Below are 112,979 nucleotides of genomic sequence, written 5' to 3' on the forward strand. Positions count from 1 at the left end.
TGATCGCCAAGCTGCGTGCGAGCCAGGACTTCTTCTGGCTCGACCTCACCGCGCCGAGCAAGGAGCAGATCGAGAAGCTCGGAGCCCTGCTCGAGCTGCACCCTCTCGCAGTGGATGACAGCGTCAGGTTCGGGCAGCGGCCGAAGCTCGACACGTACGGCGAGACAGCACTCCTTGTGCTGCAGGGCGGCGTCGAGTCGATGCCGGAGGACGAGAACGAGCATCCCCTAGAAGAGATCCACTGCCACCTGAGCGGCGACTTCATCGTCACGCTTCATCGGCGGCCCTACCGGGGGCTGCAGGATCTCAAGACGCTGTTCGAACGGTCGGCATCCTCGACGTCGAAGAGCGAAAGGTATTACCTCTACAAGGTCATCGACGCCATCGTGGACAGCTTCTTCCCGATGCTCGCCGACCTCGACGAGGAGATCAACGCGCTAGAGGATGCCATCATCTCGCACGCCGGGCGCCGCCAGCTCGCGGAGACCTTCCGTTTGAAGCGGCTGCTGCTGATCCTGCGCAAGGCCGTCGTGCCCATGCGGGACGTGTTCGCCCGCGAGATCGAGGTCATCGCCGACCTCGCGGGGCTCGAACCCGACAGTCACGACTACTTCCGCGACGTCTACGATCATCTGATCCGCATCACCGACGAGTTGGACTCGTACCACGAGATGGTCGCTGGATGCACCGACCTCTACCTCGCCATCATCGCGAACCGCCAGGGGGAGACGTCGAAGCAGCTGGCGATCATCGCCTCGATCTTCCTGCCCTTGAGCTTTCTCACCGGCTTCTTCGGCATGAACTTCACGTGGGAGATCGGACACGTGCTCGTCGGTCCGTGGGCGTTCTTCGCCCTCGGCATGGGCACCATGGTGGTCGCGGCCGGCGCGATGTGGTGGTGGTTCCATCACAAGGGCTGGACGGGCAACGACGGCTGACGGTGGTGGCGCGTAGCGTGTCGCCCATGATTGGTACCTGGGATTCCGTCATCGTCGACTGCCCCGATCCCGTGGCACTCGGCCGTTTCTACGAGCAGCTTCTTCCGATGCAGATCGTGTCAGAGGAGCCCGACTGGGTCGAACTGGCCTCGGGGCCGGGTGCCCGGCCGCTTCTGATGTTCCAGAAGGTCGACGGCGACTACTCACCGCCGCAGTGGCCGGGGCAAGACGTGCCGCAGCAGATGCACATCGATGTGCGAGTCGACGACATGGATGTCGCTGAGCAACAGGTGCTCGCGCTCGGGGCCGTGAAGGCGGGGTCGGACCACGAGACGTTCCGTGTCTACCTCGATCCGGCCGGGCATCCGTTCTGCCTGGTGACCCCGAACGACTGAGCGCCGTCGGGAGGCGTCAGCGGCTCACAGCATGGTCTCCACGGCCATGCGCACGGTGTCGCCGACATCGACGCCCTCGCGCTTGCGGATGGCCTTCTTGATGGCGATCACGAACGAGCCGTCGCGCTCCGGGAACACCGACGTGCTCCAGCGGGAGGACCCGAGCGTCGCCTCCACCTTCACCGAGCCGAACCCGGCGGGTGGATGCGGCGCATCGTGGATCTCCGCGGACACATCTTCGGGCAGCCGCGCGAACACCCACGCGTCGTGTCGTCGTGCGTCCCATGGGAACAGCGTGGACTCGAACTCGTAGCGCATGCCCGCCATGCCTCAACGCTATGCGGTGCCGCCGACACTGGCCCGACGAACCGACAACAGCGCCATGTGCGCTTGACCGCGCCAGTTCAGCTGGCGCAATGGAGCGCAAATGGCGCTCTTACGGGGTCGTCCCGCGGAGGCGTCAGCGGGCGTAGCGGTCGGCGACCGCGAGGGCGGTGTCGATGACATCCAGTCCGCGGCGCAGCTCGTCCTCCGTGATGACCAGCGGCGGGGCGATGTGCACGCGGTTGAAGTGCGTGAACGGCCACACCCCCGCTGCCTTGCATGCCGCGGCGATCTCACCCATGGGAGCGGCATCCGCTCCGGCAGCGTTGAACGGCACCAGCGGCTCGTGCGTCTCGCGGTCACGCACCAGCTCGAGCGCCCAGAACAGTCCGCGTCCGCGCACCTCGCCGAGCGAGGGGTGGGTGTCGAGCCATCCGGTGATCGTCGGCTCGATCACCCGGGATCCGAGGTCGCGTACGCGCTGCAGGATGCCGTCCCGTTCGAACACCTCGAACGTCGCCACTCCGGCGGCACAGGCCAGCGGATGCCCGGAGTAGGTCAGTCCGCCCTGGAACGAGACGTCGTCGAAGAAGTGGGCGATGGGCTCCGAGATGACGACGCCGCCGAGCGGCACGTAACCGGAGTTGACACCCTTCGCGAACGTGATCAGGTCGGGGACGACGTCGTAGGCATCCACCGCGAACCACTCGCCGATGCGGCCGAAGCCCACCATCACCTCATCGGCGATGTACACGATGCCGTACCGGTCGCACAGGTCGCGAACGCCCTGAAGGTATCCGGGCGGCGGCACCAGCACGCCGTTCGTGCCGACCACGGTCTCGATGAGGATGGCCGCGATCGTCTGAGCGCCCTCCAGCGTGATCACCTGCTCAAGGTGCTCGAGAGCGCGCTGTCCCTCCTCCACCTCTGATGCCGCGTGGAACGCCGACCGATACGGATACGGCCCGAAGAAGTGCACGACAGAGCCATCCGCGTCGGGCTGGTTGGCCCAGCGGCGCGGGTCGCCGGTAAGGGCGATCGCGGTGTTGGTGTTGCCGTGGTACGAGCGGTACATCGACAGCACCTTGTGCCGGCCCGTGTAGCGGCGGGCCATGCGCACGGCGTTCTCGTTGGCGTCCGCTCCGCCGTTCGTGAAGAACACGTGGTTCAGGTCGCCGGGCGCAACCTCGGCGATGCGTCGGGCGAGCTCGCCGCGCACGTCGTTGGCCATAGAGGGTTGGATGGTCGCGAGCCGGCCCGCCTGCTCCTGGATGGCGCGCACGAGATCCGGATGCTGGTGCCCGAGATTCAGGTTGACGAGCTGCGAGCTGAAGTCGAGGTAGGCGTTCCCCTCGTAGTCCCAGAACGTGGAGCCCTCGCCGGCGGCCACCGGCGTGGGGTTGATCTGAGCCTGGGCGCTCCACGAGTGGAAGACGTGTGCTCGGTCATCCGCTCGCACTTGCGCCTCGGCGGAGGAGTCCCCGAAAGCGTGGAACGCGCCGGTACGGTCCGTGTACCCGGAGCGGGTGCCGGTGGTGTTCTCGGTGATGGTCATGTCATGAACCTTTCGGTTGCTTCGCTTGGTCGTGCGACGGACGACGCGATGCCTAGTGGTTTCCAGGGAACGCGAGCTCGACGCGCGACTGGGCAGGCTCCGGCCAGCGGCTCGTGACGACCTTGGAGCGCGTGTAGAAGTGGAACGACTCCGGGCCGTAGATGTGCGAGTCGCCGAAGAGCGAGTTCTTCCAACCACCGAACGAGAACGACCCGACGGGAACGGGGATCGGCACGTTCACGCCGACCATGCCGACCTCGATGTTGAACTCGAACTCCCGCGCTGCGCCGCCGTCGCGGGTGAAGATGGCCACGCCGTTCCCATAGGGGTTCGCGTTGATCAGGCCGATGGCGTCGTCGAGCGTGTCAACGCGAACGACCGAGAGCACTGGTCCGAAGATCTCGTCGCGGTACGCCCTGGACTCGAGTGGAACGTTGTCGAGCAGCGTCGCGCCGATGAAGAATCCGTCGCTCTCGAAGAGCTTCTGCGAGCCGTCGACGACGACCGTCGCACCCTCTGAAGCGGCACTCGTCACGTACGAGAGCACCTTCTCGCGGTGCTGGGCGGTGACGAGCGGGCCCATGCCGCTGGCGGCATCCGTTCCGTCGCCGATCACCAGATCGTCGATGCGCTTCTGGATGGCCGGGATGAGCTTGTCGCCCGCGCCGCCCACCGCGACCAGAACGCTGACTGCCATGCAGCGCTCGCCGGCGGAGCCGTACGCGGCAGAGACCGCAGCATCCGCTGCGGCGTCGATGTCGGCGTCCTCGAGCACGACCATGTGGTTCTTCGCGCCGCCCAGCGCCTGGACCCGCTTGCCGTTCGCGGCGGCGCGCTCGTAGATGGACTTCGCGATCGGGGTCGAGCCGACGAAGCTGATCGCCGACACGTCGGGGGAGTCGAGCAGGGCATCCACCGCCGGCTTGTCGCCGTGCAGCACGTTGAACACGCCTGCCGGCAGCCCGGCGTCGGCGAACACCTTCGCCAGGAACACGGATGCCGAAGGATCCTTCTCGCTCGGCTTGAGCACCACCGTGTTGCCGCACGCGATGGCGCTGGCCACCATCCACAGCGGGACCATCACCGGGAAGTTGAACGGCGTGATGCACCCGACCACGCCGACCGGCTGCTTGACGCTGTGCACGTCGACCCCGGTCGAGATCTGCTCGCTGTAGTCGCCCTTGAGGTGCTGGATGAGCCCAGAGGCGTACTCGACGTTCTCGAGTCCTCGCCCGATCTCGCCGGCAGCATCTGACAACACCTTGCCGTGCTCACTGGTGATGATCGCCGCGAGCTCGTCGCGGCGTTCGGTGAGCAGGTGGCGAACGCGGAACAGCACGTCGGCGCGCTTGGTAAGGCTCGTCGCCCGCCATCCGGGAAGGGCCGCCTTCGCGGCCGCGATGGCGGCTGCAGCATCCGATTCGGACGCCATGACCACCTGGTGCTGCACAGCACCGGTCGCGGGGTTGTAGACGTCGGAAGTGCGCTCTGGCTCGCCGAATTCGGCGCCGTTCACGACGTGGCGGATCAGGGCCATGTCGAGTCCTTTCGGTCGTGATCCCGTCTCCGTCAGGAATGATTCGACGGTGTTGGACTCGGCGGTGCGACGGCGCAGATGAGCGGCGTCGGATGCCCGATCCGGACGATTCGACGGAGTGGGGGTTAGTCTTGTTGCTCCCATGTTCACAGAGAAGTGGAGACGATAGCGGTGCCAGAACGTCACGGCTTCGCCGAGGCTCGCACAGATCGTCCGAGTGACGATGTCGACACCATGGGTGACCATGCAGACGACGCCGACGGCGCACCAGAAGCGCAACCCGCGCCCGGGCTCGACGCCGATCGCACGGCGACGCGGCAGGCGGTGTCGAGACAGTCCGTGCTGCCGACCATCCGCGACGTGCTGCGGCTGGAAGAGGTCGTCAGCGCGGTGCCCGAGGTGCTCGCCGGCGAGGATGCCCTCGATCGGCCCGTGCGCTGGGTGCACGTCTCGGAGACGGCCGACGTCGTGCACCTGGTGAAGGGCGGCGAGCTCATCCTGTCGACGGGCGTCGCGTGGCCGACGGATGCCGTCGCGCTGCGCACTTTCGCCTCCAGGCTCCTCGACGCGAAGATCGCCGGGGTCGTGCTGGAGCTCGGCCACCGGTTCCCCGAAGCGCCCACAGCGTTCGCCGACGAGGCGCGAACCCTCGGTCTGCCCTTCATCGTTTTGCATCGCGAGGCTCGATTCGTCGCCATCACCGAGGCTGTGCACGCGCGCATCATCGCGGACCAGATGGCTGCGCTGCGGGCGAGGGACGAGATCCACGCCCTCTTCACCCAGCTGAGCTTGCGGGGGAGCCCGATCGACTACATCGTGTCGCAGCTCGGTCGCACGCTCGGCTCGCCCGTCGTGCTCGAAGATCTCACCCACCGGGTGATCGCGGTCGAGGCGATGGGGCACGACACCCAGGTGCTGCGCGACTGGGAGCAGCGCTCGCGTCAAGCGCACGAACGGGCGGCGGATGCCGTCTCCCGGGGCGCCTTCATGGGACACGACGACTGGACGATCGTTCCGGTGGAGGCGCGCGGAATCCGGTGGGGCTACCTCATGGCGCTGCCGGGCAGGCCGCACCTCGCCGGGCGCACCAACGTGCTCGAACAGGCCGCCGTGGCACTCGCGCTGAGTCGGCTCGCCGATCGCGGAGCCGACGAGTGGACGAGGAGCGGGCACGAGCGCATCGTCTCCGTGCTGCTCGGCAGGAGGTTCAGCAGCGAGCGGTCGCTCTCCGATCGCCTGGAAGCTGCGGGTCTCCCCGTGACGGATCGCACCCTCGTCGGCGTCTCCGTGCGGGTGCGTGGCAGCGCACGTACGGCGGCCGCCGTGGCCTCGTCCGCGCGAGAGCTCGGCGTGCCGACCATCACGGCGGCTCATCCGTTCGCCGATGCCTCGACGAGCGTGGTCATCGCGTCGATGGCGCCGGGCTCGCAGTTGGCGGATGCCGTCATCCTCGCCTTCGCGAACGCGGTGGCGCGTGCCGCCGAGGCGTCACCCGCCGACGTCACCGTCGCGGTGGGGGCGGACGCCGACGGCATCCCCGGCCTGCTCGTCTCGATCGAGCAGGGAACGGATCTGCTGACTCCGCAGGAGGACCACAAGCGACGCAGCCCGCTCATCGTGCGGGTCGAGGATCGGCCGCTGCTGCGTCTGCTCAACTCGTTCGGGAGCGACCCTCGGCTGCAGGCGCACAGCGAACGGATGCTCGCCCCGCTCATCGAGTACGACCTGCGACGCGGGGGCGATCTGCTCGACGTGCTCACCGCGTATCTCGCGTACCCGGGCAACCGCACGCGTGCTGCGACGGCGAGCCACCTCTCGCGGTCGGTCTTCTACCAGCGCATCGCGCTCATCGAGGAGTTGCTCGGCGTCTCGCTGGATGACGGCGAGGTCGTCAGCGCCCTGCACGCGGCCCTGCTGGCCCGTCGCGGTCGCTGACCGCGGCCGACCGGCCGACCTCGGGCCGCCCCCGGCCGGGCCCGGCCTGGCCGACCTGGGGCCGCCCGACCCCCCGGCCGGGCCCGGCCTGGCCGACCTGGGGCCGCCCGACCCCTCTACAGCGCCATTTGCGCGCAATAGCGCCAATTAGGCTGGCGCAATAGAGCGCAAATGGCGCAATTGCGGGCTGGGGGACCTTGCCGACCGGGAGGCCTGTCAGGCCGGGGGACCTTGCCGGCCGGGAGACCTGTCAGGTCGGGAGACCTGTCAGGCCGGGACCTGTCAGGTCGGGAGACCTGTCAGGCCGGGATCTGTCGGGCCGGCATGGCAGATCGACGGATGACGTCAGGCTGACCGCGAAGGACGTCGGATGACGCTGATCACGAGGCCGACGATGGTGAGCGCGGTGCCCAGCACGGTGATGACCTGCAGGGTGGTGCCCGGCGCGGGGAACGCCGCCTCGATGACGAGCGCCGCGACGAGCTGGCCGCACACCGCGGCGAGACCCTGCAGAAGCACTCCGACGATGGGTACGACGATGGCGGACCCCATGATGAAGATCACGCCCAGCACCCCGCCGATGTAGAGGAGCGGGTTCGTCGGCAGGTGCGCAGGCGGCCCGGCGACGGCAAGGTGCACCAGCGCGACGATGCCGAGCAGCAGCGTGCCGCCGATGAAGTTCACGAGGGTGGCCGACACCGGAGACCCGAGAGTGGTGCGGACCTGGCCGTTCACCGCCTGTTGCCATCCGGTCAGGCATCCTGCGATCAGCGGCATCAGCAGCACGAGGAACGGCGCGTGCGCGTTCACCTGGGGCGACACCGACAGTGCCACCGAGCCGATCACGATGATCGTGCCGACGACGCGCGTGGCGGTGATCGGTTTCGGCGGCACCCTCCCGACACCACGGGCGTCGATCACCAGGCTGCTGATCGTCTGGCCTGCGACGGCCGCCACGGTGAACAGCGCGATGCCGATCAGCGTCACCGCGAGGCCCTGCGAGAGCACGAACAGGCCGCCGGCGAGTCCGCCGAGCAGGGTCCACCACGGGAGCTCACCGCTGCGCACCGCGGCAGGGACCCTGCGGATGCCCCGCCTCGCCGCCCTCGACGAAACGGTGATCACCGCGACGACGACCAGCCCGACGAAGAACGAGATGAGTGCGGCGGTGTATCCGTCGTCGAGTTCCAGCGCGAGCTGCCCGTTGATGCGTCCCTGCAGGGTCACGAGCGTTCCCGCGACGCCTGCAAGCACGACGCAGGCGATGGTGACGAGCATCCTGGGCGATGCGCTCAGCGACGGGTGCGCGAATTCCCGCTCTACCTGACGCGCGTCGTCTTCGACCTCGCGCTCGAGGTTCCGTGCCTCGTCGTCTCCGTCATCCACGCGCCCATCCTGCCAGCCTCCGCGAGACTGCATCCGCACGCCGAGACTGCGGGCGGAACCCGCGTGTGTGGGGTGGACGTGCCGTCTTGCGGATGTCGCTGCGGGCTCAGGACCGCTCGCCGCCCCTCCGGGTCACGACGCTGTTCATCAGCGCGACGATGAGCGCCACCGTGAAGATGATCGTGCCGAAGCACAGCACCTGCGGCGGCAGCCCCACCTTGGCGGCGCCGTACACGAACAACGGGAACGTCACGGTCGGGCCCGCGACGAAGCTCGTGATGACGTAGTCGTCGATCGACATCGCCAGCGCGAGAGCACCGCCGGCGAGCATGCCGGGCACCAACAGCGGGAAGGTCACCCGCCAGAACGCCGTCAAGGGATTCGCACCGAGATCGCCTGCCGCCTCTTCGAGCACCTTGCCCATGCCGGACAGCCTCGCTCTGATCACCACGACGACGTACGCGACGCAGAACGTGACGTGCACGAGAAGGATGGTCAGGAATCCGAGCGGGATGCCCGCCGAGAGGAAGAACGACAGGGATGCCGCGCCGACCACGATCGACGGCGCGGCGATGTCAGCGAAGACGACCGCGCTGAGCGGCCCGTGCAGCGCGAAGCGGTGACGCTCCAGTGCCATCGCGAGTGGAACGCCGATCGCCAGCGAGATGATCGCGGACAGCACGGCGATCTCGATCGAGGTGAGGAACGACGCGCCCAGCCCGCTCACCTGGGTGAGGTTCTGGTACCAGTAGAGCGTGAAGCCGTGCCACTGGAAGGTGATGCGGTTCGTCGGCGTGTTGTTGAAGCTGTACACGATCATCAGCACGATCGGCACCAGCGTGATGCCGATGACGACCCAGTAGATGATCGGCAGCAGCGGCCGCTTGCGATTGCGGCGCTCGCCGATCGGCTCGTGCACCGTCTGCGCGGTGGTGACGGGCTCTGTTCCGAGTACGGCGGTCATACCAGATCCTCGATGTTGTCGGTGCCGGCGATGCGGGCGTACACGAACAGGATGATGCCGAGCACGATCATCAGCACTGTGGACAGCGCGGCGGCCACGTTGTACTGCTGATTGGTGAGGTAGGCATCCTGAATCGCTTGGCCCATCACGTACGTATGGGTTCCGCCGAGCAGCGACGCGTTGACGGGGTCGCCTGCGCAGTCGATGAAGACGAGCAGAACACCCGCGAACAGACCCGATCTGGTCAGCGGCAGGATGACCCGCGTGAACGTGTTCGTCTTATTGCCGTAGAGGTCGGCCGACGCCTCGATCAGCCGCGGATCGATGCGCTCCAGCGCCACGTACAGCGGCAGCACCATGAAGGCCAGGTCGTTGTACGCGAGGCCGAAGATCACCGCGCCCGGCGTTCCGATGATCTGGAAGTCCTTCGGCACGAGATGCAGGTTGTGCAGCGTGCCGACGATCGGCCCCTGGTCGGAGAGCACGAAGGCCCACATGTCGGTGCGGATGATGAACGAGACGAAGAAGCTGAGCGCCACGAGCAGCAGCAGCGCGTTCTTCCATCTCGCCGAGACCCGGAACGCGATGAAGTACGCGACGGGGAACCCCGCGATGATCGTCACGATCGTGGCGGCGATGGCGTACCAGAGGCTTCGACCGAGGATCTGCCAGTAGTTCACCTCTGAGTGCACGAAGAGGTCGGAGTAGATGCTCCAGTTCCACGTGAGCGTGTAGCCCTGCTGCGGGTTGCCGGTCATCAGTGACACGGCGAGCCCGGAGATGAGCGGGATGACGAACAGGATGGCGAGCCATGCGATCCCGACGATGCCGAGCAGATACGGGGTCGAGTGACGCTTCAGCGAGCGGCGGAACCGGCCATCCTTGCGCTCCAGCGGTGCTTGCTCGAGGGGCGAGCCGGTGCCGGCCAGCGGCGTTGTGACGGTGGTCATGACTGGATCACAGGATTGAACACCTTGTTCCATTCCTCGTATTCGTCGTAGTTCTTGAACACGTAGAAGTTGTGCGACTTCGCGTCGACGGAGGGATCGGGGAACACCAGCGGGCTGTTGGCGACGGTTGGGTCATTCAGCTCGTTCAGGATGTAGTCCTTCGCGGAGGGAACGGGGCACACGTAGTTGACCCAGTCCTCGACCATGCCTGCGATCTCTGGCGTGTAGTAGAAGTCCATCCACTTCAGCGCCGAGAGCGGGTTCTGCGCCTGCATCGGGATCATCATGTTGTCGTGCCAGATCATCTGGCCCTCGTCAGGGATGACGAACTTGAGGTGCTTGTTGCCGCCTGCGATCGCCTGGAAGACGTCGCCCGACCACGCCTGCGACACCCAGGTGTCGCCGTTCGACAGGCGGTCGATGTAGCTCTGGTCGTAGTAGCCGAGCACGTTCGGCTGCGCCTGCTTGAGCCACTCGGCTGCCTTGCGCCAGTCGGCGGGCGTCGACGTCGTCGGCTCGATCCCGAGGGCGAGCATCCCGGCGCTTCCGAGCTCGGTGTTGTCGTTCATCATGCCGACGTGGCCCTTGAAGGCAGGGTCGAGCAGGTCCTTGAAGCTGGTGATGGGCCGATGCACGAGCTTCGTGTTGTAGGCGAGGCCGGTGAAACCGGTCTGCCAGACCACGGAGTGCTTGTTGCCGGGGTCGTATGGCGGGTTCTTGACGTTGGCCGCCGCGTTCTTCGCGAAGTTCGGCAGCTTCGTGTGATCCAGCTCCATGACGAAGCCGTTCTGGATCATCTCGGTGAGCTCCCAGCCGTTGGTCATCACCACGATGTCGTAGCCGATGTCTTCGTGTGCGCGCAGCTGGGGTGCGACGGTCGCATAGAACGGAGCGTTGTTCTGGATGACCTGCTGATAGTTCACCGAGATGCCCGACGCCTTCGTGAAGGCCTCCAGCGACGGGTACTTGCCGTGCGACTGGTCGATGTAGAGCGGCCAGTTCGCGAAGTTCAGCTTCGTCGTCGGCTTCTGCTTGGCCCAGAACGCCGGCCAGTCGACCTGCTGCTGCGCCTGGCTGGAGAGGGATCCCTGGATGCTGCAGCCGGCGAGTGCGGAGCCGAGGGCCGCAACGCCCACGCCGCCGAGCACGCCCTTGAGCATCGTGCGACGGGAGATGCGTTGTTGGGTCAGTCCTCGCCACAGTGCGGGATCGGGAGACGGGCTCATGACGGCGCCCCGGCCTGCTTCGGGGCGGTGCGCTCGGCCGAAGGGGCGAGCACGAACGCGTGCGAGGCATCCCAGGTCAGCACGACCTCTTCGCCAGGGCGGGCGCGCGAGGAGTCCGCGAGGTTCTGAGCGAAGGCCTTGAAGACGCCGCCCCACGGGGTCTGCACGTCGTACTCGGTACTGGCGCCGAGGTAGGTGGCGGTGATGACAGTGCCGCGAATGGCGTTCGTCGCGGGGACCGTGCCTGCGACATCCGCACGCGTCACGACGAGCTTCTCCGGACGGATGCCCACCCGTGCGCCTTCCGGCAGCCGAGTGTGCGCGCCGTCCACCACGAGACCGGCGCCGTTCGGCAGGCGGAGCACGCCGCCGTCGCTCTCGGGGGTGATCACATTGCACGTTCCGAGGAACTCGGCGACGAACTGCGTCGCCGGTCGGTCGTACACGCGGTCGGGCGATCCGATGTCTTCGGTGCGTCCGAAGTTCATCACGGCGAGGCGGTCGGCCATCGACATGGCCTCGTTCTGGTCGTGCGTGACGTAGAGGAACGTGATGCCGACCTCGCGCTGGATGCGCTTGAGCTCCAGCTGCATGGTCTTGCGGATCTTGGCATCCAGCGCGCCCATCGGCTCGTCGAGCAGAAGCACCTTGGGCTCGTTCACCAGCGCGCGGGCGAGGGCGACGCGCTGCTGCTGACCACCCGAGAGCTGCAGCGGGCGACGCTTGCCATAGCCTGCGAGGCCGACCATCTCGAGATTGCGCTCCACCTTGTTGCGGATCTCCGCAGACGGCGTGTTCTTGCGACGCAGACCGAACGCCACGTTGTCGAACACCGTGAGGTGCGGGAACAGGGCGTACGACTGGAACACCGTGTTCACGTCGCGCTTGTACGGCGGCAGCATGGTGACGTCGCGACCATCGAGGTAGATGTTGCCCAGGCTCGGCAGCTCGAAACCGCCGACCATGCGCAGCGTCGTCGTCTTGCCGCAGCCCGATGGGCCGAGAAGCGCGAAGAACTCGCCCTGAGCGAGCTGAAGGTCGATGCTGTCGACGGCGATGGAATCGCCGAACCTCTTCGTCACGTTGTGGATCGCGATCGCCGGATGGGCTATCCCGGTCGCCGCGTCGGGAAAGGCGGCTGCTGCGCCCTCGCTCGCCAGGGTCGTCATGGTTCTCCTTCGAATCACCGCCATGCGGGGGCTCGTGCAGAGGACGCACCGGCGGTGCGGGTATCACCTCGTTGTGTCGAACCGGCCTGACGATTTGTGACATTCTTTCAAGCCTTACCCTGGTCGCGCGACCAATTCGGTAGCGAATAGGCAACGACTCCGGCCATTTCGTCCGGCGCTTCGCCCCGGTCCGCCTACCATCCCGCCCCGAGTCACCCGCCTCCAAGTCGTCGCCACTTTGTGCGGGTTCCTCGTCGGGCATCCCGCAGCAAGTGGCGAGGACTTGAGGGGAGCGAGAGGTGGCGATGGAAGCGGGGCGTGGGATGCCCAACCCGAGGTCGTCGCCGCACCCACCCCCGCCCGCAAGTCGTGGCACCCTCGCCTTCGCCGCCACGTGGTCACCACCCCACCCCTCCACGTGGCCATCACACGCCGCCCCGTCATGTGGCCATCACATCCCACCCCACCCGAAGTCGTCGCCACGTCACTCCACCTAAAAGTCGTCGCCACTTTGTGCGGAGTCGGCGCGTTGCATCCCGCAGCAAGTGGCGACGACTTGGGAGGAGGCGGGGCAAGGGGAGGTGGGGCCGAGCTACGGGTACCCGAGGCGGGACTGGAAGCGTGGGCGACCATGAGACCCGGGCGAGCCGGATGGCACACAGAGGCCCGCCGCAGAATTCGCACAGCCGGGTGGGTAAGAGTGGTCTGTCGTGGAGATCGTCGTCGACATCGTGCTGGCGCTCGCCGCGATCGCCGCGATCGTGGTGGGATGGCGTCGTGGTGCCCTGCTCACCGCGCTCTCTATGGTGGGCCTCATCGCAGGCCTGTGGATCGGCCTCATCGTCGCGCCGATCGTCGTCGACTGGCTCACTCCGCTCGGGCTGACCAACACGGTGGCGCGTGCGCTGCTCGCCGCCGTCATCGTTCTGGCCTGTGGCTCTGCGCTGTACGGCGTCGGCACCACGATCGGCTCGATGCTGCGGTCGCGCATGCACCGCGGCCCGATCGGGAACGTCGATTCCGCGGGTGGATCGGTGATCGGCTTGGTCGCCTGGGCGGTCGTGGTCTGGCTGGTCGCAGGCTTCGTGCAGACCTCGGCGATCTATCCGGCGTCGCAACTGGCATCCGGATCGCGCATCGTCACGGCCCTCGACGCGATCGCGCCCGTGCCGGCATCAACGGCGCTCGGCGCACTGGATGACGCCCTGGCCGGCGCCGGCCTGCCCGAGGTCTTCACCCACGGTGAGACGATCCCGGGAACGGCTGCACCGGACCCGACCATCCCGGCCGCCGTGAGCTCGCGGTCGGAGAGCGTGGTGAAGGTGCTTTCGCTCGAGCCGAGCTGCTCCATGGAGTCCACGGGAAGCGGCTGGGTCGAGTCCGCCGGAATGGTCGTGACGAACGCCCACGTCGTCGCCGGCTCGTCATCCGTCGACGTGCAGACGAAAGAGGGGAACACCTACGACGCGACGGTGGTGAGCTTTGACCCGAGACGCGACGTCGCCGTGCTGAGTGTTCCCGGCCTCACGGCCCCTGCCCTGACGACAGGCTCACCCCTGCAGGCGGGCAGCTCGACGGTCATCGCCGGGTATCCCGGCGGCGGTCCGCTGACACTGGGTGGCGCGCGCGTGCGCGCTGAACTCACCGCTGTCGGAACCGACATCTACCAACGGGATGCCGTCGCCCGCGACGTCTACTCCTTACGCGGAACGGTGCGCCCCGGCAACTCGGGCGGCCCGCTCTTCGACACCAGCGGCAGGGTGGTCGGGGTCGTCTTCGCGAGATCGACGACGGATGCCAGCACCGGCTACGCCCTGACTCTCGCCGAGATTCAGCCCGTGTTGAAGGCCGCCGGATCGATGCCCGTCGCCACCGGAGCCTGCGCCGCGGGTTGACGCCTCACTTCCGCGGGCTTCCGCGTGCTGACCCCGCGCTTCCGTGTGCTGGTGCCGCACTTCCGAGGGCGACGCCCCGACCGCCGGCTCGCCTTGCAACCACATAGCGCGACCGCGTACCCTGACCCTCGGTTTTCGAATCGATTCGACTCAGGGGAGAGATCATGCGCATCACCGTGTGGAACGAGAACGTGCACGAGACCACACAGCCGGACATCACCGCGATCTATCCGAACGGCATCCACGGCGCCATCGCCGAGGGCCTCGCCGAGCGCATTCCCGACGCGACCATCCGCACCGCGACCCTGGCAGATCCGGAGCACGGCCTCGATCAGGCAACCCTGGATGCCACGGACGTGCTCCTCTGGTGGGGTCACATGGCACACGACCAGGTCTCCGACGAGGTCGTCGCGCGCGTACAGCAGCGCGTGCTCGCCGGAATGGGCCTCATCGTGCTGCACTCCGGCCACTTCTCGAAGATCTTCAAGGTGCTGATGGGAACCACGTGCTCCCTCAAGTGGCGCAACGAGGCCGAACGCGAGCTGGTGTGGACGGTCAACCCGTCGCATCCGATCGCGGAGGGCATCCCGTCGCCTCTCGTCATCGGGCAGCAGGAGATGTACGGCGAGTACTTCGACGTGCCGACCCCGGACGAGCTCGTCTTCATCAGCTCGTTCTCGGGCGGCGAGGTCTTCCGCTCGGGCCTTACCTACCGACGTGGCAACGGCAAAGTCTTCTACTTCAGCCCTGGCGACCAGGAGTATCCGGTGTTCTTCCACAACGATGTGCGCAATGTGCTGGCGAACGCCGTGCGCTGGGCGGCTCCTGGACGCACCGTGGCGCCCCCACCGACGGTGTCGAACCCGGCGCGCGACTGGTTCGTGGGGGAGCTGTCGTGAGCACTCTGAAGGTCGGCGTCGTCGGCGTCGGATGGGCCGGACAGCAGCACCTCAAGGGCTTCGCCGCGTTGGATGACGTGCAGATCGTCGCTCTGGCGGGCATGGAGACCGAGCGCGTCGCCGAGCTGAAGGCCGAGTATGACATCCCCGTGACGTTCGAGCGGTGGGAGCAGATGCTCGACGAGGTGGACCTCGACGCCGTGAGCATCGCCACGCCGACCGCGCTGCACGCGCCGATTGCGATCGCAGCCCTCGAGCGGGGCATCCACGTGCTCACCGAGAAGCCCATCGCGGCCGGCATCGACGATGCGAAGGCCATGGTGGATGCTTCACGCTCGGCCCACCGCGTGCTGCAGGTCGTCTTCAATCACAGACTGCGCGGCGACATCGCCGAGCTCGGCCGCATCATCGCCTCTGGCGAACTCGGTCGCGCCTACGTCGCCAAGGCCGGATGGCTGCGCCGAGCAGGCGTGCCGACATCGGGCTGGTTCGCACGGCGCGAGCTCTCGGGCGGCGGTCCGCTGCTCGACCTCGGCGTGCACGTGATCGACTACGCGCTGCATCTGCTCGGCGAGCCGGAGGTGCTCACGGTGTCGGCATCCACCTACGACGAACTGGGCACGAAGGCGGTCGAAGGCTTCGACGTCGAGGACATCGCGATCGCGTTCTTGCGGCTCTCCGGCGGCACGACGCTCACGCTGGAGACCAGCTGGGACGCCTACCGCCCAGACAACAACGAGTTCTGGATGACCGTGTTCGGCACCGAGGGCGGTGCTGAGCTACGCGTGATCGACTACACCGAGAGCGAGCTCACGGTGTTCCGCACGCGCGACGGGGTCACCGACGACTACGTGGCAACCCCCGGCCCGCACGGCGGACACGACCAGGTGGTCGCGGAATTCGTCACGGCGGTCAAGGCGGGACCCGACGAGTGGACCGCCCACGACGGTTCGCTCGGCCTGAAGCGGGCCGCCGTGATCGACGCCTGCTACCGCTCGGCGGAGTCCGGCCGCGAGGTCGTCCCGGCGTAGTCGCCCCTGTGAAGCACCGTGGGTTGAGGAGCACACGGCGAGGCCGGCGGTGGAGGCGATGACCCCCGTTAGGGGGCGCACGGGGAAGCAGCGGCTGAACTCTGTGTGAAATCAATGAACGCCAGGTGAACCGTCTCGAATCCACTGCGAGCATGGCTTCCGCGTAGGCCCGGAACGCCGTTGGTCCGCGCGTGGAGATGGGCGGTACTGGGTCGATGCGGCATGCGCTGGGAATCGGGATGCTTGCGGGCGCGCTGGTCGTGCTCGTCGCTGGGGGCACCGCGGTACAGCTCACCGAACCCGAGGGCGGAGCAGTCAGCGCGGCCGGGGTCGGCGCAGCTGCAGCAGGTGCGAACGCGGGTACTGACGCAACAGGCGCACACCCCGGCACCTACACCGTCGCCGTGGGCATCTCCGGCTGCGGCACCGGCTGGTCTTCGCCGACCGCGGGGGTGCAGACCTTCGACGTGAAGAACACCTCGATCGCCGGCATGGAGGTCTACCTGCAGTCGGCGTCGAGTCAGAACGTCTACCTCGACCTCGAATCCCTCGGCGCGGGCACCACGACGCGGGGCCAGGCGACCATCCCGGCCGGCAAGTACCGCTTCATCTGCCTGCCCGCGGACGAGGACCCCATCTCGGGCCCGGTCGTCACCGTGACCGGCGCTGCTCACGTGGCCGGCGAGACCCCGGGCATCCCACCCGTGACGCAGAACGACCTGATCCCCGTCGCGAAGACGTACGGCACCTGGATTGAGAGCAAGCTGCCATCCCTGGCCGCTGGTGTGGCCGCGCTGAACGCCGACGTGACATCCGGCGACCTCGCCAAGGCGAAAACCGACTGGCTCTCCGCCCATCTCGAGTACGAGACGCTCGGCGCCGCCTACGGAGCGTTCGGCGACGCCGACACCGCGATCAACGGGATGCCCGCCTCGAGCAAGACCGCGCTGAACGACCCCGACCTCACCGGCTTCCACAAGATCGAGGCGCTGCTGTGGTCGGGGGCTCCCGCCGCGACGATCGCGCCGTTCACGTCGCAGCTGGTCGCCGACGTGGCGAAGCTGCAGAAGACGTTCCCGACCGACCGCATCGATCCGCTCGACATCGGCCTGCGTGCCCACGAGATCTTGGAGAACGCCCTGCAATTCGAGCTCACCGGCAAGACCGACGCAGGCAGCCACACCAACCTCGCGACCCTCGACGCCAACCTGACCGGAACCGTGCAGGCGCTCGAGCCGCTCAGGGGCATCCTGAAGACCCGCTATCCGGACCTCGCGAAGACGGATGCCGCCATCGCGGCCTCGCGCACCCTCGTCGAGTCCTACCGGCATGCCGACGGCACGTGGGTCCCGCTGCAGTCGCTCTCCACGACCCAGCGTGAGTCGCTCGACGCACAGATCGACCAGACGATCGGATTGCTCGCCCCCATCGCCGCGATCTGCGACGTGAGGAGGGCGGCATGACCGGCGGATGCCCGTTCCCGGGCCACAACGCGCACCACGAGGCACCGGCGGGTGACGTCGGGCAACCGGCCGACGCCGAGCGTGATCACGGTCTGGGTCGTCGCGGGTTCCTGCACGGCCTCGTCGGAGCCGGCATCGCGGCACCACTCGCCGCAGTGGCAGCAGCACCGGCGGCCGCGTCCGCATCGACCCGTGCCGCGTCATCCGACCCGCTGCATCCGGCAGAGGTCGGCTCGCCCACCGCGTCGACGTACGCGTTCCACGGTGCGCACCAGGCGGGCATCCTCACTCCCGCGCAGCGCACCGCGGCGTTCGTCGCGTTCGACCTCACCGCCAAGGGTCGCGCCGAGCTCGTCGACCTGATGAAGACGCTGACCGACCGGGCGCGGTTCCTCACGGCCGGCGGTACTCCGCAGACGACCGGCATCACGGCCCCGCCATCGGACTCCGGCGTGCTCGGTCCCGTCGTCCCTGCCGACGGCCTCACCGTCACGGTGTCGCTCGGTGCCTCGGTGTTCGACGACCGGTTCGGACTCGCGGCGCAGAAGCCCCACCGGCTGCGCACGATGGAGGACTTCCCGAACGACGACCTCGACCGGGCGACCTGCGACGGCGATGTGCTGCTGCAGGTCTGCGCGCACAACTCCGACACCGTGTCGCATGCTCTTCGCGACATCGCGGCGGCCACCCGCGGCGCGATGCAGATCCGCTGGCGCAAGGACGGATTCGTCTCGCCGCCGCGTCCCTCCGGCACGCCGCGCAACCTGATGGGCTTCAAGGACGGCACCTCCTCCCCAGCTCTGGCCGCGGTGTCCGCGCCCGCCGCGCTGGTCTGGGCACACGCCGGCGGCGGGGAACCGGACTGGGTCGAAGGCGGCTCGTATCACGTCGTGCGGGTCATCCGCATGCTCGTCGAGTTCTGGGATCGCGTCTCGCTGCACGAGCAGGAGAACATGATCGGCCGGCGCCGCGACTCCGGTGCGCCGTTGACCGGCACTCACGAGCACGACGACCCGCACTACGAGATGGACCCGACCGGCGATGTGATTCAGATGGATGCCCACATCCGACTCGCGAACAACCGGTCGCCCGAGCAGGCGAAGCAGCAGATGCTGCGGCGTCCCTTCAACTACGACTCGGGTGTCGACGTGAACGGCAACATCGACACCGGGCTCATCTTCGCGTGCTTCAACCAGGATCTCGAGCGCCAGTTCGTCACGGTGCAGAAGCGGCTCATCGACGAACCGCTCGTCGATTACATCTCGCCGACCGGCGGCGGCTATTTCTTCGCGCTGCCGGGTGTGCGCAACAAGACCGACTGGTTCGCCAGCGGACTGCTGACCTGATCGGGGCGGTCGGCAGTATCCGTAATCCCGACGAAAGGATCACGAATGCCCAAGGTGTTCGGGCGACGCGCTCTGCGCGTCGCTGCTATCCCGGTCGCGCTCGCCGCGATCGCGACGACTGTCGCCCTCGCGGCGCCGGCGTCGGCCTCCCAGCCGGACCATTCCGGAGCCACCCAGACGCCCATCAAGCACCTCGTCGTGCTGTTCGACGAGAACATCTCGTTCGATCACTACTTCGGCACCTACCCGAACGCGGTGAACACGGACGGCACCAAGTTCACCGCGGCCAAGGGCACCCCCAAGGCGAACACGGAACAGAACGCCGGGCTGATCGCAAAGAACCCCAACCAGTACGCGCCCCAGCGCCTTTCGCCGGCGCAGGCGGTCACATGCGACCAGAACCACAACTACGGTCCTGAGCAGAAGGCCGTGAACAACGGTGCGATGGACAAGTTCGTGGAGAACACGAGCAAGGACACCTGCACGGGCATGTACGGAAGCCCGGGCCTCGCGATGGACTACTACGACGGCAACACCGTCACCGGTCTGTGGAACTACGCCCAGAACTACGCGATGAGCGACAACTCGTGGGACACCGTGTTCGGCCCCTCGACGCCGGGCGCGCTGAACCTGGTCTCCGGCCAGACCCACGGCGTCACCTCGATCGACCCGACGACGGGCAAGCAGACGGCGACGCCTGACTCCTACACCGTCGTGTCGCCCAACGCGAAGGGCGTCGGCACCGTGATCAACGACCCCGACCCGGCGTACGACGACTGTGCGGACAACAACCACACGGCCACCAACGCGCTCGGCGCCATGTCGGGCAAGAACATCGGTGACCTGCTGAATGCCAAGAACGTGACGTGGGGCTGGTTCCAGGGCGGCTTCACGCCGACCACCAAGTGGAACGGCAAGACCGGTAGCTACGCGGTCTGCGGCAAGACCTCGACGAACATCGCCGGAGCGGCATCCGTCGACTACTCCCCGCACCACAACCCGTTCGAGTACTACAAGTCGACGTCGAACCCGCACCACCTGCCGCCGTCGAGCGACAGGATGATCGGTCACACCGACCAGGCGAACCACCAGTACGACCTGACCTCCTTCGACACGGCTCTCAGGCAGAACAACCTGCCTGCTGTGTCGTTCCTGAAGGCGGCCGAGGCGCAGGATGGCCACGCCGGATACTCCGACCCGATCGATGAGCAGAACTTCCTCATCAAGGAGATCAACGCCATCGAGAAGTCGCCCGAGTGGAAGAGCACGGCCATCGTGATCAACTACGACGACTCCGACGGCTGGTACGACCACGTCGCACCGACCATCCTCAACGGGTCGAAGGACGCCGCTAACGACTCCGCGATCTGCACCAACTCGACGGCCCCGGCCGCCGGCGGATACGCCGACCGCTGCGGTCCGAGCCAGCGCCTGCCCTTCGTGGTGATCTCGCCCTTCTCGAAGCAGAACTACATCGACCACACCGCCATCGAGCAGACGTCGATCACCAAGTTCATCGAGAACAACTGGAACACCGGACGCATCGGCGACTCCTCGTTCGACGCTCGCGCCGGGTCGATCATGGGCATGTTCGACTTCTCCAGGCCGCAGCAGCGCGCCGTGCTCCTTGCGAACAACGGAACGGTCGCGAAGGTCACTCACGTGACCGTTCCGGGAGTCGGCAGTGGCAACAACGGTCACGGAAACGACAACGGCCACGGAAACGACAACGGCCACGGAAACGGCCAGGGCCAGAACGGCAACGGCCAGGGTCAGAACAACGGCCACGGCAACGGGCACTGAGTAGCCGTCGCGCCGAGGTGACGCCCTCTCGCTGGTCGAGTGCGCCGAAGGCACGCGTATCGAGACCTGGCCAGGTGCCCGGTCTCGATACGCGTCGACCTTCGCTTTTAGCTCCAGCGCGCTACTCGACCAGCGGGGTCGCGTCGACCTCGCGGTCATCCGACCGGGATCGCCTCCTTCGCGGGTGCCACCGCGTCTTCGTCATCCCATCCATCGACGTGCACGACCTCGCGCGAGCGGAAGTGGCCGACGAGCTGGAGCAGTACGCCGAGCGCGGCCCATCCGGCGAGCACCAGCACGGGGAACGCGATCGAGGCCTGCGTGAAGTACGAGAGGTCGCGCAGCAGCGTCGTTGCGGCGCCGGGAACGAACCACTGTCCGACGGCTCCCCACGGTTCTGGGAGGAATTGGGGAGGTTGTGCCGCGGATGACAGGGGATTTCCGATCAGCACGGTGACGACGGCTCCGACGGCGATGCCCGCCGGGCCGATCAAGGCGGACATCCCGACGATGAACGACGCCGTCGCGAAGACCGCCAACGCCATGGCGCCGAAGTTCGCGAGGAACGACCCCTGCAGAATGCCGAACCACGGCTGCAGCACGCTCACCACGATGGCCGCCGCCGCGAGCGCGTAGACGACCGTTGCGGCGAGCCTGCGCCAGACCCCGGTCACCAGCACCGAGATGAGCACCCCGCCGATCATGCCGCCGAGAGCAAGCGGGAACGCGGCGGTCGAGATGCCGGTCCCTCGCGAGTCGGTGCTCGCCAGAGGCACGACGTCGGAGAGCTTCACCGTCACCGACGGAACCGAGGCCAGCGCCTGCAAGACCTGCTCACCCGTCGCGCCCTTCGCGGCGGCGGCCTGAGCGCCTGCCTGCGCCGCCGTCTGGATGCCCTCCGTCACCTGCTTCTGCAGCACCCCCTGCACCGCCGTCATCACCTGCGTGACAGCGGGTCCGGCAGCGGACGCCGTGAGCACCTCGGGGGAAGTGCCGATCACGATGCCTCCGTCGTAGTCCCTGTGCTGGATGCCGGTGACGATGGCGTCGCGGTCGTTCACCTTCGTCACGTCGAACAGCCCGGGTTGGGCCTTGTCGAGCGCGGAGGTGACGGCATCCACCTGCGCGCTCTGTCCCGTGATGGCGATCGGGAGATTCTGCGGTTTCGAGGTCACCGTCGGCCAGAGGAAGGCGAGCACGACGACGCCGATGGCGACCGCGGCCCCGAGCCCGATGAGCACGGAGCGGCCCCACGTCGTGTGGGCGATGCGTTCGGACATGATTTCTCCTAAAACGAATGTTCGTTCTTTATAATGGACACGGAGCCTCCGGATGTCAACGCCGGACCGCGGGGAAGAATGGGACGGTCGAAGGGGAGAGCGGATGCCCAAGGTCAGTGACGAGCACCGTCTGGCGCGCCGCCGCCAGATCGTCGAGGCCGCCATGAGGAGCTTTCTTCGTGGCGGGTTCCAGGAATCCTCGATGAGCGACATCATCGCCGAGTCCGGCCTCTCCGCCGGCGCGATCTACGGCCACTTCGCCGGTAAGTCCGAAATCATCTCGGCCGTGGCTTCCGAGGTGCTCGGGGGTGGTCTTGCTGAGCTGCACGAGGTGCGGCAGCCAGACGGCACGCCGATGCATCCGCTCGACTTCGTGCGCCGCCTCGTATCGTCCCTGACCGCGCGCGCCGGCGGCACGGCGCTCCCCGTGCAGGTGTGGGGCCGCGCCGTGATCGACCCCGACCTTCGCGCGTTGTTCGGCACGATACTGCCTGCGATCGTTGCGGCGATCGCCGAGCAGACCGCGCTGTGGATGCGTGAGGTGCGCCACGTTCCAGACGACGATGCCACCCGACGTGGAGCCGAGCTCGCTCCGCTCATCACCGGCATGCTGCAGGGCGGCATCGTCCAGGCCGAGCTGCTCGACGAGTTCGACCTCGTCTCCTACCTCGAGCCCGCGCGGCCGATGTTCGAGGTGTGACCGGTCACCACAGCCCGTGCGCCGTCCGCCAGGATGGACCCATGAAGACCATCACCATCCCGAACACGACGATCGACGGCAGCAACGTCATCCTCGGCCTGATGCGCATCCTCGACCTCAGTGACGAGCAGATCAAGACCCTGGTCGGCACCGCCCGCGACGCGGGCATCAACTTCTTCGACCACGCGGATGTCTACGGTGGCGACCACGGATGCGAGCGCCGCTTCGGTGACGCCGTGCAGTTCTCCGGCGCCGACCGCGAGAGCGTCTACCTTCAGTCGAAGGTGGGCATCCGCAACGGCTTCTGGGACTTCTCGAAGGAGCACATCCTCGAGTCGGTCGACGAGTCGCTGAAGGCACTGCGCACGGACTATCTCGACGTGCTTCTGCTGCACCGTCCCGACACGCTCATGGAGCCGGACGAGATCGCCGAGGCATTCAGCGCGCTCCACGCCGCGGGCAAGGTTCGCAACTTCGGTGTCTCGAACCAGACTCCCGGACAGGTCGAGCTGCTGAAGCGGTCCGTGCAGCAGCCGCTCGTCGTGAACCAGGTGCAGCTCAGCATCACGCACGCGAACCTCTTCGCACAGGGCATCGCGGCCAACATGAACGGCCTCGACCAGTCGATCGATCGTGACAACGGCATCCTCGAGTACTCGCGCCTGAACGACATCACCCTGCAGGCATGGTCGCCGTTCCAGAAGGGGTTCTTCGACGGCGTGTTCCTCGGCGACCGCGAGAACTACGCGGAGCTGAACGACGCGCTCGACGAGATCTCCGCGTCGTACGGCGTGACGCCGACGTCGCTCGCGGTCGCGTGGATCACCCGCCACCCCGCCAACATGCAGGTGGTGCTGGGTACGACGAACCCGCAGCGAGTCATCGAGTCGGCAGCCGGCTCCGACATCCCGCTGACCCGCCCGGAGTGGTACCGCCTCTTCACGGCAGCAGGCCACATCCTCCCGTAGGGCTCCGCACGCCCCTCCCTTCCGCGGGTTGAGGAGCACGCAACGTGCTCCTCAACCAGCCAGAGGAATCGATGATGGCGACCGCGGGCATACGATGGTTCGGTGGTCGAACTACCTGAGCCCTCCGCCGTTGCGGCGCCGAGTGCGGATGCCCGCGCCGCCGTGCACGCAATCACACGCGCCTCGCGCATCCTCGAGCGGTCTCTGCCCGAGCTGAGCCTCGCCGACTTCAGGGTGCTCTCCGCGGTGGCGGAGGGTGAGGGACGGGCATCCCGTCTCGCACAGCGACTGGCGCTCGGCAAGCCGGCCATCAGCTCTACCGTGGACTCCCTCGTGCGGCGAGGACTCCTGCGTCGCGAGGCGCACGACTCCGACCAGCGGGCAGTCGAGCTCGTGCTCACCCCGGCCGGTGATGTCGTCCGCAGGGCATCCGAGAACGCGCTCGCCGAGGTGGTGACGGCGCTCGCCGCGGGAACGGATGACCCGGATGCGCTCCTCGCCTCCCTCGCGGCACTCGGCGAGGAGATCGAGCGCAGGCAGGCATCCTTCGCCGCCGAGAGGATGGGCGCCGGCGCGACAGCAGCGCCCGCCACGCAGACCTCAGAGGCGGCTCGGTGAGCGGCACGACGACGAAGACCCCGCCCGCCGCGGGCGCCGCAAATACCCCAACCCCGGCACCCGACGCACCGGACAGGCGCGGCTGGGTTCGCCGCCTCGGCCACTACCTCTGGCGGCACCGCAAGAACGTGATCATCGCGGTGGTCGCGGCCATCCTCGGCTCGGCCTGCCAGGTGGCGACGCCGTTGATCGCCCGCCAGATCGTCGACGGCGTGATCGTGGACAAGACGGCCCCGCTGCTGCCCTGGCTCGTGCTGCTCATCGTGCTCGCGCTGATCGCCTTCGGCTTCGCCTACCTTCGGCGCTACCGCGGCGGCCGGGTGGCCCTCGACGTGCAGAACGACCTGCGCAATGCCATGCACGACAAGCTCCAGCAGCTCGATGCCGCCGCGCTCGACACCATGCCGGTCGGCCAGCTCGTCGCGCGTGCGAACTCCGACTCTGCTCTCGTGCAGGGGCTGCTGAACTTCCTGCCCCTCGTCAGCGGAAACCTGCTGATGATGGCGCTGTCGCTCGTCGTCATGTTCATCCTGTCCCCGCTCCTTGCGATCATCAGCCTCGCCGTCGTGCCCGCGCTGCTGATCGTGAGCTACCGGATGCGCCGCAAGGTGTTCCCTGCAACGTGGGACGGTCAGCAGAAGGAAGGCGAGCTCGCCGAGATCGTCGACGAGGATGTCGGAGGCGTGCGCGTCGTGAAGGCCTTCGGCCAGGAGCGGCGCGAGCTCGAGCGGCTGACCGGCACCGCGACCACTCTGTACGGATCCCAGATGCGTGCCGTGCGCATCCAGTCGAGGTTCCAACCGCTGCTGGAGGCCATCCCTGCGCTCGGGCAGGTGGGCATCCTGGCTCTTGGCGGATGGCTGGCGATGAACGGCGACATCACGCTGGGCACGTTCCTCGCGTTCTCCACCTACATCGCTCAGCTCATGGCGCCTGCGCGGCAGTTGGCCGGCATCCTCACGATCGGGCAGCAGGCCCGCGCCGGACTCGAGCGCATCTTCCAGCTGCTCGACCTGAAGCCCACCATCGCGGATGCACCCGACGCCGTGGACCTGCCCGAACGGCCGGGCTCCATCGAGTTCCGCGACGTGTCGTTCGGCTACCAGTCGCACACGACCGTGCTCGACGACTTCTCCCTCACGGTGCGGCCGGGCGAGCGGGTCGCGCTCGTCGGCGCGAGCGGAAGCGGCAAGTCCACCATCGGCCGCCTGCTCGTGCGCTACTACGACCCGGACTCCGGACATGTCACGATCGGTGGCAAGGATGTCCGCGACGTGCGCCTCGGATCCCTCCGGCAGGCCATCGGCATGGCCTTCGAAGACGCCTTCCTGTTCTCCGAGTCGGTGCGCGACAACATCGCCTACGGTGCACCTGAGGCGACGGATGACGAGATCGAGGCGGCTGCACGTGTCGCCCGTGCACACGATTTCATCCTGGAGCTGCCCCGCGGATACGACACCGTGGTCGGCGAACGCGGGCTGAGCCTCTCCGGTGGCCAGCGGCAGCGCATCGCGCTGGCCCGTGCCATCCTGCGCGATCCGGCCATTCTCGTGCTGGATGACGCCACGAGCGCCATCGACGCTCGCACCGAGCAGACCATCCACGACGCACTGAGGTCGGTGATGGAGGGACGCACGGTGCTGCTCGTCGCGCACCGGCACTCCACGCTGCACCTCGCCGATCGCATCGTCGTGCTCGACCACGGGCGCATCGTCGACCAGGGGACCCACGACGAGCTCATCGATCGCAGCGCGACCTATCGCGCACTCTTCGGAGCGACGGATGCCGCGCGTCGCGGCGACATCGACGCCTTGGCTCCCGCCGCGGAGCACCCCGCTGGTCCAGTAGCGCGCGTCGACGACGCACGCGTATCGAGACCCGACTCCACCGCGGTGCCCGGTTTCGAGACGCCCGCGGCGGATGCCCCGGGCTCCTCAACCAGCGGCAGTGCATCGCCATCCGCCGTCCCGCCCGCGCAGCGGCCCACGCGCACCGTCTCCGGCGCGCCGGGCCTCGGCATGGGACTCGGCGGGGGAGGTGGCGGCATGCGCGGCATGAGCGCGGGTCTCGTCGCCACTCCCGAACTGCTCGAGCGCGTCGCGGCACTTCCTCCCGTGCGCGATGTGCCGAACGTCGACCTCGATCGCGAGTCTCGGCACGTGCACGACTTCTCGCTCGGCAAGGTTCTGCGGGAGTTCAAGCGTCCGCTGCTGCTCGCGCTGGTGTTCGTCGTCATCGACGCGTTGGCCGGGCTCCTCGGCCCCGCCGTCGTGAAGACCGGCATCGACCAGGGCGTGACCGAGGGCGTGGCGGCCGTGCTGTTCGGGGCATCCGCCATCTACCTGGTCATCACGGTCGCCGACCTGTTCAACGGCATGGCAGAGACGTTCATCACCGGGCGTGCGGCACAGCGCATCATGCTCTCGCTGCGCATCCGCATCTTCGCGCAGCTGCAACGCCTCTCGCTCGACTACTACGAACGCGAGATGGCCGGCCGCATCATGACCAGGATGACCACGGATGTCGACCAGTTCGAGTCGCTCCTGCAGAACGGTCTGTTGGGTGCCCTGGTGGCCTTCGTCACCTTCGTCGGCGTCGGAATCGCACTCGTGATCGTGGATGTCCAACTCGGGCTGGCTGTGCTGACGGTGGTCATCCCGCTCGCCCTGGCCACGGTGTGGTTCCGTCGTCGCTCATCGCGTCTGTACGACCTCTCGCGCGAACGGATCGCGATCGTGAACGCCGCCTTCCAGGAGAGCCTCTCCGGGGTGCGCGAGTCGCAGGCGTTCACACACGAGGAGGCGACGATGCACCGCTTCCACGGGCACGGCGACGCCTACCTGCGCTCCAGGGTCGCGGCGCAGCGGCTGGTGGCGCTGTACTTCCCGTTCGTGCAGTTCCTCTCCGCGATCGCCGACGTGATCGTGCTGGGCCTCGGGGCTGCGTTGATCGCCCAGGGCCAGCTCACCACGGGTGCGCTGATCGCCTTCCTGCTCTACATCGACATGTTCTTCTCGCCGATCCAGCAGCTTTCGCAGGTGTTCGACGCCTGGCAGCAGACCAGGGTCTCGGTGTCGCGCATCTCGGATCTGATGAAGCTCGAGACCCTCACCCCGCAGGCTGAGGACCCGATCTCCGTCGGCGACCTGCACGGCGACATGGCGATCGACGACGTGCACTTCGCGTATCCGAGTGCGCCGGTCTCCACCGAGTTGCGGGGGCCGAAGGATGCCCGTGATCCGCTCTCCCGTGATGCGAAGTCCGTGAAGCCGCCCGAGGCGCTGTCGGGCGTCGAGTTGTTCATCCGGCCGGGCGAGACGATCGCGCTGGTGGGCGAGACCGGGGCCGGCAAGTCGACGGTGATGAAGCTGATCGCGCGCTTCTACGACCCCGATCGGGGCGCGGTGCTGGCTGACGGGATGGACCTCCGCGCGCTCGACCTCGGCGGCTTCCGTCGCGAGCTCGGATACGTGCCGCAGGAATCCTTCCTCTTCACGGGCACGATCGCCGAGAACATCGCGTACGGGCGGCCGGATGCCCCTCAATCCGACATCGAAGCGGCGGCCCGCGCCGTCGGCGCTCACGACATGATCGAGTCGCTGTCGTTCGGCTACGAGACCGAGATCGCTGAGCGCGGCAAGTCGCTCTCAGCGGGACAGCGTCAGCTGATCGCGCTGGCCAGGGCGGAGCTGGTGGATCCGGCCGTCCTGCTGCTCGACGAGGCGACAAGCAACCTCGACCTCGCGACCGAGTCTCGCGTCACGGATGCCATGCATCGTCTTGCCCGCGACCGCACCACGGTGCTCATCGCGCACCGCCTGCAGACGGCGATGGGGGCGCACCGCATCGTGATGCTCGACCACGGACGTGTCGCCGAGGTGGGGTCGCACGACGAGCTTCTCGATCGCGACGGCGCCTACGCCGCGATGTGGAGGGCCTTCGAGCTCGCCGCCGCCTGATGACCCCAACCGCCTCACCCGGCCAGCCTTGCTGAGATTCGGAGATTTGCAGGAGCACGCCGTGCCTGGCATCCGACACGCCGGCCATCACCGCAGATCTCCGATTTTCAGCAGGTGGCGCCGCAGAGAGAGCCCGCGCTGCCGCAGAGCTCGCCGTCAGGTTTTGGCGTCCTGCCGGGGGATGAAGATCTGCTTGATGATCAGCAGGATCGATGCCGTGACCGGGATGGCGACCAGGGCGCCGAGCAGACCGAGCAGTGTTCCGCCGACGAGGGCTCCGATGATCACCAGGGAGCCCGGCACCGAGATCGCGCGGTTCATCACGCGCGGGGTGAGCACGTATGCCTCGATCTGCATATAGACGAGGTAGATGATCGCGAAGATCAGCGCGCTGAGCGGACTGCTGAAGAGAGCGATCACGGTGCCGGCCATCCAGAACAGAACGGATCCGACGAGCGGGATGAGCGTGATGCAGAACGCCGCCAGTGCCATCAGCAACGGGAACGGCAGTCCGAGAAAGAGGTAGAGCAGAAAGGCGACGATCGAGTTGAAGAACGCCAGCACGACCATGCCGCCGAGGTAACCGCCGATGCCGGACGAGATCTGCTCGATCATCGAGGAGACGGTGGGTCGGCTTCGTGCAGGCGCAAGCCGAGCGAATGAGGTCTTGATCATCGGAAGCGATGCCAAGAAGTACAGGCTGAGCACCAGGATGATGATGACGCCCGAGATGATGCTGCCGATCGTGAGACCGACCTGAACGACGCCGCCACCGATCGCGGCGATGTTGGCGGGGTTCGACAGGAAGGCCTTGATCTGGTCGGTGATCGAACTCACCTGGTCGCCGAAGTTGCTCTGCAGCCAGTCGTAGAAGCTCGAGTGCTGGAAGGCCGTGATGGTCGCGGGGAAGTCCTTCACGAACTGAGTGATCTGGTGAACGACCGTCGGCACGATGAGCCAGAGCACCCCGACGAGCAGCAGCGCGAAGACGGTGTAGACCACCACGATTCCCCACGGTCGCTTCACGTTGTGGCGTTCCATCGCCCGCACGACGGGGTCGAGGCCGAGGGCAGCGAACAGCGCGAACACGATGTAGATGATGATCGTGGACAGGTTCGCGAAGGCCACGCCGACCAGGAACGCGGCGAGGCCGCCGAGCGTGATCAGAAACCCGAGGGTGAAGGGGCTGTTGACGTTGGCCCAGAACGTGCGGGATGGCACGGCCTCGCCGGTTCGCACCGATGACCCACCAGTGGTCGCCGCCGCGGGGAGATCTGCCGACGACGCGGGGTCTGAAGGTGCTGCATCCGTGTGCCCTCCGCCGTGAGCAGCGTCAGCAGGGGATTGCGCACCCCTCGGGCCGGACTCAGCAGCACCCGAGGCATCCGTCATGGCTGCCACTCTAGGGGCCAGCGGGCGTCACCCGGGAGATTTCGCGCCGATGGGTTTGGTGGTGCGGGTTCGGGGGCGACCGCCGCCCCACCTGTGATGCGAGCGGCGGGGCGGAGCGTCGCTCAGCCGAGTTGCTCGAGCTCGTCGGCGGTCAGCTCGATGTCGACGGCGGTGACGGAATCCAGAATGCTCTCCGGCCGCGAAGACCCGGGGATCGGGATGACGTGCGGTCCCTTCGCGAGCTCCCAGGCGAGGGCGATGACCTGCGGGCTCACACCTCGGGCATCCGCGATGTCTTGGAACGCCTCGAATCCCGTGCCCGTTCCCGAGCGGCCGATACCGCCGAGCGGGCTCCACGGCAGGAATGCGAGGCCGAGTTCTGCGCAGACCTCCAACTCGGGTTCGCTCGATCGAAAGCGCGGCGAGTACTGGTTCTGCACGGACACCAGGCGGCCATCGAGCACATCCTGTGCGATGCGGATCTGCTCGGGATTCGCGTTGGACACCCCCGCCATCTCGATCACGCCGTCGTTGAGCAGATCACGCAGCGCGGTGACCGAATCCTCGTACGGTACAGCGGGGTCCGGACGATGGAACTGGTACAGGCCGATCTTCTCCACGCCGAGCCGACGGCGCGAGTCCTCGGCCGCACCGCGGATGTAATCGGGGTTGCCGTTGACGATCCACGTGCCGTCGCCGGGACGGATGTGACCGCCTTTGGTCGCGACCAGCACGTGCGACGTGTCGCCGTTGTACTCGCGAAGCGCCTTGGCGATGAGCGCCTCGTTGTGACCGACCTCGTCGGCATGGATGTGGTACGCGTTCGCCGTGTCGATCAGAGTGACACCCGCGTCCAGAGCCGCGTGGATGGCCGAGATCGACCGCTTCTCGTCAGGCCTTCCTTCGATCGACATCGGCATTCCGCCGAGGCCGATCGCGCTCACGGTTCTATTGCCGATCGTGCGCTGCTGCATCAGTCGTTCCCTTCCGAGGGTGGACGTTGGGGTGTTCGGCGAGTGAGCCGCTGTTCTCTTCGACGGAGACGCGCAGCTTGTCGGTGAGCGTCTGCAGTTGGGTGAGCTCCTCAGCGCTGAGCGCTCCGCCGACATGGTCGATGATCGACCGTCCGTGCGGCACGGCGCAGCGGCGGTACAGGTCGTAGCCCGCATCCGTCAGACGAACGAGCGAGCCGCGTGCGTCATCCGGCTCAGGGCACTTCGAAACGAGCCCACGCTCGACCAGCCGGTCGATGAGCCGGCTCACACTCGGCTGGGTCAGGAGTACCTGGGTGCGCAGGTCGCGCAGGCGGATGCTGCGGTCGGGCTGCTTCGAGATGGTGAACAGCACGTCGTACTCGGTCAGGCTGAGGTCGGCGTCGCGTGGGAATTCGGCATTGAGAGTTCGCATCACGGTCACCTGAGCGCGGAAGAGCGACTCCCAGGCGCTGATCGCGGACTTCTTGGTCACAGTCGCTCCTTTCAACGCGCCGGGAATGTTGCATTCAAGCGTAGGGGTGACGACCGTCATGCGGGTGGGGGTGGAGGGAATGCGTTGGTCCCGCGAGCCAGGGGCTAGCCTCGAAGCATGGATGATCGTCACCCCACCTATCCAGCCCGTACCGGCGCCGCCGGCGTCTGGATCTGGACCGCAGTCATCATCGCCGTGATCGCTGCCGCCGGCTTCGTGATCACCGTCGCGACCGCCGGCGGATACGCGGGCTGACTCCTCTGCTCGCTTGGCCGGTCATCTCGGCCGCCGGCGGGCGAATCCGCGACCGCCGAAATCCGTGCCAAATAGGACAAGGGCCGGTCGTAGAGGCTTACGACCGGCCCTCTCCCTTGCACCAAGAGTGTCCTGCAATCACATTCCGCACCGACCGCCACAGCAAACAGCCGGTGCTCTTGAACTATATAACGAACAGGTAACGAGGCGCTAGTTATCCGTTCGTTATTTTCCGATTTCCAGCCACCGCACACCGTGCGATGGCACCCGGACCGAGATCGGCTCTCCCGCGTCGAGCCGCCGAACCCGCTGCTCATCCCACAGATCGGCAACGGTCATGGCGACGGGAGTGCGGTCGCCGATCAGCGAGGACATCGGCACGTCGATGTCCCGTTCGCCGTCGCCGGTCCAGAACACCGCAATGTAATCGGCCGCGCTCGTGGTCGAGCGGGCGCCCCACACGATGATCTCGCCGTCGTCAGCAGGCTCGCGCACTAACTCGGCGTTGTCGGCCGTCGAGGTGAGTACCTCGCGGAACGCCTTGTTCCGCAGCATTCCGATGGTCTCGTCACTGCTGGACGGCAGGTCGGCGCCGAGCATGAGGGGGGAGCGGGCCATCGTCCAGAGCGTCAACATGGTCCGCTGCTCGTCCATCGTGAGCAGGCTGTCGCGAGGGTCACCGCGTTCGGCGCGAACGCCGATGCGGCCGACGGGCAGCATGTCGGCATCCGCCCAGCCTTCGTCGCTCTGCAACGGAGCCCACCGTGCGAGCCGGGCGAATTGAGTATGGATGTCATCCCACCGGTCCCAGAGGTCGTCGGAGATGCGCCACATCTCGGCGTGCCGGCGAAGCGTGTCGAGGTGGCGCGTGGAGAGGCCGGTGCCGGGTGACAGTGACAGCGCGATGTCTCGGCCGCTGCGTTCGATCGCGAGCGCGTACGCAGCGATCTCGTCCTCGTAGAACGGTGCCTGCATGTCGTCGGCCTTGACGAAGTCGACGCCCCATTCCGCGAACTGGGCGACTTGGCCGTCGTAGTACGCCTGTGCACCCGGGTGCGCGTGATCGAGTCCGAAGTTGTCCGGGTTCCAGGCGCAGACGCGATCGCGATCGGCGATCTGGGATGCCGTCCATTCCGTTCCGAGCACGGGTAGGTCGAGCTCGACTGCGCGCCGCGGGATGCCGCGCATGATGTGCAGCCCGAACTTCAGCCCCATGTCGTGTACCTGGCCGGCGAGGGTGGTGAACCCGCCCCCGGCCGCGGACGGGAACCGATTCACCGCGGGGAGTTGGCGCCCCCAGGCATCCAGGGTGAGCGGGGCATCCCGGTTGTAACCGTGGGAACGCGCCGTCGGGTCGTACCAGTCGATGTCGACGACCACGGTGTCCCACCCGAACGGTGCCAGCTCGTCGCGCAGGACACGGGCATTCGCCAGCACCTCGTCTTCGGTCACGGTTGTGCCGAAACAGTCCCAGCTGTTCCATCCCATCGGGGGTGCGGCGACGGTTGTCACGTCATCTCCTTCGATTCGCGCGATCTCGATCCGCAGGGGCAGCGTAACCGGTCACGTGAAGTACTTGCGTCCGATGTCTCGACTATGTAACGATACAGGCCGTCAGCATTTGTATCGATATACATTTGCTCACGCCATTCCTCAACGCAGACGAAAGGGTCCGACAGGATGACAGTGCCTGATGATTCCGGCCGCTACTTCGCGGACCCGGCGCTCGTGTCCTTCCGGGGGCGGTACTACGTGTACCCGACCACGGATGGGATCGCGGATTGGGCGAGCACGTCCTTCCGTGTGCTGGTCTCCGATGATCTCGTGACGTGGAACGACGGCGGCGAGGTGCTCCGCCTCGGGCGGGACGTCGAGTGGGCGGATCGGAACGCATGGGCGCCTGCTGCTGCACAGGGTCCGGACGGTCGCTTCTACCTGTACTTCAGCGCCGCGGACAACATCGGGGTGGCGGTCGCAGATCATCCGACCGGCCCATTCACCGACCTCGGTCGGCCGCTCATCGCAGAAGGGCACTACCCCGGTCGGGCCATCGATCCCTCGGTCTTCACCGACGACGACGGCAGGTCCTATCTGGTGTGGGGCAACACCGTCGCCAACTTCGCCGAACTCGACGAGTCGATGTCTGCGGTCGTTCCCGGCACGCACCGGTCCTGGCGGCATCCGAGCTTCCGCGAGGCGGCGCACGTTCACCGTCGCGGCGACCTGTATTACCTCACGTGGTCGGAGAACGACACCCGCGATCCCGAGTACCGCGTGCGCTGGGCTGTCGGTGAGAGCCCCTTCGGGCCGTGGGATGTGCGAGGCGTGCTTCTCGAACAAGCTCCGGAGCTCGGGGTGGCAGGCACCGGACATCATTCGATCCTGCGGATCCCCGGCACGGACGACTGGTTGATCGCCTACCACCGGTTCGCCGTACCCGAAGGCGACGGATTCCATCGCGAACTCGTCGTCCAGCCTTTGCACCACCTCCCGCAGGGAGGACTCGAGCCGGTCGTGCCAGACGCCGCTCCCGTTCTTCCTGCACCCCAACACTGATCCCTCAATCAAGACAAGAAGGTAGAAGCAATGTCGCTGAAATCACGTCTCATGAGATCTCTTCGTGGAAGAGCGCTGGCAAGGACCGCGGCCGTCGTGGCTGCTGCCGCCGTCGCGGGAACGGCCTTGGCCGGTTGTTCCGGCGCGGGCGCGGGAGGTGACACCGGGTCGAAGACGGTGACCTTCCTGTCGTGGGACAACAAGGCCACGATGCAGCCGCTCATCAACGAGTTCCAGAAGGAGAATCCCGGCTACAAGGTCGAGTTCTCATTCGCGCAGCCGGTGACCGGCTACATCCAAAAGCTGCAGACGGAGCTCGGCTCCAACACCGCCCCAGACGTGTTCATCATCACGGCCGAGAACAAGCAGCAGATCATGCAAGGTCATTTCGCGAAGGACCTTTCGAACGAATCCTGGATCTCCAACATCGCGACTGCTGCGAAGGCGACATACACGCAGGATGACAAGGTCTACGGCGCCGCGACCTCGTCGTGGGGCGGTGGACTCCTCGTGAACGAGGACCTCCTCGCGAAGGTCGGCTACACCGGCCAACCGAAGACCTGGCAAGAGTTCCTCGACCTGTGCAAGAAGCTCAAGGATGCCGGCATCACACCCTTCTATGAGGCGGGCGACGGCATCCCCGTGACCCTCGCTGCACTGCTCGGCCTGCAGAACCAGGCGGACGGCGGCAAGATGGACGCCGACATCTGGGCGGGCAAGTCGACCTTCGAGAAATCGTGGACGCCCGCGCTGAAGACCTGGAACAAGCTCTTCGATCAGGGCCTGGAGTCGCGATCCGTCGCCGGGTTGACCGGGGACCAGGTGCAGCAGGAGTTCAATCAGGGCAAGGTCGCCATGATCGGGACCGGCTCCTGGACGCCCGGTGGAATCCGTCAGGCTGCGCCCAACCTGAAGTTCGAGTTCTGGCCTGTTCCGGGTGCCGACGGCACTCCGTACTGGGCGGGCGCGGTGTCGCCTGGGTACGCGATCAATGCCAAAGCCAAGGACCCACAGGCGGCCGAGAAGTGGGTCGAGTTCCTGCAGTCGAAGAAGGCCGCCCAGATGTACAACGCGACAACGGGCTCGATCATGACCACCAAGGACTTCACCCCCAAGGTGGATCCTGCCCTCGACAAGATGGTCGCACCCGTCCGCAAGGGCGATTTCTACCTCCCGGCCGTGAGCTGGCCGACGAACTCGGACGTGCTCAGCACCACCTCGATCTCCCTGATGCAGCAGAACATCCTCGGGAAGATCACGGCAGCGCAGTTCGCCAAGGGCATGGACACCGAGCTCCAGTCAGTCAAGTAGCACGGTTCCAGGGGCCGTCGCGGAGTTCGACGGCCCCTGGAACCCTCGAGGAAGTGAGCGTGTCATGGCAGACACCACTGTTCTCGCGCCTTCACCGGACGTGCGTTCTGCGCTCCGGCGGGCCGTGAACCCCCGACGACGACGCACTCGCGACGGCTGGGCGGCCTATTGGTTCGTCGTGCCGATCATTATCGTGTTCGTCGCGCTGTACCTGGTGCCCCTCTCGCAGTCGATGTACTGGAGCTTCACCGATTACAACGGGTATTCCGACCAGGTGAACTTCGTCGGCTTCAAGAACTATCTTTCGATCTGGACCGACCCGTCGATGCTGTCGGCGCTGGGATTCACCCTTTTCTACGCGATCAGCACGACGCTGCTGGTCACGCTGTTCGCCATACCGTTGGCGGTCATCCTGAACAACCGGTTCGTCGGCCGCGGGTTCGTGCGGAGTGTGTTCTTCTTTCCGGCGGTGCCCAGCGTTGCCATCCTTGGACTGGTTTGGACCTTCATCTTCAGCCCGCTCGCGTCGGGCGTCGTCAACTCGGTCCTCGGCTGGTTCGGCATTCCTGCGGTTCCCTGGCTGGCGAACGAGACGCTTGCGCAGTTCTGCGTGATCGTCGTCGCGGTGTGGGCGCAGACCGGATGGCACGCAATGCTCTACCTGGCCTATCTACAGTCCGTGCCGAAGGACATGTTCGAGGCGGCTCGGATCGACGGAGCCGGTCGGTGGCAGGAGTTCCGGTTCCTCACGTTGCCGATGCTGACGCCCGCTATCTCGATCAGCAGCCTGTTGCTTCTCACCGGCGGCATCAAGGTCTATGACCTTCCGTACACCCTGACCCACGGAGGCCCGGGCTTCGCGACCCGCTCGCTGACCCAGGCCATCATCGAGAACGGCATCGCACAATCTCAGGTCGGAAAGGCATCGGCGTTGAGCGTGCTGTTTCTGATCGCCGTGGGGCTCGTGATCCTGCTACAGCTGTTCATCTCGCGCCGGCTCGAGGAGCGATTCTCATGAAACAAGGCAGAGGCATCATCCTCAGCGTGGTGATGATCCCCATCGCGTGCATCGTGGCCGTGCCGTTCTACTACATCATCGTCAACACGCTCAAGACTCAGGCGGAGACGACTGCTCACCCGCTTGCTTTGCCGACCGAGCTGAACCTCGACAACTACATCCGGGTGTTCCAGACACTGCCGATCGTCGAGGCGTTCTTCAATACGTTGTACGTGACCGTCACCTCGATCGTGCTCATGCTCCTCGTTGGGGCCATGGCTGCTTTCGGTGTGTTGATCGGCAAGGCGCGATTCGCGACCGTACTCGGTGTGATCCTCGTCATCGCGTTCGTCGTCCCCGGTCAGGCCACGCTGATACCCCTGTATCGCATGCTCGCCGGAGTACAACTCGTCGATTCGTTGAACGGATTGATCGTGATGTACGCGGCGGGATCGATCTTCTGCTACTTCCTGATCCTCGGATATATGCGCACGATCCCCGGCGAACTCTTCGAGGCCGCGCGCATCGATGGCGCAGGTGCATTCCGAGTCTTCTGGTCCGTCGCCTTGCCGCTGATCAGGCCCATTCTGGTCACGGTCGGCGTGTTCCAGACCATGTGGGTCTGGAACGACTTCATTACTCCTAACGTCTTCATCAACTCGCCCGACAAGCAGACCCTTGTTCTGCAGGTCTACACAGCGGTCGGACAGTTCACAACGGATTGGCCCACGTTCATGACACTGACCGTGATCGTGCTGATACCGATGGTCATCTTCTTCATCGTCGCTCAGCGACAGATCGTGTCGGGTCTGGTCAACGGCAGCGTCAAGGGATGAACCGGTGGCCCACGCGCCGCTCGTCCACCTGAGCATCCCGGTCCTGTAGCGTTATAAACGCTTCCATGCATCAGCCGGCTGGGTGAGGCATCGGGAGGCAGAGTTTGGGGAATGATGGCAGCGACCATCAAGGACATCGCCGAAGCGGCCGGCGTATCACCGATGACCGTGTCGAACGTTCTCAACGATCGGCCTCACGTCAAAGAGTCGACCAGAGCCAAGGTGCTGGCGACGATGAAAGATCTGGACTACCGGGTCAATGTCGCGGCGCGGAACCTGCGCAAGGGTCGCACACACACCATCGGCTTGGCGGTGCCGGAGGTGGATCGACCCTACTTCGGCCAGCTCGGGGCGGCCGTCATCAAGTACGGCACGCAGCACGACCTTCATGTCGTGATCGAGGAGACCGGTCGCTCGCGCGAATCCGAGCTATCGGCTCTCGCACTTTCACGCGTGCGAATGTACGACGGGCTCATCCTGAGCACGGTCGGGCTCGGCGAGGCGGATGTCGACGTGCTTCGCGTCGACTTTCCCGTCGTGATTCTCGGCGAGCGGATCTTCCACGCACCGGTGGACCATGTTGCGATGCCGAATGTCGAGGGCGCACGTGCCGCCGTTGGGCACCTCCTGGATCAAGGCTGCGCTCGCGTGGTCGCGATCTTCGGCGAGATGACGGGTGAGCCCGACATGTCCACTCTCAGATATGAGGGATACCTCGCCGCGCATCGCGAGCGGGGGCTCGAACCCGACCCGAATCTCATATTCACGCTCGACGAGCTCTCGCCGAGCCGGGGTCTCGACGTCATCGCCGAACTCGTGAAGAACCGCGTGGCGTTCGATGGGGTTTTCTGCGTCACCGATTACGTGGCCGCCGGTGCGCTCAGGGCGCTGGCCGACGCGAAGATGGTCGTACCCGACGAGGTGAAGGTCATCGGCTTCGACGACGTGGAGCTGAGCAAGTTCAGCGTGCCTTCGCTGTCGAGCGTGCGCCCGGACCACGACCTCATGGCGAAGACCGCTGTCGAGTTTCTCGTCGCACGGATCGCGGGGGAGGAACGCGACCCGGTCGAATTCATCGCGCCGTTCTCGCTTGCCCTTCGGGAGTCCACCTTCGGTGCCGACCGAGCCGGTCGCTAGATCGTTCGCGCATCACGAATCAGGCGGGATACCGCGCCTGAAGCCTCTGCCACTCGTCACCGCGAAGTGGAAGCACGACACCGTGTTTGGTATTCGGCTCGAGTCGGAACTCCGACGTCGGAATCGGCTGCCAGGCCGACCGATCCAGGTCGGTCGTGAAGAAGGGTTGGTACCCCTGCTCTTCGTCCCCGAAATGATCAGCCCACAAGTACCAACCGCTCTCATCGTTTGCACGGAACGCGAGCGGGCCTTCGAATGGCTGACGATGGGTCGTGCGATAGGTGATGCCGGATGCGATGCGCCGCCACCCTGTCTGCAACGCTGAAAGGTCTCGCGAAGTCTCGGCGAAGATGTCGCCGAGCGGACGACCGTGGCCGTCATCGACCCCGGCGACGATCCCCTTGATGAACCGGTAATAACACTCGCCATGGCGGATCACCGTGGAGTCCAGAACGCCGCCGAGGAGTGTCGGGTCTTTCGCTGGGTCGAGCCAGACCTCCGGTGGCGTGAACTGAACGAAGTCGCGCGTGTACGACCGCATGATCAGGGAGTGCGGATCGCCGGTGTGTTCGCTGTCGTCATACAAAGATGAGGTCCAGTGCACGAGGAACGAGGCCTTCTCCGGATCCCAGATGGCCTCAGGCGCCCAGGCCATGCCTGCCTCCATCGGTGCGACGACGACGTGATGCTGTTCGCTCCATTCAACGAGGTCGTCGCTGTGCCAGATCTCGATGGCGCGGCTGCCGGTGCGGGTCGCCGACTCCCAGCCATCCCGGCGGGCGTTCATGTCCGTCGCGAGAAGGAAGAACGATCCGTCGATCGGCGATCGCACGATGTGAGGGTCGCGAACCCCGCAGGTGCCTGCAGTGCTGCGGAGCACGGGTCTGCCCCGGTTGAGCCGCGTCCACCGGCGCGGGTCGTCACCGTCGCTGAGCGTGAAATAGATCTGTTCTCCGTCGGGCTCCGTGGTCTCCACGAAGTGCACGGCGAGATAGCCGAAATACGCATCGGGATCGTCCATGGACTCCGCCTCGCTTCCGTTGGCGCCGCTGTCTACCACGCGTGCTCGAGCATCCGATCGCGCTCGCCTCCGCTGATCGGCAGGAGCGAGCCATGGCGGGCACCCGGTGGGAGCGACGCATCGGGGAGATGGGTCCACTGACCGGTCGCGAGGTCGTCGGCGTGGAAGAGCTGATATCCGCGGAGCCCGAACTCGTCAGCGAGGAGGTACCAGCCGCCCCCGTCGACAGCGCGGGTCACCGCTGGTCCCTCCGCCCGTCGCATCACGTCCTTGCCGATGTCGATTGTCAGCGCTCCATAGCGAGGCTCCTCCAACTCGGGACCGCGTTCCATGAAGATGTGGTGGCCGATATCGGGGTGTCCACCTGGAACGTGGGCATTCGCGGAGAAGCGATACCACTGCCGGCCGTCGCTCGCGAACGTCAGGTCGATGACATCGTGCCCGAGGTCGAGGTGGACGCGCGCGGGACTGAAGCGACGGAAGTCCTCTGTCTCGGCGACGAGGATCCTTTGATACGTCCCGGGCGCGCGAGGTGTGTCCGGAGGGAACAGGGCGGATGCCCAGAACACCAGCCATCGCTGCTTCACTTCGGACCAGAAGGCCTTTGGCGCCCAGGTGTTTCCCGCTTCCTCGGGAGCGACGTCCACCAGGCGCGGGTCGCCCCAGTCCACCAAGTCGGTGGACTCCCAGACGAGAATCGACCGGCTGCCATGCCTGGTTGCCCGGTTCCAGTCGTGATCGGGCCAGGTGCGCAGATCGGTCGCCATGAGCACGAATCGGTCCCGTCGCTCGTCGCGGACGATGAACGGGTCCCGGACTCCGCACTCCCCGAGCCGGGACGTCAGGATGGGTGCTCCAGCATTGAGCTCGATCCAGCCGGTCGGGGTCGAGTCCGCACTGACCGCGAAGCGGACCTGTTCGCCGTCCTCCGTCTCCTCCGAACGGAAGAACACGAGAAGGTAGCCATCCAACGTCTCTGTCATTGCGGCTCACCTTCGAACTGAAGCGGGATGCCCGAGACATCTCGATCTGCGAGAAGATCCCCGTTGCGTACGGTCAGCCTGGCCACATGCACCGCGCTCACTCGCGCCCGGTATTCGTTCGGCATGGCGCGTGAGCGTTGCGGATGAGTGAAGTAGAAGAGCGCCGCGACCGAGCCGTTCGCGTCGGGGATGCACACCGCATCTGCGTGGTGGCCCAGCTCGCGGTCCTCCGGATGGCTTCCCGGCTTGTCGAGGATCAGGCCGCCGTCCCGCTCCTGACGCCGCCAATGCACCGCGTCGGTGGAACGGTGAACGCCAAGGCCGCGCCATTCGTCGGTGATGAGCCACCACCAGCCATCGAGTAGGAACACGTTCGGGCCTTCGTGGGGCGGCGTCGCGGGGATGGCGCGTCCTTCGACCGACCAGGTGTCGAGATCCGAACTCGTGGCGACCCAGGTACTCGACCTGTCGCGCTCGTTCTTGTACCAGAGCCGCCACATCCCGTCGGGACCTCTGGCCACTGCGGCGTCGATGACTCGATCCGAGCCGAGGTCGAGCGCGTGCATCCGGGTCCAGTTCTGAAGGTCGTCACTGCGGTATTCCACGATGTGAGCCTCGGCATCGGCCCAGTCGTCGGGAACTCCGTCGACGACCGTGAGGTACATGCGGTAGTCGGACGCCGCGCGGATCACCTCGGGTGCCCAGAGTGTGTTCCCTTGTTCGAGCCCGCCGGCAACTCCGCGGTAGGCCCAGGTGGCACCGCGGTCAGTCGAGACCGCGATCCCGATTTCCGTGCCGTGCACCCAGCGGTGACGAGCGCCGCCGTCTGTGGTTCGGCGCTGTGTGTAGAACATCCACCAGTGGCCGGTATCGCTGTTCTGAATCAGAGTCGGGTCGGTCGCCCCGTCGTAGACCGGATCGTGGTAAATCGGCGCGCCCACGTCAGAGTCCCTTCGTCGGCATGTTGCCGACTGCATCGATGGACGGGTCCCACCTGGGGACCTTCTCGTAACAACTCATGGGGCGGCGCTTCCTCGCGGTGGTGCTCCTACGGCAATAATGTATCGTTACATTTCCAGACGGAAGGCCGCAACTGACCGCACGCGGCTAGGGTGTGTGGGTGTCGCGCCTCATCCACCTCAATGGCCCATCGCGAGTGGGGAAGTCGACGCTGGCTCGACGTTATGCGGCTGAGCATCCCGGCACACTGAACCTCGACGTCGACGTTCTTGCGGGCCTGATCGGTGGATGGCAAGACGACTTCTTCGCGGCACTCCCGGTTGCCAAGGATCACGCGATCGCCATGGGCGTCAGGCACCTCGAGCGCGGAGCTGACGTCGTACTCCCGCAGCTGATCACCAGCTATGACGGGTCCCCGTGGGCGGACACGATCGCCGAGCAGGCCGGTGCCGACTACCTCGAGATCGCGTTGCTGGCCGATCCTGCTTCGCATCTCCGTCGTCTCGGGGCGAGAGAGGCGGAGAATCCGGTGGATGCGCACATCCAGCGCGCACTCGCGGAGCCGGATGGTGAGCTGATGGAACACATCCGCGCTGACCTCGACGAGTACCTCGCCGACCGACCGAACACGATCCTGATCGACACCAGCAGCCTCGATGCCGAGCAGACCTACCAGCGAATCGTCGCCGTGATCGGCGGCGCGTAGCCCCAAGGAAGAGTCATGACCGAGATCACCGTGCACCGTGAACTGCCCGCCGCCATCGACCGCGTCTGGCGATCGTGGACGGACCCGACCGAACTCGCCTCGTGGTTCTGGCCGCCGAGCTTCGGCACCACGTGTTCGATCGAGCTGAAGGTCGGAGGCGACATCCACATCAGCGCTTCGCATCCCGACATGGGAGTCACGGGCGAGTTCCTCGTGGTCGACGAGCCGACGACGTTGTCGTTCAGCTGGCGCTGGGACGGTGAGGATGACGAGTCGCTCGTCACGCTGGACCTCACTTCGACGGACGGCGGCACCCGCTTGGAGCTGACCCACGACAGGCTTCGCGACGAGGAGACCGCAACCGAGCACGAGCAGGGGTGGAACGACTGCCTGGATCGACTCCCCGCATACCTCGAGGAGTGACCGGAGCGGGTTCCCCTGGCCCGCGGCTGCAGGTCTTACAGGACGACGAACCCGATGATCGCGCTGGCGATCGACACGATGGCGAGCACGAGCGATGGCACGAACGACTCCTTGCGACGCGCGTGCACCACGACCGCGCCGATCATCAGCACCGCGAGGCACAGCGCCGCAATCGGGGCGAGGATGACGGCGACGCCCGTGAACAGCGGGAGGGTGAGCCCGAACGCTCCGACGATCTCGGCCGCACCGATCAGCTTGACGGAGGGTGTCGCGAAGTCCTCGACCCAGCCCATCGCGCCGGCGAGCTTCGCCTTGGGCTGCGAGACCTTGGTGATGCCCGAGGCGAGGAACGCGAGTGCGAGAACGATGTTGATGATCCAGAGTGCGATGGTCATGGGAGTCGGTGTCCTTGATGGTTACGATCAGTAAGTAATGACATGATGCGTTACCAAGGCGTCGCGTACAAAAGGCACACCGACGTAACCGAGCGCCGATCGCGTCGACGCAAGCCATCGAGGAGGGCGCATGAGGGAGGACGCCCCACTCAGCACCTACGAGACCTCCTGCGAGCACGACGCCGACGCGGGCGCCGCGGTGCGCGAGGTGCTCGATCGGATCGGCGACAAGTGGTCGCTGTTGGTGATCGCGACGCTCCGAGCGAGGCGCCTCCGATTCACCGAGCTGCGACAGCACATCCCCGGTATCTCGCAGCGCATGCTCACCCTCACGCTCCGCCAACTCGAACGCGACGGACTCATCGAGCGCACCGCGTATGCCGAGGTGCCGCCGCGAGTCGAATACGAGCTCACGCGACTGGGCGGCACGCTCGTCGACTGGGCGATCGCCCTTGGCGACTGGGCGAACGAGAACCGAGGAACGATCGAGGCATCCAGAGCCGCGTACGACAGGCGGCACGCCGCGCGCTGAGGCGTCGACTCAGGTGAGCGCGACCCGCTGGATCTCGGTGCGGGCGATGGCTCGATCGCGCACGTCGGATGCCGCGGCGCGTCTCGGATCGGCGAGGTAGGCATCCAGGGCCGCTTCGTCGGGCAGCTCGATGATCTGCGTCTCGAATGGATGCCCGTGCCCGGGCTCGTCTCCGGCGAACGTCTCCGCACGCACGCGTGCGACCACCCGCGCGCCGTGCTCAGGCAGCAGGGCGAGCACCGAGTCCTCGTACGACACGAGAGCCTCCTCCTGCCCGGGATTCGGCCACAACGTCACGCACAGCACCACGCTCACGGCCTGACGGTATCGCGCGCCCCGCCAAACTTCGGAGATTCGCCCCGACACGCCGGGCGGCCCCGTCCCAGCTCGGCGTGTCACCGCAAATCTCCGAAACTCAGCGGCCCTTGACAGAATTCATCACCCGATGAATTATGAAATTACAGCGAGGATGCACGGAAGGCCCTCTCATGCGCGCGATCGTGATCAAGGAATTCCAGGAGCTGCGTCGTGACCGGCGCACGCTCGCACTGCTCATCGTGATGCCGCTGCTGTTGCTGATCATCTTCGGCTACGCGGCGAACTTCACGGTCGACCATCTGACGGTCGCGGTGTACGGCAGCAACGCCGAGACCGTGACGAAGCTCATCGACGACAACGCACAGTTGAGCGATCACCTGGATGTCGTCCGCACCGACACCAACGGCACGGAGTCCGACGCGGAGACCGAGCTGCGCGACGACCTCGCCGATGTCGCGATCGTGGCGGTCCCTGCTACCGGAGGTTCCAGCAGCGGGGCATCCGGCACCGACGCCCACGTCTACATCGACGGTTCGAACCTCTTCGCCGCGCAGGCGGCGAAGACGATCTTCGCGCAGATCCAGGGTGAGCTGGCTCAGCAGCAGGCCCAGGCCGCGGCACAGGCGGCGCAGGCTCAGGCCCAGGCAGGGCAGAGCGGCACTGCGGCGACATCCACTCCGCATCCCTCGACGACGATCACCGTGTCTGTGCTCTTCAACCCCGACTTGAAGACGTCGTGGGTGATGGTGCCGGCGATCATCGGGCTCATCCTCACCTTCATCGGCACGATCATCACCTCCATCGGGCTGGTGCGCGAGCGTGAGGCAGGCACCCTTGAGCAGCTCGCCGTGATGCCTCTGCGCCCGAGCGCCGTCGTGCTGGGCAAGATCTCGCCGTACTTCCTGCTCGCGTGCTTCGACATGGCGTTGATCACCGTGCTCGGCCTCGTGCTGTTCGGCGTGCCGTTCAACGGCGACCCGCTGATCTTCATCGTCGGGGCCGCGCTGTTCCTGTTCGTGGTGCTGGGAATCGGCGTGCTCATCTCGTCGGTGTCGCGCACGACAGGGCAGGCCATCCAACTCGCGTTCCTCGTGTTGCTGCCGCAGATCCTGCTCTCCGGCATGATCTTCCCGCTGTCGGCGATGGCTCCCGGCGTTCGGTGGATCGGTTACTGCCTGCCGCTGACCTGGTTCACGATGATCTCGCAGGGCGTGATGATCCGCGGCGCGAGTTGGGACTCGCTGTGGTTCCCGTTGGTCATCCTGGCCGCGATGGCCGTCGTGATCTTCGGCCTGGCCGTGGTGCGCCTGAGCCGCAGCATCTCGCCGAAGAAGTCGCGTGAGCATCCCGAAGCGGATGCCGCACCCGACCGCGCCACCGAGGTGGCGTGATGAACGAGGAGCGGCGCGCGGAGGTCTCGCAGGCATCCGGTGAGGGCGCGGCGGTGAGTCTGGGCGATCTCACCGTCGGGGTGCGCGACCTCAGCGTCGAGTTCGGCCACGCCGCGGGCAACATCACCGCTCTGAGGAACGTGACGTTGGATGCCGGACCCGGCCGCGTCACAGCCGTTGTCGGTGGCGACGGCGCAGGCAAGTCCACGTTGCTGCGTGTGCTCGCGCATCGGGTGCGCGCGGCGTCCGGCGAGGTGCGCACGGTCGAGCGGGAACTGCTCGGATATCAGCCATCGACGTCGGGCGTCTGGCCGAATCTCACCGTCGACGAGAACGTCGAGTTCGTAGGCCGCTCTTACGGCATGTCGACGGCCGCGATTCGCGGGCGGTCGCGCGAGCTGCTCGGGCGCGCAGGGCTCGACGGGGTCGGCAACCGGCTGGGCCGCGACCTCTCCGGCGGCATGCGGCAGAAGCTCGGCTTCGTGCTCGCCATCCTGCACGAACCTCGGGTGGTGCTCCTCGACGAGCCGAGCACCGGGGTCGACCCAGTGAGTCGCGTCGAGCTGTGGCGACTCATCAGTGCGACGGCAGGCAACGGCACGGCTGCGGGGGAGACCGTCGTCGTGATGGCCACGACGTACCTCGATGAGGCGCAGCGTGCGGCATCCGTTCTGGTGCTCGATGCCGGGCGGGCGCTCGCCGAGGGCACACCCGACGAGGTGATCGCGGCGGTGCCGGGCACCATCGCACGTCTCGACGGCACGGATGACCCACCGTCCAGCCTCGCACCGCGCACGTGGCGCCGCGGTACCGAGCGGCACATCTGGCTGCCGCCGACCACGGATCAGGCGCCCACCGGCGTGGATGCTGCGCCGACGCCTTCGTTCACCCCGATCACGGACCCAGACTTCGAGGATGCCCTCGTGGCACTTTCCCTCGCCGCCAACGGCGCCGCGGACGAAGGCGCGCTCGACCCCGGTGCGGCCACAGGCGCCCCCGCTTGTCGAGTAGGGCGTGGCCGAAGGCCGCACGCGTATCGAGACCCGGCTGGCGAGGGTTCCGTCGCGGACTATCCCGAGCCGCCGGAGGGTCGCGAGGACGGGGTCTCGATACGCGGCGCCTCCGGCGGCGCTACTCGACCGGCGGGAGCCGGCGCATCCCGACCCGCAGCATCCGCGACCGCCGTGACGAAGCGCTTCGGCCACAACCTTGCGCTCGACGACGTCGGGCTCGACGTGCGTCCCGGCGAGATCGTCGGGCTGATCGGCGCCAATGGTGCGGGGAAGACCACCTTGCTGCGCATCATGCTCGGACTGGAGCGCGCCGACGACGGCGTGGTGCGGCTGTTCGGCTCCGCGCCGGACAACGCGTCGCGCCGCAGGCTCGGATACGTGCCGCAGGGCCTTGGTCTCTACACGTCGCTGAGCGTGAGCGAGAACGTCGCCTTCCTCTCCCGGGTCTACGGGGTGCCGCGACCAGAGTTGCCGCAGTCGCTCCGTGACATCCGCTCGCGCACTGTCGCCGAGATCGGGCTCGGCAGGCAGCGTCAGCTCGCGTTCGCCCTTGCTCTGAGCCACGCGCCGGAGCTGCTGGTGCTCGACGAGCCGACCTCGGGGGTCGACCCGCTCGGTCGCGCAAGACTGTGGGATGTCATCCATGCGCAAGCCGAATCCGGTCGCGCCGTCATCGTGACGACCCACTACCTGCAAGAGGCCGAGCAGTGCACGCGTCTCGTGCTGCTCGCGAGCGGGAGGCTGATCGGATCCGGCACGGTGGCCGACCTCACCCGCGGAACGAGCGCGGTACTCGTGCACAGCGAAGACTGGCAGGGAGCGTTCGATGCCCTCGACCGTGCAGGCCTGCCGACGATGCTGACGGGGCGCGACATCCGCGTGGCCGGCACGCCAGAACGAGTCGTGCGGGATGCCCTCGGCGACATCCCGGCGACCGTCACGCCGGTGGCGCCCACCCTGGAGGAGACGATGGTGCTGCTGGATCGCGACGGCGGACGGGCAGCCGGTGACGCGGCCGAGGATCATCCGCACGGTCGCCACCGTCGCGGCGGCACGGGAGCCGCGGCGTGAGCGGCAGGCGCAAGGGCCCGTCGACGACGCGGCAAGAGTTGTTGGATGCCGCACGAGAAGTGTTCGCGGATCGGGGCGAGACCGCGACGACGCGGGAGATCGCCGGCAAGGCCGGCGTCGATCCGGCGATGATCGCGCACTATTTCGGCTCGAAGGGCGGACTCTTCAAGGCTGTGACCTCGCTGCCGATCGACCCGGCGGATCTGGTCGCTCCGGTACTGGATGCCCGTCCGGAGGACGCTGCCAGAGAACTGCTCACCGCCCTGCTCACCGGATGGGATGCCCACTCCTCCGTGCTCTCCGCCGTGGTGCGCAGCGCGACCCGCAACAAGATCCTCGCCGCGCAGATGCGATCCTTCATCTTGGACAGGGCGGTGCGCCCCGTGGTCGGGCGGTTCTCGCCGGATCCCGCCGAGGTCGAGACCCGCGCCGCCCTCGTGGCCAGTCAGGCGGCGGGGCTCATTCTCGCGCGGTACGTGCTGGCCTGGGAGCCGCTGGCCTCCGCCGAGCCGTCGTGGATCGTCGACCACATCGCCCCCACGGTGCAGGGCTACCTCACCGGCCCCCTCCCCGCTGTCGCTGGTTGAGGAGCTCGCGGAAGGCGCGCGTTCCCACCGCCGGTTGAGGAGCTCGCCGAAGCCGTGTGTTCCCTCCGCTGGTTGAGGAGCTCGCCGAAGGCGCGCATCTCGAAACCCGCCCACCGAGACCGGGGCGCGGGTTTCGAGACGCTCCGCTATGCGGTGCTCCTCAACCGACGGGGGACGCTCCGCTATGCGGTGCTCCTCAACCGACGGGGGACGCTCCGCTATGCGGTGCTCCTCAACCGACGGGGGACGCTCCGCTACGCGGTGCCCCTCAACCGGCTGCGATCGCGCGGCCGCATGCCTGTGCCACCTTCAATATCGTGGAGGGCATGCAGACCGTCATCCAGTACAGCCGCTTCGGCGGGCCGGAGGTTCTCGAGGTCGCCGAGAGGCCCGACCCTGTTCCCGGTGAGGGCAAGGTGCTCATCGCGGTGAAGGCGGCGGGGGTGAACCCGATCGACTGGAAGCTGAGGCAGGGCATCCGTCCTTCCGGCCCGATCGAGACGCCGCGACGCCTCGGGTCGGACGCATCGGGCGTGATCTCGCAGGTCGGTCCGGGTGTCGATGGCTGGTCGGTCGGCGACGAGGTCGTCGTGCGCGGGGCGAGTGGCGCCTACACGAGCGAGCTGGTGGCATCCGTCGGCAAGCTCGTGCGCAAGCCGCAGAAGGTGACCTTCGAGCAGGCCGCATCGCTCGGCGTCGCAGCGGGGACGGCGTACCAGGCCGTGCTGTCGCTCGCGCCCGGGGAGGGCGACGTGCTGCTCATCCACGGTGCCTCGGGTGCCGTCGGGCAGGCGGCCATCCAGTTCGCGAAGGCACGCGGCGTGATCGTCGTCGGCACGGCGAGCGCTCGCAACCTCGACCGTGTGCGCGAGCTCGGCGCCATCGCGCTGGAGTACGGCGACGGCCTGGTCGAGCGGGTGCGCGCCGCTGTGCCGCAGGGTGTCGACTACGTGCTCGACATGGCCGGAACGGATGACGCACTTCAGGCATCCTTCGAGCTGGTCTCCGACCGCTCGCACATCGGCACGATCGTCGCCGGCGCGAAGGCCGCCGAGCTCGGGATCCACGCCTGGTCGGGCGGAAGCCCGGTGCCGCTCACGGCGCAGGAGGAGGAGTGGCGCTCCGAGGGGCTCGACGCCGCTCTCGCCGGCATCGCCGACGGCACGTTCCAGGTGGAGATCGGCGCGGTATATCCGCTGGTCGAGGCGGCCGAGGCGCACCGCGCCAGTCAGGCGGGCGAGGTGCGCGGCAAGATCATCCTCGTCCCGTAGGCGGCCACCTCCTCACGTCTCAGTCCCGAGCATCACGTCTCAGTCCTGGAGCACCTTCTGGCGCGCCAGGTTGTCCCAGTCGTGCTGGAAGATCGCGTCGAAGTACGCGGCGACGCGCGCGCTGTCGATGATCACGCCGGCGTCGCGATTTTGCAGCGTGCCCGCGCCCGACCAGTTCTGACTGCTGACGAGGGTGCGCGTGCCGTCGACGACGATGCCCTTGTTGTGCACGTTGTTCTGCAGTTTCGCGCCGTTGACGACATCCATGCCGAGCTGCTGCAGCTGCTCCAGGTAGCCGCTGGTCTCGTACTGGCTCATGATGACCTTCACGTCGACGCCGGCCTTCTGCCGCGCGATCACCGCGTCGATGAGCGCGGAGAACGGAGCGGTGGCGCTCGACGGCTTGGACGGCGGCTCGATGTACTGGAACTGCATGTGCAGGGATGTCTGCGCACTCTCAATCAGCGCACGCACGGCATCCACGTAGACGCCCGCATCCGGAGTGAGCACAGGGGTGATGGTCATCTCTTCGCGCAGCGTCGTGGAGTCGGTGAACTGTGTGAACGGCGGCGTCTGGGCGAGCGGCTGAAGGAGCTGCATCGCCTCAGCGGATGCCGGTTCCTGCTCTTCAGCAGCCGCGGCTGCGACCTGGTGCTGCGCCGCGACAGCGTGATCGTTCAGCAGATGCGACTCGAACACCTTTGCGAGCGCCACGTCGTGGATCACCACGTGCCAGTCGCGGTCGCGGATGCGCGCCTCGGCGGCATCCGCCGGATTGTGCACCGGGTCGATGTCGGGCTGGTTGGAGTTGTTCCAGTTGCCGCTCGAGAGCCAGACGGCGTTCGAATCCCGCACGGCGGTCTTGATGTGGTACGCCGAGGGGAAGATCCAGGCCGCGGCATGCGGATCGGAGCGCTCCAACGCCCAGACCTGGTCGAATTCGCTGCCGAGGGCGGTGTCGAGATCGGCGACGGTCTGGTCATCCGTTTGGTCTGCAGTGGGGTTCTTGGCGGGATGGTCCAACACCAGCGACACTGGTTTGCCGCTCATCGCTGACTCGAACTCGGTGAGCACGTGCGCCGAGGTGAAGTCGTAAAGGCCTATCGTCAGCGACTTCTCTGTGCCCGCCAGGAACTCCTTGAGCACGCTCCAGCCGGAGTCGGGGCTCGCGCTCAGCTCGATGCGGATCGTTGCAGTGACGGGAGCCAGCGCGACGCCTTCGGGCGGAGAGTAGGTCAGCTGGGGTTTCGTGGGCTTGGCCAGCGGGGTCAGGACTCGTTCGAGCATGGCGGAGATCAGCGGTGCGCTCAGGATCTTCTCGTCGGAGAACACCGCGACCCCGCCCTGGTCGGGTGCGGGCTCCGATGCCGCGGCCCATGTGGTCGGACGTTCCGCAATCTCGGGCCCGGCATTGTTCTCGGGCCCCGCAACGTTTTCAGCCGGAGCAGCACTCTCGGGTGCAGTCGCCTCTCCGACGCCAGGAGTCTTCTCGGGACCAGTCGACTCGGGGTCCGCCGCTAGTGTGTCGGCCGCGCGCGCCGCCGTGGCGAGTTGCGCCAGCTTGGCCGGCGATGCCGTTCGAATGTCGACGGGCACGCTGTCGATCTCCCGGGGAAGACCCGCCGACGAGACATCCGTGCTTCGGGCGACGGTTACGACGATTGCGCGGGTGTCGGTGATCCAGTCATCCTGCAGTAGGAAGCCGGGCCGCACACTGAGCACCCCTGGCTGTCGGAGTTCGTCGAGGTGCGCGTCGATGATCCTCAGCACGTGCTCTTGCGTTGTCGCCACGATGCCTCCGTCGTGCTCGTCGGCTGGCTTCCGGGTGTTCCCCGCCTTCGCGTTCAAGCTACGCCGGGCCACCGTCACTCACGCCCGACGTTCCCGGACGTTCACCCCGTCGTAGCATCCGGTCCAGCCCGCGCCGCCCACCGGCCCCCCGGCGCCCGCCCACGCAACTCGTCGCCACTTCCCGTGGAAATCCCCGCGCCGATCCCGCAACAAGTGGCGACGACCTGGGTCTCGATAACGGAAAGACACCCGTCGCCACTTTCCGCGGAAATCTCCGCGTCCAACCCGCAAGAAGCGGCGATCACTTGGGTCGGCGTGGGGAAAACGGGCGGGGACCGGCGGCCACGTTCGCGGCGCAACACGCGCGCCGATGCGGCGGCCGCGACGGCGCATCGATCCCGACCACCCACCTACCCGACCGCGTCGCGCCGGGTAGGGACCGGCGCGAAATCAGAACAGATCGGGACTGGGCGCGCCTGCGTGGCGGATGGCGACATCGGCGTGGCGGTCGAAGCGGTATCCGACGCCGCGCACGGTGCGCACGATGTCTTCGTAGCGGCCGAGCTTGGAGCGCAGGCGGCGGATGTGCACGTCGATGGTGCGCTCGTTGGGCACCTCGTCGTCGCCGGCCTGCCAGAGGGAGGAGATGAGCTCGGCGCGGTCGATGGTGCGGCCCTCGCGCAGCACGAGGTACTGCAGCAGTTCGAATTCCTTGTAGGTGAGCGGCACGGTCTCGTTGTCGAGCAGCAGGCGCTTGCGCGAGATGTCGACGATGACGCCGCTGGCGCGGTCCTGGATCGGGTCGGATGCCTGTCGACTCTTCGCGACGGCGGCCGGGTCTTGGAGGGCGAGACGCACGACATCCACATCGCGTCCGCCCGCGGTCTCCGGCGCGAGCGCAACGGCCGCGTAGGTCTCGGACCCGGGTGCGATCTCCGCGGCGAGACGCTTCAGTGCTTCGACGACGTGTCCCAGGTCGGTGCCTGCTGCGGCCGCCTTCTCTTCGTCGAATCCGACGTAGAGGGCGAAGCCCCGGGCACGGGTACCCGAGGGCACGGCGCGGATGCGGACGGGCGCAGGAGTTTCCTGCACGGGAGCGGGGATGACCCGAGCTGCGCGCTGCTGCACGGGCAGGGGCTGGATCGGCTCGTGGTGGTCAGGGTTGACGCGGCGAGGGTGCGCGGTGCGGGTCGGCGTCGCTGCCGGCGCGGCGGGGGCGTCGGGCGTCGTGACGGTGGTGTGTGGGATGGTCGTGATACGACGCGTCTGCGCGGCGGTGGCGGTGCGGTGATTGACGGTGGTGGTGTCGGTGAGGGGGGTGATGGTGGCGAGAGACATGGGAGTCGAGTCCTTGTGGCGATGATGCGGTGAACCCTGGCGGTGCGTCGAGTCGACGGATGCCCGTGAATCGGGTTCGAGAGATGGCCGCGGAGCGGGCCGGTGCTGAAGTCCTCTGGCGCTTATGGACGGGACTTCACGGGAGCGTCGCCGGGCGAGAGACGGAGTTCTCGCGTATCAACTGGCGACGGCTCGGCGAGGGTCGAACGGTCGGATCAGCGACACATTCGACAGCACATGACGGCGTCGCTGCCGGGCATCATCATGCCGGCGTGCCCAAGGGCCTCGAAGGAGGTCAGGGTGCGCGAAGAGCCAGTCATGCATGACAGTAAAGCGGATGACGCCCCATCCTGTCAAAGCCGAGGCACGTGCGACTCGTCACGGAGGGGCAGACTCTGATCATCGGCTCCGCGCCGACCAACGCCGCGGCCGTGGTACCCACCCCGAATGGAGCAGCCTGATGACCATGACCGATTCCCTTGCCGACGAGGCGATGCCGCTGCCCATCCCGGGCACGGTGAACTTCCGCGCAGCCGCCGCCGGGGCCGCAGGCGTGCGCTCCGGCGTGCTGTTCCGATCCGATGCCCTCGGTCGACTCGGTGACCAGGGCAGGCTGGCCCTCTCGGAGCTGGGGATCGTTCGGATCGTCGACCTTCGCTCAGAGGAAGAGGTCGCTGAGGTGCCGGATGACATAGAAGGCACCGGCATCGACGTCGTGCACGTGCCGATCATGGCGGGGTCGCTGCGCGATTCCATGGCGCAGCTCTTCGCGGGCGGGGGCCTGACGCTGCGATCGCTGTACGTCGCCATGCTGCGAGACGGTGGCGAGGCGTTCGGCAGGGTGCTCTCGCTTCTCGCGGAGGGCGGCCCGACGGTCATCCACTGCACCGCGGGCAAGGACCGTACGGGACTCGCGGTCGCTCTCGCTCTGCTAGCGATCGACGTGCCGATGGATGTCGTTGCAGGGGATTACGCGCGAACGGCCGACAACCTGGCCGGGCCGTGGGCCGACGCGATCGCCGCACGCCTGGCACAGCACGACGTTGCGCTTGAGGGCGACCTGCGTGACATCGTGCTCTCCAGCCCTCCCGAGGCGCTAGTGGGCGCACTCGGCGAGGTCGTGCTCGACAGCGGCTCGCCGGATGCCTACCTGGAATCGATCGGAGTCGACGCCGCTGTCCGGGATCAACTGCGCGCCACGCTGGGGACCTCGGTCTGACCCGGCAACCTCGCTACCCGATGGCAATCGGCGCGGCGGCGCGGAATGAACTCACACCAGCCCGTACAACCGATCGCCGGCGTCGCCGAGGCCGGGGACGATGTAGCCGTGCTCGTTCAGTCGTTCGTCGACCGCGCCGAGCACGAGGGTGACATCCCGGCCTTCGGTGAGCCGTTCGACGGCCTCGATGCCCTCGGGTGCTGCGAGGATGCAGATGGCGGTGACATCCACCGCGCCTCGCTTGAAGAGAAACTCGATCGCCGCGCTGAGCGATCCTCCCGTCGCGAGCATTGGGTCGAGCACGAAGCACTGGCGGTTCGAAAGATCTTCCGGGAGCCGCTCGGCGTACGTCGTCGGCTCGAGCGTCTCCTCGTTGCGCACCATGCCGAGAAAGCCGACCTCCGCGGACGGCACGAGCTTGACCATGCCCTCGAGCATCCCGAGTCCGGCGCGCAGGATCGGCACGACGAGCGGCTTGGGGTCCGAGAGGGTGACGCCGGTCGTCGCGGTCACAGGGGTGACGATGTCGATCGGCTCGACCCGCACGGAGCGCGTCGCCTCGTAGGCGAGCAGCGTGACGAGTTCCTCGACCAGAGCGCGGAAGGTCACGGCGGGTGTGTCGCGATTGCGCAGCACCGTCAGCTTGTGGGTGATCAAGGGATGATCGGCAACGTGCACTCGCATAGGCTCAAATCTAGCGGTGACACGGGCGATCCCCACGGGTGAGGCGTCCATCGATGGCCGCGCGATTCTGAGGAGGGGCGTGACCGGCATCGACCAGACGGCATGGATGCGCCGCGCGATCGAGGAGGCGAAGCTCGCCCGGGCGACGGGCGACGTTCCGGTCGGGGCGATCGTGGTGGATGCCCAAGGCCGTGTCATCGGCACCGGACGCAACGAACGCGAGGCCCGCCAGGACCCGACCGCGCACGCCGAGCTGCTGGCGTTGCGCAGTGCAGCTGAGACGACAGGGGACTGGCATCTCACGGATGCCACGCTCGTCGTCACCCTCGAGCCGTGCGTGATGTGCGCAGGCGGCATCATCTCCGCAAGGGTGCCGACGGTGGTGTTCGGCGCTTGGGATGACAAAGCCGGGGCCGCCGGAAGCGTCTACGACGTGCTCCGAGACCGCCGGCTGAACCACCGTGTCGAGGTCTACGGCGGCGTAGAGGCCGATGCCTGCGCCGCCCTCCTGGAGGACTTCTTCACGGAGCGTCGCTGACCCGCGCCATCCGGAAATCACCAGCGCCATTCGCGCTCTCGTGCGCCAGTTAGTTTGGCGCACGAGAGCGCAAATGGCGCAATAGTGGGTTGACCGCCCGCCGCAGACGTCAATCGTGGAACACGTCGGGCTCCAGGTAGATCAGGCTCGTGACGGGAACGGCGGCGCGCACTCGCGCCTCGATCGCGTCGATGGATGTCGCCACCTCGCCCATGCTGCGGCCGGCGGGTTGCGCAATCTTGGCCGCCACCATGAGCTCTTCCGGCCCGAGGTACAGGGTCTTCAGGTGGATGACCCGATCGGTCTCCCCGCCGTCGAGGATCGCCTTCTCGATCGCAGCGACATCAGCGTCGGTGGCGCCTTCGCCGACGAGCAGGCTCTTCGTCTCGATTCCGAGCACGATCGCGACGACCACGAGCAGCGCGCCGATGAACACCGTGCCGATGCCGTCGAACACGCCGTTGCCGGTGATGATGGCGAGGCCGACGCCGATGAGCGCGAAGGTGAGTCCGATGAGGGCCGCGACGTCTTCGAGCAGCACGATCGGCAGCTCGGGCGCCTTGGCCCTGCGCACGAAGCCGAACCACGATCCCGTCTTGTGCGGCAACGACTCGTGGATCGCCGTACGCAGCGAGAAGCTCTCCAGGATGATCGAGATCACCAGCACGAGCAGCGGCAGCCACCACACCTCGATGGGGTGCGGGTGCGTGATCTTCTCGATGCCCTCGTAGATCGAGAAGACTCCACCGACCGAGAACAGGATGATCGACACGACGAACGCGTACACATAGCGCTCGCGGCCGTAGCCGAACGGATGCTCGCGATCGGCCGCCCGCTTGGCCCGCTGCCCGCCGATCATCAGCAGCACCTGGTTGCAGGAGTCTGCGAGGGAGTGCACGCCTTCGGCCAACATGGATGTCGAGCCGGAGAAGAACCAGGCGATGAACTTGGTCAACGCGATGCCGAGGTTCGCGGCGAACGCCGCGAGGATCGCCCTGGTGCTGGATCCGTGCGAGTCCGCAGCCTCCGTCATGCGACCAATCCTATGGGCGCGTCTGCCGCCCTCCGTAGGCTGATGTGCATGAATGAGAACGTCGTCGAGCTGCCGAAGATCGCGATCCTGGGGGCGGGGTCGATGGGCCGCGCCATCCTGAGCGGACTGCTCACGCCCGGGGTGCACTCGGAGGGCATCACCGTCACGAATCGCAGCGCCGAGCGTGCGTCATCCCTCGCCGATGTGCCGGGTGTCGTTGCCCTCGCGACCGACGACGATGCGGATGCCAACCGAACAGCCGTGCGCGGTGCAGGCGTCGTGCTGGTTGCGGTGAAACCCGCGATGGTGCCCGACCTGCTCGCCGAGATCGCGGATGCCGTCGAGCCGGACACCATCGTGGTCAGCGTGGCCGCCGGGGTGACGATCGCCCGGTTCGAGGAGCTGTTGCCGGCATCCGTCTCCGTGGTGCGTTCCATGCCCAACACCCCGGCGATCGTGGGCAAGGCCGTCACTGGTCTCAGCGCGGGAACTCGCTCGACCCCGGAGCAGCTCGCCCTCGTTCGACGCCTGTTCGAGACGGTGGGCAGTGTCGTCGAGGTGCCCGAATCGCAGCTCGACGCGCTCAGCACGATCTCGGGATCCGGACCCGCCTACGTGTTCTTCCTGATCGAGCAGCTCACCGCGGCCGCCGTGTCGAAGGGATTCTCGCCCGACCAGGCTGCGGAGCTCGTGAACGGCACGTTCATCGGGGCGACCCGGCTGCTGGAGGCATCCGACCAGACGCCGACGCAGCTGCGCATCCAGGTCACGAGCCCCAAGGGCACGACCGAGCAGGCCGTCGCCGTGCTGCAGGATGCCGATCTCGAGTCGGTCTTCGACCGCGCAACGGATGCCGCGCTCGCCAGGGCCAGGGAACTGGCCGCCGGCTGAGGCGGCGGCCACCCGGGCGGACTCGGCGCCGGCTGACGCGGACACGCCGCTACTCGAGCGCGGCGAACCTCTCCACGTCGGAGCTGGCGCCCGACACGATGATGAGGTCGTGGTCGGAGACCACGGTGTCGGCCGTGGCGTAGGTGAACGGCTGGCCGGGCGACTTCACTCCCACGACGGTGATGTCGAACTTGCGCCGCACCTGCGATTGCGTGAGCGTGATGCCGCGGATGACCTTCGGCGGATACATCTTCACGAGCACGAAATCGTCGTCGAATTCGATGAAGTCGAGCATCCGTCCCGCAAGCAGGTGTGCAATGCGCTCGCCGGCCTCCGCCTCCGGGTAGATCACGTGGTTCGCGCCGATGCGCTGCAGGATCGTGCCGTGCGACTTCGAGATGGCCTTCGCCCAGATCTGCGGGATGCCCAGGTCGACGAGATTCGCCGTGATGAGCACCGACGCCTCGATGGATGACCCGACGGCCACCACCGCGATCGAGAAGTCCTGCGCGCCGATCTGCCGCAGGGCGTCGAGGGTCCTGGCGTCTGCCTGAACCGTGTGGGTGATGCGCTCCGACCACTTCTGCACCAGGGCGAGGTCGGTGTCGACGGCGAGCACCTCGCGTTCGAGACGGTCGAGCTGGCCCGCGGTGGCCGCGCCGAAGCGGCCCAGTCCGATGATCAGAACGGGGGCGTCGTGTTTGATGCGGTCACCCAACGATGGGCCTCTCTTCCGGATGCTGGTAGAACTGTCCGCGTTGCGCCTGGGCGACGGCCGCCGCCAGGGTCACGGTGCCGATGCGGCCGAGGAACATCGTGACGGCGAGCACATAGACCGCAGGCGTCGGTGCGTCCTGGGTGAGGCCGATCGACAGTCCGCATGTCGCGAATGCGCTGATCACATCGAACAAGGCGTGGTCGAGGGAATCCTTCGTGATCGCGAGCACCGTCACGGTCGAGATCGCGACGATGGTCGCACCCCACAGCACGACGCTCACGGCGACCCGCAGCACATCGGTCGGGATGCGCCGACGGAACGCCTCCATCGAGTCGACACCGCGCGCCTCGGCCAGCGCGGCGAGGAACAGCACCGCGAGCGTCGTCACCTTGATGCCGCCGGCGGTCGACGCCGAGCCGCCGCCGACGAACATCAGCATGTCGGTCACGAGCATGCTCGAGGAGTGCAGGTGATCGATGTTGAACACCGAGAAGCCGCCCGATCGCGCCATCACCGACAAGAAGAGGGACTGGAAGACGGCGTCCCCCGGTCCGTGAGCGTCGATGGTCTTGGTGTTCCCGGCTTCCAGCAGGAGGTACAGCACCCAGCCGCCGACGAGCAGAAGCGTGAAGGTGACGACGGTGAGCTTGACATGAAGCGTCCAGAACCGGCGCCGCACCTTCTTGCGCAGGTTCTGCGTGATGGCGTAGATCACCGGGAAGCCGATCGCGCCCGCGACCACGCCGACCATCAGGGCGAACAGGAAGACGTAGTCTGTTGCGAACGGGGTCAGGCCCTGCGCGTTCGGGGTGAAGCCCGTGTTGGTGAAGGCCATCGCCGAGTAGTAGAGCGAGTTGAGCGAGGCGTCGTAGAGCGAGAAGCCGTGCGCCAGCAGCCGCGGGAACAGCACGACGGCCACGACGAGCTCGATCGTGATCCCGCTCAGCGCGACCGTTCGCAGCAGGCTGCCGATCTCCCCGAGGCGGATGGCCTGTCCCTCGGCGACGGGGCCGGCGTGCACTCGGAGCGGATTGCTGTCGCTCGCCGCGATGAGCTTCGCGCGCAGCCCGAGCCGGCGGGAGATGACCATGCCGAGGATCGACGCAAGGGTCAGCACGCCGATGCCGCCGATCTGCACACCGAAGTAGACGACGATGTCGCCGAACCCGGACCAGTGCGTCGCCATGTCGACGGTCGACAGCCCCGTGACGCAGATCACCGACACGGCGGTGAAGAACGCGTCGGACAGCGGGGTCACGGTCGATGTCGCCGAGGAGACGGGCAGCGAGAACAGCAGGGTGAAGATGAGCACCAGCGTGGTGAAGACGATCAGTGCGAACCTCGAGGGGCTTGCGCCCGAGAACGTGTTGATGCGCAGTTGAACGCGTCCCCACCACGTCGTCGGCATCAGGTGTCGGGATGCCTCTGCCTCAGCCTGCATCGGCCGCCCCTCCCGCAAAAGCCTCGCGCGGTCGATGCTATCGCGGCACCGAACCCGCATCGCAAGGGTGCAGCAGCGTGCCGTTCAGGGCATGCATCACGCGAGACGGATGCCCGCAAAGGCATGGTGCAGCCCGCCTCCGCCCAGTAGCCTGGGACGATGCCGGACATCTTTGACATCGTCGCGGATGCCACACGGCGCGACATCCTTCGCGTGCTGCTCGAGGCCTCCGAGAGCTCGGAGAGCGGCGAGGTGAGCGTCTCGCAGATCGTGGGGGAGCTCGAACTCAGTCAGCCGACGGTGTCGAAGCACCTCAAGGTGCTACGCGAGGCCGATCTGGTCACGGTGCGCGAAGAGGGTCAGCACCGCTACTACCGCATCGACGTCTCCCCGCTCGACGAGATCGAGGACTGGCTGATGCCGTTCACCAGCGGCGGATTCGAGATCGAAGACATCGACGTGAGCGCCGTCACCGGCATCACGGACGAGACGAAGGACTTTGCAACGCAGGTCGGCAAGGTGTTCGCCGACACCAGCCACAGGGTCTCCAGCGTGGTCGATCGGGTGCGTCCCAAGCGTCGTCGCTGACCGCAGTGGGATGACCGCGACGGGCCACCCCTTCGCGGATGGTAGACTGGGCGATCGTGCTGCCGGGCGCCCCGCAGCATCCTGATGAACTTTTGTGAGGTCTTTGTGGGTTCCGTTATCAAGAAGCGCCGCAAGCGTATGGCGAAGAAGAAGCACCGCAAGCTGCTTCGCAAGACCCGCCACCAGCGTCGCAACAAGAAGTAAGCACTACGCACGAACGAGCGCCGGGCTGTGCCCCGGCGCTTTTTCGTACCCTCGTAGCCGCTGGTCACCGTAGGCTGAAGGCGTGCCCGACAATCAGCCGGCCCCTGCTGTTCAGCTCACGCTGATCGGCAAGCCGGGATGCCATCTCTGCGACGACGCACGCGAGGTCATCCATCGGGTGACCGAGACGCTTCCTGATGACTCACGCATCGCGATCGTCGAGCGCTCGATCCTCGACGAGCCCGAGCTCTTCGATCGCTACGCGGAGGAGATCCCCGTCGTGCTCATCGACGGCAGGCAGCACACCTACTGGCGCGTGGACCCCGATCGGCTCACGACCGCGCTGACCGCGGCACTGCGCTGACCGCACCGCGCTGACCGCACTGCGCTCTGCCGACTGCCGCGCTGTCCGGCATCACGGCATCATCACGCGTCACGGCCGATACGATCGTGGCCGGACTCTAGAGGAGGAACGATGACGCTTCGGCACATTGTGACGTGGAAGGTCGCAGGCGACACGGATGACGAGCGTGGGCGCATCAAGACGGAGCTCCGCGACAGGTTGCTCTCGCTGCCGCCGCAGATCGATGTCATCCGGTCATTCGACGTCGGGCTCAACGACGCGGGGCCTGCGGACAATTTCGACGTCGTGCTGGTCTCGGAGTTCGACGACGAGGACGGCCTGAACCGTTACGTCAACCACCCGGTTCACCAAGAGGTGGTCGCCTTCGTGCGCGCCAACACGGTGGGTCGCGCCGGGGTCGACTTCACAGTCTGAGCGCCGCCGCCCTCCCGTTCCCGCCGGTTGAGGAGCACCGCGGAGCGGCGCGTCCCTTCCGTGGGTTGAGGAGCACGGCGGAGCGGCGCGTCCCTTCCGTGGGTTGAGGAGCACCGCGGAGCGGCGCGTCTCGAAACCCGTGCCCGTGCGAGCGGTGGTTTCGAGACGCGCGCCTTCGGCGTGCTCCTCAACCAACGGTGCGACTCAGCGCGCCAGACGGAAGCCGATGTGCGTGGTCGAGGTGTCCTCGGCCTCCGGTGAGCGCGCGGCCGGGCGGTAGCGCAGGCAGTACTCCGGTGCGCAGAGGTGCGATCCACCTTTGAGGGTGCGGCGCGGCGTCAGGGAGCCGGGCTCGCGGCTCGCAGCGGCCTTGCGGGCATCCTCTTCCGTGCGGGCGGCTGACGTGGTCGCAGTCTGCGGGCGGACCGAGCCGCTGGGGCCACAGGCGCATTCGGCGTCGTGTGCGGCATCCGGGCCGTGATCGTGATCGTCGTGGTGGTCGTGACCGTGCTCGTGCAGCTGAGCGTCGTGGGCGTGCACGTGCGCGTGGGCCTCGGCGGGACCGCCGCTCACATCGAGCAGTCCGAGCGATCGCGACGCCGCGACGTCGTGACGAGGTGAGTAGTAGGTGGTCGTCCACTCCCACACATTGCCGATCATGTCGACCAGGCCGTAGCCGTTCTCCGGGAACGATCCGACCGGCGACGTGCCCACCCACCCCTCGGCCGCTGTGTTCAGGTACGGGAACTTGCCCTGCCAGCTGTTGGCCATCAGACGTCCGTCGAGCCGCAGCTCGTCACCCCACGCGTAGATCCGCCCGTCGGCGCCTCCGCGAGCCGCGTATTCCCACTCCTCTTCGGTGGGAAGGCGTCGGCCGGCCCATTCGGCGTAGGCAAGGGCATCCTCGTACGCGACCTGCACCACGGGATGACGCTCCTTGCCGTCGATCGACGACTCGGGTCCGAAGGGGTGACGCCAGCTCGCCCCGGCGCCCCACGACCACCACTGGCGCCAATCGGCCAGATTGACCGGCCCGGTCGACGGTGTGAAGACCAGTCCGCCGGGTACGAGGTCGGCGGGGTCGGCACCCGGAAAGTCCGCCGGGTCGAGCGGGCGCTCGGCGAGCGTCACGTATCCGGTGTCGGCGACGAACCGCGCGAATTGCTCGTTCGTCACGGGGTGCGCGTCGAGCTCGAAAGCCTCGACGTGAACCCGGTGCACCGGCCCCTCGTCGGCGTAGAAGCGGTCGGATCCCATCAGGTAGTCCCCGGCCGGAACGGCCACGAGGTTCGTCAGCGTGGGCATGCCTTGATCGTACGGGCGCGGCCGTCGCCGCGCGGCACTGCGTGGTCGGCGGCCGTCCCTATGCTGGATCGCATGAACCCGGATGCCCGTTCCTGCCGTGATCCCAGCACGCGGGCATCCACTGCCTGTGTCCGGTCTCGCGCGGCATGAGCGCACCGGAGACCGACGCGGAGCAGACCCCCGCTGCGCAGCTGCCGCCGTGGATGCGTCGCCCACGGGGCATCGCCGGATGGGTCGGGCTGTCGGTGCTGGTCGCGGTGGCATCCGTGGTGCTGCTCGCCGTCGGCGTGCTCGCGGTCGTGATCGCGGTCGTCGCGTGGATCGTTCGTGCCGTGGTCTGGCTGGTCATGACGGTGGTCGACTGGTGCTGGTTCGTGGTGCGGGGCCATGCGCGTCATCCGTATCCGTTCGAGCTGCGCCCGCCTATCGATCGGGATGACCGAGCCGTCGTCATGAACGACGCGTGGGTGGCCACGCTGCCTCGCGCCATCGGGCTCGCCGCGCGCACGGCGGGCTTTCTGTTCGCGCCGCTCGCGCTGCTGGCATCGCTGGTCGGCCTCGTGCTGCCGCGGTTCCGCGCACGACCGTACCTCGCGGTGTTCAACGTGCCGGGCCTCGAGGCCAAGCTCGTCGGGCTGGGCCGCAACCGCGGATACTTCGACGACGGCACCGAGGTCTCGGTCATGCCGTACGAGGAGTTTCTGCGGCGATCGTTTCCGCAGCGCGCCGACTTCCTCGAATGGTGGCGCGACCCTGAGGCGACCGGCCGATTCGAGCCGGCACTGTCTCGATGGAACACTCCGACGCACTTCGCCGGGCTGGCGCTGGGGCCGTTTCCCGACGTGCTCGGGCTGCCGGGGTTGGCGCTCACGGCCGTGCGCCGCATCCGCATCGACGGGCTGCGCGAGCTCTTCATCTCTCAACGCGAGATCGACGACCTCGGCGACCCTGACCTCGATGACCGTGCCGAGGTCGCGGTCATCCGGGTCGTCAGCATCGACGCACCAGCGCCGACGCCTGCGACCGGTGAAGCGGCGCAGCCGGATGCCCGTCCCGGCCGCCGCTGGCTCGTGCAACTCCCGAGCACGCAGACGTGGCATCCGCGGGCCGGCGTCGCGCCGAACGACCTCACCGCCGACTTCGTCGCGCTGTCGATGCACGAGACGACGCTGACGAGGGCGGCCGTCGAGGCGATGAGGCAAGCCGGCATCCGCTCAGGCGAGCCGGTCCTGGTCGCTGGGTTCAGCCTCGGCGGCATGGTGGCGACGCAGATCGCCGACGTGTCCGAACGCGAGGGCTTCACCGTGACGCACCTGGTGACCGCCGGGTCGCCGATCGGACGATACCGCCTGCCGCACACGGTGTCCGTGCTCTCGTTGGAGCACGTGCTCGACGCGGTGCCGCGGCTCGAGGGACGGGAGAACCCGATCATCGTCGAGGGCGCCGCGCCGGGCATCCCGAGCATGGTCGTCGCCGGGGATGCCGCCGAATGGCTCACCGTGAAGGCCGGTCCGCCGCTGCCGCTCGGCTACCGCATCGCCGTCACCCACCACTCGCCGAGCTACGCCGAGACGGCAGGAGCGATCGAGCAGAGCCCTCCCTCGCCTGAGGTCGCCAGGTATCTCGAGGGCATCCGCCCGTTCTTCGCCGGCGCGCAGACGATCGCGGACTACGCGGCGCAGCGCGTGGGCTTCGACATGGCGATGCCCGCCGTTCCGATCTCGTTCCGCTCCGCCGCGCAGGAAGGGGTCACCCGCGACCACGTGCGCGTCACTCTGCGGCGGGTGCCGGGCGTGATCGCTGTGGATATCTACCAGTCGCGCACCGGCTTCCCGACGACCGTCCTGTGGAGCGCGGACGTGCTCGTACGCAGCCTCAGACCGTGGTTCGAGGAGGTGGGACGCGCATCCGTCTACTCGGGGCTGATCAAGCTGCTGTCGCAGGAACGCGGCATCGGCCTCCACCTTCGACTTCAGGCGAAGCAGACCCCTGGGGTCACGTGGGAGGCGACGCTGCAGCGCATGGCGGACGGCAGGTGGCGAGAGCGCGTCGATGTGAGCTTCGACACGGATGCCGCTCGCAAGGAGTGGTCGGACCTGCTGATGCCGCACGGGTGGACATCCCACGTCACGTACTACGACGCGGCCGCCTTCGCCTGACGCCCCGCGCCTGACGCCCCGCGCCTGACGCCCGCGCCCGTCCGACCCCTACCTCTGATTGCGCCACTTGCGCTCTATTGCGCCAGTTTGGTTGGCGCAATAGAGCGCAAATGGCGCTATCGCGGGATGGTCCTACGGGGTCAGGCGGGTCGGGCCGCGGAACAGGAACGTCACCTCGCGGATCGACGCCTCGCCGAGCAGCAGCATCATCACGCGGGCCAGGCCCATGCCGAAGCCACCGTGCGGCGGGATGCCATAGCGGAAGAAGTCGAGGTACGAGTCGAGCCCTGCGAGCTCGAGTCCCTTCTTGGTTGCCTGAGCCTCGAGCACGTCGATGCGGTGCTCCCGCTGCGCGCCTGTGGTGATCTCGACCCCGTTGTAGATGAGGTCGTAGCTCTTGGTGAGCCCTGTCTCGTCATCCACCATGTGGTAGAACGGCCGGATCGACAGCGGGTAGTCGGTGAGGAACACGAAGTCGTGACCGTACGTCTCCTTGACGTAGGCGGCGATCTGGCGTTCGCCCTCGGGGTCCATGTCGCCGTCTTCGCGGGGCACCGTGTAGCCGCGGGCCTTGAGGATTTCGTGCGCCTCGGCGAGCGGGATGCGCGGGAACGGAGTCGTCGGCACCTGCACCTCGATGCCGAAGGCGGCGAGGATCTCGTCGCCGTGCTTCTCCTTGACGGCCGTGAGGCCGGCGACCATGAGTTGCTCCTGCATGGCCATGACGTCTTCGTGGGAGTCGATCCAGCTCATCTCGGCGTCGACCGAGGTGTACTCGGCCGCGTGACGCGAGGTGAACGACGGGTCGGCACGGAACACGGGCGTGATGGCGAACACCTTGCCGAACCCGGCGGCCTGTGCCATCTGCTTGAAGTGCTGCGGGCTCTGCGCCAGGTAAGCGGTGCCCATGTCGAAGTAGTCGAGCTGGAACAGCTCGGCCCTGGACTCCGCCGGCGTCGCCATGAAGCTCGGCGTGTGCACCTCGAGGAAGCCGTTGTCGATCCACCAGGTGCGCCAGGCGTGCTCGAGCGTCGTCTGCACGCGGAAGATCAGCGTGTTGCGCGGCTGACGCAGGTCGAGGAACCGGTAGTCCAGTCGCTTGTCCAGGGCGGAGTCCGCCGCGATCGGAAGCTCGGGGTGCGCGTACGTCTTCACGGTCAGCGACTCGATCTTGATCTCGATGCCGCCGAGCTTCACCCGCTCGTCGTGCTTCAGCTCGCCGGTGACGGTGATGAAGGAGCCGAGTGTGAGCGACGAGATGGTCTCGGCGACGTCATCCGTCACGCTCACGCCCACCGGGACGTCGTCAGAGGTCTCGACGACCTCCGTTGCGGGCGCCGCCGCGCGCGGGTGCACCAGCTGCACGTCGCCCGACTCGTCGCGCAGGATGACGAACTGCACCTTCTTCTGATCGCGCACCGTCTCGACCCATCCGGAGACGGTGACGGGGCCGTCTTCACGGGCGGCGAGGTTCTTGACGAGGATGCGGGAAGTCACCATGAGAGTTTAGAGCCCATCCGGTGGCGCATCACCGAAGCCGGCATCCGCCGCAGCCCTCCCTGCGGCAGATGCCGGCTTCTGTTCCGCCTCAGTTCGCGACGATGCCCTCGCCGCCCACGGCGCCAGGCACGGTGACCGAGCCGACCTTGGTGAGCGAGCCGGACGGCGCCACGCGATACTCGTCGATGTTGCCCGCCGCACCTGTCTGCACGTAGAGGAACTGACCGTCGGCGCTGGCGGCCGCGTCGACCGTTCCGGCATCGGTCGCCGTCGTACTCACCGGGGTGAGAGATCCGCCCTGGCCGACCCGGTATCCGCTGAGCGACCCGCTGCCTGCGTTGGAGGCGTACGCGTAGTTCCCGTCGATCACCAGCCAGCAGGTCGCCGCCTGCCCGGTCGCCACCACGGCGTTCTGGGTGAGTGCGCCGTCGGCGTGGACCGTGAAAGATGCCACAGAGTTCGTACCCGCCTCGGTCGCGACGATGTGCCCAGCAGCGTCGAACTGGAACCCGAAGGGCACGGTTCCCGGCAGCGGCGTCACGACGGGGCTCGTGCTCGGCCCGCGCAGCAGGCTCATCGGGTACACGTCGAACGAGCTTGTGTCGCCCTTGGTCGACACGACGAGCTTCGATCCGTCGGGCGTGAAGGCGACTTCCGCCGGAGTGCTGGTGAACTCGGGCGTCGCATTCGGATTCAGGCCGAGGTCGCGGTGCCAGGACGGCACCTCGATGAGGTGACCGCCGAGGTTCAGGTACCCCTGGATCGACCCGCCGGCGCGGGCGTTGAGCACGAAGACGCGGTTGTCGTGAACCGCGATGCTCACCGGCGCGGCGCCGCCCGAGTCGATGACCTGGCGACGGACGAGCTTGTCGCCGATCCGTGCGAAGGACGTGACGGTATTGTTCCCGGCGTTCACCGCGAACAGCGCGTCGCCGTGCTCGGCGAGAGAGCTCTGCGACGCGAGATGGTCGACGACCGATCCGGCGAGCGCGAGTCCGACGCCGCCCGTCGCGTAGACGCCGGCCTGGCGCAGCGTGCCGTCCGACAGGCGGTCGTATGCGACGACGGTGTTGCCTGCAAGACCGTCCGTCTGAGCGAAGACGGTGCCGACAGGATGAGCGTTGCCTGCGGCATTCGCCGGAGCCGCGTCGGCGGCAATGGCCCCGGTCCCCATGAGGGCGATGGCTGCAGCGGCGGCCACACCGAGTCGGGTGATCGTTTTCATGGTCTTCTCCTTCGTACGCCGCGGGTGCAGCGGCTCCGCGTGTCAGTCAAACCGCGGCGAGCATGCCGTGAGCCGAACATTTCAGACCCGTAAGGCTTTCTTTCAACGCCGTAAGGAATGGGATGTCTCATGCGGGCACCACCTCATGTGGGCACGCCTACGCTCGAACTCATGCAGAGCGGAGCCCGCGTCATGGTCGTCGAAGATGACGCAACCGTGCGCACCGTCGTCGCGGACTACCTGCGAGCGGCCGGATGCGACGTGGTGCAGCACGGCGACGGAGGTACCGCGCTCGCGGCAGTCACCGCCCGCATCCCCGATCTGCTCATCGTCGACCGCATGCTTCCCGGTCTCGACGGTGACGAGCTGTGCAGGCGGGTTCGAGCGATAAGCGACGTGCCGATCATCATGCTCACCGCGCTCGGCGGTGTGGACGATCGCATCAGCGGCCTGGAGTCGGGGGCAGACGACTATCTCGCCAAGCCGTTCTCGTTGCGCGAGCTGCAGCTGCGGGTGAACGCCCAACTGCGTCGCAGCACGGTGTCGCCGGCGCCGCTGACCTTCTCGGCAGGTCCGTTTCGAGTGGACGCCGAGCATCGCCGCGTCTGGTCGGATGATCGCGAGTTCGCGCTCACGACCCGCGAATACGAGCTGTTCCTCTACCTCGTGCGCAACCCCGGCCGCGTCATCAGCCGCGAGGAGATTCTGCGCGAGGTGTGGCAATGGGGTTTCGGGGATGCCTCCACCGTCACCGTGCACGTGCGGCGGCTGCGCGAGAAGGTCGAGCCCGACCCGCGGTATCCGAGCTTCATCCGCACGGAGTGGGGCGCCGGCTACCGCCTGGCGGTGGAGGCGGATGCACCGTGCTGAGCATCGACGCCCTGCTCCTGATCACCGTCACCACCCTGGTCGCGACCGCAGTGATCACCGTCACGACGATGGGTGTCTTGTACGGGTTGCGCCGTGCGGGCGTCGCGGCGCGATTCGCGATCGTGCTGGCTGGGGCTCTCGCGTCGATCGTGGCATCCACCATCGTCGTCGCCGCGGAGATGTACCTCTCAGACCACGACCTCACGGTGCTCGTGTGGGTGATCGTCATCTCGGCAGTGCTGTCGCTGGCCGCCGCGTGGGTGGTGACCGGAAGAATGGCCCGCATCTCGGTCGACCGGCTGGTGGGAGCGACCCGTCGGCTCGGCGAGGGCGATGTTCTCGAGACCGAATCCACGGGGCTGGCCGAGCTCGATGTCGTCTCCATCGAGCTGGCTGAGACCTCCCAACGACTGTCGGAGGCGCGCGCCGAGATCGTCGGGCTCGACGATGTACGCAAGCAGTTCTTCGCATGGATCTCGCACGACCTGCGCACGCCGCTCACCGGCATCCGCGCCATGACCGAGGCGCTCGAGGAGGGAACGGCACCCGATCCGGATGCGTACATCCGGCTCATCCGCGCCAAGTCCGACACCCTCGACCGGATGGTGGATGACCTGTTCCAACTGTCGAAGCTGCAGAGCGGCACTCTCGAGCTGCATCCCGAACCGGTCGTGCTGCTCGATCTGGTGAGCGACGCGGTCTCGGATCTGGCGCTCGTCGCGAAGGCACGGGGAATCACCATCACCGGCGAAGGCATCGAGGGGCACATGGTGTGGGCCGACCCGCGCGAGCTCACCCGTGCGATCGCCAACGTGCTGGCCAACGCCGTGCGTCACGCGCCGCCCGACAGCACCGTCGTGGTGCGGGCGGATGTCATCGACGACGACCAGCTGGTGGTGAGCGTGATCGATCAGGGCGACGGCGTCACTGCCGAGAACCTGGGCCGCATGTTCGATGTCGGATGGCGCGCCGACGCAGCGCGTACCACCGAGCGGGACCCGGGGGCAACGCCGGGTGCGGGCTTGGGTCTCGCGATCGTGCGCGGCATCGTGGAGGCGCACGGCGGCTCCGTGCACGCGCAGAGCACGGATGACGGTTTCCGTCTCGATCTCGTCCTTCCGATGAGCGAGCGTGAGGCCGCGACCGGGAGTCGGGGACACCGCCTAGCCTGACCCCATGGCTGAAGCGCGGGATCAGGCGGGAACAGACGTGGCGGGAACGGAGCTGGCGGGAACGGTCGCCCTGGTGACCGGTGCGTCGAGTGGAATCGGGGAGGCGACCGCGCGGGCGCTGGCGAGCTGCGGGGCATCCGTCGCTCTCGTGGCCCGTCGCGGCGACCGCCTGGCGCGGCTCGAGGGGGAGCTGAATGCAGATCCGGCGGTACCGGGGACGGCGGCCCTCGCTGTCGAGGCCGACATCACCGACCGGGAGCAGGCGCGTGATGCTGTGGCCCGCACGGTCGCGGAGTTCGGAAGGCTGGACATCCTGGTGAACAACGCCGGCGTGATGCTGCTCGGCCCGATCGAGGATGCCCCGATCGACGAGTGGGACAGGATGCTCGACCTCAACCTTCGCGCGCTCCTCTCGGTGACCGAGGCCGCTCTCCCGCACCTGCTCGAGGCCGCCGAGAAGGCCCCACGACGCGTCGCGGACCTGGTGAACATCTCGTCGACGGCCGGACGTCAGGTGAAGCGTGGATCCGCCGTGTACAACCTCACGAAGCATGGCGTCGGCGCATTCAGCGAGTCGTTCCGGCAGGAATTCAGCCGCCGTCACGTGCGCGTCGGCATCGTCGAGCCGGGCGCGGTCGCCACCGAGCTGCGTGATCACCTCCGGCCGGAGGTGCGCGAGGCTCAGGCCAAGCGGATGGCGACGATGGAGGCCTTGCAGGCCTCCGACATCGCAGAGGCCATCCGATTCATGGTCACGAGGCCGCGCCACATGATGGTCAACGAGCTCCTGGTGCGTCCCACGGAGCAGGACGACTGAGGTCGCACAGCCCTCACCCCTCCCGGGCGGCCGCCCACTCCTTCACTGCGGCGCGGGGCGCGGCCGCGAGCCAGGCATCCGTCACGATCTCCTCGAGGCGTTCCAGCGACACGGCGTCCAGCCAGACCAGCACTGCGGGGTAGCCGTCGAAGTGCGGCGTCGTGAAGAACACCGACGGATCGGATGACACGAGCGCGAACTTCGTCGCCTCGTCATCCACCTTGGCGCCGAGCACGGGACCCGGCTGCTCGGAGAGCTCGAGATGAGCGAGGTCGGCACCACGAAGCGGGCGCTCCCACACGAACCCCTTGCCGTGCACCCGCCAGAAGGCATTGCCGCGACTGATGGTCTCTTCAGTGTCGGGCAGCGCGAGCGCGAGGCGGCGCACGTCATCCCAGGTTGCTTCGGCCATCATCGATCTCCCGTGGAGTCGTCGCGGATGCCCGCACTCTACGCCGACCCTGCGACGGTGCGCGCGGCTGTGCGAGAGCCGCCCGCCGCCTGCCCAGCCGCTCAGGTAATTCACCAGTCGTCGCTCCGTAGACTGGCATGGTGGCAGCATCCCAAGTGCATCTCGTTCGCCACGGCGAGGTGCACAATCCCGACGGCATCCTCTATGGCAGGATGCCCGGCTTCCAGCTCTCCGATCTCGGTCGTCGCATGGCGCAGGCCGCCGCAGACGACCTCGTCGCGCGCAAGCGCCCCATCACCGCGGTGATCGCGTCGCCGCTGCAGCGCACGCAGGAGTCGGCTGCACCGATCGCCGCCGCATTCGGGCACGAGATCGAGACGGATGCCCGCCTCATCGAACCCAGCAACCACTTCGAAGGAACGGTGATGTCGCGCGCCCTGCGCAACCCGGTCAACTGGCCGTGGCTCGTGAACCCGCTGCGCCCGAGCTGGGGCGAGGCGTACCGCTCCATCGAGGAGCGCATGATGGCCGCCGTGAACGCCGCGTTCGACAGGCTCGATGCGCAGGATGACGGAGCAGACCTCGCCCTCGTGAGTCACCAGCTCCCGATCTGGGTCGCCCACCTCTCCGTCGCGGGGGAGCGCTTCGTGCACGACCCGCGCGACCGCCGCTGCTCCCTGTCGAGCATCACCTCCTACGAACGCCGCGACGGACGCCTTGTCGAGGTCGGCTACAGCGATCCCGCAGCCTCGTTCGCCGCGAATTCCACCGACGTGGGGGCCGTGTGAAGCACCGCATCCTGTTCGCCACCGCCGCTGCGCTCGCCGTCGGCGCCCTGCTCGCAGGCTGCGCCAATGACGAGCTCGCCAAGCAGTACACGTCGGGCGTCGACAAGAACTACATCGCGGCATCCAGCGGTGTCACCGAGGTCAAGGCCGATCAGCGCGGCAAACCCGTCGAGTTCTCCGGCAAGACCGAGGACGGAACGACGGTCTCCTCGAAGGCCGACCTCGGCGACGTCATCGTCGTGAACTTCTGGTACGCGGGATGCCCGCCGTGCCGTGCCGAGGCATCCGACCTTCAGAAGATCGCGGCCCAGTACAAGGGCAAGGGCGTCGACTTCATCGGCGTCAACACGCGGGACGACAGCGCCACCACGCAGGCGTTCGACAGTACGTTCGGCGTGACCTACCCTTCGATCCTCGATGCGGATGGCGGCGCCGTGCAGCTCGCGTTCAGCGGCTCCATGCGCCCGAACGCCACCCCGACGACCTTCGTCATCGACAAGCAGGGACGCATCGCGGCCCGCATCGCCGGTGACATCGCCGCGCAGCCATCCACTCTCACGACGCTGATCGACAGCGCTCTCGCCGAGAGCAAGTGACGGGCGGCTGATGGGAATCGGGAACTTCGTGGTGTCGGCGCCGCTGCTGCTGACTGTGCCGGTCGCACTGCTGGCGGGCCTCATCTCGTTCGCATCGCCGTGCATCCTGCCGCTCGTGCCCGGCTATCTCGCGTACATCGGCGGGTTCACCGACGGACGGTCCGCAGCCGGCGACGGTGACCGAGGCGGGCAGCGCCGACTGGTGCTCGGGGTGGCGCTCTTCGTGCTCGGGTTCGCAGCAGTGTTCGTGCTCAGCGGGTTCGTGTTCGGCGCGCTCGGATTCTGGATGATCCAGTGGCGCGACCTCATCACACGCATCGCCGGCGTCATCCTGATCCTTCTCGGCCTGGTCTTCGTCGGACAGTTCACATTCCTGCAGCGCACCTTCAAGCCGCAGTGGCGACCCATCACGGGTCTCGCCGGCGCCCCCTTGCTCGGCATCATCTTCGCGATCGGCTGGAGCCCGTGCACCGGTCCGACGCTCGTGGCGATCGAGTCGATGAGCTACTCGAGCGGGTCCGCCTGGCAGGGTGCCGTTCTCGCCCTGTCCTACGCACTCGGCCTCGGCGTTCCGTTCGTGCTGATCGCGCTCGGCCTCGGCTGGGCATCCGGCGCTGTGGCGTTCCTCCGCAGGCATATCCGCATCATCAACATCGTGGGCGGCGTGCTGCTCATCGCGATCGGCGTGCTCATGGTCGTCGGCCTCTGGAACCAGTGGATCATCGCCCTCGCGGGGGTGATCCCGAGCTTTGGAACAGCACTCTGACTCGACGACGGTGGACTCGGCAGCGACGGTGGACTCAGCGACGACGGTGAAGGAATCCGCGCGCGCCGCGCGCATCGACGCCCGACCTGACGGTCACGTCGACACCGACGACCTCGCGCCCGACAACGGTGGGGACGGCGGCGGGATCGGCCAGCCGAAGCTCGGCATCGTCGGGTGGCTGCGCTGGATCTGGCGCCAGCTCACCAGCATGCGCACCGCGCTGTTCCTCTTGCTGCTGCTCGCCGTTGCGGCGGTGCCGGGCTCCCTCGTGCCCCAGCACACCAGCGACCCGAACGGCGTTGTGCAATACCAGCAGTCGCACCCGACGCTGTACCCGATCCTCGACAAGCTGCAGGTCTTCGACACCTACACCTCGGTGTGGTTCTCGGCCATCTACCTGCTCTTGTTCGTCTCGCTCGTCGGCTGCGTGGTGCCCCGCATCAAACACCACCTCGAGGCGATGCGGGCCGCACCCCCGCGCACTCCTGCGAGGCTGCAGCGCATGGCGGGTTTCCGCGTGCGAGTTCTGCAGGGTGCATCCGCCAACGGTTCGTCGGTGGATGCCGGAGCCGCACGTCATGCTGCCGTGACGGCCGCGCAGAAGCTGCTCAAGTCATCCGGCTACCGCACCGTCGTGTTCGAGAACGTGCGGGATGCCTCGGTGTCCGCCGAACGCGGATACCTGCGCGAGACCGGCAACATCGTGTTCCACGCGGCGCTCGTCGGCATCCTGCTCGCGGTCGGCGTCGGCGGAGGCTTCGGCTACACCGGGCAACGCATCGTGGTGGATGGCCAGTCGTTCGTGAACACGCTCGTGAACTACGACTCGTTCAACCCGGGCCGGTTCGTGAACACCAGCTCGCTGACGCCGTACTCCCTGACGCTGAACGGCCTCGACGTCACGTACGTGACGAACAACAAGAACGCGATCGGCGCCCCGAGCGACTACACCGCGCACGTCACGACGACGCAAGACGGCCGGTCGAGCAAGCAGACCATCAAGGTCAATTCGCCGCTCGGCATCGGTGGCACCAATGTCTACCTGCTCGGCAACGGGTACGCCCCCGTGCTGACCGTTCGTGATGCGGATGGCAAGGTGGTGTTCCACGAGGCGACGCCGTTCCCCTCCCAGAACGCGAACATGATGTCGCAGGGCGTCATCAAGGTGCCGGACGGGCTGAAGCAGCAGCTCGGCATCATCGGGCTGTTCTATCCGACGGCAACGAAGCTGTCGTCCGGCGCGCTGGCGTCCACGTTCCCCGGCACCCGCAACCCGGTCATCGACCTCTCCGTGTACTCGGGGGACCTCGGCCTCGACAAGGGCGTTCCGGTCTCCGTCTACACGCTCGACATCGACAAGCTGAAGGAGATCGCGGGCCCGGGGGTCAAGACCAAGGGCCTTCAGCTCAAGCCGGGCGAGACCGCGCAGCTTCCGAACGGGCTCGGGTCGGTGACGTTCGACGGTGTGCAGCGGTTCGCGAGCCTCGACATCCATCACGATCCGACGCAGGGCTGGGTGCTGCTCTTCGCGATCCTCGTGCTCGGTGGACTTCTCACCTCTTTGTTCGTCCCACGGCGCAGGCTGTGGGTGAAGGCCGTGACCGAGCCGGACGGCTCGCTGCGGCTGGAATACGCGGGGCTCGCCAGAGGCGAAGACCCCCGGTTGGCGGATGCCGTTGCATCGTTCTCCGACCGACACATCGCCCGGCTGACCGGGCGGTCCACCGGGTCGACCGACCATTCGACGACGTAGGATTCATCACATCGTGTTCGATACCTTCTCGCAGATCTTCATCTATGTGGCCATGGGCCTCTACGCGGCCGCGTTCATCTTCTTCGCGCTCGACCTTGCGCGCCGTAGTGCGCGTGCCACCATCCCCGCATCCGTGCCGAGCGCGGTGTCGCGTCGCTCCGCCGGCGCCGAAGACGTCGTCTTCGTCGAGGCGGGTGCTGCCCGTGCGGATGCCTCGGCAACGACGACGGCTACTCTCACCGCAGAGGGCGGGTCGGCATCCGGCTCGGACAGCGGCGACCGCAACGGCACCATCTCGCGCCTGAGCTCTCGCATCGAAGACGACGTGCACGGCGACCGCATCACCTCGACCAGCCTGCGCGTGGCCATGGTGCTCGCGATCGTCGGCTGGAGCTTCGAGTTCCTCGCCGACGTATTCCGCGGCATCGCCGCAGGGCGTGTGCCGTGGGCCAACATGTGGGAGTTCTCGATGACGGGCACCGTCGTCATCGTCGGCATCTTCCTGCTGGCCAACCTGCGCTTCGACGTGCGCTACCTCGGCACGTTCGTGATGGGCCTGGTCTGCGTTCTGCTGATGATCGCCACGACGCAGTACTACGTGCCTGTCGTGCCGTTGCCCCCTGCGCTGCAGTCGTACTGGCTGGTCATCCACATTCTTGTCGCCATTCTCGGAACGGCGTTCTTCGCCCTCGGGTTCGCGTTGTCGGTGGCGCAGCTGCTGCAGGTCAGGCGCGAGACCCAGGTGGCTCAGGACAAGCCGACGCAGTTCCGCTTCCTTGCCACGCTGCCGAAGGCCGACACGCTCGAGGCCCTCGCCTACCGCGTCAACATCGTCGGTTTTATCTTCTGGACGTTCACGCTCATCGCCGGCGCCATCTGGGCCGAGAAGGCATGGGGTCGCTACTGGGGCTGGGACACCAAAGAGGTCTGGACCTTCATCATCTGGGTCATCTACGCCGGGTACATCCACGCGCGTGCGACCCGTGGATGGCGGGGGAGCCGTTCAGCGTGGCTGGCGATCATCGGCTTCAGCGCCGTGATGTTCAACTTCGGCGTCGTGAACGTGTTCTTCCACGGCCTGCACTCCTACAGCGGCCTCACCTCGTAGCAGGCGCGGCCCGCGTCCCCTCACCGTCGGTTGAGAAGCTCGAGGCGTAGCCGTGCGCACCCTTCTGTGGGTTGAGGAGCTCGCGGCGTAGCCGCGCGAGTCTTGCGTGGGTTGAGGAGCTCGCGGCATGGCCGCGCGTACCTTCCGTGGGTTGAGGAGCTCGCGGCGTAGCCGCGCGCGTCTCGAAACCCGCCCAGCGATGACAGTCGGGTTTCGAGACGCTCCGCTTCGCGGTGCTCCTCAACCCACGGTGGACGCTCCGCTTCGCGGTGCTCCTCAACCCACGGTGGACGCGCCGCTTCGCGGTGCTCCTCAACCCACGGATGCGACGCGCTACTCGGCGACGGGGGTCGGGCGGGTCGCCGCCTCGACGCGCTCGACGACGACCGCCTTGGGCCGCCCCGCGACGACCGCGACGATGATCGTGGCGAAAGCGAGCACCAGCAGCACCGGGCCGACGAGGTCGAGGCCCTTTGCCAGGCCGAGCTCCGTCGCGAGGATGCCGAGGCCGACCGACGTGATCACCTGGCCGAGGTACGCGTACAGGTAGGCCATCGAGAGAGTGCCCGCCCTGTGGTGCGAGGCGGCATTCGCGGCGATTAGGCCGAGGCCGCCGAGGAACAGCAGTCCGCTCGCACCGCCGAAGAGCAGCGATGCCGCAATGAAGAGTGCGAGCGACGACATGTAGGCGCTGCCGACGAGGGCGATGACCGTCAGGCCTCCGAGCACGCCGCCGACGATCGTCGACGTGCGGGGCGGCAGTCGACGCAGCGCGATCGACACGACGCCGCTCACTGCCGCGCCGATTGCCAGCACGATTCCCGCGATCAGGGCGTTGTCGGTGTGCAGCACGTCCTTGACGATCTGGGCACCGAGCGAGATGAACACCGAGCCGACCGCGAAGCTCAGTGTGATTGCGAGAGCGGCGGTGGCGAGGATGCCCCGGATCGCACGCGGCACGTGGATCGGGCGAGGCCGCCAGGGGGCGAGGCTCTCGTCGCGCACGTGGCCCGGCAGGAAGATCGCGGTGGCGCCGACCAGCACGACGACGCCGAGCAGAACCCAGAACGTGAGCGCACGAGGCACCGGGCCGTACTCCACGAGCGCGCCGCCCACGACGGTGGCGAGCGTGAGACCGATCGCGATCGCGACGGTGTTCACTGTGCTCGCACGCTTTCCGCTGCGGTCGAGGTCGACCAGCGCCGCGCCCGCCGGGCTCAGCGAGAGGCCGACGCCGAGACCCTGGAAGAAGCGGCCGACGAAGAGCCACTCGACGTTCGGGGCAAGGGCGAAGACGAGCACGCCGATGAAGATCGACGAGAGCCCGAGCAGGATCGAGGTGCGCCTGCCGATGTGGTCCGAAAGGTCGCCGAAGAGCAGCAACGCGACGATCAGCACGAGCGGGTAGACGGCGAACACCGATGTCGTGACGGCCGGAGGAAGGTCCCAGATGCGCTCGTAGAGCGGGTAGACCATCGCGGGGGAGCCGCTGGCCCAGAGGGCGACCACGATCACAGCGGCGGCCGTCCAGAAGGCGAATCGCGTGCGACGACGTGTCAGCGCTGAGCCGGTGGTCTCCAGGTGCTGCTCTGTCGTCGTCATGCGCTCGTCCTTTCACCGGACGAACCCCACGCTCGCCCTATCGGCGGCGCCCTTGCCGTGCATCAGGACAACCGCGCGAGCGGCGTAGCCATTCCCGCGCTGGAGCTAAAAGTGAAGGCCCGGTGGGCCTTCACCGCGACGCCAGCGCCGAGGCAGCTACGCTGCGTCGGTCCCGGACCGAGATAGCACCTCGTAGCAGCGCTCGACGCGCGCGATCCACCAGGCGCGACGTTCCGCGTCCGCGGCGTGCTCCGCCAGCAGGGTCTCGTCGGCCTCGATGCGGCGCACGGGGATCGCACCGTCCACAGGCTTGAGCGGCTCGCGCGTGACATCCGCCCCGAGCAGCGCAGCGGTGCCCAGCCCGCAGTCGTAGTCGAGGCTCGGCACGGATGCCGCGAGCATCGCCCCCATCGCGAGCCCCACCGATGTGTCGATCGCGCTGGAGACCACCACCGGCAGTCCGGCGAGCGAGATGATCTCGAGCGCGGCACGGATGCCCCCGAGGGGCTGTGCTTTCACGATGAGCACGTCCGCCGCGCCCGCCCGCGCCACCGCCAGCGGGTCGGATGCCTTGCGCACGCTCTCGTCGGCGGCGATCGGGATGCCCATGTATCTCACGCGCTTGCGAACCTCGGCCAGCTCATCGACGGTGGCGCTGGGCTGCTCGACGTACTCGAGGTCGTAAGCACTGAGGGCGTGGATGGCGTGCTCGGCCTCATCGACGTTCCACAGCCCGTTCGCGTCGACCCTGATGCGCCCCTCGGGGCCGAGCGCATCGCGCACCGCGGCCACGCGTGCCACGTCATCCGCGAGCCGCTGGCCGGGTTCGGCGACCTTCACCTTCGCGGTGCGGCATCCGGGGAATCTGGCCAGCACTGATGCCACGTCACCGGCGGGAACGGACGGCACGGTCGCGTTCACCCGGATCGCTCCGCGCAGCGGCCCGGCATCCCGGATGGTCCCGGACACGCGGGCGGGCACGGGGTCATCGCCCCAGCCGAAGTCGAGCGCTGCGGCGAGCCACGCGGACGCCTCCTCGTCGCCGTACTCCACGAACGGCGAGAACTCGGTCCATCCGCGGGGACCTCGGGTGAGGAACGCCTCCCGCACCGTGATGCCACGGAACTTCGTCACCATCGGCAGAGAGACGACGTGCGCCTCGGCGAGCACGTCTTCGAGCGGAGGCAGGTCGGCGGCGGGGAGTTGCGCAGGCATCCCCTCAGTGTGGCACCGGCGGGCGGTCCGCCGGGAGAGACTAGGGTCTGTGCGTCACGACGGATGTGGCGACATCCGTTGAGGAGGACCGATGGCTCTGGATCTCGAGTCGCTGTACACCGATCTGCACAGGCATCCTGAACTGTCGTACCAGGAGCATCGAACGGCGAAGATCGCCGCGGACGGCCTGCGCTCGTTCGGCATCGACGTCGTCGAGGGGATCGCCGGAACCGGCCTTGCGGGCGTCCTGTCGAACGGCGACGGCCCTGTTGTGCTGCTGCGCGCCGACATGGATGCCCTTCCCGTGGCGGAAGACACCGGCCTGGAGTATGCGAGCACCGAGCGCGGCACCGACCCCGAAGGTCACGACGTGCCGGTCATGCACGCCTGCGGACACGACGTGCACGTCACGTGCCTGCTCGGTGCGGCCGAGGCGCTCGCGGGGTCGACATCGGAGTGGAGCGGGACCGTCGTGTTCCTCTTCCAGCCTGCCGAAGAGCTCGGTTCCGGCGCCAACCAGATGATCGCTGACGGCCTGTACGACCGGGTTCCGAAGCCCGATATCGTGCTCGGGCAGCACGTCGCACCTGCACCGGCGGGCGTCGTCGGCGTGCACGCCGGACCTGCGTTCGCCGCGACGGACGACGTGATGATCACCCTGCACGGGGAGGGCGGCCACGGCTCACGGCCGGAGTCCACGATCGACCCTGTCGTGATGGCCGCCGCGACGGTGATGCGCCTGCAGACGATCGTGTCGCGCGAGGTGGCGGGCGGCGAGACCGCCGTCGTCACGGTCGGCACCCTTCACGCAGGCACGAAGATCAACATCATTCCGCCGGATGCCACGCTGGGCATCAACATCCGCACCTACGACACCGACGTGCGCGACCGGGTGATCGCCGCGATCACCCGCATCGCGAACGGCGAGGCTGCGACGTCCGGTGCGCTGCGGTCGCCGGACGTCGAGCTCACCGACTCCTTCCCCGTGCTGCACAACGACGAGGCGGCGACGGAGCGCACGCTCGGCGCCTTCCGCGCGGCCTTCGGCGACCAGCGCGTGATCGATCCAGGACGCGTCACGGGCAGCGAAGACGTCGGATCGCTGGCGACGGCCATCGGAGTCCCGATCGTCTACTGGCTCCTCGGCGGTCTTGACCCGCAGCTCTTCACGAAGGCGCTCGCCAACGGAACGACCGACTCCGATATCCCGTCCAACCACTCCCCGCACTTCGCCCCGCTCATCCACCCGACCCTCGAGACGGGCGTGCAGGCTCTGGTCGTCGCGGCCCGGGAGTGGTTGGGAGCCTCCTATGGCGGCGCCGCCTCTCGGGAGCTCAATCGGCATGGTTGACGCAAGCGAGCTCCCGTCACCAGACCTCGATCGCTCCTAGGCTTGAAGCTATGTCTCAGCAGGTTTCGGAACTGTTCGACGCGGCCGAGTGGATGCAGGCACCGGCCGGCGAGGCGTTCACCGACATCACCTACCACCTCTCGAACGACGCCCGCATCGCCCGCGTGGCGTTCAACCGCCCAGAGGTGCGCAACGCGTTTCGGCCGCACACCGTAGACGAGCTGTACGTGGCGCTCGACGACGCGCGGCAGAACCCGAGGGTCGGTGTCGTGCTGCTCACGGGCAACGGGCCGAGCCCGAAGGATGGCGGCTGGGCGTTCTGCTCGGGCGGTGACCAGCGCATCCGTGGCCGTGACGGCTACAAGTACGCCGAGAGCGAGTCCGATCCCGGGGGGCGAGTAGCGAGCGACGAAGGAGCACGCGTATCGAGACCAGGGCGCTTGCACATCCTCGAGGTCCAGCGGCTCATCCGCTTCATGCCGAAGCCCGTGATCGCGGTCGTTCCCGGCTGGGCTGCCGGCGGCGGACACTCGCTGCACGTCGTCTGCGATCTTACGATCGCCAGCGCGGAGCACGGCAGGTTCAAGCAGACGGATGCCGACGTCGGGTCCTTCGACGGCGGCTACGGCAGCGCGTATTTCGCCAGGCAGATCGGGCAGAAGTTCGCGCGCGAGGTGTTCTTCCTCGCCCAGGAGTACTCGGCGCAGCGCGCGTACGAGATGGGGGCCGTGAACGCGGTGGTGCCGCACGCCGAGCTGGAATCGACGGCCATCGAGTGGGCCCGTACCATCCTGACGAAGTCGCCGACGGCCATCCGCATGCTCAAGTTCGCGTTCAATGCTGTGGATGACGGAATGGTCGGCCAGCAGGTGTTCGCCGGCGAGGCAACGCGGCTCGCCTACGGCACCGATGAGGCCGTCGAGGGACGGGACTCATTCCTCGAGAAGCGCGACCCGGACTGGTCCTCGTTCCCCTGGCAGTACTGAGGCGGATGACCGCTATTTCGTAGGCGGCGCATCGCTCGGCGCCAGCACCGCGCCGAGCTGCCTGAACAGAGTGTCCGCCGCATTCGGGTAGTTGCCTTCAGAGTCGAACGCGCCGGGCAGGTAGGTGGTCGCGACAGCGATCGCGAGCTTCTGCGACGGAAGGTAGGCCTCGGTGGCGGCGTAGCCGCTGAGCTGCGGATTCTGCAGCATCCAGTCGCCCGAGCGCACCACGCCGAGACCGTAGTTGTATGCGGTTCGCTGCGTGAAGCACGAGCCACCGCAGACCGGAAGGTGGGTTCCGAACCCGATCAGCTTCGGGTCGGTCATCTCGTGAAAGCTCGACTTCGACAGCAGGTCGCCCGTGCCGATCGCGACAGCGGTCGTGGTCATGTCGGTGATGTCCGTCGTCTCGGCGGCACCGATCGGGGTGCCCCAGGCCGGATTCCAGTACGTGGCCTCCTCATAGAACGACGCCGTGGCCGGAACGCCCAGCGCGACCCTGCGCTCCGAGCTGAAGGCGTGGAGGACCGGGCCTTCCGGATAGGAGGCGGTCGAGGATCCCACGGTGTGCGTGAGTCCCATCGGCTTCAGCACCTTCTGCTCCAGCAACTGGTCGAGGGGCTTGCCGCCCACCATCTGCAGGATGTGCCCGAGGATCATGAAGTTGGTGTGGGAGTAACTCCAGTTGGTGCCCGGAGCGAACTGCATCGGACGCTGGAACGCGTACTTCAGACGCTCGTCGAACGTGAACAGGTGGAACGGATTGGCGTTGTACGCGGCCATCCACGCCGGATCGGTCACGAAGTCCGGGTAACCGGTGGTCTGGTTGGTCAGCATGCGGAGTGTGACGGTGGAGGCATCAGGAAGAGAGGGCATCCACTTGTCGACGGTGTCGTCCAGCGCAACCTTGTGCTCGTCGACGTACTGCAGCAGCAGATTGCTCACGTACTCGAACGCGACGGCACCGTTGCGGAACTGCATGTCGGTCGTGGCCGGCACACCCGTCATGGAGTCGCCGAAGGCCTGCATGGCGACGGTCTTGCCGCCGATCGTGACGCGTACGATGACCGCTTTCAGATTCTGCTCGGCCATGGCCTTGCGCACGACCGTCGCGACCTGTTTCGCCTGACTCGTGGTCGTCACATCGCCGGACGAAGAGGCCGCCGCCGGCCCGGACGTCTCAGTGCTGTGCGGTGACTTCGGTGTGGCGTCGGTCGCCGTGCACGCGGCGAGCAGCAAAGCGGCGACGACCCCGACTGCCGTCGCGACGAGAGCCATCCGTCGGCGACGCGACGGGTGATTGCGATTCTGATCCGCCATGGTGCCTCACTCCGCTCAGACACAGATCGGCACACCAGAAGGGATGCCGCGCGCTGCCTCACACTAAGCGGTGCGGATGTCGAACGTCAGGTATCCGGGAGCCCCCACTACAGGGGAGGAACGCGCCGCGGCCCAGGGCGACACGACGATAGCGTTGAACCATGAGTCGCCAGCTGGTCGCCATCGACGCGGGCGATCCCCACGCCGTCTACCGCGCGCTTCACGACGCGTTGACCGGTGACGGGCCCGCGGTACTGCCACGACAGCACGGGTCGGCCGTTGCTGCGACGGCGGACGTCGGCCTCGTTCCGCGCAGCGTCGCGCTCGTCGTGGAGACGTCCGGCTCGACCGGCATCCCGAAGAGGGTCGCCCTGAGCGCCGATGCATTGCTGGCCAGTGCGGCGGCATCCGCGGGCGCGATCGGCGGCCAGGAGCCCGCAGTTGCGCGATGGCTCCTCGCTCTGCCTGCTCACTACATCGCCGGGGCGAACGTGCTGGTGCGCTCCATCGCAGCCGGCACCGAGCCGGTCATCCTGCCACCAGGGCATTTCGACCCGATCGCCTTCCGCGACGCCGCGGCGGCTCTCGATGCCGATCTGCGGTTCACGTCCCTCGTTCCTGTGCAGCTCGCGCGTCTGTTGGACGTCGGCAGGTCAGTCCTCGACGTGCTGCGCCGGTTCGACGCCATCCTGATCGGCGGGCAGGCACTGCAACCCGAGCTGCGCGAGCGCGCCATCGACGCAGGCTTGCGCATCGTGCGCACCTACGGATCGAGCGAGACGGGCGGCGGATGCGTCTACGACGGCGTCCCGATCGGCCCGGTGCACGCGCGCGAACTAGAAGGGCGCATCGAGCTCGCCGGCCCGGTACTTGCTGAGGGCTATCTCGGAGCGGATGGCACGATCGACCGAGACCGTACGGATGCCTCGTTCCACACCGCAGGCGGCGTGCGTTGGTACCGCACGGGCGACCTCGGGACTGTCGACGCCGACGGGCGGGTGCGCGTCACCGGCCGGGCCGACAACGTGATCATTTCGGGCGGCGAGAAGGTGTCGCTCGACGCGGTGCAGGCATCCGTTCGGCGCCAGCGGGGGATGACCGAGTCCGTCGTCGTCGCGACCACGAGCGACGAATGGGGACAGGTGCCGATCGTGGTCGTCGAGGGCGAGCCGGTCGTTTCACTCGCCGAGCTGCGCACCGCCGTGCAGGCCGAGCTCGGCCACGCCGCGGCCCCTGTGGGCATCGTGTCCGTAGAGCGGATGCCGCTGCTGGCCTCCGGCAAGCCCGATCGCGTCGCCCTTGCGCGGTTGGCCGCAGACCGGAAGCACTCGTAGCCCCGCTGGTCGAGTAGCGCCGACCGGAGGGCGTGCCTTCGGCGCGCTGCTCGACCAGCGGAGTTTTGCGACGCACCCTAACGGCCATCACTAAGATGCCCCCTTGTGAGTAGCACGAATAAGAGGACGCCGAAGTCGAAGCGCAAGGGCGGTCACCCGGCCGGCAGACCCGGCGCAGTGGAGCCGGCACGCTTCGGTGACTGGGTCGGCGGCGCACGGCTGCGCACCCTTCCGCTGGCCGTCGCACCCGTGCTCGTCGGAACCGGAGCAGCCGTCGACGCCAGCGACCCCGGCGTCTTCCACTGGATCCGCGCCATCCTCTGCCTCGCCGTCGCGCTGTGCCTGCAGATCGGCGTCAACTACGCCAACGACTACTCGGACGGCATTCGCGGAACGGATGCCTACCGCGTCGGCCCGAGCCGCCTCACCGGCTCAGGCAAGGCCAAGCCCCGCGTTGTGCTCGGTGTCGCCCTGATCTTCTTCGGGCTCGCCGCCATCGCGGGGATCCTGCTCGTGGTCGCGTCGGAGCAGTGGTGGCTGCTGATCGTGGGCGCGGCGGCCATCGCCGCGGCCTGGTTCTACACCGGGGGCAGGCATCCCTACGGCTATTACGGCCTCGGCGAGCTCTTCGTCTTCGTGTTCTTCGGTCTGGTCGCGACCGCGGGAACCATGTTCGTTCAGGTACTCAACGTCTCGCAGGTCGCGTGGCTCAGTGCCGTCGCCGTCGGCCTGTTCGCCTGCGCTGTTCTGGTCGTCAACAACCTTCGCGACATCGACGTGGATCGTCAGGCGGGCAAGCGCACGCTCACGGTGCTGATCGGACGCACCTGGTCGCGTGTGATCTTCGTGGTCTTCGTAATCGTGCCGTTCCTGATCCTCGCGGCGATCAGCCTGATCTACACACTCGGGTGGCTGGGCTTCTTCACGCTCATCGCCGCGCTGCCCGCCGTGGTCATCGTGCTCTTCGGCCGCACCCCCAGGGAGCTCATCCTCGCCCTGCAGCTCACCTCGATCAGCGCGCTCGTCTTCGCGGCAGTCCTGGGCGCAGCACTGGCCTGGTCACCGCTGTGAAGCCTGCAGATCACGGGAGCCAATATAGCTCGACGACCTGACGGTCGTCGTCGACGAAGATCACGTGCTGGGTGTCATCCGGCATCACGTACGCCGCCAGGTTGCTGCGTGCGTTGAGCACGCCCGTGCGGGCGGTGAGGTCGGTGGGATGCCAGCCGCCGTCATCCTGCCAGTACTCGTGGACGTGCCCGTCCACGCCCACGTAGTCCACGTGCAGCGTTCCCTCTGACGGGTAGAGGTACCCGGTCGGCACGGTCCCTGCGCTGGGCGCGATGCCGCCGACCGTCGCGGTGAGGTCGGCGTCGTGCCACGTGCCGCTCCAGGTCAGCTGGTGCAGATGACCGTCTGAGGCGGTGTACGACACGACCTGCACGAAGCCGGGATCGTTGGCGAACCCGAACGGCATGCCGGTCGCCTGAACGCGCGCCCCCGAGGTGAGCGTGAGGTCGTTGTGCTGGAAGCCGCCCGACGGGCCCTTCCAGAGCTCGTGCACATGACCGTCGCCGCCCGCGTACAGCAGGTGGTGGGTGCGCTGCGCGGTGAACCCGTACGCCGTCGGCGGCAGCATGGGATGCGTGTCCGCCATGTACGGGGTGAGGTCGCTGTCCAGCCATCCGAAGTCCTCCTCCATGTCGAGGAAGCGCAACGTGGTGCCCGCACGGTAGACGATGTGCTGGCCGGCTTCGAAGCTGTAGCCGAACGGCTGGTCGACCAGCCGGTGCTGCCCGTCGGTGAGCTGGTGGTGGTTCTTGTCGTCATCCCACCAGATCTCCTGCACGCGTCCGTCAGGGCCGACGCCCGGTTGCAGTCCCTGGTAGACGACGTGCTGGGTGGCGCCTCCCGGCTGGTCAGGGTAGACGTATCCGCTCGGCACGCCGTCGATCAGCGTCGCGCCCGCCTGCGAGGTGAGGTCGTTGTGGTGCCAGTGGTCGTCGAACCACAGCTCGTGAACGTGACCGTCGCCGGCGCCGTCGCCGAACCCCTGGTAGACGACGTGCTGGGTTCTCTGCTGCGTGAACGCGTACGCCGACGGGCTGAAGATCGCGGGCGGCGCCCCGGTTCGTGAAGTCAGGTTGTTGCTCATCCAGGTCATGACGCCACCTCCGTGCACCGGACTCCGACCGGCATCCGTCTGCGGGCAGGCCGGACGGCCGGTCCGTGATCACATCGTTAAGGAGGCGTGACGACATGCTCTGATACGGCGGAGAGGACCCTACTCGGACTTGCGGTCAGCCCGCGCGTTCGCCTCATCGACGGCGGCGTCCTCGACCTGGTCATCCACGGTCGGCTTCGCCTCGGTGCGTTCCCGCCTGCGAGCCGCGGCGAGCTGCTCGGAGACCGCCTGGCGAGGCTTGCGGAGGAAGAGGAACGACAGGCACAGGCCGATGATGACGGCGGCGATCGCCGAGAAGATCCAGTAGTCGGAGGGCAGGACCAGCAGCAGCACCACCAGCGGAACGGCGATGAACAGCAGCCGCAACACGGTGAAGGTGAGCCAAGCCGGAATGCGTTTCACCGTTCAAGTGTAGGTACCCACCCTGTGGGTGAGCGGCGTGAGGGTGTCGAGCTGCCCGCGCATCGACAGAGCCTGCTGTGAGGTTCGCTGCGCGCCGCCACCGCTGGGCCACGCGGGTTAGCATGAACTCATGATTCGCGTATGGCTCATCGTCGGAGTCATGGCCGCTCTGTTCTACGTCTACTCGGTCGTGGACTGCACGCTGGCCGATCGCGATCGTGTGCGCGGGCTGCCGAAATGGGCGTGGCTGATCATCGTCGTGGTGTTCTTCCTCATCGGCGACATCCTGTGGTTCGCCATCGGCCGACCGCGCCGCGACCGGAAGTTGGGCCCGCGTACCGTTGCCCCTGACGACGACCCCGACTTCCTGCGAAACCTCGAACGAGACCGCAAGCAGCAGGAGCGCATCCGCCGCCTCGAGCGCGAGCTCTCCGACCTCGATGACACGCCGAAGAAGAAGTCCGGCGACACCGACGGCAGACGGGATGTCTGAGCCCGCGAATCCCGGCGGTCTCGGTTTTCACGGCGCCAGCCCGCTCACCGACGGTCAGACTGCAGAAGACCAGAGCACGCACCATCCGCCCACTGCCCTGACTCTCACAGGGAATCCGTCCACCGACGCGTCGATCGCCCTGCTCGTCGCGCTGGTGCGCCGTGGCCTGAGACACGTCGTGTTGAGCCCCGGCTCCCGATCGCAGGCACTCGCCCTCGTCGCCGCGGAGCTCGAGCGCGTGGGAGCCATCGAACTGCACGTGCGCATCGATGAGCGCGTCGGAGGATTCCTCGCCCTCGGTCTCGCTGTGGAGAGCCGCCGTCCCGCTGCGGTCATCACGACGAGCGGAACCGCGACCGCCAACCTGCTGCCCGCCGTGCTCGAGGCGCACCACTCGAATGTGCCGATGATCTTGCTCACGGCCGACCGGCCGAGCGAGCTGCGGGGCATCCGCTCCAACCAGACCACGGTTCAAGCGGGCATGTACGGCGCTGCAGTGCGAAGGGCGCTCGACGTCGATGCCCCGACCGGTGCTGACGACGAGACGGATGCCTACACCTCCCTGGCCGATCGTGCCTGGTCCGCCGCGCTCGACGACGCCGGCCCCGTGCATCTGAACCTGGCCTTCCGCGAGCCGCTCTCTACTGCCGTGCCCGACCTAGCGGGCATGGTCGCATCATTGCTGGATCCGGTGGATGACGCGCCCCACGGCCCGCTCGGACGCGGCGACCTTCAGCTCGAGCCGGGCATCCGCACCGTCGTGATCGCCGGACACGGGGCAGGACCCGCAGCCGAGGAGCTCGCCCGCGCGGGCGGCTGGCCACTGATCGCCGAGGCGTCGAGCGGATCGCGTTTCGGTCCGAATCTTGTTGTCGCTTACCGCGAACTGCTTCGCGACGAGGGGTTCGGCGGAGCCGTGGAGCGTGCGATCGTGTTCGGGCATCCGACGCTCAGCCGCGAGGTTCCGGCGTTGCTGAAGCGCCAGGATGTCGAGGTGATCGTCGTCGCCCCTGTCGGCGAAGAGGTGTACGACCCCGCGCGCTCAGCGAAGGCAGTCGCATCAGTCGACGTGCAGGATGCCGACCCGAACGCCAGGGAGTCCCGTGCGTGGGTGGGACGCTGGGTGTTCGCCAGCCGTGCGCTGATCGAGGACCGCGATGTCTCTGCAGACGAGGTCGCGCCCGACGTCGACGCGGGCAGATCGCACTCGCCGCAGCAACGCGCGGCATTCGCGAAGGCGGAGTTCGCCGCTGTGCGCGCTCCTGTAACACGCCGCATGCTCGCCGAGGCGCTGTGGCGGTTCACCTGGCCGCACGACCGGCTCGTGCTGGGCGCGTCACGTCTGGTCAGGGAACTGGATTCCACGGTGACCGGCAAGCGGATCAACGTGCACTCGAACCGCGGGCTGGCCGGCATCGACGGCACGATCTCCACCGCGATCGGCATCGCCCTCGCGTCGCAACCCATCGATGCGGATGGCCCGACCGGCACGACCCGCGTGCTGCTGGGCGATCTCGCGCTGCTGCACGACGTCGGCTCCCTGCTGTTCGGCGACGGGGAGCGCAGACCTATCGTGCAGGTCGTCGTCGGGGACGACGACGGCGGAACGATCTTCGAGTCGCTCGAGGTGGCGGCGACGGCATCGGCCGAGGCGATGCGCCGCGTGCTGATCACCCCGCAGCGCGTCGACTGGGCCGCGCTGGCCGAGGCATACGGCTGGAGCTACCGACGAGCGACGACGAGGGGCGAGCTCGACCAGGCGCTGTCCGCTCCGCCGCTCGGCACGAGCATCGTCCACGTGCCGCTGGCCGGCTGAGCTCTACCCGAAGGCCTCTGTGATGGGGCGGAACTTCATCTTCGTCTCCGCGAGCTCCCGCTCCGGCACGGAGTCGCCCATGATGCCGCATCCGGCATATGCGGTGATGTCGCCCGACGGCTTCACCTGCGCGCCGCGCAGCGCGATCGCCCATTCCCCGTCGCCGTTCGCGCCGATCCAGCCGACCGGCCCGGCGTAGCGTTCGCGATCGAAGGGCTCGAGCTCGTGGATGACCCGCAGTGCGGCATCCGTCGGCGTTCCGGCCACCGCAGCCGTCGGGTGCAGTGCCGCAACCAGGTCCAGTGAGCCCGACCCGTCGCTGAGCGTGCCGGAGACGTCCGTCGCAAGGTGCCAGAGGTTGGGGAGCTTGAGCGGGAACGGCCGCGGGCTCGTCGTGAGGGCCGACGTGTGCGGAGTGAGCGCGTCGACCACGCTGCGCACCGCGACCGCGTGCTCCTCGAGATCCTTCGTGCTCGTCAGCAGTTCTTCGGCGGACTCACGGTCCGACTCGGCGTCCCCACCGCGCGCGCTCGTGCCGGCCAGTACCCGGGCGTCGAGGGTTCCGCCGTGCACGCGCACCAGGGTCTCAGGGCTGGAGCCGAGCATGCCGTCGACGGCATACGTCCAACATTCCGGGTAGCCGAGCGCCAGCTCGACGAGCGCGCGGCGCACGTCGGACTCGACGGGGAGGTGTGCCCGCAGGTCTCGCGCGAGCACGACCTTCTCGAGTCCGCCCTCGCGGATGCGCTCGGCCGCGACGTCGACTGCGCGCTTGTACGCCTCACGGGTGAGGGCGCCGGGGAGCATCGTGAGCCGGTACTCGGCGCCGAAGGGCTGAGGGCGTGGCATGGCAGGCATCGTCGGGTCATCCGTCTGCCTGATACGCGTGATCCACGCCGCACCGGCTCTGCGCCCGACTACGATCTGGGGAACGATCAGCACGCTCGTCGCCGAGCTGTCGTCGTCGAAGGCGAACGTGCCGAATGCGACGAGCCCGCTGCCGGGCATCCGTACCGGGTCGGAGACAGTGCTCGTCGAGACGAGCTGCTTCCACGCGGCCGACGCCTCCGCGATGCGGCCGGCGCCGTGGAACTCAAGCCGCAGCGTCTCGCCTATGCCTGCGATGCCCTCTCCTTTGCGCAGCCACACAAGAGGGGAATGCGCGTCGGTGAAGGGAAGGATGTGTCTGACGTCGTCGAGCGGGGTGGTCTCGACCGTCAACGCCTGTACGCGGGTCGCGGTTACGGTCACCGCTCTAGCGTACGTCCGTGCGCAGAACGAGACGCGCGGCCCAGGCGCACGCCCGCCTGCCCCGTCGCCCGCCTTGCGCATAACTCCTGCACGGGTCAGTAGGCCGTCCGCCCTTGCGCATAACTCCTGCTACTTCGTCGGTCCGACCGATGCGGGCCGCTGAATCTCGCACTTCCGAGCCGACGGCCGGACGAAGTTGCAGGAGTTATGCGCAGGGTGGCCTCGAGCTCAGCCCGGCCCGGCCCGGCCCGGCCTGGACCCGAGCCCCGGCCCGGCCCAGCCCCAGCGCCGGGCGACGGGCCACGGCATCGTTGCTTTCGCATGATCTGCGGGTGCACCCCGAAGTGAGCTTGCCGACGGAGAACTAAGCTTGGCCAGGTGAGTAGGGCCGACCTGAGCAAGCAGCCGTCGGATGTCGCAGCGATGTTCGACGAGGTGTCGACCGCATACGACCGCACGAACACGGTGCTGTCCGTCGGCAACGCGACGCTGTGGCGCATCGCCACGACACGTGCGGTGGATCCACGTCGTGGGCAGCTCATCCTCGACGTCGCCGCCGGAACGGGCACGTCGAGCGCGGCACTCGCCAGTTCGGGCGCCCGTGTGGTCGCAGCGGACTTCTCGCCCGGCATGATCGCGGTCGGGCGGCAACGTCAGGCGGGCAACCCGAACGTCGAGTTCGTGCAGGCCGACGCAACGCAGCTCCCTTTCGAAGACGACAGCTTCGACGCCGTGACGATCTCGTTCGGCCTGCGGAACATCGTTGATCCTTCCGCCGCGCTGGCCGAGTTCTTCCGGGTGACGAAGCCGGGCGGGAGGCTCGTCGTCTGCGAGTTCTCGCGGCCCCCGGCATCCGTCATCCGCGCCGCGTACCACGGCTATCTCGCGTATGGCATGCCGATCTTCGCGCGCATCGCCTCATCGAACCCCGCCGCCTACTCCTATCTGATGGAGTCGATTCGCGACTGGCCGGACCAGCAGACGCTCGCCCACCTCATCAGCGGTGCCGGCTTCGAGCGCGTCGCGTACCGCAACCTCACCGCCGGTATCGTTGCGCTGCATCGCGGGTTCGTGCCCGATTCCACGTCTGCGCCGGCACAGGACGCAGCAACGAAGGGTTTCCAGTAGTGCCATCGCTGCCTCTCGCGCGTCGCGGGAACACCCTGTCGAGCCAGTTCGGCTTCACCGAGCGGCTCTTCGCGTCGAGCGAGGACAAGCGGTTCGTCGCGCGCATCGATGCAGGGCTCGACCTGGTCGAGGAGGGGCTTCGCGAGCAGGTGCGCTTCGCGGATCAGCTGGCGGATGTCACCGCGAGCTACCTGATGAATGCGGGTGGCAAGCGCGTTAGGCCGATGCTGACTCTGCTCACCTCGCAGCTCGGCGAGGGCGCGACTCCCGAAGTGATCACGGCTGCTCAGGCTGTGGAGATCACGCATCTGGCGTCGCTGTACCACGACGACGTGATGGACGAGGCGTTGACCAGGCGCGGGGTGCCGAGCGCGCAGCACGTCTGGGGCAACTCCGTCGCCGTTCTGACCGGCGACCTGCTCTTCGCGCGTGCCAGCCAGCTCGTCGCGAGTCTCGGCGAGGGCGCCATCCGACTGCAGGCAGACACCTTCGAGCGGCTCTGCCTCGGACAGCTGCACGAGACCGTCGGGCCGATGGAGTCGGATGACCCGATCGAGCACTACATCAGCGTGCTCGCCGACAAGACCGGCTCCCTCATCGCTGCCTCGGCACAGATGGGCGTCATGTTCTCCGGGGCTCCGCGGGAGTACACCACGCCCGTGATGGAATTCGGCGAGAAGATCGGCGTCAGTTTCCAGCTCGTCGACGACGTGATCGACCTCGGCAAGGGGGACGAGACCGGCAAGACGCCCGGTACCGACCTTCGCGCAGGTGTTGCGACGTTGCCCCTTCTCAAGCTGAGGGCGAGGGCGCACGCCGACGCGTCCGCGGCCGCTCTGCTGGAGCGACTCGACACCGAGGTGCTCGGCGCACCCGACACCGCGGACGTGAGCGATGCAGTGGCGGCCCTGCGCGAGCATCCGGTCACGCAGGAGACTCTCGACGAGGCGCACCGCTGGGCGCGGGAGGCCGTCGAGGCCATCGCGCCGCTTCCGGAGGGACCCGTCAAGAGAGCTCTGACGCGATTCGCCGAGTCCATCGTCGAGCGCTCCAGCTGACCGGGCCGCGTCGCCACATGCACGCCAGCAGCGCACTGCACGCAGACAAGCAGCACGCCCCCGACGAAAGGGATCACTTCATGACCAAGCTCCGCCTGGCCATCGTCGGAGCCGGACCAGCCGGCATCTACGCAGCGGACATCCTGCTGAAAGCCGAGCGCGAGTTCGACGTCTCCATCGATCTCTTCGAGCAGCTGCCTGCACCGTACGGGCTCGTGCGCTATGGCGTCGCACCCGACCACCCCCGCATCAAGGGCATCATCACCGCCTTGCGCGATGTGCTCGACCGGGGCGACATCCGCATCTTCGGCAACGTGCGTTTCGGCGTCGACATCACGCTGGACGACCTCAAGCGGCACTACAACGCCGTCATCTTCGCGACCGGGGCCGTGAAGGACTCCTCCCTCGCCATCCCTGGTGTCGACCTCGACGGATCGCACGGCGCTGCGGACTTCGTGAGCTGGTACGACGGGCACCCCGATTACCCGCGCACCTGGCCGCTGGCCGACGAGTCGGTGGCGGTGATCGGCAACGGGAATGTGGCGTTGGATGTCGCACGAGTGCTCGCCAAGCACGCCGACGATCTGCTCCCGACCGAGATCCCCGACAACGTCTACCAGGGCCTCAAGCAGTCGCCCGTCACCGACGTGCACGTCTTCGGACGTCGCGGACCGACCTCGGTGAAGTTCACCCCGCTCGAGCTGCGGGAGCTCGGCGAGCTGCGCGATGTCGACATGATCCTCTACGACGAGGACTTCGACTACGACGACCACGACCGCGAGACCATCGCAGGCAACAAGCAGGTGCTCGTGATCGACCGCGTTCTTCAACAGTGGCGACAGCGGGAGGTCGGCGAGGCATCCCGTCGCCTGCACCTGCATTTCTACGCCAAGCCCGTCGAGTTCGTGGATGACGGAGAAGGACGCGTCTCGGCGATCAGGTACGAGCGCACCGCGCCCGACGGCCAGGGCGGCGTCCACGGCACCGGGGAGCTGCGCGAGGTGCCGGTGAGCGCCGTGTATCGCGCGGTCGGATACTTCGGGTCGCCGCTGCCGGGCATCCCGTTCGACGAGCATCACGGTGTCATCCCGAACCACGAGGGACAGGCGCTGCATACCGACGACAACACCCAGTTCTACGGCGTCTACGCGACGGGCTGGATCAAGCGTGGGCCGGTCGGCCTCATCGGCCACACCAAGTCCGACGCCATGGAGACGGTCTCGCACTTGATCAACGACCTTGGCAACTGGTGGACGCCGACCGACCCCTCCGAGGAGTCCATCGTCGAGCTGCTGCGGTCGCGCGGCGTGGAGTTCACGAACCTCGACGGATGGCACAACCTCGACGCGCACGAGCAGTCGCTGGGCGCAGAGCAGGGTCGCGCCCGCATCAAGGTCGTCCCCCGCGACGAGATGGTGCGCATCTCGAACGCGTAGCCGCGGGTCGCCCACATCGGGCGAAGAGCGTGCTGAGCGGATGACGGGGGTGGACCGCCTCTAGGTTCCCTGCTTGACTGGCCCCAGTGCCCGGCGCCTTGCTTCGGCGGCGTCGTTTTCGGGGGGAGATGGTGCTCATGCGTACTGTGCTGCGCAATCGCAAGGGAGTCGTTCGTGCCGTTCTGGCCGGCGGCCTGGTGCTGGGTGTCGGGGCGGCGATCACGCTCGCCGCGTGGAATGCTTCGGACTTCGCCACCGGCACGTTCAAGTCGGGAACGTTCGCGCTCGAGGGTTCGACCGACGATACGACCTATGCGGCGCATCCTGCCGCGCCCGGCGCCGATCTGTCGTTCACCGCTCCGGTGGCCGACCTGTCGCCGAACGACGTCGTCTACTCGTCGTACTGGGTGCGCCTCGCCGCCGGCACGACGGCCAACGCGACCGTCACGGTGAACACGGGAACACCGACCGGGTCGCTTGCGGGACTGACGTACTCGCTCGTGCAGACGACGGATGCCACCTGCGACGCCACCACGACGGGCACCTCGCTGGTGCCATCCGGAACCGCGCTGGGCACTGTTCCTGGAGCTCCCACGTTCGCGCTGACCGCCGGAAGTCCGACGACCAGCGCCGGCACTGCCGTGCATCTGTGCTTCACGGTGACGGCCGCTGCCGGTCTGACGCAGGGCCTGAGTGGAACGGCCACCTGGCAGTTCGCCGCCCAATCGGACTGAGCGCATGGCTGGGCGCCTGACCCGCGTACGCGCGCTGTTGGCCGGCGGACTCGTTCTCGGAGTCGGCGCCGCGGTGACGGTCGCGGCGTGGACAGCGCAGGACAACGCGACGGGCTCGTTCTCGACGAGCACGTTCGTCACGCAGTCGAGCGCCGATGCCGGAGCGACCTGGGCGAACAACTCGGTCGCACCCGGCGCCACGCTGCAGCTGGGAGCGGGGGCGCTCTCGCCCGGCGTGACGGTGGCGGCATCGTTCGGCATCCGCACCGCGACCGGTTCGATCGGCGGCACCGAGGCGATGCAGACGGCGACGAGCACGACGACGCCGCTGCCTGCGCTTTGGACTTCGCTGCAGTACCGCGTGTACAGCAGCACGACCAGCACGTGCACGGCGACGTCGACACCGGCATCAGGAGCGAACTGGATCGTCGGCAGCGCGACCACGTGGTCGGCGATGGGCACGGCGGTGCCGACGAACAGCACGGCGCTCGCCGCCGCGACGTCGAGTGCCGCTGGCACTCCGACCTGGTTCTGCTTCCAGGTCAATCTGCCGACCGGTGCACCGAACACGCTGCAGGGCCAGTCCTTCGTCGCGACCTGGCTGTTCGCGGGGACGAGCTCGTGACAGCGGTCGTCGAGAAGCCGTCTGAGGTCGAGCCCGCACCGCACGGCTGGGCTCGGGTCGAGTCCGTCGTGCGCAACGTGCTCTTGGATGTCGCGGCCGTGCTCGGCGCCATCTGCATAGTGCTCGTCGTGTTGGCGCTGGTGTTCCACATCACGCTGATCATGTTCAAGACCGGGTCGATGAGCCCGGACATCCCGACCGGTTCTCTGGCCGTCGTGAAGCAGATCCCGGCCTCGGAGGCGCACGTCGGCGACGTCGTCACCGTCGACCGCCCTGGAGAGCTGCCCATCACACACCGTGTCGTGAAAACCAGTCCCGGCCCCGACGGCAGCACGATTCTGGTACTCAAGGGCGACGCCAACGCGGCCGCGGACCCGGCACCGTACATGGTCAAGACGGTGCGGCTCGTGCTGTGGTCCGTGCCGGGGCTCGCGTACTTCGTAGTATGGCTGAGCAACCCGTTCGTGCTCGGCGGCCTCACGATAGGCGTCGCGGCGCTCGTCGTCTGGGCGCTGTGGCCGCGAGACAAGCGTGGCAACAAGCCGAGCCCCAAAGGGGACGACGACGGCGATCGCGTGGCTACGGGACGACATCGTCGACCGAAGGAAGGCTGATCGGTGCGGAGCGCATCCGTGCGTCGCGGCGGCTGGCGAGCCTGGGTGCTCGTCGGCGCGACATGTGCCGCGGCCGTGCTCGGTGCGGTCGGACTCGCGCTCGACCGACCGGTGTCGGCCTTGGCGGCGCAGTCGACGACGAGTGCGACATCCGGCCCGGTGCTCGTGCTCAGCAGTGACCCGCCGGGAACCGTGCACGGGCTCGCTCCGGGAGTGGCGACGCCGTGGAACGTCGGAGTGACGGTGCGCAGGATGCCCGTGAGCACGCTGGTCGGCATCGTCACCTCTCAGGGTGGCTTCGACTCAACCGCAGGTCGGGTGCCGGCGTCGATCGAGCTCCTCGGCTGCTCGCAGGCGTGGGTCGCCATGACGTGCGCGAGCGGAGAGCGGGTCATCCTTCCCCAGACGGATGCCGTGGCGCTGACCGGGGATCCGGCTGACCTCACCGATCCAACTGGCCCGATCCCGGCGCAGGTCTGGGTGCAGGCGCGGGTGACGCTGGCCGCCGACGCCCCGCAGCCCACCGTCGGACAGCTCGACGTGCGCTTGACGGTGGATGCCTCCGGCGCCGACTCGCCCACGCCGCCGACGCCCGGCGAGAACGGATCGTCCGTGACGGGATCCGGTCCCTTCTCGGCCGCAGAGACCGGTTCCTCGGTGCTCGGCCCTGCACTGCTGGCAGTTGCCGCGGTGACGGCAGGCCTCGCGATCGTCGGCTTCGTGCGCAGGCGGCGACATGGCTGAGCGTCCGGAGTCGGGGAATCGGATGCCCGGCGGGCGCCACCACCGCGCAGCGACACTTCTCGCCGTCGTCGGTGTGCTCGCCGTCGTGCTCTTCGCCCACCCCGCTCCGACGGATGCCAGTTGGACCGGGCAACAGGCCACCTCGTCGACGACAACCGCGAAGACGATCCAGCCGCCGACTCTGCAGGGATGCACCGCGGATCCGGGTGCGCTCGGCCTCAACCCGACCGTCACGGTCACCTGGTCGTTCCCCGCGGGAACCTCGTACGTGGTGCCCGCCAACATCGCATTCGGTGTCGGCACGAGCAGCCTCGGCTCTCTGCTCCCGATCGGCTCGGGCGTCACCACGACCGGCCCGACGAGTGGCGTCTACACCTCGGTGTACAGCAGCGGGCTGCTCTCAGGCCTGCTGGGCGGCACTTTCAACGTTGCGCTGTGGACCGTCGATCCGTCCGCGTGGACCTCACGCCAGGTCGGCTACAAGGCCTCGATCGGTCTCGCCGGCCTCGGCACGACCTGCGTGCTCCAGTAACGGCGCGCTCCAGCTAGCGGCGCCGCTAAAGCACGCAGTCAACGCCCCGTCGCGGTGCTCCGCATCGTCAGAGTCGCCGTACCTTCGTCATCCCCGGTCTCGAACGACACAGAGACCTCGCCCAACTCGCCGAGCGACGACACGTGGGTTCCACCGCACGCGATGCGTGCCGTGCCCTCCGGCAGATCGCAGACCCAGAAGCGCCGGTCGCTCAGCCCGTCGCCTTCTCGCTCGACGTGCACCGCGGCATCCGTCGCGACCCACTCGCGCAGGGTCGCGGTGACGGTGTTCTGCAGGTCGTCGAGCACCTCGGGGAGTCCGTCGGTCGCGAATCCCTTGCGACGCAGCGACTTATTGAGGCGGAAGACGTCGACCGATCCGTTCGGCACGATCGTGGAGGACTGGATCGCCTCGTGGTCGAAGTCGGGATGACCGAGCGCGTCCTCGCCCACGGGCTTGCTCCACCGGTCGACAAGTGCCGCGTTGAGAGCGAGCGAGGCGAGGTGGCAGAGGGAGTGGCCGACCGACAGGGAGCGGCGATGTGCGTCATCCACCGTGACGTTCACGCGATCGCCCACCGCGATGCGGCTCGGCTCGGCGAGCACGTGGACGACCACGAACGCCCAGCCCTCCGTTCCTCTGCGAACAGGCACCTCGGCGCCGACGTAGAGCTCGGTGCCGTTCGTGGCGCCGAGTAGAACGGCCGCCAAGGGTTGCTCGCGCTCGCCGACGAGGATCGTCCCGCGGTCGGGACCCTGGTCGGGCCAGGCTATGTCGACGGGATGAGCGGGCGTTCGGTCCAGTAGCACGAGCTCGTGGCTCGCGTCGTACGGCTGCACGTGCAGCACGGTGGCCGTCGCGGAGAGCGACTCAGGGTCGCCTTCACCGAGCGGGTAGAGGACGACGGTGTCGGTCGAGGGGAGCGGCATGGGTCAGCGGAAGTTCACGAACTGCAGGTCGACCTCGACGTCGGCTCGCTTGAGCAGCGCGATCGTGGCCTGCAGATCGTCACGGCTCTTCGACGACACGCGCACCTCGTCACCCTGAATCTGGCTCTTCACCGACTTCGGGGCCTCGTCGCGGATGAGCTTGTTGATCTTCTTGCCCGCGTCCTGGTCGATGCCCTCCTTGAGCGCGACCTCGAGGCGGAACTCCTTGCCGCTTGCGTACGGGTCACCGGCATCCAGGCTCTTCAACGAGACGCCGCGCTTGATGAACTTCGACTCGAGCACATCGAGAATGGCCTTCACGCGTTCCTCGCTGTTGGCCTTGAGCAGGATCTTCTCGCCGCTCCACTCGACAGATGCGCCGATGTTCTTGAAGTCGTAGCGCTGGTCCACCTCTTTGCGGGCCTGGTTGACGGCGTTGTCGGCCTCCATCTTGTCGACCTTGCTGACCACGTCGAACGATGAGTCTGCCATGCGTGTCCACCCCTTTCGCGTACGCGTGTGAGGACGCCCGAGCCGGACCCTCACGCACCCTGACGAGTCTATGGTCTGTCTCGTACGGAGCGGATGGGTCGCTCCGACGCCCGCTGCCCTTATAGTTGCCGCGTGAGACAAGACGTCGGCGGCCTCGCCGCGACCGGATCCAATGTCACCCCGTGGCTGATCGTCGCAGGCATCATCGTGCTGCTCGGCGTGATCGCGCTCGTCGTCGCAGGCATCGTGCGGTCGAGGCGGTCCGAGCAGCAGGTGGAAGACGCGGCAGAGACCGTGGCGGATGCCGGGGGCACGCTTCCCACTCCGGATCCGAATGCGCCGGCATCCGACGAGACCGTGATCGAGGAGGCCGCCGAGCTCGGCGGCGCTGCGGCCGCCGGTACCGCCGCGGTGGCCGGGGCAGATGCGGTGAAGCCGGAGACCGCTGCTCCGTTCGCTGGCGACCCTGCGGAGATCGCGCCCAGCGACGAGTTCGCGCCCAACGTCGGCGAGATCGGCCAGGATCTGAACGCGCCGGCCGACACGTCGTGGCCGGCTGACGGTGAAGCCCAGCCCCGTGAGCCGGGGGCGCCGAAGCACTCGGCGACCCCCGAGAAAGAGGTCCCTCCTTTCGACGCTCCGACGGAGAACGACGACCCCTCCAAGTAGCCGACGCCCTCGATTTCATGGGATGCCCCTGCGCGGGTATTCTTATGGGGCGCGTTCGGTCAGGTGACTACATGTGGTCGGGAGCGCCTTGGCGAGTTACCCAAGCGGCCAAAGGGATCTGACTGTAAATCAGCCGGCATAGCCTTCGGGGGTTCGAATCCCTCACTCGCCACCCCAGCCGAGAGGCCCGGAATCACGCGGAAGTAACGTGTCCGGGCCTCTCGTCATTTCAGTGGTCGACCGACTCCGTGACCGCTTGTGTGTGCAGTGGGTGTGCACTGGACCTCGGCACGAGCGCCGATGCGCCCTCAGCTACGCGCCGTGACGCCGACGCGATCAGGCGGGAGTAGACGTCGGATGTGAGCGCGATCGTCGAGTGTCCGATGCGCTTGGACACGATCGCGATGTCCGCGCCAGACGCGAGCAGCAGACTCGCGTGCATGTGCCTCAGGGAATGGATCGACGCGTCGCCGAATCCTGCCTGATCACGCAGCGTCTCTACGGCAAGGAGCCGACTCGACTAAGCGACGCCGGGCGTTGCTCCCCGGTATGAACGAGGAACGCTCGGCGTCGAGACCAGGATACATCCGCCTCATTCGAGCGTATTCTGTGTGGCGGAAGCGGCAGGCAGTGCGGAAGCACAGCCCAGCCGCTTTTGTCATTCCCGGCTACTCGGGTCGAGCGGTCGCCACATCGTTCCGTCGGCGTTCCGCCCGTTCGGAGGCCCTTGCGGACCCACCTGCGGGACGTCGTACCTCACCAAGTCGTTTGCGTGCTCGAGCGAGTCGACGGCGCTCATGAGTTTCCGTTTCGGCGGGTCGAGATCCCATCGGAACACGAGCTACCGATCGCCTTCACGATGGCGCACGCGCTGCACAACGGCTTTCGGGAGGACCTTGTCGTTCCGCATGACGAGCCACGTGTCCACCTCGAAGCGAATGGGACGCGGCTCGATCATGCCCAGCATACGGGCGGGTACCGACGGCGCGCGCCGGATGGGCTTGCACGCACGGGTCACAGCGTGCACCATGAGTTATGCCCTTCGTGCATCGGCCGGCAAAGACGCAGCCGCATGCAGAAGGGGCGCGAACCGAAGTCCGCGCCCCTAGACCCTCAGGTCAGCTACCGATCACGCCGTTGCAGCGGCATCTTCCACGATCAAGTAACGGTATGCGCACTCGCCCTTGCGGTCGATGCACGGTGGGAACGTTCGACCAGCCACGAAGTGTCCCACTTCGCCGTACTGATCGAACCAATTCCCGGTCTCGGGCACGCGCTGCCCGGTTTTCCACGACCCGTTGGGTCCCTTAGGCTCATGCTCACGCATGACGACCTCTTTTCTGTTTGGAGCATCGGATGACGCTCATTGACTTCCCGCAACGTCGAGTCACGGGCTCGGCAGACGAAGGAATCGTCTGCGAGTGTGGTGGCCAGTGGTTCACGCTTCTTCGCGTGAAGGACGGCCGGGTGGTCCCTGGTGCTGTTGTGCTGGACCGTGCGGGCACGATCAATGGGTACAGCGGCTTTTTTCGCTGCAACGACTGCGGACACGAGTACGAGCCCTGACCCGCAGGGGCCAGGGCTCACGTGAACTGCGCGACTAGAGGCGCATCTGTCGTCGACCATCTGCATAAACCAAGTTCGGGCTGAGCTGCGAGGCAGTAGGCATCTGAGCTTGCTCACTTTCCGTAGTTCGGCGATCCATGTGTGGTGGGTTAAAGCTAGCTGTACGTCCAGACACTTACAGGACCGACACGCCATCGCCGGAGATCGACAAAAGAAGGCCCCCGCTTCGTGATGGAAGCGGGGGCCTCGAACTCGGTTAGCAGCTACCACACATGCCAAACCCGGACTATCCCAGCTTACGTGATAGAGGGCCGCCGGGGCTGTATTGGCCCACCGATCTCCGGGTTGTCGCCCTCATGCGCACGCAGCACGGCGAGATGCCGCAGGCCCGCGCGCGACCTTATGAGTTCAGAAGGGTCGATTGGTGTGGCGGAGTCGAACTCCGGACCGGTCCTGTGCGATGAAGCGTTAGTCAGCAGCCCTGCGTCGCGTCGACGGAGAGATTGAGCCTCGATCGAAGTCGGGCGCTCGCCTGAGACGCCGCCGTCGAGTCGGGCCACTGGATGGTGTTGATCTGGCTGATGTCGGTGAGGTGTACCAGCTGCCCGTCTATTGCGACCTCAGAGAAGAGGTCGTCGCGGACGGCGTCGACGTCGGCCTTGACGTCGGCTGGCCAGAGGGTCGTGTCGAGAGCTTTGGCCGCTGTACTGTCGGCCGTCAGCGCGACCTGAGCAGCTTGGTGGAGCGCGTTGAGATCGGTCCCCTGCAGCGCTGCATTGACCGCGTCGACTGTCTTGTTGGCCGGGCAGATCGCCGCGATGTACGCCGTCGCGGCCTCCGCGTCCGACAAGACCGTCGGAGTCGGCGTTGGGGTCGGCGTGGGTGTCGCTGACGAGGTCGCCCTGGCGCCTGTAGCGGAGGTCGTGGTCATAGTGCATCCGGCAAGAGCGGCCGTAAGAATCGCTGCGCTGGCAATGGCCGGGAGGAGCTTCATCATTCGATCCTATGGAATGTCTGTGGGCCGGCAGCAGGCCCAGAACGGGGCGCGTCGTGCGCACGCGCGTGTGTGCAAACTGCAGCGGACACGAGCCGTCAGGAGCGTCAGGAGCGGACGAGGCGGACGACCGAACCCCGAGACACCAGACCAGCGGACACGAGCCGACAGGAGCGGATGAAGGCTCGTTCTCTGTAAATCAGCCGGCATAGCCTTCGGGGGTTCGAATCCCTCACTCGCCACCCTCGTAAACGCCCCGGTATCCCTGTGAGAACAAGGGATTCCGGGGCGTTTCGACTAGATCAAGAGACCTGTCAGCCTGCACCCGAGGCGCTAGGCGGGGCGATTTGCGCATTCTGGTCGTCATCCCTCGGGCTTCGGCCGAGGACCCGCGATGGCAGGTTGCGTGAGAAGAACATGGCGCCGAGCGAAACCAACGCGAGCGTCGCGAACGAGAGCCGCAGCGCGGAGAGCTGTGACTCGTTGTAGATGGAGGCGAGCTGCGTGCCTTGGTCTTCCGTGAGCCCGGCGTCGGTGGCGATCTTCGGCACATCGGCGGTCGCCACGACCGCGACGCCGCCCTGCGACTCGGACACGACCAGTTGCTGAACGTCGTGCGGGAGCGTACTTGAGGCGACCGCTCCGGTGAAGATCGTCGTGAGCGACGCGATCATGACCGACCCGATGAGCGCCGTGCCCAGGGATGATCCGAGGTTCTGGAACACGCCCTGCACTCCTCCGGCCTCGCTGAGCTCGTTCTCGCTGACGGCCGACATCGTCACGTTGCCGAGCTGGGAGGCGAGCAGCCCCAGCGCGGCGCCCGCCACGAACATCCCAGCGCCGAAGATCCAGTTGTTGAGCTCGACATCGACGGATGCCAGCAGCACCAGACTCGCGAGTATGAGGCCGAATTGGCCTAGGCGGGCGATCAGCTTCGGAGACAGCCGGCGAGAGAGTGCGGTTCCGAGGATCGAGAACAGCACGAGGGCGATCGAGAGCGGGAAGATTCGCAGGCCTGTCGACAGGGCGTCGAGCCCCAGCGACAGCTGCAGGTAGATGGGGACGATGAAGAACAGGCCGGCCGTCACCGTGTACTGGATGCCGAGACTTCCCACTCCGGCGCGCAGCTGACGCAGCTTCAGGATCGCGGTATTGAGAAGGGGTGCCCGCCCGAGTCGACTCAGCCTGTCCTGCCGGAGGAAGAACAGCCACCCCAGCACGACCCCAGCGCCGATGAGGAACGGTACCGGCGACAGTCCGAGGATGCTGATGTCGGGCTGGGTCGGCAGGATCCATCCCCATGTCTTCGTCTGCAGCAGCCCGTACACGATGAGCACGAGCGCCGCCGCGGACATCACGACCGAGAGGACGTCGATCCGCACGTGGGAGCGCGCTCCGCTGTCGGCCACGACACGGCTGAACAGCAGCACTACCGCCATGATCACGACTTCGCCGGCGAAGACGTAGCGCCAGCTCGCATAGGTGGTGAGGAACCCGCCGATGAGGGGGCCGACCGCCACGGCGACACCGGATGCGGCGCCGATCGCGGCGAAGGCGGTCACCCTGGCGTGACCCGTGTAGTTGTCCGCGATGAGCGCGGCGATCGCCGGGATGACAAGCACCGCTCCCAGGCCCTCGACCACCGACCAGCCGAGAAAGAGCACCACGATGTTCGGCGCCAGGGCGGTGGTCGCTGATCCGATGGCATAGATGATGGAGCCGATGATCAGTGCGCGGCGACGACCCCAGACATCTCCGAGTTTCGCGCCGAGCAGCATGAAGGCCGCCATGGTCAGTGTGTAGAACGTGATGGTCGCCTGCATGGCGGAGATGGTCGTGCCCAGGTCCTTGACGAGTGTCGAGATCGACACGTTCATCACCGTGCTGTCCAACGTCATGACGAACTGCGCTGACGCCAGAACCGTCACCGCGCCCCAACGTCCCGCCATGGCGACTCCCTCCGGATACTGCCCGGATGCTAGCGCGGCGCGCGCTCACCACACCAGTGAATTCGTCGAATCCGACGTCATTCCGCCAGCTGGGCGTACGCCGTCGCCCACATGATTTCGTAGTGCACAGGGCTGAGGTTCCCGGTCTCCACGTCGTTCTCCGCCTGGTCGAGGAGCGTGGCCAGCGAGCGCAGGTGCACAGCACCGCGATCGCCGGAGTTGTCGATGTTCTCGACGGCGAACCCTTCGCGGACCAGCCTGCGGGTGCGTCGCGCGTTGTACGCGAGCACAACGGTGATGATGAGTGTCCCGACCATGATGGTCACGGCGGCGGTCCACGCGGGAAGGCAGAGCACGACGCCGATCAGGCACAGCGCCCCTCCGACGAACGGCCAGGCCCGCCACAGACGAAGGGCCACGCGCTCACGCTGACTGATACCGGGCGGATAGACGACCAACCGCAGGGTGCGAAGCCCGTGGCGCCAGTATCCGACATAAAAGGTGCCCCATGGATGACCGGTATCGAGCATACGAAGCAGCCGGTTCGACCGTGAATGCGCGACGGTTACCGGGTGGGACTGAAAGGTCATCTCCCCACTGTGGCGATCGGCGTCGGCGGCAGGTCACGTCCTTACGACACGCATACGCGAAGGGCCTCTTTGCTCACGGATTCCTCATTCCCACCCGATTGCCGCACGAGGATGATTCCATTAGCCGTATCGCCTAGACAACGGTCTATATTAATGGGGATTCTGTTTACGCCATTGCACCGTTCGGCACATGCGGGCGGCGCCGCGGCGACTCTAGCGTCGTAGTGACGACGCGGATGGGGAGGGGCATGCCATGGCCGAGAAGACCACGCCGAGTGCGACGCAGACCGGTGAGAAGGCGAGCGAGGAGCTGGGCGCCGAGTCGGTCATCCGATTCCACTACGCGAGCGCACCCCTGCTGCCGGCGACCGTGTCCGTCGACCTGACCGCACTCGCCGAGGCGGCTCTGGCGCGGTCACGATCCGGCACGCTGAGCGGTCCCTCGGCATGAGCTCGGGCCTTCGGGCGGAGTCCGCGGATGTTAGTCTCCGCGGGATGAGTCGCAGCTCGAACCGCACCACCCTTGCCGATGACATGGCCGCCATCATGCGCGACGTTCGTGACGCGCTGCAGGAGCACGGCAGTCGCCTCGTCGACGGTGGCGAACTCGATCCGGCTTTCGAGCGGCAGGCTGTTGCCATCCTCGGCGAGGCCGCGGCATCCATCGCTGACGGCAACGACGACCGTCTGCCACTGGCGACGGCTGACCTGCTGGATCCCCAGCGACTGGAGGCGCTCGGTCGGCTGCGGGCCGGCCAGGACAGCCATCCTGCCGAAAGCCTGCTCGCCGCCGAGGTGCTGTTCGATCAGGCGATCGAACCGCTGGCGTCGTGGGCGGCGGCGCTGCCGCGGCCCGTTCCCGCGGTGCAGGTCGCGCGCATTCTGCATCACGCGGTGTTCCGGCGCTTCCCGCCCGGCGCCGTCGCCTACACGCAGGCGATGCGCGAGCGACTTTCGACGGCGAACCAGGAGAGTCGCTTCAGGCTCTCGCGGGACCTGCACGATCGCGTGGCGCACGGCATCGCGGCGGGCATCCAGCGCATCGAGCTCAGCTCGCTGAACGACGGCGAGGATGCCTCCGACCTCGCCGCCGCTGCACACACCCTTCGGCAGACGCTGATGGACGTGCAGAACATGGCGCTCGACCTGCGCCAGCTCGTCGGGTCGCGCTCCCTGGAGAAGGCGATCTCCGACTACGCGGCCGAAACCTCGACGATGCCGCCCCGTGTGGTCGTCTCCTCGACCGGACCGGTGCGTCCGCTGCCGACATCCACGGCCGAAGAGGTCTTCATGATCGTGCTCGAGGCGATCCGCAACGCGCGCACGCACGCGACGGGCGCCACGATGGTGTCGGTGGGCATCGACTGGCGCAGGCGCACCCTGGCGGTCACGATCGCCGACAACGGCCCGGGGTTCAGCCACGACGACGTCACCACCGGTTCCATCGGGCTGCTCGACATGCGCGAGCGCGCCGACTCGATCGGCGGGCGCCTGAGCATCGCCACCTCCGCAGGCCCCGGCACCGTCGTGCGTCTGACCATCCCGCTGACGGACGTCGAAGGATGACCGGCCGCATCGACGTCGGCATCGCCGACGACCACGACCTCTTCCGCGAGGGGCTCGTCGCCCTGCTCGGAAGGGATGCCCGCCTTCGGGTCGTCGGCCAGGCATCCGACAGCCGCGGTGCGCTGGAGCTCGTTCGGGTGCGACGGCCGCTCGTGCTGTTGCTCGACGTCAGCATGCCGGGCGATCCGGCCCGCATGACGATCGCCAGGGTGAAGCGCATGCAGCCCGATCTGCGCGTCGTCGTGCTGACGATGCACCAGGATGTGCACCTTCGCTCGGAGCTGCTCGCCGCCGGCGCCTCCGCCTACCTCACGAAGACCGCGCCGAGCAGCGAGGTCGTCGCGGCCATCCTGCACGCAGCGACGACGGACTCGCCGATGGCTGCGCCAGGGGCAGAGGATGGCCACAGCGACCTCCTCTCCGAGCGTGAGTACGCCGTGCTCAGGCTCATCGCGCAGGCCTACTCCAACAAGGAGATCGGCAAGGAGCTGAGCATCGCGGAGGGCACCGTCAAACGGCACGCGAACAACATCAACATCAAGCTCGGCGCCACCTCGCGCATCGACGCCGTTCGCAAGGCTGCACGGTTGGGCATCTTGCCGTCCCAGGCGACGCTCGGCTGAGCTCGCGACACGTGCGCAGCCCCGCCACGCACAGCGCGAGCCGTTGAGCGACCGCCTAGGCTCGCTGTGAACGAGGAGGCGCAGTGGCCGACGAGCAAGGCAATGTTCCCACCCAGATCAACTTCGAGATTCCGCCGGAGGTGGAGGCGGGCGGCTTCGCCGACTTCGCCAGCATCTGGCACACCGACAACGTGTTCGTGCTCGACTTCGCGTCGCTGCGGGGTCCGGCCACGGAGACGCGCGACGAGCACGGCAACACTCAGCGCGCGGTGAACGCGCGGGTCGTGACGCGCATCCGCATCCCACCCGAGCAGGTGTTCGAGCTGGCGAAGGCGCTCACCCGCGAGCTCGAGATGTGGGAGCAGCAGACGGGCCGCACCGCGACCTCGTAGGGCGGCGCCGCAGGTACGACAGCACCGCAGGTGGATGGATGCCGGTTCTCAGACCCGGTCGAAGCGCTTGCCGTAACCCTGCTTGGGCAGCACGGCCAAGATGATGCCGATCACGCCTCCGGCGAACGGGATGATGATCAGGAACGCCCACCAACCCGAGAGGTTGGCGTCGTGCAGGCGACGCACGAAGACGGCGATTCCGGGCACGAGTGTGGCGAGCGCGTACAGCAGGTACACGACGCCGATCACCGTGCTCGCCGGCGTCGGCCGGGGGTCGGTCGGTGCGGCGACCGCGTTGACCATCTCGATGGCGATGCCGACCGCGAAGAAGATCACCAGTGCCAGGGCTGCCGCCCACCAGAACTCGCTGCGGCTCGCCCGACCGTGGAAGACCGCGTACTTCGTGAAGAATCGCTTGATGCCCTCCTGGGGCGTGGCGCGGTAGATCGGCTTGTCCGATGGATGACGCGACGCTGCGATCTCCGCGGCATCCACCGCATCTTGCGCGAAGTCGTCGAATTCGGCGGTCACGTACGCAATGGTGGCACACCCCGGGCCGGATGGATGTGCGGCGTTCATGTGTCACCCCTAGCATCGAAGGCATGCCCGTGAACGCAGAGCTCCTCGACCTTGCCAGAAACATCGCGGTTGAGGCGGGTGAGCTGGTTCGCATGAGGCGCGAGCAGGGCGTCGAGGTCGCAGCGACCAAGACCGCCCCCGAGGACATCGTCACAGCCGCCGACCGCGAGTCGGAGAACCTCATCCGTGGGCGTATCGCTGAGGCGAGGCCGGATGACGGCTTCTGCGGCGAAGAGAGTGACGCCACGGCCGGGTCGAGCGGTCTGAGCTGGATCGTCGACCCGATCGACGGCACGGTGAACTACTTGTACGGCATCCCTGACTACGCGGTTTCCATCGCTGTGGTCGAGGGTGACCCCGACCCGCTCACGTGGCGCGCGCTGGCATCCGCCGTGGTGAATCCGGCGAGCGGTGAGGTGTTCACCGCGAGCGCAGGCGGTGGCGCCTTCCTCGGAACGAGGCGACTGCAGGTCGCGACCGGCAAGCAGCTCTCCCTCTCCCTCGTGGGCACCGGCTTCTCCTACGACTCGCGACGCCGTGGACTGCAGGCCGAGGCGGTGAGCATGCTGATTCCGCGGGTGCGAGACATTCGCCGCATCGGCTCCGCCGCGCTGGATCTCTGCAACGTCGCGACCGGCAGGCTCGACGCCTACTACGAGAAGGGCCTCAAGCCCTGGGACCACGCCGGCGGTGCCCTCGTCGCCGTCGAGGCGGGCGCGAAGGTGGGAGGCCTGCACGGCGTGCCGGCGAGCCGTGCCCTGACGATCGCCGCCGAGCCGGGCCTCTGGGCCCAGCTGGAGCCCATCATCGACGAAATCGGCGTCGCCGACCGTTGACCGCGGCGCCCCGCGGCGCCCACTCACCCCGATCGCGAAGTCGTCGCCACTTAGTGCGGAATCGCTGGGCCCCAACCCGCAGCAACTGGCGACCACTTGAGTGAGTGAGTGGGCGGGCGGCGGGGGATGCACACCACCACCCAACGTCACCCATCACCACCTTCATCGCCCACCACCCACGCGCCACCCACCGCCCACGCGCCACCCACCTCCGCGGGGGCACCAAGTCGTCGCCACTTTCCGCGGGTTGGGAGCCGGGAATGCCGCAACAAGTGGCGATGACTTGAGGCTCGTGGGGCACCCCGTCACTCGAACCCACGCGGCACCGCCGGGAGCGGGCATCCGACCGTCATCTCGCCGGATGACGCGGAGTTCGCCATCGGCCGGCGGTCAGAGCGGTAACTGCGCCATGTGCGCGCTATTGCGCCCGTTGTGCTGGCGCTATAGAGCGCAAGTGGCGCGCCCGCGGGTCGGCGGTCGGCCGAGCGGGATCGGTGTGGGTCGGTCGGGGGCGGTGGCGGGTCGGTCAGTCGGGGCCGGTGATGGGTCAGATGGACCGGTGGGCCGGTGATCGGTCAGATGGACCGGTGGGCCGGTGGTGGGTCGGTCAGTCGCGGGGGGTGTGATGGGTCAGACGGACCGGTGGGCCGGCGGTCAGCCCGCCAGCCAGGCGGCAGTGTCGGCCGGGAGCTCCGAGCCGGACAGCGGCTCGCTCGAGACGATGACCTTGCCAGCGGGCAGCGGAACGGATGCCGTGCCCAGGTTCGCGACCACGGTCACGTCGCCGTTGCGGAACGCCACGACGTCGTCCCCGAGTCCGTCCACCCACTCGAGCTCACCCGCGCCCAGGGCACGTGCCTCGCGCTCCGACAGCAGCCGACGGTAGAGCGACAGCGTCGACAGCGGGTCCGACTCCTCGACATCCCGAGCAAGTCCCGCCCATTCGTCCGGCTGGGGCAACCAGCTCGCGCCGGTGTCGTTGAACCCGTACGCGGGGCCGTCGGCGGTCCAGGGGAGCGGCACACGGCATCCGTCACGCCCGTAGCGCTCTCCGTTGGTGCGGAACCAGGTCGGGTCCTGCCGCGCCGAGTCGGGCAGATCGATCACCTCGGGGAGCCCGAGCTCTTCGCCCTGGTAAAGGTATGCGGACCCCGGCAGCGCGAGCATCAGCGTGGTGGCTGCGCGCGCTCGGCGGGCACCGGCAACGACATCGGGACGGAACGGCGTCTTGGGGCCGAGGCCATGGCCCTGCGGATTCTCCTCCGAGATGCCGAGGCGGGTGGCGTGCCGTACGACGTCGTGGTTGGAAAGCACCCAGGTGCTGGGCGCACCGACGCCGCCGAACGCCTCGAGTGAGTCCTCGATGACGTCGTGCAGGGCATCCGCCTGCCACGGCGTCTCGAGGTACGAGAAGTTGAAGGTCTGCTGCATCTCATCCGGTCGCACGTAGCGTGCAAGCCTCGACGGCGGGCTGACCCATGCCTCGCCGCACAGCGCGCGGTCGCCGTCGTAGGCCGCCAGCACCTTGTGCCAGTCGCGGAAGATCTCGTGGCCACCCTCCTGACCCCAGAACGGCGAGCTCGGCGGCTCATCGCTGATGTCGGGCTCGAGAGTGGCGCCGGCGCCACTCATCGAGCCGCCGTGCTCGGCATCCGTCTCGTCAGGTAGCCCCTCGGCCTTGACCATGCCGTGAGCGACGTCGATGCGGAAGCCGTCGACACCGCGATCGAGCCAGAAGCGCAGGATGTCGCGGAACTGCTCGCGCACCCACGGGTCTTCCCAGTTGAGGTCGGGCTGCGAGCTGTCGAAGAGGTGGAGGTACCACTGGCCGGGCGTGCCGTCGGGGTTGGTGAGGCGGGTCCAGGCCGGCCCGCCGAAGACGGACTCCCAGTTGTTCGGCGGCTCGTCGCCGTTCTCGCCCTTGCCGTCGCGGAAGTAGTAGTGCTCCCGCTCCTCGCTGCCCTCTGCGGACGCCAGAGCCGCCTGGAACCAGGCGTGATCGGATGACGTGTGATTCGGCACCAGGTCGACGATGACCCGCAGGCCGAGCTCGTGGGCCGCACCGAGCATCCTGTCGAAGTCGTGAAGTGTGCCGAAGATCGGGTCGACGTCGCGGTAGTCGGCCACGTCGTATCCGGCATCGCGCTGCGGGGACGTCATGAACGGGGAGAGCCAGATCGCGTCGACCCCCAGCGTTCGCAGCGCGGGGAGGTGGGCGGTGATGCCGGGGAGGTCACCGATGCCGTCGCCGTTGCTGTCGGCGAACGACCGCGGATACACCTGGTAGATGACCGCGGTGCGCCACCACTCCTTGCCGATCGAAGGGTGTGGGTTTGTCGCCGTGCTCGTCGAAGTGGTCGTGGGGTTCACGAATGAAGTCCTTGGATCGTCGGTTACCGGAACGTACCCGACAATGTTCCCCCATCTTCATTGCTGCTGCGATCCAGATGGGGGTGTGCACGAGGTGTCATCCGTGCTGGCGGCCCGACCCGGCAGGCATCGGTAGACCGGGAGGGTCGCCAGCACGGAATGCTCGGCGTGGGGGGATGACTCAGCTCTTCAGCTGCGACATGAGCGTCGACTGCAGAGCGGTCAGTGCCTCCTTCGGCGTCTGCTTGAGCGAGAGGATCTGCTGCGCCCACGTGGTCATGGCGGGAGTGCTGTCCACGAGCGAGATGTTCGCGAACAGAGCCGTTCCGCCCGGTGCCGCCCACGTCTTGCAGATGGGCTGCCAGACCTCGATGAGCTTCACGTTGGCAGGGTTCTTCTTGAACTCGCTCGTCTCGGCGATGGACTTGAGCGGCGGGAGGCCGATACCGGTGCTCTGGGTCCAGAGCGGCGCCATGTTCTTGTAGTAATAGGTCAGGAACGCCTCCGAGCCCTTCTGGCTGGGGGTGTTCTTGTACATCATGATGTTGTTCGGGAAGTAGAGCGCGCCCTTCTTGCCGGCCGCGCTCACCAGCGGGTCGCCGAGCGCGAGTTCCTGCTGCACGGGGCCCGTGACGTTCGCCGGAAGGCCGGGAACGTCGATGCCCATCGCGCAGGTGCGGTTGCTCCACTGAGTGTTCGTGTTCGTGCTGGAGTAACCGAGGTTGCCTGGGTCGACATAACCCTTCTTCACCATCTCGACCACCCAGTCGAGGGCCTCGATGTTCGTCGCCGTGACACAGTTCGGCTTCTGCTCCTCGTCGAAGAGTCCGCCGCCGTTGTTGATGAGCACGCCGGTGAGGGTCTGGAAGCTGTTGCCGTTGCTCGACGCGCTGCTGAGGCTGAAGCCGTACACGCCGATCTTCTTCAGAGCCGCCGAGGCATCCAAATAGCTCTGCCAGTCGGTCGGCGCTTCGGTGCCGGCCTTCTCGAGCAGGGCCTTGTTGTACCAGAGCACCCGCATGTCGAGGTTGTAGGGAATCGCGACGTAGCCCTTGTCGGTCTTCATGGCGTCGAGGGTGCCAGGGAGGAAGTCGTCGTAGAGGCCGTTCGACTTCCAGCTGTCGATGAGGTCATCCGCGTACGCGATCTTGTCCTCAGTGGCGAACTTGAACGCTTGGGTACCACCGCCCGAGCTGACGGCCGGACCCGTGTTGGATGCGATGGCGGACGCGAACGTCTGGTTGAAGTTCGACCACTGGATCTCCTGGTACGTGGCCGCGGGCAGACCGCTCGCTGGCTTGTAGGCCAGGGTGATCTTCTTGTCGAGCGGATTGAAGGCGGTGCCGCCCCACGGCATGTTCCAGAACTTCAGCGGTGAGCCGGACGAACCGGATCCTCCGCCGGAGCTACAGGCGGCGAGGGCTGCGGTTGCGAGGCCAGCCCCGGCCACAGAGAGAAAGGTGCGCCGGCTGAAGGCGCTGACTGGTGTCGACGTCGACATGTTTTCCTCCTCGCGGCATGCGCCGCAGGTTCGTCGCTGAACGTGGTCGGGTGGACCACAAAGTTTGCGCAACTCGCGCAAGGGATTTTCGGTGCTCATGGCACTATGCATGGATTTGTCTGCGATTGCAACAAATGCAGCGATGAAAGTTTGCGCAAAGAGCTCTCAGCTTTAGGATGACCTCGTGCCCGACAAGAAGCCCCGCGCCGCGCGTCCGACGCTCGCCGTCGTCGCCGATCGCGCTGGCACGAGCGTTCCGACGGTGTCGAAGGCGCTTCGCGGGGGAACGGATGTCGCGCCGGCCACCAGGGAGCGCATCCTTCGCGTCGCGTCGGAACTCGGTTACTCGCAACCGGGGGATGTCGCACGGGAGGATCATCCCGAACCGGGTCCCGGGGTCGTGGACTTCGTGCTGGCCTCGGGGGAGAGCTCGTGGACGAATCGTGCGCTCAGCGGTGTCGAGGGGGCCGCGAACGAAGCGGATCTCGACGTCGTGATCACCCTGGTGCGCCGCAATTCGGACTGGGTCGACCGTGTGCTGCGTCGTGAGTCGCGCGGAGCGATCCTCGCGGTGGTCGACCCGACGCGCGACCAGTGGCGGCGCTTGATCGACTCCGGAAGGCCCGTCGTGCTGCTCGACCCGATGGCGACTCCTCCACGAGGTGTCGGCAGCGTCGGGGCCATGAACTGGCAGGGCGGCAGATCTGCGGCCGAGCATCTGGTCGCCCTAGGGCACACGCGCATCGCCGTCATCGACGTCTCCGACTCGTATGAGTACAGCAGGGCGCGGTTCGACGGATTCCGTTCGGTGCTGGCCGCGGCGGGACTCGAGCTCGCGCCGGCGAACCACATGCACGTCGGCTGGGAGCGCGACGCCGCAAGGGTCGCCGCAGTCAGGATGCTTCTGGGGCCCGACCGCCCGACAGCCATCTTCGCCTGCACCGAGACGCTGGCGCTCGGGGTCTACGACGCGGTGGCAGAGCTGAAGCTGTCCATCCCCGACGACGTGAGCGTCGTGGGATTCGACGACCTGCCGGAGGCCGGCTGGGCGTCGCCCCCGATGACCACCGTGCAACAGCCGATCGCCGAGATGGCGGCATCCGCTCTGCGCATGCTGTTGAGGATCGGCCAACCGGGTTACGAGTCCGATGGGCATGCACCGCGAGAGGAACTCGCAACGAGGCTCATCGTTCGCGGATCGACCGGCCGGGTCGGTCCCGCCGGCTCGGTCGCCCCCGCCGATCGGACCGGCTCGGTCGCCCCCGCCGGTTCCTGAGCGCGACGGGTCACAGTACTGTCGATCCATGCTGCTGCCCCACCACGACGGCTCCCCGCTGTACGTCTCAGACGACGCCCCGGCGCTCGGCGACACGGTGCACGTTCGCGTGCGCATCCCACACGAGTTCGGCCCGGTGATCGCCGTGCGCACGCGCTCGAACCCCGACCGCGAGCCGCGGTTCACGGATGCCGCACACGTCGCAGCTCTCGACGGATGGGACTGGTGGGAGGCGCCGATCGAGGTCGAGAACCGGGTGCACGGCTACCGGTTCCTCATCACTCGCGCGGATGGCTCGAGCGTCTGGCTGAACGCGACGGGAATGTCGACCACAGAGACCCTTGACGTCGACGACTTCCGCCTCGTCGCCTACGACGCACCTCCGGAGTGGGTGCGCTCCAGCGTGCTGTACCAGGTGTTCCCTGACCGATTCGCCCGATCGGCCGTGGCGGATGGGCGGCGCGCACCCGACTGGGCCATCCCTGCGCACTGGAACGAGCCGGTGAATGCCGTGCCACCCGGCCGCGCACAGCAGTTCTACGGCGGCGACCTCGACGGGGCGGCCGAGCGGCTGGGCTATCTGGCAGACCTCGGCGTCACGCTGGTGTACCTCACGCCCGTGTTCCCAGGACGGTCGAACCATCGTTACGACGCGAGCTCCTTCGAGCACGTCGACGACCTGCTCGGCGGGGATGACGCCCTGGCCCGCTTCACCGCTGCGGCGCACCAGCGCGGGCTCAAGGTGATCGGCGACCTCACCGCCAACCATTGCGGGGACGGGCACGAGTGGTTCAAGGCCGCGTACGGACATCCCGATGCGCCGGAGGGGGAGTTCTTCTACTGGCTGAACGCCGAGCACACCCGGTACGTGTCGTGGCTCGGCGTGCCCAGCCTGCCGAAGTTCAACTGGGCATCGGCGGAGCTGCGCCGTCGGTTCATCGAGGGCGACGACTCGGTCGTCGCACGTTGGCTGAAGCCGCCGTTCTCGCTCGACGGCTGGCGCATCGACGTTGCCAACATGACGGGCAGGTACAGGGACGACGACTTCAACGAAGAGGTGCGGCGGATCATCCGTCGAACCATGGTCGAGGTGAACGCCGACACGATCCTGCTCGGCGAGTCGACGAACGACGCGGCGCCCGACTTCCAAGGGGATGCCTGGCA

Annotated in this window: 108 protein-coding genes and 1 tRNA gene (2 of these 109 running past the window's edge); 66 read left to right on the top strand and 43 right to left on the bottom strand. The window is 67.4% G+C overall.

Annotated features, from left to right (window positions below; genetic code table 11):
* Together ACYVDN_RS15485 and ACYVDN_RS15490 are read left to right on the top strand one after the other, a co-directional pair.
* Positions 1 to 938 carry the 3' portion of a magnesium transporter CorA family protein gene (locus ACYVDN_RS15485; protein WP_460573080.1) on the top strand. The gene continues 31 nt to the left of window position 1, outside the view, so only the last 938 of its 969 coding nucleotides appear in the window; its start codon lies beyond the left edge, outside the window; it ends in the stop codon at positions 936 to 938.
* Positions 939 to 964: 26 nt separating this feature from the next.
* Positions 965 to 1,333 carry a VOC family protein gene (locus ACYVDN_RS15490; protein WP_460573081.1) on the top strand — a complete coding sequence of 123 codons (369 nt, stop codon included), beginning with the start codon at positions 965 to 967 and terminating at the stop codon, positions 1,331 to 1,333.
* Between the two features lie 24 nt (positions 1,334 to 1,357).
* Here ACYVDN_RS15490 and ACYVDN_RS15495 read toward each other — a convergent pair whose 3' ends face one another.
* From ACYVDN_RS15495 to ACYVDN_RS15505, 3 genes are all read right to left on the bottom strand, one after another.
* A complete protein-coding gene (locus tag ACYVDN_RS15495) occupies positions 1,358 to 1,660 on the bottom strand; it encodes a DUF1905 domain-containing protein (RefSeq protein ID WP_460573082.1) in 303 nt (100 codons plus the stop codon).
* 133 nt (positions 1,661 to 1,793) lie between these two features.
* Positions 1,794 to 3,212, bottom strand: a complete 1,419-nt coding sequence (locus ACYVDN_RS15500; RefSeq protein ID WP_460573083.1) for an aspartate aminotransferase family protein — start codon at positions 3,210 to 3,212, stop codon at positions 1,794 to 1,796.
* A 52-nt stretch (positions 3,213 to 3,264) separates the two neighbouring features.
* A complete protein-coding gene (locus ACYVDN_RS15505; protein WP_460573084.1) occupies positions 3,265 to 4,749 on the bottom strand; it encodes a CoA-acylating methylmalonate-semialdehyde dehydrogenase in 1,485 nt (494 codons plus the stop codon).
* A 171-nt stretch (positions 4,750 to 4,920) separates the two neighbouring features.
* Here ACYVDN_RS15505 and ACYVDN_RS15510 point away from each other — a divergent pair, with 171 nt between their 5' ends.
* Positions 4,921 to 6,684 carry a PucR family transcriptional regulator gene (locus ACYVDN_RS15510; protein WP_460573085.1) on the top strand — a complete coding sequence of 588 codons (1,764 nt, stop codon included), beginning with the start codon at positions 4,921 to 4,923 and terminating at the stop codon, positions 6,682 to 6,684.
* Between the two features lie 345 nt (positions 6,685 to 7,029).
* Here ACYVDN_RS15510 and ACYVDN_RS15515 read toward each other — a convergent pair whose 3' ends face one another.
* The 5 genes from ACYVDN_RS15515 to ACYVDN_RS15535 all read right to left on the bottom strand — a co-directional run bounded on the left by ACYVDN_RS15515 (position 7,030) and on the right by ACYVDN_RS15535 (position 12,379).
* Positions 7,030 to 8,070 (bottom strand): DMT family transporter, encoded by a 1,041-nt coding sequence (locus ACYVDN_RS15515; protein WP_460573086.1) that lies wholly within the window; start codon positions 8,068 to 8,070, stop codon positions 7,030 to 7,032.
* A 106-nt stretch (positions 8,071 to 8,176) separates the two neighbouring features.
* On the bottom strand, positions 8,177 to 9,034 hold the full coding sequence (locus ACYVDN_RS15520) for an ABC transporter permease (RefSeq protein ID WP_460573087.1): 858 nt from the start codon (positions 9,032 to 9,034) through the stop codon (positions 8,177 to 8,179).
* A complete protein-coding gene (locus ACYVDN_RS15525; RefSeq protein WP_460573088.1) occupies positions 9,031 to 9,984 on the bottom strand; it encodes an ABC transporter permease in 954 nt (317 codons plus the stop codon). The genes ACYVDN_RS15520 and ACYVDN_RS15525 overlap by 4 nt, the downstream gene beginning before the upstream one ends.
* On the bottom strand, positions 9,981 to 11,210 hold the full coding sequence (locus ACYVDN_RS15530) for a polyamine ABC transporter substrate-binding protein (RefSeq protein WP_460573089.1): 1,230 nt from the start codon (positions 11,208 to 11,210) through the stop codon (positions 9,981 to 9,983). The genes ACYVDN_RS15525 and ACYVDN_RS15530 overlap by 4 nt, the downstream gene beginning before the upstream one ends.
* On the bottom strand, positions 11,207 to 12,379 hold the full coding sequence (locus ACYVDN_RS15535; RefSeq protein ID WP_460573090.1) for an ABC transporter ATP-binding protein: 1,173 nt from the start codon (positions 12,377 to 12,379) through the stop codon (positions 11,207 to 11,209). The genes ACYVDN_RS15530 and ACYVDN_RS15535 overlap by 4 nt, the downstream gene beginning before the upstream one ends.
* Before the next feature lie 710 nt (positions 12,380 to 13,089).
* Between ACYVDN_RS15535 and ACYVDN_RS15540 the strand changes: the two genes are divergently transcribed.
* The 6 genes from ACYVDN_RS15540 (at position 13,090) to ACYVDN_RS15565 (ending at position 20,816) form a co-directional block, all read left to right on the top strand.
* Positions 13,090 to 14,274 (top strand): MarP family serine protease, encoded by a 1,185-nt coding sequence (locus tag ACYVDN_RS15540; protein WP_460573091.1) that lies wholly within the window; start codon positions 13,090 to 13,092, stop codon positions 14,272 to 14,274.
* A 164-nt stretch (positions 14,275 to 14,438) separates the two neighbouring features.
* On the top strand, positions 14,439 to 15,173 hold the full coding sequence (locus tag ACYVDN_RS15545; RefSeq protein ID WP_460573092.1) for a ThuA domain-containing protein: 735 nt from the start codon (positions 14,439 to 14,441) through the stop codon (positions 15,171 to 15,173).
* Entirely contained in the window at positions 15,170 to 16,204 is a 1,035-nt protein-coding gene (locus tag ACYVDN_RS15550; RefSeq protein WP_460573093.1) for a Gfo/Idh/MocA family protein, read from the top strand. Before ACYVDN_RS15545 ends, ACYVDN_RS15550 begins: the two co-directional genes overlap by 4 nt.
* Positions 16,205 to 16,443: 239 nt before the next feature.
* Entirely contained in the window at positions 16,444 to 17,667 is a 1,224-nt protein-coding gene (locus ACYVDN_RS15555) for an EfeM/EfeO family lipoprotein (protein ID WP_460573094.1), read from the top strand.
* On the top strand, positions 17,664 to 19,013 hold the full coding sequence (gene efeB / locus ACYVDN_RS15560; RefSeq protein ID WP_460573095.1) for a Dyp-type peroxidase: 1,350 nt from the start codon (positions 17,664 to 17,666) through the stop codon (positions 19,011 to 19,013). The genes ACYVDN_RS15555 and efeB overlap by 4 nt, the downstream gene beginning before the upstream one ends.
* A gap of 45 nt (positions 19,014 to 19,058) precedes the next feature.
* Positions 19,059 to 20,816: a phospholipase C gene (locus ACYVDN_RS15565; protein ID WP_460573096.1), complete on the top strand. Its 1,758-nt coding sequence runs from the start codon at positions 19,059 to 19,061 to the stop codon at positions 20,814 to 20,816.
* Between the two features lie 155 nt (positions 20,817 to 20,971).
* Here ACYVDN_RS15565 and ACYVDN_RS15570 read toward each other — a convergent pair whose 3' ends face one another.
* Positions 20,972 to 22,096, bottom strand: a complete 1,125-nt coding sequence (locus tag ACYVDN_RS15570; RefSeq protein WP_460573097.1) for a hypothetical protein — start codon at positions 22,094 to 22,096, stop codon at positions 20,972 to 20,974.
* 103 nt (positions 22,097 to 22,199) lie between these two features.
* On the opposite strand from ACYVDN_RS15570, the gene ACYVDN_RS15575 reads away from it, so the two are divergent.
* From ACYVDN_RS15575 to ACYVDN_RS15590, 4 genes are all read left to right on the top strand, one after another.
* On the top strand, positions 22,200 to 22,796 hold the full coding sequence (locus ACYVDN_RS15575; protein ID WP_460573098.1) for a TetR/AcrR family transcriptional regulator: 597 nt from the start codon (positions 22,200 to 22,202) through the stop codon (positions 22,794 to 22,796).
* 41 nt (positions 22,797 to 22,837) lie between these two features.
* Positions 22,838 to 23,764 (top strand): aldo/keto reductase, encoded by a 927-nt coding sequence (locus ACYVDN_RS15580; protein WP_460573099.1) that lies wholly within the window; start codon positions 22,838 to 22,840, stop codon positions 23,762 to 23,764.
* 102 nt (positions 23,765 to 23,866) lie between these two features.
* The gene (locus ACYVDN_RS15585) at positions 23,867 to 24,382 is read left to right on the top strand and encodes a MarR family winged helix-turn-helix transcriptional regulator (protein ID WP_460573100.1); all 516 of its coding nucleotides are present in this window, start codon (positions 23,867 to 23,869) and stop codon (positions 24,380 to 24,382) included.
* Positions 24,379 to 28,341: an ABC transporter ATP-binding protein gene (locus ACYVDN_RS15590; RefSeq protein ID WP_460573101.1), complete on the top strand. Its 3,963-nt coding sequence runs from the start codon at positions 24,379 to 24,381 to the stop codon at positions 28,339 to 28,341. Before ACYVDN_RS15585 ends, ACYVDN_RS15590 begins: the two co-directional genes overlap by 4 nt.
* Before the next feature lie 156 nt (positions 28,342 to 28,497).
* Here the strand turns inward: ACYVDN_RS15590 and ACYVDN_RS15595 are convergent, their stop codons facing one another.
* The 3 genes from ACYVDN_RS15595 to ACYVDN_RS15605 form a co-directional block, all read right to left on the bottom strand.
* Positions 28,498 to 29,733, bottom strand: coding sequence for an AI-2E family transporter (locus tag ACYVDN_RS15595; RefSeq protein ID WP_460573102.1), 1,236 nt, complete (start codon positions 29,731 to 29,733; stop codon positions 28,498 to 28,500).
* Positions 29,734 to 29,855: 122 nt separating this feature from the next.
* Positions 29,856 to 30,707, bottom strand: a complete 852-nt coding sequence (locus ACYVDN_RS15600) for an aldo/keto reductase (RefSeq protein ID WP_460573103.1) — start codon at positions 30,705 to 30,707, stop codon at positions 29,856 to 29,858.
* Complete coding sequence (locus tag ACYVDN_RS15605) at positions 30,682 to 31,200, bottom strand: MarR family winged helix-turn-helix transcriptional regulator (protein WP_460573104.1); 519 nt, start codon at positions 31,198 to 31,200, stop codon at positions 30,682 to 30,684. The genes ACYVDN_RS15600 and ACYVDN_RS15605 overlap by 26 nt, the downstream gene beginning before the upstream one ends.
* Positions 31,201 to 31,317: 117 nt before the next feature.
* Here ACYVDN_RS15605 and ACYVDN_RS15610 point away from each other — a divergent pair, with 117 nt between their 5' ends.
* Positions 31,318 to 31,455 carry a hypothetical protein gene (locus ACYVDN_RS15610; protein ID WP_460573105.1) on the top strand — a complete coding sequence of 46 codons (138 nt, stop codon included), beginning with the start codon at positions 31,318 to 31,320 and terminating at the stop codon, positions 31,453 to 31,455.
* A gap of 225 nt (positions 31,456 to 31,680) precedes the next feature.
* Here the strand turns inward: ACYVDN_RS15610 and ACYVDN_RS15615 are convergent, their stop codons facing one another.
* Positions 31,681 to 32,967 carry a glycoside hydrolase family 27 protein gene (locus ACYVDN_RS15615; protein WP_460573106.1) on the bottom strand — a complete coding sequence of 429 codons (1,287 nt, stop codon included), beginning with the start codon at positions 32,965 to 32,967 and terminating at the stop codon, positions 31,681 to 31,683.
* Between the two features lie 168 nt (positions 32,968 to 33,135).
* On the opposite strand from ACYVDN_RS15615, the gene ACYVDN_RS15620 reads away from it, so the two are divergent.
* The 5 genes from ACYVDN_RS15620 to ACYVDN_RS15640 all read left to right on the top strand — a co-directional run bounded on the left by ACYVDN_RS15620 (position 33,136) and on the right by ACYVDN_RS15640 (position 38,292).
* Positions 33,136 to 34,011, top strand: a complete 876-nt coding sequence (locus tag ACYVDN_RS15620; RefSeq protein WP_460573107.1) for a glycoside hydrolase family protein — start codon at positions 33,136 to 33,138, stop codon at positions 34,009 to 34,011.
* A gap of 96 nt (positions 34,012 to 34,107) precedes the next feature.
* Positions 34,108 to 35,322, top strand: a complete 1,215-nt coding sequence (locus ACYVDN_RS15625) for an ABC transporter substrate-binding protein (protein ID WP_460573108.1) — start codon at positions 34,108 to 34,110, stop codon at positions 35,320 to 35,322.
* Between the two features lie 64 nt (positions 35,323 to 35,386).
* A complete protein-coding gene (locus ACYVDN_RS15630; RefSeq protein WP_460573109.1) occupies positions 35,387 to 36,340 on the top strand; it encodes a carbohydrate ABC transporter permease in 954 nt (317 codons plus the stop codon).
* Entirely contained in the window at positions 36,337 to 37,155 is an 819-nt protein-coding gene (locus tag ACYVDN_RS15635) for a carbohydrate ABC transporter permease (RefSeq protein WP_460573110.1), read from the top strand. The genes ACYVDN_RS15630 and ACYVDN_RS15635 overlap by 4 nt, the downstream gene beginning before the upstream one ends.
* A 111-nt stretch (positions 37,156 to 37,266) precedes the next feature.
* Complete coding sequence (locus tag ACYVDN_RS15640) at positions 37,267 to 38,292, top strand: LacI family DNA-binding transcriptional regulator (RefSeq protein WP_460573111.1); 1,026 nt, start codon at positions 37,267 to 37,269, stop codon at positions 38,290 to 38,292.
* 19 nt (positions 38,293 to 38,311) lie between these two features.
* On the opposite strand, the gene ACYVDN_RS15645 is transcribed toward ACYVDN_RS15640, so the two are convergent.
* Genes ACYVDN_RS15645 through ACYVDN_RS15655 form a run of 3 tightly spaced genes read right to left on the bottom strand, consistent with a single transcriptional unit; the run spans position 38,312 to position 41,237 of the window.
* Positions 38,312 to 39,313, bottom strand: coding sequence for a glycoside hydrolase family 43 protein (locus tag ACYVDN_RS15645; RefSeq protein ID WP_460573112.1), 1,002 nt, complete (start codon positions 39,311 to 39,313; stop codon positions 38,312 to 38,314).
* A gap of 32 nt (positions 39,314 to 39,345) precedes the next feature.
* A complete protein-coding gene (locus ACYVDN_RS15650; protein WP_460573113.1) occupies positions 39,346 to 40,296 on the bottom strand; it encodes a glycoside hydrolase family 43 protein in 951 nt (316 codons plus the stop codon).
* Positions 40,293 to 41,237, bottom strand: coding sequence for a glycoside hydrolase family protein (locus tag ACYVDN_RS15655; RefSeq protein WP_460573114.1), 945 nt, complete (start codon positions 41,235 to 41,237; stop codon positions 40,293 to 40,295). The genes ACYVDN_RS15650 and ACYVDN_RS15655 overlap by 4 nt, the downstream gene beginning before the upstream one ends.
* Before the next feature lie 179 nt (positions 41,238 to 41,416).
* Between ACYVDN_RS15655 and ACYVDN_RS15660 the strand changes: the two genes are divergently transcribed.
* Positions 41,417 to 41,962 carry an AAA family ATPase gene (locus tag ACYVDN_RS15660; RefSeq protein ID WP_460573115.1) on the top strand — a complete coding sequence of 182 codons (546 nt, stop codon included), beginning with the start codon at positions 41,417 to 41,419 and terminating at the stop codon, positions 41,960 to 41,962.
* A 15-nt stretch (positions 41,963 to 41,977) separates the two neighbouring features.
* A complete protein-coding gene (locus ACYVDN_RS15665; protein ID WP_460573116.1) occupies positions 41,978 to 42,385 on the top strand; it encodes an SRPBCC family protein in 408 nt (135 codons plus the stop codon).
* Positions 42,386 to 42,420: 35 nt separating this feature from the next.
* Here the strand turns inward: ACYVDN_RS15665 and ACYVDN_RS15670 are convergent, their stop codons facing one another.
* Entirely contained in the window at positions 42,421 to 42,780 is a 360-nt protein-coding gene (locus tag ACYVDN_RS15670) for a DoxX family protein (RefSeq protein WP_460573117.1), read from the bottom strand.
* Between the two features lie 130 nt (positions 42,781 to 42,910).
* On the opposite strand from ACYVDN_RS15670, the gene ACYVDN_RS15675 reads away from it, so the two are divergent.
* Positions 42,911 to 43,312: a winged helix-turn-helix transcriptional regulator gene (locus ACYVDN_RS15675; protein WP_460573118.1), complete on the top strand. Its 402-nt coding sequence runs from the start codon at positions 42,911 to 42,913 to the stop codon at positions 43,310 to 43,312.
* A gap of 9 nt (positions 43,313 to 43,321) precedes the next feature.
* On the opposite strand, the gene ACYVDN_RS15680 is transcribed toward ACYVDN_RS15675, so the two are convergent.
* Positions 43,322 to 43,627 (bottom strand): DUF1330 domain-containing protein, encoded by a 306-nt coding sequence (locus tag ACYVDN_RS15680; RefSeq protein ID WP_460573119.1) that lies wholly within the window; start codon positions 43,625 to 43,627, stop codon positions 43,322 to 43,324.
* 173 nt (positions 43,628 to 43,800) lie between these two features.
* Here ACYVDN_RS15680 and ACYVDN_RS15685 point away from each other — a divergent pair, with 173 nt between their 5' ends.
* The 4 genes from ACYVDN_RS15685 (at position 43,801) to ACYVDN_RS15700 (ending at position 48,963) form a co-directional block, all read left to right on the top strand.
* Positions 43,801 to 45,021, top strand: coding sequence for an ABC transporter permease (locus ACYVDN_RS15685; RefSeq protein ID WP_460573120.1), 1,221 nt, complete (start codon positions 43,801 to 43,803; stop codon positions 45,019 to 45,021).
* Entirely contained in the window at positions 45,021 to 47,105 is a 2,085-nt protein-coding gene (locus ACYVDN_RS15690) for an ATP-binding cassette domain-containing protein (RefSeq protein ID WP_460573121.1), read from the top strand. Before ACYVDN_RS15685 ends, ACYVDN_RS15690 begins: the two co-directional genes overlap by 1 nt.
* The gene (locus ACYVDN_RS15695; protein WP_460573122.1) at positions 47,102 to 47,692 is read left to right on the top strand and encodes a TetR/AcrR family transcriptional regulator; all 591 of its coding nucleotides are present in this window, start codon (positions 47,102 to 47,104) and stop codon (positions 47,690 to 47,692) included. Before ACYVDN_RS15690 ends, ACYVDN_RS15695 begins: the two co-directional genes overlap by 4 nt.
* Before the next feature lie 326 nt (positions 47,693 to 48,018).
* A complete protein-coding gene (locus ACYVDN_RS15700; RefSeq protein ID WP_460573123.1) occupies positions 48,019 to 48,963 on the top strand; it encodes a quinone oxidoreductase family protein in 945 nt (314 codons plus the stop codon).
* Between the two features lie 39 nt (positions 48,964 to 49,002).
* Here the strand turns inward: ACYVDN_RS15700 and ACYVDN_RS15705 are convergent, their stop codons facing one another.
* On the bottom strand, positions 49,003 to 50,754 hold the full coding sequence (locus ACYVDN_RS15705; RefSeq protein WP_460573124.1) for a phospholipase D-like domain-containing protein: 1,752 nt from the start codon (positions 50,752 to 50,754) through the stop codon (positions 49,003 to 49,005).
* A 450-nt stretch (positions 50,755 to 51,204) separates the two neighbouring features.
* Complete coding sequence (locus ACYVDN_RS15710) at positions 51,205 to 52,092, bottom strand: winged helix-turn-helix domain-containing protein (RefSeq protein WP_460573125.1); 888 nt, start codon at positions 52,090 to 52,092, stop codon at positions 51,205 to 51,207.
* 466 nt (positions 52,093 to 52,558) lie between these two features.
* On the opposite strand from ACYVDN_RS15710, the gene ACYVDN_RS15715 reads away from it, so the two are divergent.
* A complete protein-coding gene (locus tag ACYVDN_RS15715) occupies positions 52,559 to 53,311 on the top strand; it encodes a tyrosine-protein phosphatase (protein WP_460573126.1) in 753 nt (250 codons plus the stop codon).
* A gap of 51 nt (positions 53,312 to 53,362) precedes the next feature.
* Here the strand turns inward: ACYVDN_RS15715 and upp are convergent, their stop codons facing one another.
* Complete coding sequence (gene upp, locus ACYVDN_RS15720; protein ID WP_460573127.1) at positions 53,363 to 53,995, bottom strand: uracil phosphoribosyltransferase; 633 nt, start codon at positions 53,993 to 53,995, stop codon at positions 53,363 to 53,365.
* Positions 53,996 to 54,074: 79 nt separating this feature from the next.
* Between upp and tadA the strand changes: the two genes are divergently transcribed.
* Positions 54,075 to 54,533: a tRNA adenosine(34) deaminase TadA gene (tadA, locus tag ACYVDN_RS15725; RefSeq protein WP_460573128.1), complete on the top strand. Its 459-nt coding sequence runs from the start codon at positions 54,075 to 54,077 to the stop codon at positions 54,531 to 54,533.
* Positions 54,534 to 54,642: 109 nt separating this feature from the next.
* Here the strand turns inward: tadA and ACYVDN_RS15730 are convergent, their stop codons facing one another.
* Positions 54,643 to 55,566, bottom strand: a complete 924-nt coding sequence (locus ACYVDN_RS15730) for a cation diffusion facilitator family transporter (protein ID WP_460573129.1) — start codon at positions 55,564 to 55,566, stop codon at positions 54,643 to 54,645.
* A 48-nt stretch (positions 55,567 to 55,614) separates the two neighbouring features.
* Here ACYVDN_RS15730 and proC point away from each other — a divergent pair, with 48 nt between their 5' ends.
* On the top strand, positions 55,615 to 56,457 hold the full coding sequence (gene proC, locus ACYVDN_RS15735; RefSeq protein WP_460573130.1) for a pyrroline-5-carboxylate reductase: 843 nt from the start codon (positions 55,615 to 55,617) through the stop codon (positions 56,455 to 56,457).
* Positions 56,458 to 56,506: 49 nt separating this feature from the next.
* Here the strand turns inward: proC and ACYVDN_RS15740 are convergent, their stop codons facing one another.
* On the bottom strand, positions 56,507 to 57,175 hold the full coding sequence (locus ACYVDN_RS15740; RefSeq protein ID WP_460573131.1) for a potassium channel family protein: 669 nt from the start codon (positions 57,173 to 57,175) through the stop codon (positions 56,507 to 56,509).
* Complete coding sequence (locus ACYVDN_RS15745) at positions 57,168 to 58,616, bottom strand: TrkH family potassium uptake protein (protein WP_460573132.1); 1,449 nt, start codon at positions 58,614 to 58,616, stop codon at positions 57,168 to 57,170. The genes ACYVDN_RS15740 and ACYVDN_RS15745 overlap by 8 nt, the downstream gene beginning before the upstream one ends.
* Before the next feature lie 159 nt (positions 58,617 to 58,775).
* Here ACYVDN_RS15745 and ACYVDN_RS15750 point away from each other — a divergent pair, with 159 nt between their 5' ends.
* The 4 genes from ACYVDN_RS15750 to ACYVDN_RS15765 all read left to right on the top strand — a co-directional run bounded on the left by ACYVDN_RS15750 (position 58,776) and on the right by ACYVDN_RS15765 (position 60,186).
* A complete protein-coding gene (locus tag ACYVDN_RS15750) occupies positions 58,776 to 59,204 on the top strand; it encodes an ArsR/SmtB family transcription factor (protein ID WP_460573133.1) in 429 nt (142 codons plus the stop codon).
* 105 nt (positions 59,205 to 59,309) lie between these two features.
* Positions 59,310 to 59,408, top strand: coding sequence for a 30S ribosomal protein bS22 (locus ACYVDN_RS15755; RefSeq protein ID WP_003792170.1), 99 nt, complete (start codon positions 59,310 to 59,312; stop codon positions 59,406 to 59,408).
* Between the two features lie 82 nt (positions 59,409 to 59,490).
* Positions 59,491 to 59,772, top strand: coding sequence for a glutaredoxin family protein (locus ACYVDN_RS15760; protein ID WP_460573134.1), 282 nt, complete (start codon positions 59,491 to 59,493; stop codon positions 59,770 to 59,772).
* 111 nt (positions 59,773 to 59,883) lie between these two features.
* On the top strand, positions 59,884 to 60,186 hold the full coding sequence (locus ACYVDN_RS15765) for a Dabb family protein (protein WP_460573135.1): 303 nt from the start codon (positions 59,884 to 59,886) through the stop codon (positions 60,184 to 60,186).
* Between the two features lie 204 nt (positions 60,187 to 60,390).
* Here the strand turns inward: ACYVDN_RS15765 and ACYVDN_RS15770 are convergent, their stop codons facing one another.
* Entirely contained in the window at positions 60,391 to 61,491 is a 1,101-nt protein-coding gene (locus tag ACYVDN_RS15770; protein ID WP_460573136.1) for a formylglycine-generating enzyme family protein, read from the bottom strand.
* A gap of 146 nt (positions 61,492 to 61,637) precedes the next feature.
* On the opposite strand from ACYVDN_RS15770, the gene ACYVDN_RS15775 reads away from it, so the two are divergent.
* Positions 61,638 to 63,650: a hypothetical protein gene (locus ACYVDN_RS15775; RefSeq protein WP_460573137.1), complete on the top strand. Its 2,013-nt coding sequence runs from the start codon at positions 61,638 to 61,640 to the stop codon at positions 63,648 to 63,650.
* A 132-nt stretch (positions 63,651 to 63,782) separates the two neighbouring features.
* Here ACYVDN_RS15775 and aspS read toward each other — a convergent pair whose 3' ends face one another.
* The gene (gene aspS, locus ACYVDN_RS15780) at positions 63,783 to 65,150 is read right to left on the bottom strand and encodes an aspartate--tRNA ligase (protein ID WP_460573138.1); all 1,368 of its coding nucleotides are present in this window, start codon (positions 65,148 to 65,150) and stop codon (positions 63,783 to 63,785) included.
* 88 nt (positions 65,151 to 65,238) lie between these two features.
* A complete protein-coding gene (locus ACYVDN_RS15785) occupies positions 65,239 to 66,375 on the bottom strand; it encodes a lactonase family protein (RefSeq protein ID WP_460573139.1) in 1,137 nt (378 codons plus the stop codon).
* Between the two features lie 171 nt (positions 66,376 to 66,546).
* Here ACYVDN_RS15785 and ACYVDN_RS15790 point away from each other — a divergent pair, with 171 nt between their 5' ends.
* The 3 genes from ACYVDN_RS15790 to ACYVDN_RS15800 are packed head-to-tail and all read left to right on the top strand — an operon-like array spanning position 66,547 to position 69,234.
* A complete protein-coding gene (locus ACYVDN_RS15790; RefSeq protein WP_460573140.1) occupies positions 66,547 to 67,245 on the top strand; it encodes a response regulator transcription factor in 699 nt (232 codons plus the stop codon).
* Positions 67,239 to 68,417, top strand: coding sequence for a sensor histidine kinase (locus tag ACYVDN_RS15795; RefSeq protein WP_460573141.1), 1,179 nt, complete (start codon positions 67,239 to 67,241; stop codon positions 68,415 to 68,417). Before ACYVDN_RS15790 ends, ACYVDN_RS15795 begins: the two co-directional genes overlap by 7 nt.
* 4 nt (positions 68,418 to 68,421) lie before the next feature.
* Entirely contained in the window at positions 68,422 to 69,234 is an 813-nt protein-coding gene (locus ACYVDN_RS15800; RefSeq protein ID WP_460573142.1) for a Rossmann-fold NAD(P)-binding domain-containing protein, read from the top strand.
* 13 nt (positions 69,235 to 69,247) lie between these two features.
* On the opposite strand, the gene ACYVDN_RS15805 is transcribed toward ACYVDN_RS15800, so the two are convergent.
* Positions 69,248 to 69,646 (bottom strand): MmcQ/YjbR family DNA-binding protein, encoded by a 399-nt coding sequence (locus ACYVDN_RS15805; protein WP_460573143.1) that lies wholly within the window; start codon positions 69,644 to 69,646, stop codon positions 69,248 to 69,250.
* A gap of 140 nt (positions 69,647 to 69,786) precedes the next feature.
* Between ACYVDN_RS15805 and ACYVDN_RS15810 the strand changes: the two genes are divergently transcribed.
* From ACYVDN_RS15810 to ccsB, 5 genes are read left to right on the top strand one after another with little or no spacing between them, the layout of a single operon-like run.
* Complete coding sequence (locus tag ACYVDN_RS15810; RefSeq protein ID WP_460573144.1) at positions 69,787 to 70,434, top strand: histidine phosphatase family protein; 648 nt, start codon at positions 69,787 to 69,789, stop codon at positions 70,432 to 70,434.
* Positions 70,431 to 71,030, top strand: a complete 600-nt coding sequence (locus ACYVDN_RS15815) for a TlpA family protein disulfide reductase (RefSeq protein ID WP_460573145.1) — start codon at positions 70,431 to 70,433, stop codon at positions 71,028 to 71,030. The genes ACYVDN_RS15810 and ACYVDN_RS15815 overlap by 4 nt, the downstream gene beginning before the upstream one ends.
* A gap of 10 nt (positions 71,031 to 71,040) precedes the next feature.
* Complete coding sequence (locus ACYVDN_RS15820; protein WP_460573146.1) at positions 71,041 to 71,796, top strand: cytochrome c biogenesis CcdA family protein; 756 nt, start codon at positions 71,041 to 71,043, stop codon at positions 71,794 to 71,796.
* Positions 71,797 to 71,842: 46 nt separating this feature from the next.
* A complete protein-coding gene (gene resB / locus ACYVDN_RS15825) occupies positions 71,843 to 73,549 on the top strand; it encodes a cytochrome c biogenesis protein ResB (RefSeq protein ID WP_460573536.1) in 1,707 nt (568 codons plus the stop codon).
* Between the two features lie 13 nt (positions 73,550 to 73,562).
* A complete protein-coding gene (gene ccsB / locus ACYVDN_RS15830) occupies positions 73,563 to 74,657 on the top strand; it encodes a cytochrome C assembly family protein (protein ID WP_460573147.1) in 1,095 nt (364 codons plus the stop codon).
* 333 nt (positions 74,658 to 74,990) lie between these two features.
* On the opposite strand, the gene ACYVDN_RS15835 is transcribed toward ccsB, so the two are convergent.
* Both ACYVDN_RS15835 and ACYVDN_RS15840 read right to left on the bottom strand, forming a co-directional pair.
* Positions 74,991 to 76,259 carry an MFS transporter gene (locus ACYVDN_RS15835; RefSeq protein ID WP_460573148.1) on the bottom strand — a complete coding sequence of 423 codons (1,269 nt, stop codon included), beginning with the start codon at positions 76,257 to 76,259 and terminating at the stop codon, positions 74,991 to 74,993.
* Positions 76,260 to 76,415: 156 nt separating this feature from the next.
* Positions 76,416 to 77,474, bottom strand: coding sequence for an o-succinylbenzoate synthase (locus ACYVDN_RS15840; protein WP_460573149.1), 1,059 nt, complete (start codon positions 77,472 to 77,474; stop codon positions 76,416 to 76,418).
* Between the two features lie 91 nt (positions 77,475 to 77,565).
* Here ACYVDN_RS15840 and ACYVDN_RS15845 point away from each other — a divergent pair, with 91 nt between their 5' ends.
* Both ACYVDN_RS15845 and ACYVDN_RS15850 read left to right on the top strand, forming a co-directional pair.
* Positions 77,566 to 78,825: a zinc-binding metallopeptidase family protein gene (locus tag ACYVDN_RS15845; RefSeq protein WP_460573150.1), complete on the top strand. Its 1,260-nt coding sequence runs from the start codon at positions 77,566 to 77,568 to the stop codon at positions 78,823 to 78,825.
* Positions 78,826 to 78,875: 50 nt separating this feature from the next.
* Entirely contained in the window at positions 78,876 to 79,811 is a 936-nt protein-coding gene (locus ACYVDN_RS15850) for a 1,4-dihydroxy-2-naphthoyl-CoA synthase (protein WP_460573151.1), read from the top strand.
* Between the two features lie 12 nt (positions 79,812 to 79,823).
* On the opposite strand, the gene ACYVDN_RS15855 is transcribed toward ACYVDN_RS15850, so the two are convergent.
* On the bottom strand, positions 79,824 to 81,131 hold the full coding sequence (locus ACYVDN_RS15855; protein WP_460573152.1) for a serine hydrolase domain-containing protein: 1,308 nt from the start codon (positions 81,129 to 81,131) through the stop codon (positions 79,824 to 79,826).
* Positions 81,132 to 81,292: 161 nt separating this feature from the next.
* Here ACYVDN_RS15855 and ACYVDN_RS15860 point away from each other — a divergent pair, with 161 nt between their 5' ends.
* Positions 81,293 to 82,465, top strand: a complete 1,173-nt coding sequence (locus tag ACYVDN_RS15860) for an AMP-binding protein (protein WP_460573153.1) — start codon at positions 81,293 to 81,295, stop codon at positions 82,463 to 82,465.
* A gap of 105 nt (positions 82,466 to 82,570) precedes the next feature.
* Positions 82,571 to 83,536, top strand: a complete 966-nt coding sequence (locus ACYVDN_RS15865) for a prenyltransferase (protein ID WP_460573154.1) — start codon at positions 82,571 to 82,573, stop codon at positions 83,534 to 83,536.
* A 10-nt stretch (positions 83,537 to 83,546) separates the two neighbouring features.
* Here ACYVDN_RS15865 and ACYVDN_RS15870 read toward each other — a convergent pair whose 3' ends face one another.
* Complete coding sequence (locus tag ACYVDN_RS15870) at positions 83,547 to 84,629, bottom strand: PLL family lectin (RefSeq protein WP_460573155.1); 1,083 nt, start codon at positions 84,627 to 84,629, stop codon at positions 83,547 to 83,549.
* A gap of 120 nt (positions 84,630 to 84,749) precedes the next feature.
* On the bottom strand, positions 84,750 to 85,052 hold the full coding sequence (locus ACYVDN_RS15875) for a DUF4229 domain-containing protein (RefSeq protein WP_460573156.1): 303 nt from the start codon (positions 85,050 to 85,052) through the stop codon (positions 84,750 to 84,752).
* A 130-nt stretch (positions 85,053 to 85,182) separates the two neighbouring features.
* Here ACYVDN_RS15875 and ACYVDN_RS15880 point away from each other — a divergent pair, with 130 nt between their 5' ends.
* Positions 85,183 to 85,545: a PLD nuclease N-terminal domain-containing protein gene (locus ACYVDN_RS15880; protein WP_460573157.1), complete on the top strand. Its 363-nt coding sequence runs from the start codon at positions 85,183 to 85,185 to the stop codon at positions 85,543 to 85,545.
* Complete coding sequence (menD, locus tag ACYVDN_RS15885; protein ID WP_460573158.1) at positions 85,538 to 87,361, top strand: 2-succinyl-5-enolpyruvyl-6-hydroxy-3-cyclohexene-1-carboxylate synthase; 1,824 nt, start codon at positions 85,538 to 85,540, stop codon at positions 87,359 to 87,361. Before ACYVDN_RS15880 ends, menD begins: the two co-directional genes overlap by 8 nt.
* 3 nt (positions 87,362 to 87,364) lie before the next feature.
* Here the strand turns inward: menD and ACYVDN_RS15890 are convergent, their stop codons facing one another.
* The gene (locus tag ACYVDN_RS15890; protein ID WP_460573159.1) at positions 87,365 to 88,612 is read right to left on the bottom strand and encodes an isochorismate synthase; all 1,248 of its coding nucleotides are present in this window, start codon (positions 88,610 to 88,612) and stop codon (positions 87,365 to 87,367) included.
* A gap of 378 nt (positions 88,613 to 88,990) precedes the next feature.
* On the opposite strand from ACYVDN_RS15890, the gene ACYVDN_RS15895 reads away from it, so the two are divergent.
* From ACYVDN_RS15895 to ACYVDN_RS15930, 8 genes are all read left to right on the top strand, one after another.
* Positions 88,991 to 89,740: a class I SAM-dependent methyltransferase gene (locus ACYVDN_RS15895; protein ID WP_460573160.1), complete on the top strand. Its 750-nt coding sequence runs from the start codon at positions 88,991 to 88,993 to the stop codon at positions 89,738 to 89,740.
* Positions 89,740 to 90,798 carry a polyprenyl synthetase family protein gene (locus ACYVDN_RS15900; RefSeq protein WP_460573161.1) on the top strand — a complete coding sequence of 353 codons (1,059 nt, stop codon included), beginning with the start codon at positions 89,740 to 89,742 and terminating at the stop codon, positions 90,796 to 90,798. Before ACYVDN_RS15895 ends, ACYVDN_RS15900 begins: the two co-directional genes overlap by 1 nt.
* An 80-nt stretch (positions 90,799 to 90,878) precedes the next feature.
* Complete coding sequence (locus tag ACYVDN_RS15905) at positions 90,879 to 92,234, top strand: FAD-dependent oxidoreductase (protein WP_460573162.1); 1,356 nt, start codon at positions 90,879 to 90,881, stop codon at positions 92,232 to 92,234.
* A gap of 137 nt (positions 92,235 to 92,371) precedes the next feature.
* Positions 92,372 to 92,968 (top strand): SipW-dependent-type signal peptide-containing protein, encoded by a 597-nt coding sequence (locus tag ACYVDN_RS15910; protein ID WP_460573163.1) that lies wholly within the window; start codon positions 92,372 to 92,374, stop codon positions 92,966 to 92,968.
* A gap of 4 nt (positions 92,969 to 92,972) precedes the next feature.
* Positions 92,973 to 93,593: a SipW-dependent-type signal peptide-containing protein gene (locus ACYVDN_RS15915; RefSeq protein WP_460573164.1), complete on the top strand. Its 621-nt coding sequence runs from the start codon at positions 92,973 to 92,975 to the stop codon at positions 93,591 to 93,593.
* A complete protein-coding gene (locus ACYVDN_RS15920; RefSeq protein WP_460573165.1) occupies positions 93,590 to 94,207 on the top strand; it encodes a S24/S26 family peptidase in 618 nt (205 codons plus the stop codon). Before ACYVDN_RS15915 ends, ACYVDN_RS15920 begins: the two co-directional genes overlap by 4 nt.
* Positions 94,208 to 94,210: 3 nt before the next feature.
* A complete protein-coding gene (locus ACYVDN_RS15925) occupies positions 94,211 to 94,951 on the top strand; it encodes a hypothetical protein (protein WP_460573166.1) in 741 nt (246 codons plus the stop codon).
* Positions 94,944 to 95,483 (top strand): hypothetical protein, encoded by a 540-nt coding sequence (locus ACYVDN_RS15930; RefSeq protein WP_460573167.1) that lies wholly within the window; start codon positions 94,944 to 94,946, stop codon positions 95,481 to 95,483. The genes ACYVDN_RS15925 and ACYVDN_RS15930 overlap by 8 nt, the downstream gene beginning before the upstream one ends.
* Before the next feature lie 38 nt (positions 95,484 to 95,521).
* Here ACYVDN_RS15930 and ACYVDN_RS15935 read toward each other — a convergent pair whose 3' ends face one another.
* Both ACYVDN_RS15935 and ACYVDN_RS15940 read right to left on the bottom strand, forming a co-directional pair.
* Entirely contained in the window at positions 95,522 to 96,412 is an 891-nt protein-coding gene (locus tag ACYVDN_RS15935; RefSeq protein ID WP_460573168.1) for an alanyl-tRNA editing protein, read from the bottom strand.
* 3 nt (positions 96,413 to 96,415) lie between these two features.
* Positions 96,416 to 96,904: a YajQ family nucleotide-binding protein gene (locus tag ACYVDN_RS15940; protein ID WP_460573169.1), complete on the bottom strand. Its 489-nt coding sequence runs from the start codon at positions 96,902 to 96,904 to the stop codon at positions 96,416 to 96,418.
* A 132-nt stretch (positions 96,905 to 97,036) separates the two neighbouring features.
* Between ACYVDN_RS15940 and ACYVDN_RS15945 the strand changes: the two genes are divergently transcribed.
* Both ACYVDN_RS15945 and ACYVDN_RS15950 read left to right on the top strand, forming a co-directional pair.
* A complete protein-coding gene (locus ACYVDN_RS15945) occupies positions 97,037 to 97,573 on the top strand; it encodes an LPXTG cell wall anchor domain-containing protein (RefSeq protein ID WP_460573170.1) in 537 nt (178 codons plus the stop codon).
* Between the two features lie 90 nt (positions 97,574 to 97,663).
* Positions 97,664 to 97,745, top strand: a tRNA-Tyr gene (locus tag ACYVDN_RS15950).
* Between the two features lie 57 nt (positions 97,746 to 97,802).
* Here ACYVDN_RS15950 and ACYVDN_RS15955 read toward each other — a convergent pair.
* The gene (locus ACYVDN_RS15955) at positions 97,803 to 98,066 is read right to left on the bottom strand and encodes a tyrosine-type recombinase/integrase (protein ID WP_460573538.1); all 264 of its coding nucleotides are present in this window, start codon (positions 98,064 to 98,066) and stop codon (positions 97,803 to 97,805) included.
* A gap of 863 nt (positions 98,067 to 98,929) precedes the next feature.
* Here ACYVDN_RS15955 and ACYVDN_RS15960 point away from each other — a divergent pair.
* Positions 98,930 to 99,139 carry a hypothetical protein gene (locus tag ACYVDN_RS15960; RefSeq protein WP_460573171.1) on the top strand — a complete coding sequence of 70 codons (210 nt, stop codon included), beginning with the start codon at positions 98,930 to 98,932 and terminating at the stop codon, positions 99,137 to 99,139.
* A 472-nt stretch (positions 99,140 to 99,611) separates the two neighbouring features.
* Here ACYVDN_RS15960 and ACYVDN_RS15965 read toward each other — a convergent pair whose 3' ends face one another.
* The 3 genes from ACYVDN_RS15965 to ACYVDN_RS15975 form a co-directional block, all read right to left on the bottom strand.
* On the bottom strand, positions 99,612 to 100,070 hold the full coding sequence (locus ACYVDN_RS15965) for a hypothetical protein (RefSeq protein ID WP_460573172.1): 459 nt from the start codon (positions 100,068 to 100,070) through the stop codon (positions 99,612 to 99,614).
* A gap of 377 nt (positions 100,071 to 100,447) precedes the next feature.
* On the bottom strand, positions 100,448 to 102,082 hold the full coding sequence (locus ACYVDN_RS15970; protein ID WP_460573173.1) for an MFS transporter: 1,635 nt from the start codon (positions 102,080 to 102,082) through the stop codon (positions 100,448 to 100,450).
* 77 nt (positions 102,083 to 102,159) lie between these two features.
* Positions 102,160 to 102,672, bottom strand: coding sequence for a DUF6611 family protein (locus tag ACYVDN_RS15975; RefSeq protein ID WP_460573174.1), 513 nt, complete (start codon positions 102,670 to 102,672; stop codon positions 102,160 to 102,162).
* A gap of 253 nt (positions 102,673 to 102,925) precedes the next feature.
* On the opposite strand from ACYVDN_RS15975, the gene ACYVDN_RS15980 reads away from it, so the two are divergent.
* The 4 genes from ACYVDN_RS15980 (at position 102,926) to ACYVDN_RS15995 (ending at position 105,253) form a co-directional block, all read left to right on the top strand.
* Positions 102,926 to 103,123: a hypothetical protein gene (locus tag ACYVDN_RS15980; RefSeq protein WP_460573175.1), complete on the top strand. Its 198-nt coding sequence runs from the start codon at positions 102,926 to 102,928 to the stop codon at positions 103,121 to 103,123.
* A 44-nt stretch (positions 103,124 to 103,167) separates the two neighbouring features.
* Positions 103,168 to 104,238 (top strand): sensor histidine kinase, encoded by a 1,071-nt coding sequence (locus tag ACYVDN_RS15985; RefSeq protein WP_460573176.1) that lies wholly within the window; start codon positions 103,168 to 103,170, stop codon positions 104,236 to 104,238.
* Positions 104,235 to 104,861: a response regulator transcription factor gene (locus tag ACYVDN_RS15990; RefSeq protein ID WP_460573177.1), complete on the top strand. Its 627-nt coding sequence runs from the start codon at positions 104,235 to 104,237 to the stop codon at positions 104,859 to 104,861. Before ACYVDN_RS15985 ends, ACYVDN_RS15990 begins: the two co-directional genes overlap by 4 nt.
* A gap of 83 nt (positions 104,862 to 104,944) precedes the next feature.
* Complete coding sequence (locus tag ACYVDN_RS15995; RefSeq protein ID WP_460573178.1) at positions 104,945 to 105,253, top strand: DUF3467 domain-containing protein; 309 nt, start codon at positions 104,945 to 104,947, stop codon at positions 105,251 to 105,253.
* Between the two features lie 48 nt (positions 105,254 to 105,301).
* Here the strand turns inward: ACYVDN_RS15995 and ACYVDN_RS16000 are convergent, their stop codons facing one another.
* Complete coding sequence (locus ACYVDN_RS16000; protein ID WP_460573179.1) at positions 105,302 to 105,784, bottom strand: DUF805 domain-containing protein; 483 nt, start codon at positions 105,782 to 105,784, stop codon at positions 105,302 to 105,304.
* A gap of 71 nt (positions 105,785 to 105,855) precedes the next feature.
* Between ACYVDN_RS16000 and ACYVDN_RS16005 the strand changes: the two genes are divergently transcribed.
* Positions 105,856 to 106,668, top strand: coding sequence for an inositol monophosphatase family protein (locus tag ACYVDN_RS16005; RefSeq protein WP_460573180.1), 813 nt, complete (start codon positions 105,856 to 105,858; stop codon positions 106,666 to 106,668).
* Between the two features lie 654 nt (positions 106,669 to 107,322).
* Here the strand turns inward: ACYVDN_RS16005 and ACYVDN_RS16010 are convergent.
* Both ACYVDN_RS16010 and ACYVDN_RS16015 read right to left on the bottom strand, forming a co-directional pair.
* Complete coding sequence (locus ACYVDN_RS16010; protein WP_460573181.1) at positions 107,323 to 109,038, bottom strand: glycoside hydrolase family 13 protein; 1,716 nt, start codon at positions 109,036 to 109,038, stop codon at positions 107,323 to 107,325.
* Positions 109,039 to 109,219: 181 nt separating this feature from the next.
* Complete coding sequence (locus ACYVDN_RS16015; RefSeq protein WP_460573182.1) at positions 109,220 to 110,539, bottom strand: ABC transporter substrate-binding protein; 1,320 nt, start codon at positions 110,537 to 110,539, stop codon at positions 109,220 to 109,222.
* A 184-nt stretch (positions 110,540 to 110,723) separates the two neighbouring features.
* On the opposite strand from ACYVDN_RS16015, the gene ACYVDN_RS16020 reads away from it, so the two are divergent.
* The gene (locus ACYVDN_RS16020; RefSeq protein ID WP_460573183.1) at positions 110,724 to 111,815 is read left to right on the top strand and encodes a LacI family DNA-binding transcriptional regulator; all 1,092 of its coding nucleotides are present in this window, start codon (positions 110,724 to 110,726) and stop codon (positions 111,813 to 111,815) included.
* A 28-nt stretch (positions 111,816 to 111,843) separates the two neighbouring features.
* On the top strand, positions 111,844 to 112,979 hold the 5' portion of the coding sequence (locus ACYVDN_RS16025) for a glycoside hydrolase family 13 protein (protein WP_460573184.1). 775 nt of this gene lie beyond the right edge of the window; the window shows 1,136 of its 1,911 coding nt (coding positions 1-1,136); it begins with the start codon at positions 111,844 to 111,846; its stop codon lies off the right edge, out of view.

It is taken from the genome of Humibacter soli (assembly GCF_054779035.1).

Coding starts and splice junctions, on each gene's coding strand:
- ACYVDN_RS15490 (WP_460573081.1), top strand. CDS start 965: ATGATTGGTACCTGGGATTCCGTCATCGTCGACTGCCCCGATCCCGTG.
- ACYVDN_RS15495 (WP_460573082.1), bottom strand. CDS start 1,660: ATGGCGGGCATGCGCTACGAGTTCGAGTCCACGCTGTTCCCATGGGAC.
- ACYVDN_RS15500 (WP_460573083.1), bottom strand. CDS start 3,212: ATGACCATCACCGAGAACACCACCGGCACCCGCTCCGGGTACACGGAC.
- ACYVDN_RS15505 (WP_460573084.1), bottom strand. CDS start 4,749: ATGGCCCTGATCCGCCACGTCGTGAACGGCGCCGAATTCGGCGAGCCA.
- ACYVDN_RS15520 (WP_460573087.1), bottom strand. CDS start 9,034: ATGACCGCCGTACTCGGAACAGAGCCCGTCACCACCGCGCAGACGGTG.
- ACYVDN_RS15525 (WP_460573088.1), bottom strand. CDS start 9,984: ATGACCACCGTCACAACGCCGCTGGCCGGCACCGGCTCGCCCCTCGAG.
- ACYVDN_RS15530 (WP_460573089.1), bottom strand. CDS start 11,210: ATGAGCCCGTCTCCCGATCCCGCACTGTGGCGAGGACTGACCCAACAA.
- ACYVDN_RS15535 (WP_460573090.1), bottom strand. CDS start 12,379: ATGACGACCCTGGCGAGCGAGGGCGCAGCAGCCGCCTTTCCCGACGCG.
- ACYVDN_RS15545 (WP_460573092.1), top strand. CDS start 14,439: ATGCGCATCACCGTGTGGAACGAGAACGTGCACGAGACCACACAGCCG.
- ACYVDN_RS15555 (WP_460573094.1), top strand. CDS start 16,444: ATGCTTGCGGGCGCGCTGGTCGTGCTCGTCGCTGGGGGCACCGCGGTA.
- efeB (WP_460573095.1), top strand. CDS start 17,664: ATGACCGGCGGATGCCCGTTCCCGGGCCACAACGCGCACCACGAGGCA.
- ACYVDN_RS15565 (WP_460573096.1), top strand. CDS start 19,059: ATGCCCAAGGTGTTCGGGCGACGCGCTCTGCGCGTCGCTGCTATCCCG.
- ACYVDN_RS15570 (WP_460573097.1), bottom strand. CDS start 22,096: ATGTCCGAACGCATCGCCCACACGACGTGGGGCCGCTCCGTGCTCATC.
- ACYVDN_RS15575 (WP_460573098.1), top strand. CDS start 22,200: ATGCCCAAGGTCAGTGACGAGCACCGTCTGGCGCGCCGCCGCCAGATC.
- ACYVDN_RS15580 (WP_460573099.1), top strand. CDS start 22,838: ATGAAGACCATCACCATCCCGAACACGACGATCGACGGCAGCAACGTC.
- ACYVDN_RS15595 (WP_460573102.1), bottom strand. CDS start 29,733: ATGACGGATGCCTCGGGTGCTGCTGAGTCCGGCCCGAGGGGTGCGCAA.
- ACYVDN_RS15600 (WP_460573103.1), bottom strand. CDS start 30,707: ATGCAGCAGCGCACGATCGGCAATAGAACCGTGAGCGCGATCGGCCTC.
- ACYVDN_RS15610 (WP_460573105.1), top strand. CDS start 31,318: ATGGATGATCGTCACCCCACCTATCCAGCCCGTACCGGCGCCGCCGGC.
- ACYVDN_RS15620 (WP_460573107.1), top strand. CDS start 33,136: ATGACAGTGCCTGATGATTCCGGCCGCTACTTCGCGGACCCGGCGCTC.
- ACYVDN_RS15630 (WP_460573109.1), top strand. CDS start 35,387: ATGGCAGACACCACTGTTCTCGCGCCTTCACCGGACGTGCGTTCTGCG.
- ACYVDN_RS15635 (WP_460573110.1), top strand. CDS start 36,337: ATGAAACAAGGCAGAGGCATCATCCTCAGCGTGGTGATGATCCCCATC.
- ACYVDN_RS15640 (WP_460573111.1), top strand. CDS start 37,267: ATGATGGCAGCGACCATCAAGGACATCGCCGAAGCGGCCGGCGTATCA.
- ACYVDN_RS15645 (WP_460573112.1), bottom strand. CDS start 39,313: ATGGACGATCCCGATGCGTATTTCGGCTATCTCGCCGTGCACTTCGTG.
- ACYVDN_RS15650 (WP_460573113.1), bottom strand. CDS start 40,296: ATGACAGAGACGTTGGATGGCTACCTTCTCGTGTTCTTCCGTTCGGAG.
- ACYVDN_RS15665 (WP_460573116.1), top strand. CDS start 41,978: ATGACCGAGATCACCGTGCACCGTGAACTGCCCGCCGCCATCGACCGC.
- ACYVDN_RS15670 (WP_460573117.1), bottom strand. CDS start 42,780: ATGACCATCGCACTCTGGATCATCAACATCGTTCTCGCACTCGCGTTC.
- ACYVDN_RS15675 (WP_460573118.1), top strand. CDS start 42,911: ATGAGGGAGGACGCCCCACTCAGCACCTACGAGACCTCCTGCGAGCAC.
- ACYVDN_RS15685 (WP_460573120.1), top strand. CDS start 43,801: ATGCGCGCGATCGTGATCAAGGAATTCCAGGAGCTGCGTCGTGACCGG.
- ACYVDN_RS15690 (WP_460573121.1), top strand. CDS start 45,021: ATGAACGAGGAGCGGCGCGCGGAGGTCTCGCAGGCATCCGGTGAGGGC.
- ACYVDN_RS15700 (WP_460573123.1), top strand. CDS start 48,019: ATGCAGACCGTCATCCAGTACAGCCGCTTCGGCGGGCCGGAGGTTCTC.
- ACYVDN_RS15710 (WP_460573125.1), bottom strand. CDS start 52,092: ATGTCTCTCGCCACCATCACCCCCCTCACCGACACCACCACCGTCAAT.
- ACYVDN_RS15715 (WP_460573126.1), top strand. CDS start 52,559: ATGACCGATTCCCTTGCCGACGAGGCGATGCCGCTGCCCATCCCGGGC.
- upp (WP_460573127.1), bottom strand. CDS start 53,995: ATGCGAGTGCACGTTGCCGATCATCCCTTGATCACCCACAAGCTGACG.
- ACYVDN_RS15730 (WP_460573129.1), bottom strand. CDS start 55,566: ATGACGGAGGCTGCGGACTCGCACGGATCCAGCACCAGGGCGATCCTC.
- proC (WP_460573130.1), top strand. CDS start 55,615: ATGAATGAGAACGTCGTCGAGCTGCCGAAGATCGCGATCCTGGGGGCG.
- ACYVDN_RS15745 (WP_460573132.1), bottom strand. CDS start 58,616: ATGCAGGCTGAGGCAGAGGCATCCCGACACCTGATGCCGACGACGTGG.
- ACYVDN_RS15750 (WP_460573133.1), top strand. CDS start 58,776: ATGCCGGACATCTTTGACATCGTCGCGGATGCCACACGGCGCGACATC.
- ACYVDN_RS15765 (WP_460573135.1), top strand. CDS start 59,884: ATGACGCTTCGGCACATTGTGACGTGGAAGGTCGCAGGCGACACGGAT.
- ACYVDN_RS15770 (WP_460573136.1), bottom strand. CDS start 61,491: ATGCCCACGCTGACGAACCTCGTGGCCGTTCCGGCCGGGGACTACCTG.
- ACYVDN_RS15775 (WP_460573137.1), top strand. CDS start 61,638: ATGAGCGCACCGGAGACCGACGCGGAGCAGACCCCCGCTGCGCAGCTG.
- aspS (WP_460573138.1), bottom strand. CDS start 65,150: ATGGTGACTTCCCGCATCCTCGTCAAGAACCTCGCCGCCCGTGAAGAC.
- ACYVDN_RS15785 (WP_460573139.1), bottom strand. CDS start 66,375: ATGAAAACGATCACCCGACTCGGTGTGGCCGCCGCTGCAGCCATCGCC.
- ACYVDN_RS15790 (WP_460573140.1), top strand. CDS start 66,547: ATGCAGAGCGGAGCCCGCGTCATGGTCGTCGAAGATGACGCAACCGTG.
- ACYVDN_RS15800 (WP_460573142.1), top strand. CDS start 68,422: ATGGCTGAAGCGCGGGATCAGGCGGGAACAGACGTGGCGGGAACGGAG.
- ACYVDN_RS15805 (WP_460573143.1), bottom strand. CDS start 69,646: ATGGCCGAAGCAACCTGGGATGACGTGCGCCGCCTCGCGCTCGCGCTG.
- ACYVDN_RS15820 (WP_460573146.1), top strand. CDS start 71,041: ATGGGAATCGGGAACTTCGTGGTGTCGGCGCCGCTGCTGCTGACTGTG.
- ACYVDN_RS15835 (WP_460573148.1), bottom strand. CDS start 76,259: ATGACGACGACAGAGCAGCACCTGGAGACCACCGGCTCAGCGCTGACA.
- ACYVDN_RS15840 (WP_460573149.1), bottom strand. CDS start 77,474: ATGCCTGCGCAACTCCCCGCCGCCGACCTGCCTCCGCTCGAAGACGTG.
- ACYVDN_RS15845 (WP_460573150.1), top strand. CDS start 77,566: ATGGCTCTGGATCTCGAGTCGCTGTACACCGATCTGCACAGGCATCCT.
- ACYVDN_RS15850 (WP_460573151.1), top strand. CDS start 78,876: ATGTCTCAGCAGGTTTCGGAACTGTTCGACGCGGCCGAGTGGATGCAG.
- ACYVDN_RS15855 (WP_460573152.1), bottom strand. CDS start 81,131: ATGGCGGATCAGAATCGCAATCACCCGTCGCGTCGCCGACGGATGGCT.
- ACYVDN_RS15860 (WP_460573153.1), top strand. CDS start 81,293: ATGAGTCGCCAGCTGGTCGCCATCGACGCGGGCGATCCCCACGCCGTC.
- ACYVDN_RS15870 (WP_460573155.1), bottom strand. CDS start 84,629: ATGACCTGGATGAGCAACAACCTGACTTCACGAACCGGGGCGCCGCCC.
- ACYVDN_RS15880 (WP_460573157.1), top strand. CDS start 85,183: ATGATTCGCGTATGGCTCATCGTCGGAGTCATGGCCGCTCTGTTCTAC.
- menD (WP_460573158.1), top strand. CDS start 85,538: ATGTCTGAGCCCGCGAATCCCGGCGGTCTCGGTTTTCACGGCGCCAGC.
- ACYVDN_RS15905 (WP_460573162.1), top strand. CDS start 90,879: ATGACCAAGCTCCGCCTGGCCATCGTCGGAGCCGGACCAGCCGGCATC.
- ACYVDN_RS15910 (WP_460573163.1), top strand. CDS start 92,372: ATGCGTACTGTGCTGCGCAATCGCAAGGGAGTCGTTCGTGCCGTTCTG.
- ACYVDN_RS15915 (WP_460573164.1), top strand. CDS start 92,973: ATGGCTGGGCGCCTGACCCGCGTACGCGCGCTGTTGGCCGGCGGACTC.
- ACYVDN_RS15930 (WP_460573167.1), top strand. CDS start 94,944: ATGGCTGAGCGTCCGGAGTCGGGGAATCGGATGCCCGGCGGGCGCCAC.
- ACYVDN_RS15935 (WP_460573168.1), bottom strand. CDS start 96,412: ATGCCGCTCCCCTCGACCGACACCGTCGTCCTCTACCCGCTCGGTGAA.
- ACYVDN_RS15940 (WP_460573169.1), bottom strand. CDS start 96,904: ATGGCAGACTCATCGTTCGACGTGGTCAGCAAGGTCGACAAGATGGAG.
- ACYVDN_RS15960 (WP_460573171.1), top strand. CDS start 98,930: ATGACGCTCATTGACTTCCCGCAACGTCGAGTCACGGGCTCGGCAGAC.
- ACYVDN_RS15965 (WP_460573172.1), bottom strand. CDS start 100,070: ATGACCACGACCTCCGCTACAGGCGCCAGGGCGACCTCGTCAGCGACA.
- ACYVDN_RS15970 (WP_460573173.1), bottom strand. CDS start 102,082: ATGGCGGGACGTTGGGGCGCGGTGACGGTTCTGGCGTCAGCGCAGTTC.
- ACYVDN_RS15975 (WP_460573174.1), bottom strand. CDS start 102,672: ATGACCTTTCAGTCCCACCCGGTAACCGTCGCGCATTCACGGTCGAAC.
- ACYVDN_RS15980 (WP_460573175.1), top strand. CDS start 102,926: ATGGCCGAGAAGACCACGCCGAGTGCGACGCAGACCGGTGAGAAGGCG.
- ACYVDN_RS15985 (WP_460573176.1), top strand. CDS start 103,168: ATGAGTCGCAGCTCGAACCGCACCACCCTTGCCGATGACATGGCCGCC.
- ACYVDN_RS15990 (WP_460573177.1), top strand. CDS start 104,235: ATGACCGGCCGCATCGACGTCGGCATCGCCGACGACCACGACCTCTTC.
- ACYVDN_RS16005 (WP_460573180.1), top strand. CDS start 105,856: ATGCCCGTGAACGCAGAGCTCCTCGACCTTGCCAGAAACATCGCGGTT.
- ACYVDN_RS16015 (WP_460573182.1), bottom strand. CDS start 110,539: ATGTCGACGTCGACACCAGTCAGCGCCTTCAGCCGGCGCACCTTTCTC.